Source organism: Micromonospora cynarisoli (genome assembly GCF_030518815.1).
Classification (GTDB): Bacteria; Actinomycetota; Actinomycetes; order Mycobacteriales; family Micromonosporaceae; genus Micromonospora; species Micromonospora wenchangensis.
This window is the reverse complement of record NZ_CP130426.1, coordinates 6,691,832-6,803,925: the sequence shown is the minus strand read 5'-3', so window position 1 is coordinate 6,803,925 and position 112,094 is coordinate 6,691,832. Positions and strand designations below refer to the sequence as shown.

The 112,094-nt window shown below is 72.5% G+C and carries 104 protein-coding genes, 6 tRNA genes and 1 pseudogene (2 of these 111 running past the window's edge); 56 read left to right on the top strand and 55 right to left on the bottom strand.

All coding sequences use genetic code 11. From position 1 onward, the window contains the following. From Q2K16_RS30060 to Q2K16_RS30045, 4 genes are all read left to right on the top strand, one after another. Positions 1-363: the 3' portion of an iron chaperone gene (locus Q2K16_RS30060; protein ID WP_302746664.1), read on the top strand. Its footprint begins 27 nt before the window's first position; the window shows 363 of its 390 coding nt (coding positions 28-390); the start codon falls outside the window, past its left edge; it ends in the stop codon at positions 361-363. A 58-nt stretch (positions 364-421) separates the two neighbouring features. Further along, entirely contained in the window at positions 422-868 is a 447-nt protein-coding gene (locus Q2K16_RS30055; protein ID WP_302741754.1) for a hypothetical protein, read from the top strand. Between the two features lie 99 nt (positions 869-967). Beyond that, a complete protein-coding gene (locus Q2K16_RS30050; protein ID WP_302741752.1) occupies positions 968-3,226 on the top strand; it encodes a catalase in 2,259 nt (752 codons plus the stop codon). An 8-nt stretch (positions 3,227-3,234) separates the two neighbouring features. Continuing rightward, entirely contained in the window at positions 3,235-3,627 is a 393-nt protein-coding gene (locus Q2K16_RS30045; protein WP_302741751.1) for an RICIN domain-containing protein, read from the top strand. Between the two features lie 211 nt (positions 3,628-3,838). Here Q2K16_RS30045 and Q2K16_RS30040 read toward each other — a convergent pair whose 3' ends face one another. Together Q2K16_RS30040 and Q2K16_RS30035 are read right to left on the bottom strand one after the other, a co-directional pair. Continuing rightward, positions 3,839-4,753, bottom strand: a complete 915-nt coding sequence (locus tag Q2K16_RS30040) for an NAD-dependent epimerase/dehydratase family protein (RefSeq protein WP_302741750.1) — start codon at positions 4,751-4,753, stop codon at positions 3,839-3,841. A gap of 449 nt (positions 4,754-5,202) precedes the next feature. Then, positions 5,203-5,940: a hypothetical protein gene (locus tag Q2K16_RS30035; protein WP_302741749.1), complete on the bottom strand. Its 738-nt coding sequence runs from the start codon at positions 5,938-5,940 to the stop codon at positions 5,203-5,205. Between the two features lie 949 nt (positions 5,941-6,889). On the opposite strand from Q2K16_RS30035, the gene Q2K16_RS30030 reads away from it, so the two are divergent. Together Q2K16_RS30030 and Q2K16_RS30025 are read left to right on the top strand one after the other, a co-directional pair. Then, positions 6,890-7,252, top strand: coding sequence for a helix-turn-helix domain-containing protein (locus Q2K16_RS30030; protein ID WP_302741748.1), 363 nt, complete (start codon positions 6,890-6,892; stop codon positions 7,250-7,252). Positions 7,253-7,524: 272 nt separating this feature from the next. Further along, positions 7,525-7,944 (top strand): tyrosine-type recombinase/integrase, encoded by a 420-nt coding sequence (locus Q2K16_RS30025; RefSeq protein WP_368052582.1) that lies wholly within the window; start codon positions 7,525-7,527, stop codon positions 7,942-7,944. A gap of 59 nt (positions 7,945-8,003) precedes the next feature. On the opposite strand, the gene Q2K16_RS30020 is transcribed toward Q2K16_RS30025, so the two are convergent. Further along, positions 8,004-8,075, bottom strand: a tRNA-Val gene (locus Q2K16_RS30020). Between the two features lie 56 nt (positions 8,076-8,131). Beyond that, positions 8,132-8,785, bottom strand: a complete 654-nt coding sequence (locus tag Q2K16_RS30015) for a TIGR02611 family protein (protein ID WP_302741747.1) — start codon at positions 8,783-8,785, stop codon at positions 8,132-8,134. A 272-nt stretch (positions 8,786-9,057) separates the two neighbouring features. On the opposite strand from Q2K16_RS30015, the gene Q2K16_RS30010 reads away from it, so the two are divergent. After that, complete coding sequence (locus tag Q2K16_RS30010) at positions 9,058-9,489, top strand: SsgA family sporulation/cell division regulator (RefSeq protein ID WP_007457244.1); 432 nt, start codon at positions 9,058-9,060, stop codon at positions 9,487-9,489. A 112-nt stretch (positions 9,490-9,601) separates the two neighbouring features. Here Q2K16_RS30010 and Q2K16_RS30005 read toward each other — a convergent pair whose 3' ends face one another. Beyond that, positions 9,602-10,378, bottom strand: a complete 777-nt coding sequence (locus Q2K16_RS30005; protein ID WP_302741716.1) for a glucose 1-dehydrogenase — start codon at positions 10,376-10,378, stop codon at positions 9,602-9,604. A gap of 156 nt (positions 10,379-10,534) precedes the next feature. Here Q2K16_RS30005 and Q2K16_RS30000 point away from each other — a divergent pair, with 156 nt between their 5' ends. Both Q2K16_RS30000 and Q2K16_RS29995 read left to right on the top strand, forming a co-directional pair. Continuing rightward, the gene (locus Q2K16_RS30000) at positions 10,535-11,440 is read left to right on the top strand and encodes a helix-turn-helix transcriptional regulator (protein ID WP_302741714.1); all 906 of its coding nucleotides are present in this window, start codon (positions 10,535-10,537) and stop codon (positions 11,438-11,440) included. Positions 11,441-11,447: 7 nt separating this feature from the next. Continuing rightward, entirely contained in the window at positions 11,448-11,903 is a 456-nt protein-coding gene (locus tag Q2K16_RS29995; RefSeq protein WP_088642227.1) for an RrF2 family transcriptional regulator, read from the top strand. Between the two features lies 1 nt (position 11,904). Here the strand turns inward: Q2K16_RS29995 and Q2K16_RS29990 are convergent, their stop codons facing one another. Further along, complete coding sequence (locus Q2K16_RS29990; protein WP_302741713.1) at positions 11,905-12,531, bottom strand: malonic semialdehyde reductase; 627 nt, start codon at positions 12,529-12,531, stop codon at positions 11,905-11,907. Positions 12,532-12,535: 4 nt separating this feature from the next. Further along, entirely contained in the window at positions 12,536-12,664 is a 129-nt protein-coding gene (locus Q2K16_RS29985; protein WP_302741711.1) for a hypothetical protein, read from the bottom strand. Positions 12,665-12,772: 108 nt separating this feature from the next. On the opposite strand from Q2K16_RS29985, the gene Q2K16_RS29980 reads away from it, so the two are divergent. Both Q2K16_RS29980 and Q2K16_RS29975 read left to right on the top strand, forming a co-directional pair. Then, entirely contained in the window at positions 12,773-12,952 is a 180-nt protein-coding gene (locus Q2K16_RS29980) for a DUF4236 domain-containing protein (protein ID WP_007075522.1), read from the top strand. Positions 12,953-13,102: 150 nt separating this feature from the next. Beyond that, positions 13,103-13,630: a potassium channel family protein gene (locus Q2K16_RS29975; protein ID WP_302741700.1), complete on the top strand. Its 528-nt coding sequence runs from the start codon at positions 13,103-13,105 to the stop codon at positions 13,628-13,630. Here Q2K16_RS29975 and Q2K16_RS29970 read toward each other — a convergent pair. Next, complete coding sequence (locus tag Q2K16_RS29970) at positions 13,593-14,489, bottom strand: hypothetical protein (RefSeq protein ID WP_302741698.1); 897 nt, start codon at positions 14,487-14,489, stop codon at positions 13,593-13,595. The genes Q2K16_RS29975 and Q2K16_RS29970 overlap by 38 nt on opposite strands. 24 nt (positions 14,490-14,513) lie before the next feature. Continuing rightward, the gene (locus Q2K16_RS29965) at positions 14,514-15,035 is read right to left on the bottom strand and encodes a VOC family protein (protein WP_302741697.1); all 522 of its coding nucleotides are present in this window, start codon (positions 15,033-15,035) and stop codon (positions 14,514-14,516) included. 50 nt (positions 15,036-15,085) lie between these two features. On the opposite strand from Q2K16_RS29965, the gene Q2K16_RS29960 reads away from it, so the two are divergent. Next, positions 15,086-15,547 carry a MarR family winged helix-turn-helix transcriptional regulator gene (locus tag Q2K16_RS29960; RefSeq protein WP_302746662.1) on the top strand — a complete coding sequence of 154 codons (462 nt, stop codon included), beginning with the start codon at positions 15,086-15,088 and terminating at the stop codon, positions 15,545-15,547. Positions 15,548-15,604: 57 nt separating this feature from the next. Continuing rightward, positions 15,605-17,566: a tetratricopeptide repeat protein gene (locus tag Q2K16_RS29955; RefSeq protein WP_302741696.1), complete on the top strand. Its 1,962-nt coding sequence runs from the start codon at positions 15,605-15,607 to the stop codon at positions 17,564-17,566. Positions 17,567-17,945: 379 nt separating this feature from the next. Here Q2K16_RS29955 and Q2K16_RS29950 read toward each other — a convergent pair whose 3' ends face one another. After that, a complete protein-coding gene (locus Q2K16_RS29950) occupies positions 17,946-19,355 on the bottom strand; it encodes a HAMP domain-containing sensor histidine kinase (RefSeq protein ID WP_302746661.1) in 1,410 nt (469 codons plus the stop codon). Positions 19,356-19,396: 41 nt separating this feature from the next. Next, positions 19,397-20,053 (bottom strand): response regulator transcription factor, encoded by a 657-nt coding sequence (locus tag Q2K16_RS29945; RefSeq protein WP_302746660.1) that lies wholly within the window; start codon positions 20,051-20,053, stop codon positions 19,397-19,399. 95 nt (positions 20,054-20,148) lie between these two features. On the opposite strand from Q2K16_RS29945, the gene Q2K16_RS29940 reads away from it, so the two are divergent. Further along, positions 20,149-21,288, top strand: a complete 1,140-nt coding sequence (locus Q2K16_RS29940; RefSeq protein ID WP_302741694.1) for a LolA family protein — start codon at positions 20,149-20,151, stop codon at positions 21,286-21,288. 183 nt (positions 21,289-21,471) lie between these two features. Then, complete coding sequence (locus Q2K16_RS29935; RefSeq protein ID WP_489671829.1) at positions 21,472-23,832, top strand: HelD family protein; 2,361 nt, start codon at positions 21,472-21,474, stop codon at positions 23,830-23,832. Positions 23,833-23,913: 81 nt separating this feature from the next. Here the strand turns inward: Q2K16_RS29935 and Q2K16_RS29930 are convergent, their stop codons facing one another. After that, on the bottom strand, positions 23,914-24,321 hold the full coding sequence (locus tag Q2K16_RS29930) for a hypothetical protein (RefSeq protein WP_145918619.1): 408 nt from the start codon (positions 24,319-24,321) through the stop codon (positions 23,914-23,916). Positions 24,322-24,743: 422 nt separating this feature from the next. Between Q2K16_RS29930 and Q2K16_RS29925 the strand changes: the two genes are divergently transcribed. Further along, positions 24,744-25,028 (top strand): hypothetical protein, encoded by a 285-nt coding sequence (locus Q2K16_RS29925; RefSeq protein WP_368052581.1) that lies wholly within the window; start codon positions 24,744-24,746, stop codon positions 25,026-25,028. 110 nt (positions 25,029-25,138) lie between these two features. Here Q2K16_RS29925 and Q2K16_RS29920 read toward each other — a convergent pair whose 3' ends face one another. From Q2K16_RS29920 to Q2K16_RS29910, 3 genes are all read right to left on the bottom strand, one after another. Continuing rightward, positions 25,139-26,134, bottom strand: coding sequence for a sporulation protein (locus Q2K16_RS29920; RefSeq protein WP_302741691.1), 996 nt, complete (start codon positions 26,132-26,134; stop codon positions 25,139-25,141). A 63-nt stretch (positions 26,135-26,197) separates the two neighbouring features. Next, positions 26,198-27,463 carry a multidrug effflux MFS transporter gene (locus Q2K16_RS29915; RefSeq protein WP_302741690.1) on the bottom strand — a complete coding sequence of 422 codons (1,266 nt, stop codon included), beginning with the start codon at positions 27,461-27,463 and terminating at the stop codon, positions 26,198-26,200. A 72-nt stretch (positions 27,464-27,535) separates the two neighbouring features. Further along, positions 27,536-28,204: a TetR/AcrR family transcriptional regulator gene (locus Q2K16_RS29910; protein ID WP_302741689.1), complete on the bottom strand. Its 669-nt coding sequence runs from the start codon at positions 28,202-28,204 to the stop codon at positions 27,536-27,538. Positions 28,205-28,260: 56 nt separating this feature from the next. On the opposite strand from Q2K16_RS29910, the gene Q2K16_RS29905 reads away from it, so the two are divergent. Next, positions 28,261-29,115: an alpha/beta fold hydrolase gene (locus Q2K16_RS29905; protein ID WP_302741688.1), complete on the top strand. Its 855-nt coding sequence runs from the start codon at positions 28,261-28,263 to the stop codon at positions 29,113-29,115. A gap of 375 nt (positions 29,116-29,490) precedes the next feature. Here the strand turns inward: Q2K16_RS29905 and Q2K16_RS29900 are convergent, their stop codons facing one another. Both Q2K16_RS29900 and Q2K16_RS29895 read right to left on the bottom strand, forming a co-directional pair. After that, positions 29,491-29,925, bottom strand: a complete 435-nt coding sequence (locus Q2K16_RS29900) for a hypothetical protein (protein WP_302741687.1) — start codon at positions 29,923-29,925, stop codon at positions 29,491-29,493. A 38-nt stretch (positions 29,926-29,963) separates the two neighbouring features. Continuing rightward, a complete protein-coding gene (locus Q2K16_RS29895) occupies positions 29,964-30,329 on the bottom strand; it encodes a DoxX family protein (RefSeq protein WP_302741685.1) in 366 nt (121 codons plus the stop codon). A gap of 114 nt (positions 30,330-30,443) precedes the next feature. Here Q2K16_RS29895 and Q2K16_RS29890 point away from each other — a divergent pair, with 114 nt between their 5' ends. After that, positions 30,444-30,821, top strand: a complete 378-nt coding sequence (locus Q2K16_RS29890) for a winged helix-turn-helix transcriptional regulator (RefSeq protein ID WP_302741684.1) — start codon at positions 30,444-30,446, stop codon at positions 30,819-30,821. 28 nt (positions 30,822-30,849) lie between these two features. Here Q2K16_RS29890 and Q2K16_RS29885 read toward each other — a convergent pair whose 3' ends face one another. The 5 genes and pseudogenes from Q2K16_RS29885 to Q2K16_RS29865 all read right to left on the bottom strand — a co-directional run bounded on the left by Q2K16_RS29885 (position 30,850) and on the right by Q2K16_RS29865 (position 34,647). After that, the gene (locus Q2K16_RS29885; protein WP_302741683.1) at positions 30,850-31,233 is read right to left on the bottom strand and encodes a PIN domain-containing protein; all 384 of its coding nucleotides are present in this window, start codon (positions 31,231-31,233) and stop codon (positions 30,850-30,852) included. Then, positions 31,230-31,478 (bottom strand): type II toxin-antitoxin system Phd/YefM family antitoxin, encoded by a 249-nt coding sequence (locus Q2K16_RS29880; protein WP_302741681.1) that lies wholly within the window; start codon positions 31,476-31,478, stop codon positions 31,230-31,232. The genes Q2K16_RS29885 and Q2K16_RS29880 overlap by 4 nt, the downstream gene beginning before the upstream one ends. 76 nt (positions 31,479-31,554) lie before the next feature. Beyond that, positions 31,555-31,644 (bottom strand): annotated as a pseudogene (locus Q2K16_RS29875) (DUF397 domain-containing protein); the annotation flags it as partial. A gap of 137 nt (positions 31,645-31,781) precedes the next feature. After that, positions 31,782-32,558, bottom strand: a complete 777-nt coding sequence (locus tag Q2K16_RS29870; RefSeq protein WP_088642199.1) for a DeoR/GlpR family DNA-binding transcription regulator — start codon at positions 32,556-32,558, stop codon at positions 31,782-31,784. A 40-nt stretch (positions 32,559-32,598) separates the two neighbouring features. Beyond that, positions 32,599-34,647, bottom strand: coding sequence for a beta-galactosidase (locus Q2K16_RS29865; RefSeq protein WP_302741679.1), 2,049 nt, complete (start codon positions 34,645-34,647; stop codon positions 32,599-32,601). Positions 34,648-34,930: 283 nt separating this feature from the next. On the opposite strand from Q2K16_RS29865, the gene Q2K16_RS29860 reads away from it, so the two are divergent. The 4 genes from Q2K16_RS29860 (at position 34,931) to Q2K16_RS29845 (ending at position 40,430) form a co-directional block, all read left to right on the top strand. Beyond that, positions 34,931-36,256: an ABC transporter substrate-binding protein gene (locus tag Q2K16_RS29860; protein WP_302741677.1), complete on the top strand. Its 1,326-nt coding sequence runs from the start codon at positions 34,931-34,933 to the stop codon at positions 36,254-36,256. 22 nt (positions 36,257-36,278) lie between these two features. Then, entirely contained in the window at positions 36,279-37,238 is a 960-nt protein-coding gene (locus Q2K16_RS29855) for a carbohydrate ABC transporter permease (RefSeq protein WP_302741676.1), read from the top strand. After that, positions 37,235-38,143, top strand: a complete 909-nt coding sequence (locus Q2K16_RS29850; RefSeq protein ID WP_302741675.1) for a carbohydrate ABC transporter permease — start codon at positions 37,235-37,237, stop codon at positions 38,141-38,143. Before Q2K16_RS29855 ends, Q2K16_RS29850 begins: the two co-directional genes overlap by 4 nt. A gap of 148 nt (positions 38,144-38,291) precedes the next feature. Then, on the top strand, positions 38,292-40,430 hold the full coding sequence (locus Q2K16_RS29845; protein ID WP_302741674.1) for an alpha-galactosidase: 2,139 nt from the start codon (positions 38,292-38,294) through the stop codon (positions 40,428-40,430). 74 nt (positions 40,431-40,504) lie between these two features. On the opposite strand, the gene Q2K16_RS29840 is transcribed toward Q2K16_RS29845, so the two are convergent. Then, positions 40,505-41,866, bottom strand: a complete 1,362-nt coding sequence (locus tag Q2K16_RS29840) for a cellulase family glycosylhydrolase (protein ID WP_302741672.1) — start codon at positions 41,864-41,866, stop codon at positions 40,505-40,507. A gap of 380 nt (positions 41,867-42,246) precedes the next feature. Between Q2K16_RS29840 and Q2K16_RS29835 the strand changes: the two genes are divergently transcribed. Both Q2K16_RS29835 and Q2K16_RS29830 read left to right on the top strand, forming a co-directional pair. Then, positions 42,247-43,209 carry a TIGR03557 family F420-dependent LLM class oxidoreductase gene (locus Q2K16_RS29835; protein WP_302741671.1) on the top strand — a complete coding sequence of 321 codons (963 nt, stop codon included), beginning with the start codon at positions 42,247-42,249 and terminating at the stop codon, positions 43,207-43,209. Beyond that, entirely contained in the window at positions 43,206-44,216 is a 1,011-nt protein-coding gene (locus Q2K16_RS29830) for an alpha/beta fold hydrolase (RefSeq protein WP_302741670.1), read from the top strand. The genes Q2K16_RS29835 and Q2K16_RS29830 overlap by 4 nt, the downstream gene beginning before the upstream one ends. A gap of 174 nt (positions 44,217-44,390) precedes the next feature. Here the strand turns inward: Q2K16_RS29830 and Q2K16_RS29825 are convergent, their stop codons facing one another. From Q2K16_RS29825 to Q2K16_RS29785, 9 genes are all read right to left on the bottom strand, one after another. Next, positions 44,391-45,503, bottom strand: coding sequence for a hypothetical protein (locus Q2K16_RS29825; RefSeq protein ID WP_302741668.1), 1,113 nt, complete (start codon positions 45,501-45,503; stop codon positions 44,391-44,393). After that, a complete protein-coding gene (locus Q2K16_RS29820; RefSeq protein WP_302741667.1) occupies positions 45,500-46,018 on the bottom strand; it encodes a SigE family RNA polymerase sigma factor in 519 nt (172 codons plus the stop codon). The genes Q2K16_RS29825 and Q2K16_RS29820 overlap by 4 nt, the downstream gene beginning before the upstream one ends. A gap of 81 nt (positions 46,019-46,099) precedes the next feature. Next, positions 46,100-47,002 carry a hypothetical protein gene (locus Q2K16_RS29815; RefSeq protein WP_302741666.1) on the bottom strand — a complete coding sequence of 301 codons (903 nt, stop codon included), beginning with the start codon at positions 47,000-47,002 and terminating at the stop codon, positions 46,100-46,102. A gap of 89 nt (positions 47,003-47,091) precedes the next feature. Beyond that, complete coding sequence (locus Q2K16_RS29810; RefSeq protein ID WP_302741665.1) at positions 47,092-47,898, bottom strand: endonuclease/exonuclease/phosphatase family protein; 807 nt, start codon at positions 47,896-47,898, stop codon at positions 47,092-47,094. Between the two features lie 10 nt (positions 47,899-47,908). Then, positions 47,909-49,402, bottom strand: a complete 1,494-nt coding sequence (locus tag Q2K16_RS29805) for a phosphatase PAP2 family protein (RefSeq protein WP_302741664.1) — start codon at positions 49,400-49,402, stop codon at positions 47,909-47,911. A gap of 82 nt (positions 49,403-49,484) precedes the next feature. Next, positions 49,485-50,486 (bottom strand): YihY/virulence factor BrkB family protein, encoded by a 1,002-nt coding sequence (locus tag Q2K16_RS29800; RefSeq protein ID WP_302741662.1) that lies wholly within the window; start codon positions 50,484-50,486, stop codon positions 49,485-49,487. Beyond that, entirely contained in the window at positions 50,479-51,486 is a 1,008-nt protein-coding gene (locus tag Q2K16_RS29795) for a diacylglycerol/lipid kinase family protein (protein WP_302741660.1), read from the bottom strand. The genes Q2K16_RS29800 and Q2K16_RS29795 overlap by 8 nt, the downstream gene beginning before the upstream one ends. Before the next feature lie 102 nt (positions 51,487-51,588). Next, positions 51,589-52,170 (bottom strand): Clp protease N-terminal domain-containing protein, encoded by a 582-nt coding sequence (locus tag Q2K16_RS29790; RefSeq protein ID WP_302741658.1) that lies wholly within the window; start codon positions 52,168-52,170, stop codon positions 51,589-51,591. Continuing rightward, a complete protein-coding gene (locus tag Q2K16_RS29785) occupies positions 52,167-52,403 on the bottom strand; it encodes an HTH domain-containing protein (RefSeq protein ID WP_145918591.1) in 237 nt (78 codons plus the stop codon). The genes Q2K16_RS29790 and Q2K16_RS29785 overlap by 4 nt, the downstream gene beginning before the upstream one ends. A gap of 116 nt (positions 52,404-52,519) precedes the next feature. On the opposite strand from Q2K16_RS29785, the gene Q2K16_RS29780 reads away from it, so the two are divergent. The 6 genes from Q2K16_RS29780 (at position 52,520) to Q2K16_RS29755 (ending at position 60,777) form a co-directional block, all read left to right on the top strand. Further along, entirely contained in the window at positions 52,520-53,323 is an 804-nt protein-coding gene (locus Q2K16_RS29780; RefSeq protein ID WP_302741653.1) for a PP2C family protein-serine/threonine phosphatase, read from the top strand. Positions 53,324-53,407: 84 nt separating this feature from the next. Continuing rightward, positions 53,408-54,238, top strand: coding sequence for a universal stress protein (locus Q2K16_RS29775; protein ID WP_302741651.1), 831 nt, complete (start codon positions 53,408-53,410; stop codon positions 54,236-54,238). 125 nt (positions 54,239-54,363) lie between these two features. Further along, entirely contained in the window at positions 54,364-56,766 is a 2,403-nt protein-coding gene (locus Q2K16_RS29770) for a phosphoketolase family protein (RefSeq protein ID WP_302741650.1), read from the top strand. 73 nt (positions 56,767-56,839) lie between these two features. Then, the gene (locus Q2K16_RS29765; protein WP_302741649.1) at positions 56,840-57,706 is read left to right on the top strand and encodes a universal stress protein; all 867 of its coding nucleotides are present in this window, start codon (positions 56,840-56,842) and stop codon (positions 57,704-57,706) included. A 293-nt stretch (positions 57,707-57,999) separates the two neighbouring features. Further along, a complete protein-coding gene (locus Q2K16_RS29760; protein ID WP_489671827.1) occupies positions 58,000-59,010 on the top strand; it encodes an Acg family FMN-binding oxidoreductase in 1,011 nt (336 codons plus the stop codon). A 96-nt stretch (positions 59,011-59,106) separates the two neighbouring features. Beyond that, positions 59,107-60,777: a sensor histidine kinase gene (locus Q2K16_RS29755; protein WP_302746656.1), complete on the top strand. Its 1,671-nt coding sequence runs from the start codon at positions 59,107-59,109 to the stop codon at positions 60,775-60,777. Positions 60,778-60,853: 76 nt separating this feature from the next. Here Q2K16_RS29755 and Q2K16_RS29750 read toward each other — a convergent pair whose 3' ends face one another. Further along, on the bottom strand, positions 60,854-61,492 hold the full coding sequence (locus tag Q2K16_RS29750) for a response regulator (RefSeq protein ID WP_067310092.1): 639 nt from the start codon (positions 61,490-61,492) through the stop codon (positions 60,854-60,856). 238 nt (positions 61,493-61,730) lie between these two features. Here Q2K16_RS29750 and Q2K16_RS29745 point away from each other — a divergent pair, with 238 nt between their 5' ends. Then, positions 61,731-62,705, top strand: coding sequence for an Acg family FMN-binding oxidoreductase (locus Q2K16_RS29745; RefSeq protein ID WP_302741646.1), 975 nt, complete (start codon positions 61,731-61,733; stop codon positions 62,703-62,705). Between the two features lie 28 nt (positions 62,706-62,733). Here Q2K16_RS29745 and Q2K16_RS29740 read toward each other — a convergent pair whose 3' ends face one another. Beyond that, positions 62,734-62,994, bottom strand: a complete 261-nt coding sequence (locus tag Q2K16_RS29740) for a MafI family immunity protein (RefSeq protein ID WP_302741645.1) — start codon at positions 62,992-62,994, stop codon at positions 62,734-62,736. A 672-nt stretch (positions 62,995-63,666) separates the two neighbouring features. Beyond that, complete coding sequence (locus Q2K16_RS29735; protein ID WP_302741644.1) at positions 63,667-64,161, bottom strand: SUKH-3 domain-containing protein; 495 nt, start codon at positions 64,159-64,161, stop codon at positions 63,667-63,669. Positions 64,162-64,469: 308 nt separating this feature from the next. Here Q2K16_RS29735 and Q2K16_RS29730 point away from each other — a divergent pair, with 308 nt between their 5' ends. Then, entirely contained in the window at positions 64,470-64,829 is a 360-nt protein-coding gene (locus Q2K16_RS29730) for a transposase (RefSeq protein ID WP_302739248.1), read from the top strand. Beyond that, a complete protein-coding gene (locus tag Q2K16_RS29725; protein ID WP_302739250.1) occupies positions 64,826-65,647 on the top strand; it encodes an IS3 family transposase in 822 nt (273 codons plus the stop codon). Before Q2K16_RS29730 ends, Q2K16_RS29725 begins: the two co-directional genes overlap by 4 nt. On the opposite strand, the gene Q2K16_RS29720 is transcribed toward Q2K16_RS29725, so the two are convergent. Continuing rightward, positions 65,636-66,868 carry an IS110 family RNA-guided transposase gene (locus Q2K16_RS29720; protein WP_368052491.1) on the bottom strand — a complete coding sequence of 411 codons (1,233 nt, stop codon included), beginning with the start codon at positions 66,866-66,868 and terminating at the stop codon, positions 65,636-65,638. The two genes, Q2K16_RS29725 and Q2K16_RS29720, sit on opposite strands and share 12 nt — an antisense overlap. Before the next feature lie 518 nt (positions 66,869-67,386). Here Q2K16_RS29720 and Q2K16_RS29715 point away from each other — a divergent pair. Next, a complete protein-coding gene (locus Q2K16_RS29715) occupies positions 67,387-67,581 on the top strand; it encodes a hypothetical protein (RefSeq protein WP_302746702.1) in 195 nt (64 codons plus the stop codon). Between the two features lie 767 nt (positions 67,582-68,348). After that, a complete protein-coding gene (locus tag Q2K16_RS29710; RefSeq protein WP_302741642.1) occupies positions 68,349-68,957 on the top strand; it encodes a hypothetical protein in 609 nt (202 codons plus the stop codon). A gap of 80 nt (positions 68,958-69,037) precedes the next feature. Here Q2K16_RS29710 and Q2K16_RS29705 read toward each other — a convergent pair. After that, a tRNA-Val gene (locus Q2K16_RS29705) sits at positions 69,038-69,112 on the bottom strand. 9 nt (positions 69,113-69,121) lie between these two features. Further along, positions 69,122-69,194: transfer RNA gene (locus Q2K16_RS29700), tRNA-Gly, on the bottom strand. Positions 69,195-69,349: 155 nt separating this feature from the next. On the opposite strand from Q2K16_RS29700, the gene Q2K16_RS29695 reads away from it, so the two are divergent. Further along, a complete protein-coding gene (locus Q2K16_RS29695) occupies positions 69,350-69,586 on the top strand; it encodes a DUF6458 family protein (RefSeq protein WP_302741640.1) in 237 nt (78 codons plus the stop codon). Positions 69,587-69,835: 249 nt separating this feature from the next. Here the strand turns inward: Q2K16_RS29695 and Q2K16_RS29690 are convergent. From Q2K16_RS29690 to Q2K16_RS29680, 3 genes are all read right to left on the bottom strand, one after another. Next, positions 69,836-69,907, bottom strand: a tRNA-Val gene (locus Q2K16_RS29690). 13 nt (positions 69,908-69,920) lie between these two features. After that, positions 69,921-69,991, bottom strand: a tRNA-Cys gene (locus Q2K16_RS29685). 34 nt (positions 69,992-70,025) lie between these two features. Next, positions 70,026-70,098 (bottom strand) — tRNA-Gly (locus Q2K16_RS29680). Between the two features lie 299 nt (positions 70,099-70,397). On the opposite strand from Q2K16_RS29680, the gene Q2K16_RS29675 reads away from it, so the two are divergent. Together Q2K16_RS29675 and Q2K16_RS29670 are read left to right on the top strand one after the other, a co-directional pair. Continuing rightward, positions 70,398-70,997, top strand: coding sequence for a TetR/AcrR family transcriptional regulator (locus Q2K16_RS29675; RefSeq protein WP_302741638.1), 600 nt, complete (start codon positions 70,398-70,400; stop codon positions 70,995-70,997). A 119-nt stretch (positions 70,998-71,116) separates the two neighbouring features. Then, positions 71,117-74,047 (top strand): M36 family metallopeptidase, encoded by a 2,931-nt coding sequence (locus Q2K16_RS29670; protein WP_302741636.1) that lies wholly within the window; start codon positions 71,117-71,119, stop codon positions 74,045-74,047. Positions 74,048-74,096: 49 nt separating this feature from the next. Here the strand turns inward: Q2K16_RS29670 and Q2K16_RS29665 are convergent, their stop codons facing one another. Then, a complete protein-coding gene (locus Q2K16_RS29665; protein WP_302741634.1) occupies positions 74,097-74,963 on the bottom strand; it encodes a hypothetical protein in 867 nt (288 codons plus the stop codon). A gap of 205 nt (positions 74,964-75,168) precedes the next feature. Between Q2K16_RS29665 and Q2K16_RS29660 the strand changes: the two genes are divergently transcribed. The 3 genes from Q2K16_RS29660 (at position 75,169) to Q2K16_RS29650 (ending at position 78,786) form a co-directional block, all read left to right on the top strand. Continuing rightward, positions 75,169-75,837, top strand: coding sequence for a class I SAM-dependent methyltransferase (locus Q2K16_RS29660; protein ID WP_302741632.1), 669 nt, complete (start codon positions 75,169-75,171; stop codon positions 75,835-75,837). Between the two features lie 9 nt (positions 75,838-75,846). Continuing rightward, complete coding sequence (locus Q2K16_RS29655) at positions 75,847-77,019, top strand: cytochrome P450 (RefSeq protein ID WP_302741631.1); 1,173 nt, start codon at positions 75,847-75,849, stop codon at positions 77,017-77,019. Positions 77,020-77,328: 309 nt separating this feature from the next. Next, positions 77,329-78,786 carry a SulP family inorganic anion transporter gene (locus Q2K16_RS29650; RefSeq protein WP_302741629.1) on the top strand — a complete coding sequence of 486 codons (1,458 nt, stop codon included), beginning with the start codon at positions 77,329-77,331 and terminating at the stop codon, positions 78,784-78,786. A gap of 75 nt (positions 78,787-78,861) precedes the next feature. Here the strand turns inward: Q2K16_RS29650 and bioD are convergent, their stop codons facing one another. After that, a complete protein-coding gene (gene bioD, locus Q2K16_RS29645) occupies positions 78,862-79,566 on the bottom strand; it encodes a dethiobiotin synthase (protein WP_302746655.1) in 705 nt (234 codons plus the stop codon). A 136-nt stretch (positions 79,567-79,702) separates the two neighbouring features. Beyond that, the gene (locus tag Q2K16_RS29640; protein ID WP_302741628.1) at positions 79,703-80,863 is read right to left on the bottom strand and encodes an 8-amino-7-oxononanoate synthase; all 1,161 of its coding nucleotides are present in this window, start codon (positions 80,861-80,863) and stop codon (positions 79,703-79,705) included. Positions 80,864-81,132: 269 nt separating this feature from the next. Here Q2K16_RS29640 and bioB point away from each other — a divergent pair, with 269 nt between their 5' ends. From bioB to Q2K16_RS29625, 3 genes are read left to right on the top strand one after another with little or no spacing between them, the layout of a single operon-like run. Then, positions 81,133-82,128 carry a biotin synthase BioB gene (bioB, locus tag Q2K16_RS29635; RefSeq protein ID WP_302741627.1) on the top strand — a complete coding sequence of 332 codons (996 nt, stop codon included), beginning with the start codon at positions 81,133-81,135 and terminating at the stop codon, positions 82,126-82,128. Between the two features lie 4 nt (positions 82,129-82,132). Then, positions 82,133-82,372: a biotin synthase auxiliary protein BsaP gene (bsaP, locus tag Q2K16_RS29630; protein ID WP_302741626.1), complete on the top strand. Its 240-nt coding sequence runs from the start codon at positions 82,133-82,135 to the stop codon at positions 82,370-82,372. A gap of 3 nt (positions 82,373-82,375) precedes the next feature. Then, the gene (locus tag Q2K16_RS29625; RefSeq protein ID WP_302741625.1) at positions 82,376-82,882 is read left to right on the top strand and encodes a GNAT family N-acetyltransferase; all 507 of its coding nucleotides are present in this window, start codon (positions 82,376-82,378) and stop codon (positions 82,880-82,882) included. Positions 82,883-82,953: 71 nt separating this feature from the next. Here the strand turns inward: Q2K16_RS29625 and Q2K16_RS29620 are convergent, their stop codons facing one another. Further along, positions 82,954-85,428 (bottom strand): non-reducing end alpha-L-arabinofuranosidase family hydrolase, encoded by a 2,475-nt coding sequence (locus Q2K16_RS29620; RefSeq protein WP_302741624.1) that lies wholly within the window; start codon positions 85,426-85,428, stop codon positions 82,954-82,956. A gap of 208 nt (positions 85,429-85,636) precedes the next feature. Then, on the bottom strand, positions 85,637-88,579 hold the full coding sequence (locus Q2K16_RS29615) for a glycoside hydrolase family 9 protein (protein ID WP_302741622.1): 2,943 nt from the start codon (positions 88,577-88,579) through the stop codon (positions 85,637-85,639). A 313-nt stretch (positions 88,580-88,892) separates the two neighbouring features. Between Q2K16_RS29615 and Q2K16_RS29610 the strand changes: the two genes are divergently transcribed. Continuing rightward, positions 88,893-89,297 (top strand): VOC family protein, encoded by a 405-nt coding sequence (locus Q2K16_RS29610; protein ID WP_302741620.1) that lies wholly within the window; start codon positions 88,893-88,895, stop codon positions 89,295-89,297. A gap of 242 nt (positions 89,298-89,539) precedes the next feature. On the opposite strand, the gene Q2K16_RS29605 is transcribed toward Q2K16_RS29610, so the two are convergent. Both Q2K16_RS29605 and Q2K16_RS29600 read right to left on the bottom strand, forming a co-directional pair. Further along, on the bottom strand, positions 89,540-90,664 hold the full coding sequence (locus Q2K16_RS29605; RefSeq protein WP_302741618.1) for a GNAT family N-acetyltransferase: 1,125 nt from the start codon (positions 90,662-90,664) through the stop codon (positions 89,540-89,542). A gap of 89 nt (positions 90,665-90,753) precedes the next feature. Beyond that, a complete protein-coding gene (locus Q2K16_RS29600) occupies positions 90,754-91,455 on the bottom strand; it encodes an ACT domain-containing protein (protein WP_088645447.1) in 702 nt (233 codons plus the stop codon). Between the two features lie 152 nt (positions 91,456-91,607). Between Q2K16_RS29600 and Q2K16_RS29595 the strand changes: the two genes are divergently transcribed. Together Q2K16_RS29595 and Q2K16_RS29590 are read left to right on the top strand one after the other, a co-directional pair. Then, positions 91,608-92,693 carry a phosphotransferase family protein gene (locus Q2K16_RS29595; RefSeq protein WP_302741617.1) on the top strand — a complete coding sequence of 362 codons (1,086 nt, stop codon included), beginning with the start codon at positions 91,608-91,610 and terminating at the stop codon, positions 92,691-92,693. After that, positions 92,693-93,904, top strand: a complete 1,212-nt coding sequence (locus Q2K16_RS29590; RefSeq protein WP_302741616.1) for an acyl-CoA dehydrogenase family protein — start codon at positions 92,693-92,695, stop codon at positions 93,902-93,904. Before Q2K16_RS29595 ends, Q2K16_RS29590 begins: the two co-directional genes overlap by 1 nt. Positions 93,905-93,994: 90 nt before the next feature. Here the strand turns inward: Q2K16_RS29590 and Q2K16_RS29585 are convergent, their stop codons facing one another. The 6 genes from Q2K16_RS29585 to Q2K16_RS29560 form a co-directional block, all read right to left on the bottom strand. Beyond that, positions 93,995-95,041 (bottom strand): LacI family DNA-binding transcriptional regulator, encoded by a 1,047-nt coding sequence (locus tag Q2K16_RS29585; RefSeq protein ID WP_302741614.1) that lies wholly within the window; start codon positions 95,039-95,041, stop codon positions 93,995-93,997. A gap of 92 nt (positions 95,042-95,133) precedes the next feature. Next, a complete protein-coding gene (locus tag Q2K16_RS29580; RefSeq protein WP_302741612.1) occupies positions 95,134-96,567 on the bottom strand; it encodes a GH1 family beta-glucosidase in 1,434 nt (477 codons plus the stop codon). Continuing rightward, positions 96,564-97,406, bottom strand: a complete 843-nt coding sequence (locus tag Q2K16_RS29575) for a carbohydrate ABC transporter permease (RefSeq protein ID WP_204924033.1) — start codon at positions 97,404-97,406, stop codon at positions 96,564-96,566. Before Q2K16_RS29575 ends, Q2K16_RS29580 begins: the two co-directional genes overlap by 4 nt. 10 nt (positions 97,407-97,416) lie before the next feature. Next, positions 97,417-98,385 carry a carbohydrate ABC transporter permease gene (locus Q2K16_RS29570; protein WP_302741608.1) on the bottom strand — a complete coding sequence of 323 codons (969 nt, stop codon included), beginning with the start codon at positions 98,383-98,385 and terminating at the stop codon, positions 97,417-97,419. Positions 98,386-98,500: 115 nt separating this feature from the next. Continuing rightward, the gene (locus Q2K16_RS29565) at positions 98,501-99,793 is read right to left on the bottom strand and encodes an ABC transporter substrate-binding protein (protein WP_302741606.1); all 1,293 of its coding nucleotides are present in this window, start codon (positions 99,791-99,793) and stop codon (positions 98,501-98,503) included. 250 nt (positions 99,794-100,043) lie between these two features. Then, complete coding sequence (locus Q2K16_RS29560) at positions 100,044-100,589, bottom strand: plasmid pRiA4b ORF-3 family protein (protein ID WP_302741604.1); 546 nt, start codon at positions 100,587-100,589, stop codon at positions 100,044-100,046. A 150-nt stretch (positions 100,590-100,739) separates the two neighbouring features. Here Q2K16_RS29560 and Q2K16_RS29555 point away from each other — a divergent pair, with 150 nt between their 5' ends. After that, the gene (locus Q2K16_RS29555) at positions 100,740-101,525 is read left to right on the top strand and encodes a pyrimidine reductase family protein (protein ID WP_302741602.1); all 786 of its coding nucleotides are present in this window, start codon (positions 100,740-100,742) and stop codon (positions 101,523-101,525) included. Between the two features lie 110 nt (positions 101,526-101,635). On the opposite strand, the gene Q2K16_RS29550 is transcribed toward Q2K16_RS29555, so the two are convergent. Beyond that, positions 101,636-103,171 (bottom strand): M4 family metallopeptidase, encoded by a 1,536-nt coding sequence (locus Q2K16_RS29550; RefSeq protein WP_302741600.1) that lies wholly within the window; start codon positions 103,169-103,171, stop codon positions 101,636-101,638. A 33-nt stretch (positions 103,172-103,204) separates the two neighbouring features. On the opposite strand from Q2K16_RS29550, the gene Q2K16_RS29545 reads away from it, so the two are divergent. From Q2K16_RS29545 to Q2K16_RS29510, 8 genes are all read left to right on the top strand, one after another. After that, the gene (locus Q2K16_RS29545; protein WP_302741599.1) at positions 103,205-103,444 is read left to right on the top strand and encodes a hypothetical protein; all 240 of its coding nucleotides are present in this window, start codon (positions 103,205-103,207) and stop codon (positions 103,442-103,444) included. A 170-nt stretch (positions 103,445-103,614) separates the two neighbouring features. Continuing rightward, positions 103,615-105,375: an ATP-binding protein gene (locus Q2K16_RS29540; protein ID WP_302741598.1), complete on the top strand. Its 1,761-nt coding sequence runs from the start codon at positions 103,615-103,617 to the stop codon at positions 105,373-105,375. A 13-nt stretch (positions 105,376-105,388) separates the two neighbouring features. Further along, positions 105,389-106,537: an exonuclease SbcCD subunit D gene (locus Q2K16_RS29535; RefSeq protein WP_302741597.1), complete on the top strand. Its 1,149-nt coding sequence runs from the start codon at positions 105,389-105,391 to the stop codon at positions 106,535-106,537. Then, on the top strand, positions 106,537-109,011 hold the full coding sequence (locus Q2K16_RS29530; protein ID WP_302741595.1) for an AAA family ATPase: 2,475 nt from the start codon (positions 106,537-106,539) through the stop codon (positions 109,009-109,011). The genes Q2K16_RS29535 and Q2K16_RS29530 overlap by 1 nt, the downstream gene beginning before the upstream one ends. A gap of 235 nt (positions 109,012-109,246) precedes the next feature. Continuing rightward, positions 109,247-110,212 (top strand): hypothetical protein, encoded by a 966-nt coding sequence (locus Q2K16_RS29525; protein WP_302741594.1) that lies wholly within the window; start codon positions 109,247-109,249, stop codon positions 110,210-110,212. Then, the gene (locus tag Q2K16_RS29520) at positions 110,212-111,069 is read left to right on the top strand and encodes a spermidine synthase (RefSeq protein ID WP_302741593.1); all 858 of its coding nucleotides are present in this window, start codon (positions 110,212-110,214) and stop codon (positions 111,067-111,069) included. The genes Q2K16_RS29525 and Q2K16_RS29520 overlap by 1 nt, the downstream gene beginning before the upstream one ends. 82 nt (positions 111,070-111,151) lie before the next feature. Next, positions 111,152-111,856, top strand: coding sequence for a sigma-70 family RNA polymerase sigma factor (locus Q2K16_RS29515; RefSeq protein ID WP_302741591.1), 705 nt, complete (start codon positions 111,152-111,154; stop codon positions 111,854-111,856). After that, positions 111,853-112,094: the 5' portion of an anti-sigma factor family protein gene (locus Q2K16_RS29510; protein ID WP_302741589.1), read on the top strand. It continues 541 nt past the right edge of the window; only the first 242 of its 783 coding nucleotides appear in the window; its start codon is at positions 111,853-111,855; the stop codon falls past the right edge of the window. The genes Q2K16_RS29515 and Q2K16_RS29510 overlap by 4 nt, the downstream gene beginning before the upstream one ends.

Here is a 112,094-nt window from a genome sequence, read left to right as displayed (position 1 = left end):
GCCGAGGGGCGCAAGGGCGCCAAGAAGGCCGACGGCATGCAGGCGGTCCTGGACCGGATCGCCCAGATGGCCCCGGCGGACCGGACGCTCGCCGAGCGGGTGCACCTGACGGTCACCACGGCGGCCCCGCAGCTGTCGCCGAAGACCTGGTACGGGATGCCCGCGTACGCCAACGAGGACGGCAAGATCGTCGTCTTCTTCCAGGACGCCGGCAAGTTCAACTACCGGTACTGCACCCTCGGCTTCCAGGAGTCGGCCCACCTCGACGACGGTGACCTGTGGCCGGTGTCGTACGCCCTGCGGACGTGGACCCCGGCGGTGGAGAAGCGAATCCGGGACCTGGTGACCACGGCGGTCTCCTGACGGTCGCCCGCTCGGGCGGGGCTGGTGTCAGCGCCGCGCAGGCGGGTACGCGGGGAGGATGACGCCCACCAGCAGGGCCCTGATCGCCGGTGCGGCCGGCGCGTCCGCCCTCAACGCCGTCACCTACCTCGACATGGCGCTGCGGGCCCGGCCGGCGAGCAGCGCCGCCGAGGACAGCGCCGGCCGGCTGGCCGACCTGGCCCACGTCGACCTCGGTGACCAGCGTACGGCCGCGAACCGCCGGTCCGGGCTCGGGCCGTTGCTCGGCTACGCCACCTCGGTGGCCGCCGCGGCCGGTTACGCGGCGGCGGGCGGTCGGCGGTTGCCGCTGGCCGTGTCCACCCTGGCGCTGACCGGCCTGGCCATGATCGGCTCCAACGGTCCGCTGACCCTGCTGCGGGTCACCGATCCCCGGACCTGGTCGGCCACCGACTGGATGACCGACGTGGTGCCGCACCTGGCGTACGGCGCGGTCACCGCCGTCACCCTGCGCGCGCTGCGCTGAACCGCCACGGGTGACGGCCGACACCGGTGTGTTTTGCTCCGGGATGCCCGGGTAGGGGAGGAACACCCGTTCCCCGCTCCACGAAGAGGTGCCACCCAGATGGAATCCCGCAAGCCGACCGAGGTCGTCAAGGACGTGGTGGACGCCGCGGCCGAGAAGGTGTCCCACCTGATGACCCCCGAGGTCCCCGGAGCGCCCGGCAGCGCTCCGCCGACCGTCGACGAACCCACCACCCCGCACGACCCGCTGCCACCGAAGAAGGAGCAGGGCGCACCGGAGACCCGTACGCCGACCGGCGCGGCCACCGGCGCGCCCACCGGCGCCAACGGCCAGCAGGGTGCGTTCCTCACCACCTCGCAGGGTGCCCGGCTGCACGACACCGACCACTCCCTGAAGGCCGGCTCGCGTGGGCCGACGCTGCTCCAGGACCACCACTTCCGCGAGAAGATCACCCACTTCGACCACGAACGCATCCCGGAGCGGGTGGTGCACGCCCGGGGCGCGGGCGCGCACGGCGTCTTCACCGGGTACGGCGCGGAGGAGGTGACCCGGGCCGGCTTCCTGCGCAAGGGGAAGGAGACGCCGGTGTTCGTCCGGTTCTCCACCGTCCTGGGCTCCCGGGGCTCGGCCGACACCGTGCGGGACACCAGGGGCTTCGCCACCAAGTTCTACACCGACGAGGGCACCTTCGACCTGGTCGGCAACAACATGCCTGTCTTCTTCATCCAGGACGCGATCAAGTTCCCGGACATCATCCACGCCGGCAAGCCGCACCCGGACCGGGAGATCCCGCAGGCGCAGAGCGCCCACGACACCTTCTGGGACTTCGTCTCGCTGCACACCGAGGCGCAGCACCACACGATGTGGAACATGTCCGACCGGGGCATCCCGCGCTCGTACCGGACCATGGAGGGTTTCGGGGTGCACACCTTCCGGCTGGTCAACGAGGCCGGGGCGACGGTGCTGGCGAAGTTCCACTGGAAGCCGAAGCTGGGCGTGCACTCGCTGGAGTGGGAGGAGGCGCAGCTGCTCAGCGGCATCGACCCCGACTTCCACAGGCGTGACCTCTACGACGCCATCGAGGCCGGCGCGTACCCGGAGTGGGAGCTCGGCCTCCAGGTCTTCCCGGACACCCCGGAGGAGACCTTCGCCGGCATCGACCTGCTCGACCCCACCAAGATCGTGCCGGAGGAGCTGGCGCCGGTACAGCCGGTCGGTCGGCTGGTGCTCAACCGGACGCCGACGAACTTCTTCGCCGAGACCGAGCAGGTCGCCTTCCACCTCGGCCACCTGGTGCCGGGCATCGACGTCACCAACGACCCGCTGTTGCAGGGGCGGCTGTTCTCGTACGTCGACACGCAGCTCACCCGGCTGGGCGGGCCGAACTTCTCGCAGATCCCGATCAACCGGCCGCATGCGCCGGTCAACGACATGCTCCGCGACGGGTTCCACCAGCACGCCGTGCACGCCGGGGTCGCGCCGTACCGGCCGAACTCGCTCGACGGGGGCAACCCGTTCCCGGCCGGGGACGCCGAGAACGCGTTCGTCGACGTGCCGGTGACCGTGGCCGAGGCTCCGAAGGTCCGGGCCAACCCGGCCTCCTTCGACGATCACTTCAGCCAGGCCCGGCTGTTCTGGCTGAGCATGTCGCCGGTGGAGCGGGAGCACATCGTCCGGGCGTACACCTTCGAGTTAGGCAAGTGCTACCACCAGGCGATCCGGGAACGGCAGGTGCAGTGCCTGGCCAACATCGACCCGGTGCTCTGCGCGCAGGTGGCCACCGGCCTGGGCCTGCCGACGCCGGAGCCGACCGTGCCGCTGGCCGACGTCGCGCCCAGCCCGGCGCTGTCCCAGCTCGGCCGCACCTGGCCGGCCGACGGCCGTACGGTCGGCATCGTGGTCGACGCCGACACCGGCACCGACGACGTCGAGCAGGTACGCCGGGAGGTGTTCGCCGCGGGCATGGTGCCGCTGGTGATCGCCGCGCACGGCGGCACGGTGGGCGACCTGACGGTACAGCGGACCTTCGCCACCGGCCGCTCGGTCGAGCTGGACGCGCTGCTGCTGGCCGGGGCCCCCGCGCCGGCGCCGGACGCGCTGCCGGCCCGGGACGCCAAGGCGGGCGCGGCGGACGCCACCGTCGTCGATCCCCGGGTGCTGCTGCTGGTGCAGGAGTGCTGGCGGCACGCCAAGGTGATCGGCGGTTGGGGCGCGGGCGTGCGGGTGCTGGAGTTGGCCGGGGTGGCCGGCGCGGCGGGCGTGGTGGCCGGTGACTCGCCGACAGCCGTGCTCGCCGACGCGCAGCGCCTGCTGGCCGCGCACCGGGTCTGGGACCGGTTCCCCGCCTCGATCTCCTGACCATCGGGTTGTCGACGGGTGCCCGGCGCAGTGCGCGGTGGGCACCCGTCGCGGCCGGCGGCGGCACTCCCCCGCCCACCAGGCCGCCACCCACCACTCCCCCACCACCGACGACGCCACCAGCGACCACGCCGCCACCGGGCACGACGTCCGCCGTACGCAGCGTCTCCGCCGGCCGGTACCTGGACGTCAACGGCGCGACGCAGACCACCGGGGCCACCACCATCGTCTGGGACTGTCACGGCCAGGCCAACCAGTCGTGGACCTCGACCGGCAGCCAGGAGCTGCGGGTCTACGGCACCACGTGCCTCGACGTCGACAACGCCGGCACCACCAACGGCACGTCGGTGATCATCTGGGACTGCAACGGCGCGACCAGCCAGCGGTGGAGTCGCGGCTGAGCCGGTGCGCCCGGTTGCCCGGCACCTGTCGACGACGTGCCGCTGCGGGGCGCGCCCGCCCCGGCCCTCGACAACCGACGACCCGCCCGGATCGCCGAGATCACCGCCGCCCCGGAGACCCTCGCCGGCAGCTCACCTCGCAGACGCTCCCGCGGCTGCCCCGCGGCACCGGGCCGACGGAGGGGTGGACGCCGCGCCCCCGGCGGCGGAGCTAGGCGGTGGGGGCGAAGGTCTCGCGCAGCGCCGGTTCCAGTGACCGGCCGGTGGTGGGTTCGACGAACAGCTCGGCCAGCAGCAGGCCGGCGAGGTGAGTGGGGTTGAGGCCCGCCTCCCGGCGGGCGAGGCCGTGCAGCAGGCCACCGCAGCCCAGCGCGGCACGTACGGCGGGGGCCGGCAGGCGGCCGACCCGACGCGGCTGGCCGACGGCGGCCGCGATGCGGGTCATCATGGCCGCCCAGGTGAGATTCTCGTCGGCGACCGGGACGTCCGCGCCGCGTGCCTGTTCGAGCGCGTCGGCGGCGACCTCGGCCACGCTGCGCGCCGAGGCGGCGGCGGTGCCGCCGACGGGGACCGCCAGCGGCGACCGGGACCGTGCCCACCGGTCGAGCGGGCCGGCCCAGTTGGGCAGCCGGTCGCCGACCCGGCCGAAGACGAACGGCAGCTCCAGCACGGTGACCGGGAGCTGCGGGCCGGCGGCGGCGCGTGCCTCGGCGGCCTGTTCCCGCCGGCACCTGATGTAGACGTGCCGCTCCACCAGCCGCCACTGCGGATGCAGCCGGTCGAAGAAGGTGTAGTACGACCCGGTCAGGACCGCCCGGGTGAGGCCCTCGGCACGGGCGGCGGTGAACAGGCGTACCACCGGGTCGACGAGTTCGCGGCGCAGCAGCGGGTGGATCGGCCGGGGCAGCACCCGCTGCTCGTCGGCGCGGGTGGCGAGGACGACTCCGTCGTGGCCGGCGAGCAGTGGCCGCAAGTCGTCGGTGGTGGCGGACTCGACGTCGAGCAGGTGGTCGACGCCGGGCCAGGCGGTACGGGCCACCGTGGTCACGGTGTGACCCCGCCCGCGCAGCACCTCGACGACGTGCGCGCCGATCAGGCCGCTGCCACCCACCACAAGGATTCTCACGTCTCATCGTCCACTGCGGACCCGACCGCTTGTCAAGCCCGCGAGGACGCCACCGTGCCCCCGCCCCACATCTGCGTGGCCGCACTCGGACTCCGGAGAAACCGACGCGACGGGCCACGGGGCAGATGCCGGAAAAGCGAGGCAGGACAACGGCCTCGTGTCGCGCCCCAGCGCCTCGGCGGATCGCTCACCCGTAGCCGGGCTGCTGTTCTTCACTGCTGCAACGCGGCAGAAAGGCCACCTCCCGAATTCGGGAAGCGGCCTCTGACCTGCGGAACTGAGAGTGGGCGATGCTGGTATCGAACCAGCGACCTCTTCGGTGTGAACGCCAGCATGGCGCACCATCGCCTATCAGCTGGTGCCATCCGGTGTCATTGAGCATGCCTGTCATCCTGTCCGCCGCCAAGGGTTGTCAACGACGGTTGGAGCTTTCGCTGCCTCCGTGCTGCCTACGGTGCGTGGGTGCTGTGCTCCTTGGTGGGCGGCTGCGACTTACCCTCAGCGACTTCGCCTCTGGCTTTGAGATGGCTGGGCAAGATGTGTGCTCGGAGAACATGCTCCGAGTCTTCCAGCGGCCATGGTCGCGGCTCGGTTGGATACTTCTTCGGACCGCCTCTCGGGTCACCGATGCCCAGATCCACCCGATAGGCATACGAGAATTCCAGCGTCCGATCGCGCAGAATGTTCGTCAGCAAAAACCACAGGATGTCGTCGGTTTCTTTCTCGTGGAAAGATAGCTCGCGATTGCCCCCGCGTGCCGTCACTGCGTCTAGCATTTTGCGCTGAGCGACGGCCATGTCGCCGTGTAGACGAACCATCTGCTCTCCGGCTCGAACAACCTCGTAAGAGCGGGCGAGCCGACGTACCACGTCAAGCGCCGCAGCGAGGTCTGCCATGACTGGGCTGGGAAAGGCGGCAATCTCATCGTCTGTTGGAGGCGTTCCGCCATCCCTGATCGTTAGTCCAATCTTCCTTAAACGTTCGTTGCGGTCCACCTGCTGCCTATGGAGTTCCAAGAAGCGTTCGTAGGCATCTCGTCTCTCGGATAAGAACAGGGACGCGTCATCTTTCTGCTGCTTCCGTCGCTCTGCCCTGCCGTCGTAGAGCATCTTCAGCAGGACGCCAGCCAGCGCAGCTCCTGCTCCGATACCGGCAGAGACGATCGGGACGAATTCGGGCGCAACCATCGAGCCTCCGTAGTCCGAGCACTGACAGCAGCGTACGCAACCGAAGCCTCCCTGCCCGTGACGCTGCTGCCATCCCGTCTGCCGCCGACCCACACACCGTGGAGCAGGTCAGGGCCAGGGTGACAAGGTGGAGCGCCCTACTGGACGAACGACCTTGTCGCCCTGGCCCTGATCTGCTCGGCTCTGCCTGGGTCGGTGGCTGGCGGGATGGCATCCCACCCCCACCACCCACCCACCGCAACGTTCGGCAACTCCATCCCGGAGTCGTCTGGCCCCCGCCGGAGGCACAGCCCTAACCCCAACCCGCCACCACCCACCGCCCCCTTCCCCACCCTCACCCCTTCCCTACCTCGGACCCGTGAGCGGCCGGCGGATTCCGTTCGGCAACTTCGTCCGACCGGCCGTCGACCGGTCCGAGGTGAGACGTCACGTGGTGGTAGACCGTCCGGAGGATCGGGGTTGTCGTCCTGGTCCCGGTGGTCTCCGGGATTCGTCACCGGTTCCCTTCACGGAACCAGTGGGTGACGCGCGGGGCGGGCGTGGGCTTCGGGCCGGCTGACTTTCCGCCCCGCCGCCGAAGGCGAGCGGGGCGGCGGCTCCGCAGGAGCCGGTTACCGCGCCCGGCCCGCGCCGCGCGGAGCGCGCTTGATCTAGTACAGGCCAATTCGGCAACAGATCACAGGCAGCTCCGAGCCGACCAAGCCCAACACGACACTCACCTCGAACGTTCGCCCTCGGATCGCGCCTCACGCAGGCTCCGCTGGCCTCCTACTCGGCGCCCGTTCCGCCATCTATTTGCGCCTTGGCCATCTTCACCAACGGGGACGCCGCTCGGAACGCCTAGCTCACCAGCTCTCCCGGCTCCTGCCTCCCTCGCGCTCCCCGCCGCTCCACATCGCTCCGCCGGGACTACTTGTCCCGATCGGGACAGCAGATGTAGCATCGAGACATGGGCAAGCGCCAGCGTCGACGTGATCGACAGGAAACTCCCGAGACGACCCGCACGCCAGCACCCCAAGCAGAGCGCTCGTTCACCGCTGGGCGGTACCGCTACGAGGTAATCCCAACGCCGGACCTGCCCGAACAGGAGCGGGCAGCGGCGGTCAGCAGAATCGCCGGCTTCGGAGCAGAACGCCTACGGCTACTCAAGGAGCTAGAGCAGGTTGACGAGACGCTACGACCGCGCGTCCTACAGGCGGCAGCCGCCGGGGTGCCGTACCGGCGCATCGCGGAGTTGACCGGCTACTCCCGCTCGGCAATCAGCCGCTGGGGCCAGCCCACCAACGATGGTCACGACGTGACAGCCACATAGAGAAGTGGGGCCACGGCCGCTGCAACGGACGTGACCCCGTAACCGATTCGAAGGAGTCCAAGCCATGTCGAATCAGCCGTCCACCATTCTGGCCGAGACCGAGCAGGGATGGCAGCCCTGGCTGCTGTGCACCGACTGCTCGGGCAACGGCGGACGCAACGAGTGGGTGTTCACGTCGCCGGAGACGGGAACCGAAGTTCTCGAATGGGTCCCTTGCCGGTCATGCCGGACCACGGGAGGCCGCCGTCCTTGACGACTGAAGATCCCCAGTCCTGGCACAGACCATTCACCTGGGCCGGGAGAGCCTACCCCACGAAACGAAGGGCTTCGCTGCGCGCAGGCTGGCCAGTGGACAGCATGGACACCGCCACACGGTCGAATCCGGCGACGATGGCCTGATCTTCGTCGCCCGGTCCGGCCAAGCGCTACGGCGCGGTACGTTCCGCGCTCGGGTGTGGAAGCCATCGCTACAGCGGGCCGGCCTTCCGATCGGGCTGCGGTTCCACGACCTATGCCACTCGTACGCGACGTGGCTCGTCTCCGACGGCGTCCCGATCAACGACGTCGCCAAGGTGATGGGACACGAGCAGACATCCACCACGCTGAACCGGTACACGCACTCCACCGGCGAACGTGACCGCCGGGTGCTGGCATCGTTCGCTGCCTTCTCGCTGCCTCCCGGCCAGCATTGATCGACAGAAACGACTCAAGGCCCCTCAATCGAGGGGCCTTGAGCTTGCTATATCGAGGGTGGGCGATGCTGGTATCGAACCAGCGACCTCTTCGGTGTGAACGAAGCGCTCTCCCACTGAGCTAATCGCCCTCAGCGCCGTTGACTCTACCCGATCGTGCGGCGGAGCCAAAAACCCGGGGTGCCGGTCAGGTCGCGGCGAGGTGGTGCCGCAGTTGGGCGACGAGGTCGATGCCGAGGCCGTACTTGAGCGAGAGCCAGAGCACCACGGCGACGAAGACCAGGCCGACGGAGCCGAGCAGGAACCGTACGGCCAGGGAGCGGGTGGTGGCCCACCGGGTCCAGGCGTGGACGTGGCGGCGGGTGAAGCCGAGCAGCCGGCGGGCCCAGTGGAACTCGACGGCCCAGATGGCGAGGCCGGCGATGACGATCAGCCAGCCGGGACCGGGGAGTGGGATCAGGGCGATGCCGACGGTCACCACGATCGCCCCGGCGACGGCGATGAATATCTTGAGGGCGACCCGGCCGGTGGGGTTGGCCCGGATCAGGTCGAGGGTGGTGCGCACCCGCCACCGCCAGCCGGTGGGGCGGGCGGCGAGGGCGGTCCGGCCGGATCGACCTCCGCCACCGCGGGCGCGTCCGGTGACCGGTCGGGCCCGGCCACGGGAGTTGCGGGGGACGCCGGCGACTCGACCGGCACGACCGGCGTCGGAGGTCGTCCGACCGTCTCGGTCCGGTGGCTTGATAGGCACCCTGTCACCCCGCCTTTTGGCTGCTCGGGCCCCTACTTTCGGTGACTCGGCCCTACTCGCCGCATCCACTGAGGAACGCTTCGTGGCCATTTCACCCCCCAGTGTCGTCCCGGCCCGTCACTTGCGCAGACCACTGGACGTTACCGGAGTAAGTCGACGACTGAACCACCCGACTTCGGACGGGCTCCCGACTGGGTAGAACCGGAAATCCTACAAGAATTCTCACATTCTCGCGGCGATTCGGACCCCCTTCCCACCACTGGGTGAAGTCAGCGTATGGCGGAGCGTAGCCAGCAGTAGCACCTGAGTATGGGAAAAGCGGGACACGCGCGTTCCGCAGCGGTGCCGGGGGGAGAACGTCCATGAGTGTCATCCGACCGACGACCGTAGAGGTCGAGACGTCGCTAAGGCTCGTCGCGCCTGACGCCACCGCCTTGCCGGTGCGTGCCAGCCTGCGTTACGACCCTGCTGACCCGTATGCGGTCCATGTCCTGTTCCACGCCGAATCGGCCGGCGGCGAGGCGGTGAGCTGGTCGTTCGCCCGCGAACTGCTGGTCACCGGCCTCGACGAGCCGGCGGGCATCGGCGACGTGCGGGTCTGGCCCTGGGCCACCCCGCGCGGCGACTTCGTCGCGCTGGCCCTGTCGTCGCCCGACGGCAACGCCCTGTTCGAGGTCCCGCGCAGCGTGCTGGTGCGTTTCCTGCGCCGGACGTACGTCGTCGTCCCGCGTGGCCGGGAGGCCGAGCACCTGGACGTCGACACGGCGGTGAACCGGCTGCTCGCCGGTCGCTGACCAGTCTGCCCCGGAGCCGCGCGGATCTGCCGAGTCCGCGCGGTTCCGGCCGTCCACCGCCCGGGTACGCGCCACGCCGCCCGGGCACGTCACCACCCGTCGGGTACGCCGGTCAGCCGTGCGTGGTGATGCCCCCGTCCACCGGGATCACCGCGCCGGTCAGGTAGGCACCGGCCCGCGACGACAGGAAGATCGCCGCGCCGGCCATGTCGTCGGGGCGGCCGATCCGACCGAGCGGCACCTGCTGCGTGATCGCCGCCCGGGTCGCGGGGTCGTCCAGGGCGAAGGCCATCATCCTGCTCTCGAACGGGCCGGGGGCGATCGCGTTGACCGTGATCCGCTCGGCGGCGAGCTGGTGGGCGAGGCTGCGGGTGAGCATGTGCACGGCGGCCTTGGTGGCCGAGTACGCGTACACCTCCATCGCCGGCACCCGGAGCCCGTCGATCGAGCCGATGTTGATCACGCGGGCCGGGTCGTCGTCGGAGGCCGCCGCCCGCAGCGCCGGCAGCAGCGCGGTGGTGAGCCGGAACACCGCCTTCACGTTGACCGCCCAGAGCTTGTCGAACGCGCTCGCCGGGTACGACTCCAGCGGCGCACCCCAGGTCGCCCCCGCGTTGTTGACCAGCACGTCGAGCCGGTCGTACCGCTCGCGGACGGCGGCAGCGAGGGCGTCGGCCCCCGCGTCGTCGCCGAGGTCGGCGGGGATCGCCTCGCACCGCCCCTCGGCGGACAACTCCTTGGCCACCGCCTCGCACACGTCGGCCTTGCGCGACGAGATGACCACCGTGGCCCCGGCCCGGACGAAGCCCCGGGCGATCATCAGCCCGATCCCCCGGGAGCCCCCGGTGACCAGGACCGTCTTGCCGTCGACCGAGAACAGATCCGTCATGAGCACCCCATCGCGCGTCGCGGTCCTTACCGATCGGTAACGTAGCCCGGCCCCGGCGGCCGGACAACCCCACCGGGGGCACCCGTCCACCGCAAGCGCGACAGAGTCCCGTCGCCGGGATGCGACCTCGGCCGTCCCCGGTTACGGTCGAAGACGATGGTCCCTTCCGGTCAGCTCTCCCCGGCAACCCGTCCCGACCTGCCCCGCCCCGAGATCGACATCCTGGAGCTGGGCGACCTCGTCCCCGGCACGGGCGCGCCCCGGCCGGTCCTGCTCGACGACGATCTGCTCGTCCTGGTCACCGGCGGGCACGGCCTCGTCGAGCTGGACTTCCGGGCGCTGCCCTGCCGCCCCGGCACCCTGCTGCGGGCCGCCCCCGGTCAGGTGCTGCGCTGCCCCGCGCGGCTCGACGCGGTCGTGCTCCGCTGGCACGCCGACGCGCTGCGCGGCCTGGACGTCGACCCCGACGCCGTGCCGCAGCACCACCAGCTCACCGGCCCGGACGAGGACGCCGTCATCAACGAGGTCTCCCAGCTGGTGGTGGACCACCGCCGGCACCGCGCCGATCCGGCCGCGCACGCCCTGCTCCGGCACCAGCTCGCGGTGCTGCTGATCCGGCTCGCCCTGCTGCCCGGCGTCCGCGACTCCGGCGGGACGCCCGACGACACCGACCCGCAGCGGACCGAGACCGCCACGTTCCGCCGGTTCTGCCGGGAGGTGGAGGCGGGGTACCCGTACACCAGGCGGGTGGAGGACTATGCGGCCCGGCTGGGCTGCTCGGTGCGTACCCTGACCCGGGCCTGCCTGGCGGTGACCGGGCGCAGCGCCAAGCAGGTGGTCGACGAGCGGGTCGCGCTCCAGGCCCGCCGGCTGCTCGCCGCCACCGACGAGCCGGTGGCCGGGATCGGTCGGCAGCTCGGTTTTCCCGAACCGACGAACTTCGGCCGCTTCTTCACCCGCGAGGTGGGAGTGAGCCCGGGGGCGTTCCGGGCCGCCCGGGACCGTCCGCCGTCGCGGCTCGTCCGACCTCGGCGACCCGCCGACCCCGACGGACGGGCATGATGGCAGGGTGCAGATCTCCGCGCGCGGCGACTATGCGGTCCGAGCGGCCCTGAGCCTGGCCACCGCCTACCCCTCCCTGCTCTCCACCCAGGCGATCGCCAGCGAGCAGGACATGCCGCGCAAGTTTCTCGAAGCGGTCCTGGCCGACCTGCGTCGGGCCGGCGTGGTCCGTGCGCAGCGCGGCGCCGAGGGCGGCTACACCCTGGCCCGGCCGCCGCGCGAGGTCACCGTCGGGGCGATCCTGCGCGCCGTCGAGGGCCCGCTGGCCGGGGTACGTGGGCTGCGCCCCGAGGAAACCCGGTACGAGGGCTCGGCCGAGAACCTCCCCCGGCTCTGGGTGGCGGTGCGTGCCGCCGTCCGGCAGGTGCTCGACGAGGTGAGTCTCGCCGAGGTGGTCAGCGGGCGGCTCCCGGCGCACGTCCGCAAGCTGACCACCCTGCCCGACGCGTGGGAACCGCGCTGAGTCACCGCGTCTCGATCACCTCGTCGGCGGTGAGCCGGGGCAGCCGCTCCCGCCAGGCGTCCGGCCCCGGGCGGCCGATGTTGACCAGCAGCAGCACCTCGTGCCGGCCCTCGGGGAAGAACTCCCGCTGCACCCCGGCCGCGTCGAAGCCGGCCATCGGCCCGGCGGCGAGTCCGGCGGCACGGACCCCGATCAGGAAGTAGCCGATCTGGAGGGTGGCGTTGAACCGGGCCTGGGCGACCCGGTCCGCCCGGTCGGCGAGCCACTCCCGCGCCTGCGGCTGGTGCGGGAACAGCACCGGCAGCCGCTCGTGGAAGTCGACGTCGGCGGTGAGCACCGCCACCAGCGGCGCGTCGGCCGTCTTGGCCCGGTTGCCCCGCGACACGTACGGCAGCAGCCGGCTGCGGGCCGCCGTCGAACGCAGCAGCAGCACCCGCAGCGGTTGACCGTTGAGCGCGGTGGGGCCGTACCGGATCAGCTCGTGGATGGCAGCGACCTGCGCGTCGTCCACCGGGTCGGCGGTGAACGTGTTGGCCGTGCGGGCCGCCCGGAACAGCAGGTCCTGGGCGGCCGGGTCGAGGGCGAGCGGAGACCCGTCGGTGCGTCGGTGCGCGTCCCGCTGTGACATGCGCTCATGCTGCCGGCAGCGGGACGACCAGATCAACGATCTTCCAGAACATGGGACTTCCATCGCCGTCTCTGCTTCCCGTCATCTTCACCTGCTTCTTCCACACCGCAACACCTGTCGGCTTGATAGGCATTGCCGGCACCGTCCAGCCCGGACCGGAGCAGGTTTCGGTTTTCGTGGATGCGGGCATCTATCGGGCCGAGACGGCAACGACGACAGGGAACGCGAAGGGAGCGCCACGATGGGTCTGATGTTCCGGAAGCGCAAGAAGTACGGGCCGATCATCCTGAACTTCACCGAGAACGGCTTCTCGTCGTGGAGCATCAAGATCGGTCGCTGGTCGTGGAACTCCCGGGCCAAGGCGCACCGCGTCGACCTGCCGGGCCCGCTGTCCTGGAAGCAGGACAAGTCCCGGGCGTGAAGCCCTTTCGTCGAACGGGGTGCCGGTGGTTCACCGGCACCCCGTTCGACGTTCACCCCCGGCCCGCCGCCGGCCGGGATAGACGTCCCCGTCCCCGGTCGGGTTCGGCATTCGCCGGATCGGGGCGTCACGACGGCGCAGAATCGCCGCATGGCGAGCGACGACGGACACTGGGCGCGGATGCGGCGGCACACCCTGGCGGCCTGCGTCCTGCTGGTGGTCAGCTACTTCCTGATCCCGTTGGAGCCCGACCCTAACGGGCTGCGGCTGACCCTGCGGGCCGTGGGCACCCTGCTGCTGATCGGCGTGGTCACCGTCCTGGTCACCCGTCAGGTGGGCCGCCAACTCGGGGCCCGCGCCCCGGTCGGCGAGGACGAGGTCCGCTCGTTGAGCCGGCTGGTGGTGGCGCTGGTCGCGGGGTTGCTCGCGTTCGCGGTCGCCGACTACGTGGTGGCGGGCAGCGGGCCGGGCCAGTTCTCCGGGCTGCGTACCCGGTTGGACGCGCTCTACTTCGCCCTGGCCACCCTCACCACGGTCGGCTACGGCGACGTGCACGCCCAGGGGCAGCTCGCCAAGGCGATCGTCTGCGTGCAGATGGTGTTCAGCATCGGGGTGATCGCCACCGGCGCGTCCATCGTGGTCAGGCAGTTGACCGGGCGGCCGGGGCGGGGCCGATGATCAGCACGTCCCCGCCGAGCCGCCCGTGCTCCGGGTCCCGGGTGACCGCACCGGCGTCCAGCAGCTCGGTCAACGCCCGCCCGGCGTCCCCGGCCCGGTAGGCGGTCGCGGTCAGCGTGTGCCGACGCAGCTCGGTCACCGTACGCGGGCCATGGCGGGTCAGCTCGGCCAGCAGCGCGTCGCGCAGCGGACCGGTCGGCGGATCCGCCACCACGTCGAGCAGACCACCGGCCGGGTCCCGGTGACGGACGGCGGATTCGACGTCGGCTTCGCTGGCCCAGAGTGCTTCCTTGAAGGCCTCCAGGCTCTTGTCCAGCCCGGTGCCGAACGCGACCAGGCGGGCCGGTGTCCCGTCGGCGGGGACCAGCTCGACCTCGGTGACCAGGGGGAACCCGGCGGCGGTCAGGGCCGGCCGCAGGGTGGTGGCGGTGGTGGTCAGCAGCACCTCGGCCGGCCGGCCGGTCGTCGTGGCGGCCAGCAGCGCCGGCTCCGGTGCCGCGCCGTCGACCAGGGTGAGCAGTGGCGCTCCGGCCGCGCCGGCGGCCTTGAGCACCACCGGCAGCCGGGTCGGACCGCCGGGCACCACGTGCACGGCCACGTCGCCGGGCAGGCCGGCCTCGACGACGCCGAGCCGGGCGGGCAGTTCGGGGCCGCCGTCGGCGAGCACCAGCACGGTGAGCCGACAGCCCCGCAGCCGGTCGGCGAAGCCGGCCACCACCCGCAGGGCCGCCTCGGCGGTGCCGGGGTCACCGGCGTACGCCAGCGCGAGGGTGGCCCGCCGGGAGCGGTGCAGGGCCCCCGGCAGCCAGTGGTCGAGCTGACGGACGAGCAGTCCGCCCAGGACGGCGTCGATCGACATCCTGTCGTTCTACCGTACGGCCGTTCAGGCCGGGACGGAGATCCCCACCCCGCCCCGGGTCTGCCCGCCGTAGCGGGCCCGTTCGCGGTCGAGGTCGAGCCGGCCGATCCGCTTGCGGGCGGCAAGGGCGTCCTCGTCGAGCTGGTCGGCCGGGACGATCCAGACGATCTCGAACTCCAGCCCGTCGGGGTCGCGGCCGTAGAGGCTCTTGGTGGTGCCGTGGTCGGAGGTGCCGACCAGCGCGTCGGCGGCGGCCAGCCGCTGCGCGGTGGCGGCCAGTTCGTCGAGGGTGTCCAGCTCCCAGGCCAGGTGGTAGAGGCCGACGGTGGCCCGGCCGGCCTGCGAGCGGCCGGCGTGTGCGCCGATCTCGAACAGGCCGAGGTCGTGGTCGTTGGTCGAGTCGGGGGCCTGGAGGAAGGCCGCGCCCCGGAACCCGTCCGGGGTCATCGGCACCGGGCGGAAGCCCAGCACGTCGCGGTAGAAGTCGATGCTGCGACGCAGGTCGGAGACGTAGAGCACGGCGTGGTTGAGGCGGTGGATTCCCATGCCCACCACGCTAGCGCGGTTTTGTTGAGCGTTCAATCATTACGGTTATGATGGTCGTCATGACCCGCTGGCTGGACCCCGACGAGCAGCAGACCTGGCGTGCCTTCCTGGCCGCCTCCCGGGCCCTGACCGACACCCTCGACCGCGAGCTGCAACGCGACGCCGGGATGCCGCACGCCTACTACGAGATCCTGGTGAGGCTCTCCGAGGTCCCCGACCGGCGGCTGCGGATGAGCGAACTGGCCGACCTCACCGGCTCCTCGCGCAGCCGGCTGTCGCACGCCGTGGCCCGGCTGGAGACGGCCGGCTGGGTGCGCCGCGAGGACTGCCCCACCGACCGGCGCGGGCAGGTCGCCGTGCTCACCGACGCCGGCTTCGCGGCCCTCGCCGCCGCCGCGCCCGGCCACGTCGAGGGGGTACGCCGGCACCTGTTCGACGCGCTCAGCCCCGCCCAGGTCGACCAGTTGCGCCGGATCAGCGAGACGCTGGTCGCCCACCTGACCGGTTCTTGACCAAGTTGCCGACCGGCAAGGGTTGTACTAACCGTTGCCGGCCAAGCACGATGGGGCGTGTCTTCCGGCTTCGGTGAACTGACCCTCCAGGCGCAGCACCTGGTGTCCGCCGGCGACCTGGCCGGTGCCCAGCGACTACTGGCCGACGCGCTGACCGACGCGGACCCCCGCCCCGACCACGCCTCCCCCGAACTGGCCGAGGCCGCCGGCCTCCAGGCCCGACTGCTGGTCACCCTCGGCGAACCGCACTCCGCGCGCGGCTGGGCCGCCTTCGCGTACGCGGCGTCGAGCCGGTTGTACGGCATCTCCGACCAGCGGACGATCTCGACGGCGGCCACCCTGGCGGCGGTCCTGCACCGGGTCGGCAGCGACGCCCGCGCCGCCCGGCTCTACTCCGAGGTGATCCTGGAGCTGACCGCCCACGACGGCCCCGAGTCGCTGCGGGTGCTCGCCGCACACGCCGACCTGGCCACCGTGGAGTACGCCCGGGGCCAGTGCTCCCAGGCCCGCGAACGCCTCCAGGACGCCTGGGAACTGCACCGCGAGGTGTACGGCGACGGCCACGCCAGCGGGATCAAGATGCTCGCCCGGCTCGGTGCCATGCAACGCGACTGCGGCCGGTTCGACGAGGCGCACGACAACCTCGCCCTCGCCCGCGAGCTGGCCCGCCAGCACCTGGCCGCCGACGACCCGCTCGCCCGACAGGTGGCGGCCCTGGCCCGGGCCGCCGCCGACCCCGACCACGTCTGCGACGACGAGCCCGCCCCCGAGCGCGGTACGCCGGTGGTGCCGGCGGCCCGCACCCCGCCGCCCGCCGAGGGGCCGCCCGACCTGCCGCCCTGGTCGGCCGGCCCGGTGCCGCCCGACGATCCGTACCCGCCGACGGTGCCCGGCCAGCGGATGCCCGCCGACGACGCCGGCTACCCACCGGACGCCGCCCGCCCCGGCCCCGCCGACCACTTGGGTCCACCCGACCGCTTCGGTCCACCCGACCACTTCGACGCCCCCGACCGCTTCGGTCCACCTGACCGGTTCGGCGCGGCCGGCCCTCCGGCAGGTGGCGGGTATCCCGCCGACACCGGCTACGGCCCCTGGGACGGTCACCCCGGCGGAGACGGCTACCGGGCCGGCGACGGTCGGGGCGATGGCTATCCGGGCGACAGCGGCTACCCGACTTCAGGTCATCCGGCCTCCGAGCACCAGGCACCTGGCCACCCCGCCGGGTCGGGCTACCCGGCCGACGCGGGTCATCCAGCCGGGCCGGGTTATCCGCCCGAGGCGGGTTACCCAGCCGAGCCGGGTCATTTCGGCAGGCCCGGTCTCTCCGGCGGCTCCGGCCATCCCGGCGGGCCGGGCCATCCCGCCGGGCCGGGGCGGATCGACGACGGGAACTGGCCGCCCGAGCAGGCCACGGCCGGCGGGTGGCCGGACGGCCCCTATGCCCCGCCGCTGTCGCAGAGCCGCCGGGACGAGGAGGCAGCCGGGGTACGCCGGGTCACGCCGGCCGAGCCGCCGGTGGACCCGTCGCGGTTGCTGCCCGTGCTGGTGCCGCGCCGGCACGCCCCGCCCCCGCGCCGCCCGGGTGCCGCACCGCTGGTGGCCGCCGGGGTCGCCGTGGTGCTGTTGGGCGCGGTCGCGGTGATCGCCGGGGTGTCCCAGGTCGGCGGCTCCGACGAACCACCACCCGCCGCGCCGAGCGAGGCCGCCCCGACCACCGCCACGCCGAACGCCGGCCCGCCCGCCTCGCCGGGCACCCCACCGGGGCGGGTGACGTTGCGGGACCGACCCGACGGCATCACCCTGACCTGGACGTACCCGGCCGGCAGCGAGGGCCCGGTGGTGCTCTCCGCCGCCCAGGCCGGTCAGGACCCGCGCCCCTTCCAGACCCTCCCACCCGGCACCGACAACTTCGTCGTACACGGCCTGGACCGCACCACCAACTACTGCTTCACGGTCGCCGTCGTCTGGTCCACCGACGTGGTGGCCCGAGCGAAACGCGTCTGCACCACCCGCCGCTGACCCACCCCGCCCCGCCCGGCGCCCACCCACCCCGACGCCCACGCCCGCGACGCCCACCCATGTTGATCAAGAGCTTTACGTCACCCCCGGCGAAACTCCTGACGCAAACCTCTTGATCAAGGCCATATCCACCCTGCCCGGTCGGGTGATCAAGAGGTTTGCGTCAGACTGGGTGGGTGGGAGTGACGTAAACCTCTTGATCAACGCGGGCGATGCGGGCGAGCGGGCAAGGCGGGGGGCGGGGGCGGCAACGCGGGGGAAGCGGGGCACCGGGGCGGATGGGTGGTTGAGCACGGGGGCGGGCTGCTGTGCCGGAGCGGGTGCCGATCCGCGCGGGCGCGGAACGCGGACGGGTGGCAGGGGCAGCCTGGAAGGTGAGTCAGTCGGGGTCGGGCAGGACCGGTAGGTGGAGTCGGACGGTCAGGCCGGGGTGGGCGTCGTCGAGGGCGATGGTGCCGCCGCCCCGGCGTACCAGCTCGCGCACGATCGCCAGGCCGAGTCCGGCGCCGCCCGCGTCCCGGGCCCGCCCCTCGTCCAGCCGGGCGAACCGGCGGAACACCCGTTCCCGGTCCGCGACCGGGATTCCCGGTCCGTCGTCGGTCACCGTCACCAGGTGGTACGCGTCGTCGGCCGCCGGTTCGACCGCCAGCACCACCCGGGTACGGGCGTGCCGGACGGCATTGTCGACCAGGTTCCCCAGTACCCGCCGCAGTTCGTCGGGCACACCGACGGTCCACACCGGGCCCGCCGCCGCGACGACGCTGACCTCCGGCGACACAACCGGACCCGCCCCGGCGACGCTGCCCCCCGGCGGCAGAGCAGGATCGGCGGCGGTGGGGCCGGGCCAGCGGGCGGCGACCTCGGTGAGCAGGGCGCCCAGTTCCACCGGCTCCGCCGCCCGGAGGTGGTCGACCTGCTGTGCCTGCTGTTCGTCGAGTCGGGCGAGCAGGAGCAGGTCGTCGACGAGCCGGCCCAGCCGTTCGGTGTCGGTGAGCAGGTCGGCGGCGACGGCCGGCCAGTCGGTGCGGTCGCCGAGGCGCTGGGCCACCTCCAGTTCGGTACGCATGTTCGTCAGCGGGCTGCGCAGTTCGTGTGCCGCGTCGGCGAGGAACGACCGTTGTCGGGCGCGGGCCGCCGCCAACCGGTCCAGCATGTCGTTGAGGGTGACCGCCAGCCGGTGGATCTCGTCCTGGGAGGCGGGTACGGGCAGCCGGCCGGCCGCGTCCCGCCCGGTGATCTCGGCCGCTCCGCTGCGCAGCGCCTCGACCGGACGCAGGGTGGCCCCGACCACCCGCCAGGCGACCACCGCGAGCAGCCCCACCAGCAGCGGGAAGGCGACCAGCAGCACCGTACGGGCCGCCTGGGTGGCGTGCCGGACGTCCATCGTGGAGCGGCCCACCAGCACCGTCACCGGCTCCCCCGCCGACCGGGCGGGCACCGCCACCACGCGTACCGGTCCCTCCCAGCCGAGCCGCTGACCGGGCACGACCGTGCGCTGCCGGCCGGTGCCGGTGAGCTGGTCAGGGCGCACCATCGGCACCAGCCGGTCGGCGTCGATGGAGGCGGCCCTGATCCGGCCGGCGGAGTCGACCACCTGCACCCGTAGCTGCCCGCCGGCCACCGGCAGCGGATCGGGCAGGGCGTTCTCTCCGGCGAGCCGGGCGACCGCGTCGGCGGTGCGGAACGCCTCCTCGTCGACGGTGCGTTGCAGCGTCCAGCCGAGCGCCACCAGCAGCACCACCCCGCCGAGGGCCAGCCCGACCGAGAGGCCGGCCACGCCCAGCACCATCAGCCGGGCCCGCAGTCCGAGCGCCGACCAGCGCAGCCGGCTCACGGGATCAGCCGGTAGCCGGCGCCCCGGACCGTCTCCAACCGGTCCCGGCCGATCTTGCGGCGCAGGTAGCCGACGTAGACCTCGACCGCGTTCGGGGCGGTCCGCAGGCTGGCGTCCCAGACGTGGTCGAGCAGTTCGGTCTTGGAGATCACCTCGCCGGGGCGGCGGATCAGGTACTCCAGCAGCGCGAACTCCCGGGCGGTGAGCGCCACCTCGGCGTCGGCCTTCGTGACCCGGCGGCGGGCCGGGTCCAGCCGCAGGTCCCCGACGGCGAGCACGGTCGGCCGCTCGGGTGCGCCCCGGCGCAGCAGCGCCCGCAGCCGGGCCACCAGCACCACGTACGAGAAGGGTTTGGTCAGGTAGTCGTCGGCCCCGCAGTCCAGCCCGTCGGCCTGGTCGTACTCGCCGTCCTTGGCGGAGAGCATCAGCACCGGCAGCCAGCGCTCGTCGGCGCGCAGCCGGCGGACCACCTCGTAGCCGGACAGGCCGGGAAGCATCACGTCGAGGATCATCGCGTCGTATCCGCCGTGCCGGGCGGCGTCCAGCCCGGCCGGGCCGGTGCCGGCCGTGTCCACCACGAACCCCTCGGCTGTGAGGCCGCGTTGCAACGCCGCCGCCAGCCGGGCCTCGTCCTCCACCACCAGCACCCGCATCATCCCAGCGTGCCACCCCGACGCGACGGACCGGAACGTCGTCCTCAGCGGGCTCACAGCAGCGAACCGGCAGGATAGGCGCAGGAGGTGCGCTCATGTCCGTACTGAAGAACCGTTCCACCCTGCGGTGGCTGGTGCCGCTGGCCGCCGCGGTCACCGTCGTCGGTGGGGGTGCCGCGATCGGCACGTTCGCCGCGAACGCCGAGCCGGCCCTGCCGCCGCGCAGCGCCGCCCAACTCCTCGTCGACCTGCAGACCGCCCGGTTGGACGGGCTCTCCGGCACGGTGGTGCAGCGGGCCGACCTCGGGCTGCCGCCGCTGGCCGGGCTGGCCGGTGGGGACGCCGCGCTGCTCACCGGCACGCACACCCTGCGGGTCTGGTACTCGGGGCCGGACCGGCAGCGGGTCGCGTTGCTCGACACCCTCGGCGAGCGGGACGTCATCCGTTCCGGTCGGGACGTGTGGACCTGGGACAGCAAGGCCAACACGGCGATGCACCGGACGCTGCCGGAGTCGACCGGGCGGGCGGCGGAGGGCGCGTTGCCGGTCACCCCGAAGGACGCCGCCGAGCAGGCGTTGGCAGCCGTCGACCCGAGCACGCTGGTGACCACCGGCCGGTCGGCCACGGTCGCCGGTCGGGACGCGTACGAGCTGGTGCTCACCCCGCGTGACGAGGCGTCCCTGGTGCACCAGGTGCGGATCGCCATCGACGCGACGGAGCACGTGCCGCTGCGGTTCGAGGTGCTCGCCGACGGGGCCGACCGGCCGGCGTTCGAGGTGGCCTTCACCCAGGTCGACTACCGGCGTCCCGACGCCGACCAGTTCACCTTCAATCCGCCGCCCGGGGTGAAGGTGACCGAGGAGACCGCCGGGCGGCCGGGGTCGAAGGCCGGCCCGCACCTGAAGGACGGCAGGCCGGGCGCGCAGCGCCCGGGGGGCGAGGACGCGGGTCTGCGTACCGTGGGGACGGGCTGGACCACCGTGCTGGTGGCGCGGACCGGCGCGGCGGACGTGGCGCGGACGCCGGCCGGTGACGCGGCGAAGCCGGGCCCGGCCGACGGCCCCGGCGCGGCGCAGGCCCTCGACCTGCTCAACGGGTTGCCGAAGGTCAGCGGGGAGTGGGGCAGCGGCCGGTTGTTCGCCGGGAAGCTGTTCAGCGTGCTGCTCACCGACGACGGGCGGGTGCTCGCCGGTCTGGTGACACCGGAGCGGCTGTACCAGGCCGCGCGGGGCTGATCCCGCACGTCACGACCCCGGGGGTCCGGGCCGGCGCGAGCCGGCGCGGGCCCCCGTCGCCGTGTCCGGGCGCAGGGTGCGGGGGCGGACCCGGCGCGGGGTGCAGGCTTGGTGGGGGGCCGCCGCAGGCGGTATCTTGAACAGTTCCCGAAATGCAAAAAGGAATGGCATGAGAGCCATTCCATGCGTGATTCTAAGCGACGAGGAGACGGCTTGTCAACGCACCCGGACGAGCTGCGACAACACGACGACGAGATCGGCCGCGAGCAGGAGTACGTCTCGATGCTCTACGGCCGGCTGGACGGCATGCGCGAGCAGGCCAGCCGACGGCTCACCGACGAGCTGCGCGCCGGTGGTGGCGGCACCCAGCAGGACCGCTCCCAACGCGACAGCGCCGTCCAGATGTACGCCGACCAGGTCGAGCAGTTCTCGGCGGTCGAGCAGGGGCTGGCCTTCGGCAGGCTCGACGGGGCCGACGGCAGCCGGCACTACATCGGCCGGATCGGCATCTTCGACACCGAGGGCGACTACGACCCGCTGCTGATGGACTGGCGTGCCCCCGCCGCCCGGCCGTTCTATCTCGCCACCGCCGCCAACCCGCAGGGCATCCGGTTGCGGCGGCACCTGCGCACCCGGGAGCGGAAGGTCACCGGCCTCAACGACGAGGTGTTGGACATCGCGACCGCCTCCCCCACCGGTCACGAGGACCTGACAGGTGAGGCGTCGCTGCTCGCCGCGCTCAGCGCCGGCCGGACCGGGCGGATGCGGGACATCGTCGAGACCATCCAGGCCGAGCAGGACCGGATCATCCGGGCCGACCTGCCCGGGGTGCTGGTCGTGCAGGGCGGTCCCGGCACCGGCAAGACGGCGGTCGCGCTGCACCGTGCCGCGTACCTGCTCTACACCCACCGGCAGCAGCTCTCCACCCGGGGTGTGCTGCTGGTCGGGCCGAACGCGACGTTCCTGCGCTACATCTCGCAGGTGCTGCCGGCACTGGCCGAGACGGGTGTGCTGCTCAGCACCCCCGGCGACCTGTTCCCCGGAGTCAGCGCCCGGCGTGCCGAACCGGCCCGGACCGCCGCCCTCAAGGGCCGGGCCGTGCTGGCCGAGGTGCTCGCCGCCGCCGTCCGGGACCGGCAGTGGGTGCCGGACGAGCCGGTCGAGATCGAACTGCCCCAGCGGGAGGTGCTGCGGCTGGACCCGGAGACGGTACGCCAGGCCCGCGACCGGGTCCGGCGTACCGAGCGTCCGCACAACCTGGCCCGCGCCCTGTTCGACATCGAGATCGTGCACGCCCTCGCCGAGCAGGTCGCCGAGCGGATCGGGGCGGACCCGCTCGGCGGGGAGAACCTGCTGGAGGAGGCGGACCGGGCCGAGATCCGTCGGGAGTTGCGCGAGGAACCGGACATCATCGCCGTCCTGGACGAGTTGTGGCCGGTGCTCACCCCGCAACGGCTGCTCGCCGACCTGTACGCCTCGCCGCAGCGCCTCGCCACCGCCGCGCCGATGCTCACCGACGACGAACGTGCCCTGCTGCACCGCCAGGCCGGCGGTGGCTGGACGCCGGCCGACGTGCCGCTGCTGGACGAGGCCGCGGAACTGCTCGGCGAGGACGAGCGGGCCGCCGCCGCCCGCCGGGAACGCATCCGGTCGTTCCAACGCGAGTACGCCGAGGGCGTGCTGGAGATCGCCAGGGGCTCCCGTTCGATCGACGTGGAGGACGAGGCCGAAGGCGGCGAGATCCTCGGCGTCACCGACCTGATCGACGCCGACCGGTTGTTGGAACGGCAGGAGGAGACCGACCGGCTGACCACCGCGCAGCGGGCCGCCGCCGACCGGCGCTGGGCGTTCGGGCACGTCATCGTGGACGAGGCGCAGGAGTTGACCCCGATGGCCTGGCGGCTGCTGATGCGCCGGTGCCCGAGCCGGTCGATGACGATCGTCGGGGACGTGGCGCAGACCGGGGCGTTGGCCGGCACGCCGTCCTGGGCCGAGGCGTTGGAGCCGTACGTGGCGCGGCGGTGGCGGCTGGAGGAGCTGACCGTCAGCTACCGCACCCCGGCCGAGATCATGGCGGTGGCCGCCGAGGTGCTCGCCGGGATCGACCCGGCGCTGCGCCCACCCCGCTCGGTACGCCACAGCGGGGTGCCGCCGTGGGACCGGACGGTCGCGGCGGACCGGCTCGACACGGAACTGGTCGCTGCGGCCCGCGCGGAGGCCGCCGAACTGGCCGACGGCGACGCGGACGGCCACCCCGGCGACGGCGGGGGGCGGCTCGGGGTGATCGTGCCGGCCGGGCGGGCCGACGAGTTGGCGGGCGTGCTGCTGGCCGCGTTGCCCGAGGCGGCCGTCGGCGAGCAGCCCGAACTGGAGAGCCGGGTGGTGCTGCTCACCGTCGGCCAGGCCAAGGGGCTGGAGTTCGACTCGGTGCTGGTGGTCGACCCGGACGGGATCGTCGCCGAGTCGCCCCGGGGCCGCAGCGACCTCTACGTCGCGTTGACCCGCGCCACCCGACGTCTGGGCGTGCTGCGCCCCGCCGGCTGACGGGCCGACCCGGTCCCGCCCGGCGGCGACACACCACCGCCGGGCGGGACGCGCCGCCCGACCGTGGCCGGGCGGGACGGGTCAGTCGTCGGAGAAGTCGCCGATCTCGACGGCGCTGGCGGACTGGTCGCTGACCGGGCCGCCGGTCGGGGTGCTCAGGCCACCTGTGGTGGCGTCGCCGGTGGTGGTCGGGGCCACCGTGCCCGGGTGCCGTTCGGGCTGCCGGGCCACCCGCCGGACGCTGGCCGGCCCGGCCGTGCCACCGGTGGTGGTCAGCGCGCCCTGGCCCCGGGTGGGGCCGCCGTCGCGCAGCACCTCCGGGTCGACCGGCACGTCGGCCACGTCGTCCGGGTCGTCCTCCTGGAGTGCCCGGGTCACGTCGATCTGGGGCACGGTCACCTCGTCGAGGGCACCGGGACCGTACGCCCCGGCGGTGAGCCGTTCCTCGGCCTGACGGGTGGACTCCCGCATCCTGTCGTCGTCGCGCACGTTCCTCACCTCACAGGGTCTCGGCGGAACCCACTGCGTGCCCGGGGGCCGGACCACCAAACACCACCACCCCTGGCCGGCCGGACACCACCGCCTTAGGCCGGCCGGGCACCACCGCCCCTGGCCGGCCGGGGCGGCGCGTACCACGGTCGGGGCACCGGGGTGCGGACCCGGCGGGCGGCGAAATTCCGGCCGGGGTCGGTGTTACCTGCTCATCGGCGGGGGGTAGACCCAGGGTGCCCCCGCCACAGCAGGTGAACCGTGCCGTGGCCGACCGCGGTAGCGGGGCGAGGGAGTGCAGGTACTCATCAAATCCTGAGGAGGACCAGATGAGCACGCAGGCTGCATCCACCAGGCCCATGAACCGGCCGATGCAGGACACCGCCCAGCGCAACGCCATGATGAACGAGCAGACCCGGCAGATGCCGGTGATGCACGACGGGCACCGGGAACCGATGCCGTCTCCGGGTACGGAGACCAAGCAGTCGTTCCTGACCACCGAGTTCTGGGTCTACGCCGCCGCAGTCGCGGTCGTGGTGATCTCCGCCTTCTGGCGTGGCACCACCTCGAACGGCCTGAACATCAACAACCCGACGCAGGCGTGGTGGTTCCTGACCGCCCTGACCGGCGCCTACCTGGTGAGCCGGGGCCTGGCGAAGGCGGGTTCGGCACGGCGTTCCGGCGCCGAGCGCAAGGGTCGTCGCTGATCCGGCTGACCCGAGCAGCGTGAGCTGCTGAGCACGATGGCCCCCGGGATTGCTCCCGGGGGCCATCGTCATGCGTGCCGGTCAGCGCCGACGTCGGACCGGAACACCTGTCACTCGAAGTCGCCGCCGAAGTCGCCACCGTCGTCGTCGCCCTCGAAGGCGTCGTCGAGCAGCTCACCGGCGACGAGTCCACCGGCGACACCGAGCGCCGCGCCGGCCACCACGCCGCCCATCCCCGGCCCCCGGCCGTGGTGGCCGTGCCCGTGACCGTGGCCGTGCATCGGGTAGCCGTGGGTGGGCGCGCCGAAGCCGGAGGAGGCGCGCAGGTTGCCGTACGTGGCGGTGGTCTCGCGCAGCCATCCGTCGACGACCCGGACCCAGTCGACCCGGTCGGCGTCGCCGTGGGAGACGGTGTACCTGCCGAACACGTCGTGCCCGGAGCTGAGGAAGCCGCCCCGCTTGTCGCACTCCAGCACCACCTCGACCCCGTGCGGGCTGGTCACGAAGGTCAGCTCCACCTCGGAGATGACCTGCGCGTACTGGGGTGCGGCGAAGAACTCGATCTCCTGGTAGAACGGCAGCGTCTGCTGCGAGCCCCGGATGTGGCCCCGCTCCAGGTCGGCGTGCTTGAACCGGAAACCGAGCTGCTGGAACGCGCCGAGGATGTGCTCGTGCACCGGCAGCGGGTGCACGTTGACCTGGTCGAGGTCGCTCTTGTCGACCGCGCGGGCGATGGCCAGCTCGGTGCGCAGACCCATGGTCATGCCGTGCAGGCGCTGACCGTAGACGTCGGTGATCGGGGTCTCCCACGGCACCGGGAACTGGAACGAGATGGCGAGCCGCTGCTTGGGGGCGAGCTGGAGCGGGCCGCTGACCACCATCCGGTGGAACTCCATGACGCCTGCGTACTCGCTGTCGCCGCTCTCGATCTCGACCCGGGTGACCAGGCCGATGCCGATCTGCTCGATGTTGGCGGGGGCGTCCCCGCCGATCAGGTTCACGTTGCCGTCGAGGGTCAGGCCGGGCCGGGTGTTCGGGTTGGCCAGGACGGTGTCGACGCTGGGCCCGCCGACCCCGAACGCGCTCAGCATCTTCTTGAAGACCATCGGAACTCCCGCTTCACGGTCGGCGTACTCCACCGTGGAGCACGCACGGTTACCCTGCGCACCCTAACCGCCAGGACTGTGAAGTGGCTGAAAGGGCGCACCGGGGCGGGCCAGCAGCACCAGCGTCGCGCAGGCCGCCGCGAAGAAGACCGCCATGGCCGAGGCCATGGGCAGCAGGGTGGCGTACCCGAGGAGGCCGGTGAGTGGCGTGACCAGCGCGCCGGCGAGGAAACCCAGGCCACCCTGGAGCGCGGCGGTGGTGCCGGCGGAACGTCGGCCCGCCTCCTGCGCCAGCGCGGTGCTGGCCGGCAGGGTCAGGCCCATGCCGGCGACCACCACGGCGAGCAGCGTCCACGGCACGGCCAGCGGCCAGCCGGCCCGCCGGTCGACCAGTGCGACGACCAGCAGCGCGAGGGTGGCCACCGTGGACGCGGCGAGCCCGGCGGCCCGCAGCCGACCGGCGCCGAGCCGTTTGACGAGAACCCGGAACAGCAGCCCGGCGGCGGCCATGCCGGCGGCGTTGGTGGCGAAGATGAGGGTGTAGCGGGACTCGTCCACGCGGTAGGCGGTCTGGAAGACGAACGCCGAGCCGCCGATGTAGGTGAAGAAGCCGGCGATGGCCAGGCAGAGCACGATCAGGTTGGTGAGCACCGTCCGGTCGCGCAGCAGCCCGGCCATCCGGGCCAGCGCCGCGCGCGGGCCGCCGTCGTGCCTGCGGTGCGCGGGCAGCGTCTCCGGCAGGCCGACAAGCGCGGCCACCGCCATCGCCGCCCCCAGTCCGGTGAGGGCGAGGAAGACGGTACGCCAGGTGCCGTGGTCGAGGATCACCCCGCCGGCCGCCGGCGCCAGCACCGGGCCGAGGAAGGTCACCGAGGCGATGCTGCCGAACCGGGCGGCGGCCTGGTCGCCCTGCCACGCGTCGGTCACCATCGCCCGGCCGAGCGCCACCCCGGTGCCGGCCGCGACGCCCTGCCCGAGCCGGGCGAGCACCAGCACCCCGGCGGTGGGGGCGGCGACGCAGAGCAGCGACAGCAACGCGAAACTCACGGTGCTCACCAGGACGATGCCGCGCCGGCCCCGAATGTCGCTGACCGGGCCGAGCAGGAGCTGACCGGCGGCCATGCCGATGATGAACGCGGTCAAGGTCAGCTGCGCCATGGTGGCGCTGGTGTCCAGGGAGCGCCGCAGTTCGGGCAGGGCGGCGATGTACGCGTCGGTGGCGAACGGCCCCACCCCGGTCAGCAGCACCAGCGCGACCAGGGAAGGCCTGCCCGCCGCCCGGCCGGGCCGGTGCGACGTGGACGGCGTCCCGGCCCGCGGTGGTGTCACCCATGGACCGTAGTCCCGTGACCGGACGGGCGCAGGGTTGCGGTGTCGGGCTGCCATCCGTCGCGTCCGGGCCTATCCGGCGTCGTCGACGAGCAGTCCGCGCAGGACGGCGCGTACCGTCGTCGCGAAGAGGTCGCGGGGGGCGGACGGTGACGGGTCGGCGATGGCGGCGACCAGGTTCGGGTAGGCCGCCAGGTCGATGCCGGCGAAGCCGACCGACGGCGCGGCGGCCTCCTGCCGGGCGAACAGCGACGTCACCCCGGTCATCATGGCGATCGCCTCGAACTTGGTGGTGGTCGCGGCCGGCACCGGCCGCAGGACGGCCAGGCAGTGGTCGAACCAGGCCAGGCTCTGCGGGCCGGGGGCGGTCGGCCGGGGCAGGACGTCCACCAGCCAGGGGTGCCGCCGGTAGAGGTCGAGCTGCCGCCGGGCGAGACGCAGCATGGTGTCGAGCCAGTCGTCGGCGGCTTCCGGGTAGGGGCGCAGTTCCCCGGCGGCCCGGTCGACCATCAGGTCGAGCAGGTCGTCGCGGGAGGACAGGTAGCGGTAGAGCGAGCCGGCACCGGTGTGCAGCGCGGCGGCGACCGCCCGCATGGAGACCGCGCCGATGCCGTCGGCGTCGGCCACCGCGATCGCGGCGGCCACGATCTCGTCCCGGGAGTGCGAGGGCGCGGGACCGCGCTGCCCCCGGGCCGGCCGGGACCAGATCGGCGGACGCGCTGGCTCGTCGGGTGAGGTCACCGCTACACTCTAAAACTGCAAACGCCGTTCGCGGTTTCGATGTCGGGGAGGACGAGATGGAACAGCACTGGACCGTGCAGCGGGTACCGGCGGCCGACGACGCCGAGATCGTGCTCCACTCCACCGGCAGCGGGCCGGGCATCGTCGTCGTGCACGGCGGCGGCGTCACCATCGGCATCTACCGGCGGTTGGCCCTGCGGCTGGCCGACCGGTTCACCGTGCACCTCTACAACCGTCGCGGGCGGGCCGACGCGGCGGCCCGCGCCGAGCCCTACGACGGCGAGCAGGACGTCGACGACCTCGCCGTGCTGCTGACCGCCACCGGGGTCGGCAACGTGCTCGGCCACAGCGGCGGCGGCTTCGTGGCCCTGCGCGCCGCCGCCCGGGGGCTGCCGATCGACCGGCTCGCCCTCTACGACCCGGCGGTCCAGGTCAACGGACTGTTCCCGCTCGACTGGGTGCCCGCCGCCCGCGCGGCGGCACACGCGGGCGACATCGCCCGCGCCATGGCGATCACCGGGGCCGGCCTCAACACCCAGTCGGCCACGTCGCGCCTGCCACTGGCCGTCCAGGTGGCCATCTGCCGGCTGTTCCTGCGTACGCCGATCGGACGCGGCATGGGCGAGCTGCTGCCGTCCACCCTGGACGAGAGCGCCCTGATCCAGCACCACGACAGTTCGCCGCAGCGGTGGGCCGGCGTCACCGCCGAGGTGCTGTTGGCCTGCGGTGCCAGCGGCCCGCCCTACTACCGGCCGATCAACGAGGCGCTGGCCGGGGCACTGCCGCACGCCCGCACGCTGGTGGTGCCGCGCGCCGGTCACGACGCGCTCAACCGGGCCCCGCAGCACCTGGTCGACGCGCTCGCCGACTTCTTCACCACCCCGGTCACCTCGCAGCGGGCCCGTCTCTGACGAGCCGGAGAACGGGAGGTGGGCCGGCGTCAGCCGTGCGACGCGGCCGACGCCGGCCCGTCACCGAGGAAGCCCGTCAGGATTACGCCCAGAAGCTGGCCGGCAGGGTCCTCGCCCGTGAGCTGCGCGAGGAGGTCGGCGTCGAGATCGTCGCGGAGTCCTGCTCACGGCTGGGCGACCTGCGGTCCGGCAGCGGCGAGGACGACGTACGCGTCGGTGTCTGGCACGTCGGAGCATGGCGCGGCTCCCCCACCAACCGTGCGCCCGACGAGCGTGACGACCTCGCCTGGGTCGGGCTCAGCGCGTTGGAGGGCCTTCCCCTCGCGCACGGCAGCCTTCCGGCGGCTGGTCCGCGCCCTGGACCGGCAGCCCGCTTCACGCCTGGTCGAGGAGGTGGCGTGACGGGATGTAGTCGATCTTCGTGTCGGCGTAGACGCCGAGCGTGCCGTCGTCGAGGCACCTCAGTCCGACGCTGATCCACCGCACCTCGCCGTCGGCACCGAGCGCGTAGCCGACCGCGACGGCGAACTCCTCACCCCCGCAGGGGCAGGAGCAGGACTCGTGGCCGGTCCCGGCCCAGTAGTCGGCGCTGTCGCCGATGAAGGCGACGGTGCCGCAGGCGAGGCAGGTCCGCCGGATCGCCTCCTCCTCGTCGATGTCGACGCGGAAGGAGCGGCCGTCGCAGCCACCGCACCGGGACTCCACCACCGTGTCCACGGGGTAGCCGCCCGCCGCGAAGTAGCGGAGGTAGTCGGCGAGGTCGTCGACGTTCTCCCCGCGCCACAACTCCCCGGACCTGTCGAGTGCCATCCCGGCATTCTGCCTGGTGCCGGTGAACCCCGTGCGGTTCAGAACCAGGTGGTGGCCAGCCAGGTGGCGACGGCGGCGGTCACCAGCAGGACGACGTTGAGCCCGATCTGGCGGGTCTCGCCCCGGGACAGGTGCACCGCGATGCCGCCGACCTGGATCAGGACGAGCCCGACGGCCGCCGCGACCGCGAGCCAGGGCGCGATCCCGGTCAGCGGTGGCAGGACCAGGCCGGCCGCGCCGAGAACCTCCAGCACCCCGATGGTCCGGACCAACGGCATGGGTACGCGGTCGACCCAGCCCATCATCGGTTGCAGCTGCTCCCGGCTCTGGGTGGCCTTCTTGCCCCCGGCGTACAGGTAGAAGACGGCCAGCAGGGCGGCGACGATCCAGTAGGCGAGTGTCATGACGGTCCCTCCAGCTCTGAACAATAGTTACGGAAAGGAACTAGCCCCATCATGTGTCAGTATCGGAGGGCTTACAAAAGGCACACGGGTGTGCGTAAGGCACAGGGGGTGGTCATGTCGCAGTACGAACACACCTGCATGATCCGGGGCGACGGCGGCCGGACGATCCGGGCGATCCTCGACCGCATCTGCAACAAGTGGACGCTGCTGATCGTGGCGACGCTCGACGGGGGCGCGCTGCGCTTCACCGAGCTGCACCAGCAGATACCAGGCATCTCCCAGCGCATGTTGACGCTGACCCTGCGCCACCTGGAGCGCGACGGCCTGGTGTCGCGGACGGCGTACGCGGAGGTTCCGCCCCGGGTGGAGTACACGCTGACCCCCACCGGCAAGAGCCTCATCCCGCCCGCGCTGGCCCTCGCCGGCTGGGCCATCGAACACGTCCCCCACATCGAGGCCAGCCGAGCGCTTCATGAGGACAAGTCCGGATGACGGCAGAGTTGTCAGATCACCGGGTCGGTCAGATGGTGCGGATCGTGATCAGGTCTTCGAGTCCTGCGAGATCGCCGGCGTTGCGGGTGTAGACGGCGGCGTCATGGGCGTGGGCGGTCGCGGCAATGAGCAGATCCATCACTCTGGCGCGCGGCTGACGGCCGGCCTCGACGACGCGGGCAGCCAGTCGTGCGTAGCTGTCGGCGATCACGTCATCGATGGGCAGCGGATCGAATCGGCGCTGGATAGCACTCAACCGCGCCAACCGGAGTGCCCTTGCCTCGGCGGTCTTGGCGACCAGGACACCGAACTGGAGTTCGGCAAGACTGGCAACGCTGATGGCCAACTCACCCGGGATCGGAGTTATGTCGTTGGCGATGAGGACGCTGGTGTCGAGGATGCCCCGGCTCACCGCTCGGCCCACGGATCGGTGACCGCACTGTCCAGGAGATCCCGATCGTCTGCCCACGCAGGGTCTGTGGGCTGGTCGAACACCCCGGCAAGGTCGTCCCACTCCCGCCATGCGCGGGGGCTGACCGGGCCGAGTACGGCTGCCGGGCGGCCGGCGACGGTGATCGTCAAACGTTCACCCGCCTGCGCACGACGCACCAGGTCGCTGGCGTTCTGTCGCATCTCCCGAAGCCCCACCTCACGCATACGACAAACGTAGCACATGTGCTACGCGCCTCTGGCGAACCTCGCCACGCAGAGGTGCAGGGCGATTCCACGACGCTCAGTGGGTGGCGTCGGTGAAGTCGAACTCGCCGTCCTTGACGCCGCCGACGAAAGCCGCCCACTCGCCAGCCGTGTAGACGATCGTCGCCGGGGCCACCGTCTCCACGGAGGACGCCCAGCACGTACGACGGTGGGTGTTCTATGACCGGATCATGCCGGACCGGCGGCGCTGCCGGGCGCGGGCCGACCACGACGGGCCGTGCGACCCCGACTGATGAGCCGGGGTCAGTCGACCTCGACGACGACCAGTTCACCTACCTGTTCGCCGATCTGCCGGCGGCCGTCCGCCGGCAGCCCGGCGTCGGTGATCAGCAGGTCGGCCTCGGCCAGCGGGGCGATGGTGGCGATGCCGATCGTCTCCCACTTGGTGTGGTCGGCCAGCACCACCAGGTGCCGGGCCGCCCCGATCAGCCGCTTGTTGACCGCCGCCTCCAGCAGGTTGGGGGTGGTGAACCCGGTGCGCGGGCTCATCCCGTGCACGCCGAGAAAGAGCAGATCCACGTTCAGGGTACGGATCGCCGCCTCGGCCACCGGCCCGGTCAGCGCGTCCGACGGGGTACGGATGCCGCCGGTCAGCACCACAGTCTGGTCGACGCGCGGGTTCTGGTAGAGCGCGTCGGCGACCGGGATCGAGTTGGTCACTACGGTCAGCCCGGGTACGTCGCCGAGCAGGGTGGCCAGCGCGGCGGTGGTGGTGCCGGCCGACAGCGCGACGGCCATCCCGGGCTCGACCATCCGGGCGGCCCGGCCGGCGATGGCCCGCTTCTCGTCCTGCTGGCGGACCGACTTCGCGGCGAAGCCGGGTTCCTCGGCGGACCCGGGGCCGGCCAGGGTCGCCCCGCCGTGCACCTTGTCGACCAGCCCTCGTTCGGCGAGCACCTCCAGGTCGCGGCGGATCGTCATGTCGGAGACGCCGAACCGGCTGACCAGGTGGCTGACCCGCACCCCGCCGCGCTGCCGGATCAGCTCCAGGATGGCGTTCTGCCGTTGCTGAGCGAGCATCGAACCTCCCAACCGCGCGGACGAGGGAACGGTACGCAGGTCAGGCCGCGGTGGCCGGGGACGGTTCACCCGCTGGGACCGCCCCGATCACGGCCGGCTCCTCCCGGACCACGGCCACCTCGCCGGGCGGCACCCGCAGTGTGCCGTCGCAGGGCTGGCCGGTGAGCAGGTCGGTGCCGGTGACGTCGAGGATGGCCTCGGCGTCGGTGTGGTTGACCACGAACAGCCAGGACCTGTCGTCGGCGCGGCGGCGGACCACCTCGACGCCGGTCGGGGCGGCGGCCGGCGGGCGTGCCCCGGCCTCGGTGAGCAGCCGGCCCACCAGGGCGTCGGTGGCCGCCTCGTCGAGTCGGGTGGCCAGGTACCAGGCGGTCCCGTCGCCGACCCGGTGCCGGGTCAGCGCGGGCACGCCCGGCAGCGGGCCGTCCTCGTACGACGCCACCACCTCCGCGCCCGCCGGGTGCAGCCACTCGGTCCACACGTCGGCGGTGGAGCCGTCATCGAGGGTCACCCGCTCGCCTGCCAACAGCGGGAAGAACTCTTCGGTACGCACCCCGAGCAGGTCGCGGAACGCCCCCGGGTAGCCGCCGAGCCGGATGTGGTCGTGCTCGTCGACGATCCCGCTGAAGTACGTCACCAGCGCCGTCCCGCCCCCGGCGACGTACCGGCGCAGCGCCTCGGCGTCGGCGTCGCGGACCAGGTAGAGGGTGGGGACGAGGACCAGCCGGTAGCCGGACAGGTCGGTCGACGGGTGCACCACGTCGGCGGTGACCCCGGCCCGCCACAGCGCGTCGTAGAACGCCCGCATCCGGTCGGGGTAGGTGACGTCGACGCTGGGGTGGGAGTCCAGCTCGACGCCCCACCACGCCTCCCAGTCGAACAGGATCGCCACCTCGGCGTCGACCCGGCTGCCGCGTACCTCGGCCAGGGCGGTGAGGTCGGCGCCGAGCCGGCAGACCTCGTCGAAGACCTTGGTGTCGGGGCCGGCGTGCGGGACCAGGGCGGAGTGGAACTTCTCCGCGCCGGCCCGGGAGGCCCGCCACTGGAAGAACAGCACCCCGTCGGCGCCGCGCGCCACGTGGGTGAGGCTGTTGCGACGCAACTGGCCGGGGGTCTTGGCGACGTTGCGGGGCTGCCAGTTGACCGCGCTGGTGGAGTGCTCCATCAGCAACCACGGATCACCGCCGGCCACGCCCCGGGTGTGGTCGGCGGCGAACGCCAGGCCGAGATGGGCGTTCGGGTCGGTGACGGTCAGGTAGTGGTCGTTGGCGACCAGGTCCACGTCGGCGGCCCACGAGTGGTAGTCCATGTGCTTGACGCCCATGCCGATCATGAAGTTGGTGGTGACCGGCTGGCCGACCCGTCGCCTGAGCACCTCCCGTTCGGCGCGGAGCTGGGCGCGCTGCTCGTCGGAGGAGAAACGCAGGAAGTCGAGCTGCTGGGTGGGGTTGGCGAAGGTGGGCGCGGCGCGCGGCGGGTTGATCTCGGCCCAGTCGTGGTAGCGCTGGCTCCAGAAGGTGGTGCCCCAGGCGTCGTTGAGCCGGTCGAGGTCGCCGTAGCGCCCGCGCAGCCACCCCCGGAACGCCTCGGCGCTGACGTCGCAGTAGCAGTGCACGTTGTGGCAGCCCAGCTCGTTGGAGACGTGCCACATCACCACGGCGGGGTGCTCGGCGTACCGGTCGGCGACCGTCTCGACCAGGGCGAGCGAGCGCTGGCGGAAGATCGGCGAGCTGGGGCAGTACGCCTGCCGGCCGCCGGGCCACAGCACGGTGCCGTCGACGGTACGCGACAGCGTCCCGGGGTGCCGGTGGGCCAGCCACGGGGGCGGGCTGGCGGTGGCGGTGGCCAGGTCGACCCGGATGCCTCCGGCGTGCAGGACGTCGAGGGCGCGGTCGAGCCAGCCGAACTCGTACCGGCCGGGGGAGGGTTCGAGTAGGGCCCAGGAGAAGATCCCGACCGAGACGAGGTTGACCCCGGCCCGGCGCATGAGCGCGACGTCGTCGGCCCAGACCTGCTCGGGCCACTGCTCGGGGTTGTAGTCGGCGCCGAAGTAGATTCCGTCGCCCTGCCAGCTGCCGTGTTGCCGCATGAGAGCAGAGCGTGCCCCCAGCGGTCGATCAAGTCAACACTTTCCAACATCGACCCTCTTTCCAACGTTTACCCCCAGGGTCCCTTGCGGGCTTGGGCGATACCGATCCGGAGCTGCCCTCTTGACAGGGGCGTACGGACGGGTAGCTTCAAGCGCCACCGGGAGTTTGTGTTTGCCAATGTTCGTTCTCGGTGGATCTATGTTGGCATTCCCGAACAGCCGCTTCCCCACCACCACTGACGGCCCTCGGGCGCAGCGCACCTCTTCTTCCGCAGGAGGCACCATGTCCCGTCCCCGCACCGAAGCCGAGTATCTCGCCCGGCTCGTACCGTCCTCCGTCGCCGGCATCGGACGACGTTCCCTGCTCACCGGGGTCGGCGCGGGCGCGCTGCTCGGCACCGGGCTGCTCGCCGGTTGCGGCTCCGACTCCGGCTCGGGCAGTGACAGCAAGGAGGTGTCGGTCGGGTCCAACCAGTCCGACCCGCAGCCCAAGGGGGTCATCGCCAAGGTGATGGACGGGTTCACGGCCTCGTCCGGCATCACCACCAAGATCAACACGGTGGACCACAACACCTACCAGGAGAACATCAACAACTACCTCCAGGGCAAGCCGGACGACGTGTTCATGTGGTTCGCCGGCTACCGGATGCGCTTCTTCGCCGCCAAGGGGCTGGCCGGCGACATCAGCGACCTGTGGGGCGGGCTGTCCGGCTACTCCGGCGCGTTCAAGAAGGCGTCCACCGGGGACGACGGCAAGCAGTACTTCGTGCCGTCGTCGTACTACCCGTGGGCGATGTTCTACCGCAAGTCGGTCTGGAAGCAGTACGGCTACCAGGTGCCGACCACCCTCGACCAGCTCACCACCCTCAGCGCGCAGATGAAGAAGGACGGCCTCACCCCGATCGCCTTCGCCGACAAGGACGGCTGGCCAGCGATGGGCACCTTCGACATCCTCAACCTGCGGATCAACGGCTACCAGTTCCACATCGACCTGATGGCGGGCAGGGAGGCGTGGACCTCCGACAAGGTCAAGAAGGTCTTCGACACCTGGGCCGGGCTGCTCCCGCTGCACCAACCGGACAGCCTGGGCCGCACCTGGCAGGAGGCCGCCCAGTCGTTGCAGCAGAAGAAGAGCGGCATGTACCTGCTCGGCCTCTTCGTCGCCCAGCAGTTCGGCAACGACGAGCAGGACGACATCGACTTCTTCACCTTCCCCGAGATCGACCCGGCCATCGGGGCCAGGGCCCTGGACGCGCCGATCGACGGCTACATGCTGGCCCGCAAGCCGAAGGCCGAGGCCAACGCCAAGAAACTGCTGGAGTTCGTTGGCTCGAAGGAGGCCGCCGACATCACGGTGAAGAACGACCCGACCACGCTGGTCGCCAACAGCGGCGCGGACACCAGCGGCTACACGGCCCTGCAGAAGAAGGCCGCCGAGCTGGTCGGCTCGGCAACCGAGATCGCCCAGTTCCTCGACCGGGACACCCGGCCGGACTTCGCCTCCACCGTGATCATCCCGGCGCTCCAGCAGTTCATCAAGAACCCCAAGGACATCGACGGCCTGGTCAACAGCATCGAGAACCAGAAAAAGTCGATCTTCACCAGCTGACGGCGAGAGGGGGAGGACCGTCGTGTCCGACCTGCCCCTGATCCAGGCGGATCACGCCGTGCCGTCGCCGACCACGACCACCACCTCCCCGGGTGGCCGCGGCCGGCGGCTACGGCTCCTGTCCCGCACCGACCGCGTGGTGATCACGCTGATGGTGCTCGTACCGCTGCTGCTGGTGGTCGCCCTGGTCTGGCTGCCAGCACTGGCCACCGTGGCGCTCTCCGGCACCGACTGGGACGGCATCGGCCCGCTCGGCGAGATCGACTGGGTCGGTGGCCGGAACTACTCCGACGTGGTCAACATCTACCCGCCGTTCGTGCCGGCGATGCAGAACAACCTGCTCTGGCTGGCCGCGCTGTTCGTGGTCGCCACCCCGTTCGGGATGTTCCTCGCCGTGCTGCTCGACAAGGAGATCCGGGGCAGCCGGTTCTACCAGACCGCGCTCTACCTGCCCGTGGTGCTCTCGCTGGCGCTGATCGGCTTCGTCTGGCAGCTCATCTACTCCCGCGACCAGGGGTTGCTCAACGCCGTCCTCGGGGGCCAGACCGACTGGTACGGCGACCCGAACGTCAACATCTGGGCGGTGCTGGTGGCGGCCGGCTGGCGGCACGTCGGCTACATCATGCTGCTCTACCTGGCCGGGCTCAAGGGCGTCGACCCGTCGCTGCGGGAGGCCGCCTCGGTCGACGGCGCGTCGGAGACCAGCGCCTTCTTCCGGGTGATCTTCCCGGTGCTGCGGCCCATCAACATCATCGTGCTGGTGGTGACCGTGATCGAGTCGCTGCGCGCGTTCGACCTGGTCTGGGTGATCAACAAGGGGCGCAACGGGTTGGAACTGATCTCCGCCCTGGTGACCCAGAACGTCGTCGGTGAGGCCAGCCGGATCGGCTTCGGCTCCGCCCTGGCGACGATCATGCTGGCGGTCTCGCTGGTCTTCATCACCATCTACCTGGGCGTCGTCATGAGGGAGAACCGGCGATGAGCGCGTCGACAGTGACCCGACCGCCGACGGCCACGCCGGCACCGCGCCGCCGGCCGTTGCGCCCCGCCCGGGTGGTGCTGCACCTGTTCCTCGGCGCGGTCGCCGTCGGTTGGCTCTTCCCGATCCTCTGGGCGGTGCTGACCTCGCTGCGCTCGTACGCCTACACCGCCGCCAACGGGTACGTCTCGTTCGGCGGGTGGACGTTCGACAACTACGTCACCGCCTGGCGGACCGCCGAGTTCGGCAAGCACTTCCTCAACTCGGTCTACATCACGGTCCCGGCGGTGCTGCTGACCCTGTTCCTCGCCTCGTGCGTGGCGTTCGTGATCGCCCGGTTCAGCTGGAAGTTCAACATCGTCCTGCTCGGGCTGTTCACCGCCGCCAACCTGCTGCCCCAGCAGTCGCTGCTGATCCCGCTGTTCCGGATCTTCACCGAGGTGCCGCTGCCGGAGTTCATGAGCGACTCGGAACTGCTCTACGACAGCTACTGGGGGCTGATCCTGGTCAACGTGGCCTTCCAGTGCGGCTTCTGCGTCTTCGTGCTCAGCAACTACATGAAGGCGCTGCCCCGCGACCTCTACGAGGCGGCCATGGTGGACGGGGCGAGCATCTGGCGGCAGTACTGGCAGGTGACGATGCCGCTGTGCCGGCCGGCGCTGGCCGCCCTGGCCACCCTGGAGGTGACCTGGATCTACAACGAGTTCTTCTGGGCCACCGTGCTGATGCGCACCGGCGACAAGTTCCCGGTCACCAGCTCGCTGAACAACCTGCGCGGCGAGTTCTTCACCGACAACAACCTGGTGTCGGCCGGCTCGGTGCTGGTCGCCGTCCCCACCCTGGTGATCTTCTTCCTGCTGCAGAAGCAGTTCGTCAAGGGCCTGACCCTGGGAGCGTCCAAGGGCTGAGTCACCGCACCCACCCATGCGTGCGAGAGCGGTATTCCTGGCAGGCATAAATATGACCCACAGGCATACCGCTCTCGCGCGGTACCGACACCCGGCGACCTCACCCACCGTGACGGACGCCGTCGCGCCCGCACCGGAGATGAGCGCCATGACCGATCCGACCGTGATCCACCTGCGCCGGGGCCACACCAGCCTGGTGCTCGACGCCCGCGGCCCGGGGCTGCCCCGGATCGTGCACTGGGGCACCGACCTCGGCCCGGTGCCCGCCGACGACCTGCCGGCCCTGCTCGACGCCACCGTGCCGCCGGTGGTGCCGAGCAGCTTCGACGCGCCGACCGTGCTGTCCCTGCTGCCCGAGGCGAGCGCCGGCTGGAGCGGCCGGCCCGGTCTCGCCGGTCACCGCGCCGGCCGGGACTGGTCCACCGCCTTCCGGCTCGACAGCACCGACGTCGACGACCCGGACGGCGCGGCGCGGGTGACCGTGCGGGCGACGGACCCGGGCGCGGGGTTGACCCTCACCGTCGCGCTCACCCTCGATCCGGTCGGGGTGCTGACCGTACGGCACCGGCTGCGCAACGACGCCGACCAGCCCTACGAGGTACGCGAGCTGACGCCGGTGCTGCCGGTGCCGGCGGTCGCCACCGAACTGCTCGACCTGACCGGCCGCTGGTGCCGCGAACGCGCGCCGCAACGCCACCCGTGGCCGCACGGCGCGTGGGTCCGCGAGGGCCGGCACGGGCGCACCGGGCACGACGCCACGCTGCTGCTGGTCGCCGGCACCGCCGGGTTCGGCTTCGGCCACGGCGAGGTGTGGGCGGTGCACACCGCCTGGAGCGGCGACCACGTGACCGTCGCCGAACGCCGCCCCACAGGCGAATCCACCCTCGGCGGCGGGGAACTGCTCGCCCCCGGGGAGATCGTCCTCGGCCCCGGCGACGAGTACGCCACTCCGCTGCTCTACGCGGCACACTCCACCGCCGGGCTGGACGGGCTCAGCGACCTGCTGCACACCCACCTGCGGGCCCGGCCGGAACACCCCCGCACACCCCGCCCGGTCACCCTCAACGTGTGGGAGGCGGTCTACTTCGACCACGACCTGGACCGGCTGCGTACCCTCGCCGACCGGGCCGCCGAGGTGGGCGTGGAACGGTTCGTCCTCGACGACGGCTGGTTCACCGGACGTCGGCACGACCGGGCCGGCCTGGGCGACTGGCAGGTCGACGCCGACGTCTGGCCGGCCGGCCTGCAACCGCTCGTCGACCACGTGCGCGGGCACGGCATGCAGTTCGGGCTCTGGGTCGAACCGGAGATGGTCAACCCCGACTCCGACCTGTTCCGCGCCCACCCCGACTGGGTGCTCACCGCGCCCGGCCGGCTGCCCCTGCCGTGGCGGCACCAGCAGGTGCTGGACCTGGCCAACCCGGCGGCGTACGCCCACCTGCTCGACCGGCTCGACGCCCTGCTGACCGGGAACCCCGGGATCAGCTACCTCAAGTGGGACCACAACCGGGACCTCACCGAGGCCGGGCACGCCGGCCGGCCCGGGGTGCACGCGCAGACCGTCGCGGCCTACCGGCTCCTCGACGAGCTGCGTGCCCGGCACCCGCACCTGGAGATCGAGAGCTGCTCGTCCGGCGGGGCCCGGGTCGACCTGGAGATCCTGCAACATACCGACCGGGTCTGGGCCAGCGACACCAACGACGCCCTGGAACGGCTGTCCATCCAACGCTGGACCGGGCTGCTGCTGCCCCCGGAGCTGGTCGGCACGCACATCGGCCCCGGGCGCTCACACACCACCGGCCGGGTGCACACGCTGGGCTTCCGGGCGGTCACCGCGCTCTTCGGCCACCACGGCATCGAGTGGGACATCGCCGCGATCGACCCCGCCGAGCGGGCCGAGCTGACCGCGTGGGTGGCCCTGCACAAGCGGCTCCGGCCGCTGCTGCACACCGGGCGGGTGGTGCGGTTCGACCACCCGGACCCGGCCGTGCAGGCGCACGGCGTGGTCGCCCACGACCGCTCCCGCGCCGTGTACGCGGTGTCCCGGGTGGCCACCTCCGTCGCGCAGGTCCCCGGCCCGGTCCGCCTGCCCGGCCTCGACCCGGCCCGCCGGTACGTCGTCCGCCCCGCCGAGGGAGCGCCGGAGCCGGACGCCATGCAGATCACCGGGCCGGGCTGGCTGCCCGCCGTGACGCTGCCCGGCTCGGTGCTGGCGACGGTGGGCCTGCACCTGCCGGCCATGCACCCGGAGCAGGCGCTGCTCCTGGAGGTCACCGCGGTCGACTGACCGACGCCGGGCGCTTGACCGAACGGGTGGTGGCCGAGCCCCGCAGGGCCCGGCCACCGGTGGGGCGGGGATGGTCAGCTCGCGGTGCAGGTCACCGTGGGAGCCGGGTTGCTGCCGGTCCAGCTGCCGATGAAGCCGAAGGCGGTGCTGGCCCCGGCGCCGAGCCGGCCGTTGTAGTCGACGTTGCGGGCGGTCACCGTGCTGCCGCTGCTGCTCAGCGTCGCGTTCCAGGACTGGCTGACGGTCTGGCCGTTGGCGAAGGTCCACTTCGTCGTCCAGCCGTTGATCGCCGCGCTGCCGGCGGTCACCTTGACCTCGCCCTGGAAGCCGCCCTGCCACGACCCGACGACCGTGTACGTCGCGGTGCAGCCACCGGTCGTCGGCGGGGTGGTGGGCGGGGTGGTCGGCGGGGTCGTGGGCGGGGTGGTCGGTGGCGTGGTCGGGGTGGTACCGGAGTAGACCGACGCCTCCTTCGCCGTCGCCTTGATGCCGTTGACGCCGTTGAAGATGCGCTGGCCCCAGGTGGTCAGGGCGGCGGGGTCGAAGTTGGTGGTCATGTCGAGGTACTCGACGCCGCCGCCGTTGCCGCTCCACGACCAGCCCAGGTAGCCGATCCCGTTGGCCTGGGTGTACGACAGGATGGTGTCCTCGTCGGGGTTGCCGTCGGAGTGGTCGAAGCCGAACTCGCCCACCACGATGGGCAGCTTGGCGGCACGGAACCGGCCCAGGTAGTCGCTGATCTCGGCGGCGGTGTCGAAGACGCCGTACATGTGGATCGAGAAGACCGTGTTCTTCTGCGGGTCGGCGGCGAACACCCCGGTCGCGTTGTCGCGCATCGTGAACGACCAGTCCTGACCCCAGTTCGGGGCGTCCACCATGATCGTGTGGGTGATGCCGGCGGCCCGCAGCCGCTTGATCGCGTTGGCGTTGTCGGTGGCCCAGGTGGCGTAGCCCTGGTTGCCGTACGGCTCGTTGCCGATGTTGACGATGACGTACCGCTCCTGGCCCTGCAGGGCGCTGGCGATGCTCAGCCAGTAGTCGACCGCCCGGTCCAGGGTGATCGCCCCGGCCTGCTCGCCGTAGCCGGTGGTGTCGTGCACCTCCAGCACGCAGATCAGCTTGTTGGCCCTGCACAGCGAGATGACGTTGCTGACGTCGGCTGCGGTGTTCTTGGTCCAGCGGTCACCGCTGGCCAGCACCACCCGCACGGTGTTCGCGCCGAGCGCCTTGATGTCGGCGAAGGAGGCGGTCTGCTGCGGGTACCAGGTGTGGGCGTGGTTGACGCCCCGCATGATGAACTCGTTGCCGTTGGCGTCGTACAGCTTGCCACCGGAGACCGTGAAACCGGCCGCGGCCTGGGCCGGCTGGCCGAAGGCGAACACGGCGGCGAGGACGGTGAGCAGGGCGACGCCGGCGACGGAAAGTCGCTTCTTCATGGGTTTCCTCAGGAAGGGTCGACCCCGTTGCCCTGGCGGGGTGGCGATGCTGGTGACTGTGGCGCTCGGCTGTAGCCCGACAGCCGCCGCCTGACTCGCTGGCCGCGTGCGGACCAGCGTAGGCCCACGGGGTCGGGAAGGCAACCGGTTAAGTTGCCCGCCTGCTCCCGCCGACCCTGCGGCGACCCACGCCGACCGTGAGCCGCCACAGGGGGCGGTCATCCCCACCACAGGATGTGACACCACCAGCCTGAACCGGTTAAGCCGGACCCTAGACCGCCCTCCCGTCACCGTCAAGAGGTACCGGCCGCACATCCGAGGTTGACCGACACCGACCAGGGGTATCCGGTGACGATCGTCGCCCGGAAGGAGAAACCAGGATGGTCCGCGTCGGCTACACCCTGATGTGCGAACAGACCGGCCCGAAACAGTTGGTGGACCATGCGGTACGGGCGGAGGCGGCCGGCTTCGACCAACTGGTCATGTCCGACCACTACTACCCGTGGCTCGACGCGCAGGGCCACTCCCCGTACGCCTGGTCGGTACTGGGCGCGGTCGCACACGCCACCAGCCGGGCCGAGCTGATGTCCTTCGTGACCTGCCCGATCCGCCGGTACCACCCGGCGGTGGTGGCGCAGAAGGCCAGCACCATCGGGGTGCTCTCCGACGGGCGGTTCACCCTCGGCCTCGGTGCCGGGGAGAACCTCAACGAACACGTCGTCGGCGGCTGGCCGCACGTGCAGCAGCGGCACGAGATGTTCTCCGAGGCGCTCCAGATCATCCGTCCGCTGCTCAACGGCGAGACGCTGACCTTCTCCGGCAACCACTTCGACGTCCCCGACGCCTACGTCTGGGACCGGCCGGAACACCCCGTGCCAATGGCCGTCGCCGCGTCCGGGCCGTCGTCGGCCACCCTCGCCGCCGAGTACGCCGACGGCATCGTCGCCACCGAACCCGACTCCCGGATCATCCAGCTCTACGACGACGCGGGCGGCGCCGGGCAGCCCCGCTACGGCCAGGTGGCCATCTGCTACGGCCCCGACGAGGCCGAGTGCCGCAAGATCGTGCACGACCAGTTCCGCTGGTTCGGCAGTGGCTGGAAGGTCAACGCCGACCTGCCCGACCCGGAGGCCTTCGCCGCCGCCACCCAGTTCGTCCGGGAGGAGGACGTCGCCGAGGGCATTCCCTGCGGGCCCGACGTCGAACGGCACGTCGAGGCGTTCCGCGCCTTCGTCGACGCCGGCTTCACGCACGTGGCGATCGTGCAGGTCGGCGGGGACAACCAGCCGATGTTCCTGGACTGGGCGCAGGAGCAGCTACTGCCCCGGCTCCGCGAGCTGTGACCGCCGGGGCGGGCCGGGCCGGGCCGGGCACCCGACCCGGCCCGCACCCGAGTTACGCCGGCCCGGACGCGCTGCGGCGGGCGCTCGCCGCGCCCCGCCCGACGGCCGGCCTGGATCGGCACCCCGCCCACACTCCCGGCCCGGCCCGCACGTCCCGCCCGGTCACCACACCGGGCCCGGACCCCACCTGCCGGGCCACGCCGGAACCGGACCGGGCCGGGTCGGGCCCGGAGGTCGCGGGGTCACGGGCGCGGGCAACGTTGACCAGCGAGTTCCGGCTCGTCGACGGGCTGCGCACACACACCCGGCGCTCCGCCGAGCCGACGGCCCCCGGCGCGCCCCCGGTGGTGCTGGTGCACGGGCTCGCCGTGTCGCACCGCTACCTCACCCCGCTGGTCGAGACGCTCGGCACCAGCCACCCGGTGTACGTGCCGGACCTGCCCGGTTTCGGGCTGAGCGCCCACCCCGGCCACTCCTACGACCTGCGGCAGCACGTCGCCCACCTGCTGGCCTGGCTCAACGCGTACCGGATGCCCCCGGTCTGCCTGGTCGGGCACTCGTTCGGCGCGGAGGTGGCCGCCGCACTCGCGGTGGCCCGCCCCGGGGCGGTCCGGGCGCTGGTGCTGGCCGGGCCGACCAGCGACCCCACCGCCCGGTCCCGGCGGGGGCTGGTCGGCCGGTGGCTGGTGGACACCCTGCGGGAGGCGCCCTGGCAGGCGCCGATCCTGGTCCGCGACGTCCTCGACGCGTACCCCTGGCGGGTGGCGGCCACCGTCGCGCACTCGGTACGCAACGCGGTGGAGGAGGATCTGGTCAGGATCACCGTGCCCACCCTCGTGCTGGCCGGGGAACGCGACCCGATCGTGCCGCCCCGGTGGCGCGCCCAGGTCACCCGGCTGGTGCCCGAAGCCCGCCTGGTCACCGTGCCCGGTGCCGCCCACAACGTGCTCACCACCGCCCCCGGGCCGGCGGCCGGGGCGATCCGTGACCTGCTCAGCCGACCCTGACGAGGTGGAACCATGCGGTTCGGAAACACAGAGATCCGACCCCTCGGCGGCGGCTTCGGCTGCCTGTTGATGATCCTGTTCTCGGTGCTCGCCTCGATCGCCCTGACCGTCCTGGTCAACCTGCTCCTGTGACGAGGACAGGGAGCGCGGCGTGCCCGCCCCCGCCGGTCGACGTCACAGCGGTCGCCAGGTCGATTCGTCGTCGTGGTTGACGACCGGCCGGACGGCGGCGGCTAGCTCCCGGGCCCCGTCCTCGCCACCGAGCGCGGCACTGCCCGCCGGACTCCCCGCTCCCACCATCGCCCGGCAGCCGACGCAGCCAGGCACGCCACCGACCGACCATGTGCCGGGCCCCCCATGCCGGACGGAGGTCCACGCCGGTCGGCCGTGCACGACGCCCGTCGGATCATCCGGCCGGTCGCCGCGCTCCAAGCCGACGGTCAGGTCCCCACCGGCGGCGGAGGAACCGGGGAGCCGGTAGTCCAGAAGTACGGTGTCCCACCGGCCGTCCCGCCAGCCCATCCGGGCAAGCTGGAGCCGGGCGTCCGACGGTAGCGCTACCGGCTGGAACGGCACCCGGACCGGTTGCCGCTCCCACACCATCCCCTCGGCCACCCGCCGCAGCACCTCCGCCGGACGGTCGAGGGTGACCGCGGTGATCGTGACCCAGGCGTCCGGAGCATACCGCCAGGACAGCACCGTCTCCCTGCCGTCGGGGCTGGTGTGCAGGAAGGCGGAGTGTCCCTGCACCGGATCGACGGGTGAGCCGGGCGGGGTGGCCCAGGGCGTCGGGCCGCTGCGCAGCTTCCCCGCGTTCCTGTTGTCCCGGGTCAACTGGTCGGTGAAGAAGTCCACCCCCCGCGCGCCCACGGCCACCGCGACGCTGCCGACCAACCGGCGGGCCTGGGTTCCCTCGACCGGCGTGAACCGGGCCGCCCCGATCGTCTGCCGGTCCGCAGCGGCGACAAGGCTCCGTTCGGGCAGGTCGGCCGGTAGCCAGGTCAACCGGAAGAGCTGCCGGGCCGGATCGAAGGCGGTAGGTGCCACCGTCGGCGGCCAGGTCCGGTCGGCCGGGGTCGGCGACTGTCGTACCCCCGGCAGGGCGGTGACGCCGAGCAGCGCCACGGTGGTGACCACCGCCGTGGCGGCCACGGCCAGCCGGCGGCGACGCCGTACCGCGCGCGCCCCCGCCGTCACCAACTCCGCTGCTCCCGGTCCCCCGGTCGGCAGGTCGTCGGCGGCCCGAGCCAGCATCTCCCGGACCAGGGTCTCGTCGTCGTGGATCATCTGTTCACCTCCGTCGGGTCCGCCAGCGGCAGCTGTCGGCGCAGCGCGGCCAGTCCGCGCGCGGACTGGCTCTTGACGTTGCCGGTCGAGCAGCCCAGCACCTCGGCGGTCTGCTCCACGGTCAGGTCGGCGTAGAAACGCAACACCAGCACCACCCGCTGACCGGGCGGCACCGCAGCCAGCGCGGTTCGCACCGCCACCGCGTCCACCACCGCGTCGGTCGGCGGGGCTCCCCGCTGCTCCGGCTCCGGCGCACGGTCGAGCAGGCGCACCCCGAACCAGCGGGCCCGGCGCTCCTGACGGAAGGCGTTGACCAGCATCCGGTGCACGTACGCCCCGATGTCGTCGGCCGCCCGTGCCCGGCCCCACTTCACGTACAACCGGGTCAGCGTCTGCTGCACGACGTCGTCGGCCCGGTGGGCGTCACCCCCGGTGAGCAGGTACGCCGTGCGGCGCAGCTTCGGTGTCGCCGCCGTCACGAAGTCGACGTACTCCTGCCGTTGCGTCGACTGCATCGACCACTCCCCGTCCCGGACGCTGGCACTGTCACCGTACGGATGGCCCCCGGGCCGGAATCGGTTGCACGGGGGAAGAACTCAGAACGGACGCCAGCCGGCTTCGTCGTCGGGGTCGGCGACCAACCTCACCCCGGTGGCGAGGGCGAGCGCAGCCGCGCTGCCGCCGAGCGCGGCCAGACCGTGCGGCGTCAAAGCCCCGACCTCTGCCACAGCGCCCGGGGCCGCACCGGGAATCCGCCCGACCCGGTACGTGCCCAGGCCACCGGCCGACCACGCCGGCCGGCCGTCAGCGGTGGTGTTGGCCGGACCGCCCGACCAGTCCCGGCTCACGCCGACGGTCAGGTCGCCGTACGGCGACGGGGAGCCGGCTGCGAGGTAACCGCCCCACACCCGGTGCCACCGGCCGCCGCGCCGCTCGACCGCCGCCCGTTCGAGTCGGCAATCCGCAGGCGGTGGCACCCGGAGGAAGGGAGCCGTGAGCGGTCGGTCGTCGCCGACCAGCCCTTCGGCGATCTGCCGCAGCACCCGGGCCGAGCCGGGCTGGTTGGTGGACAGCACCGCGGCCCACGCGTCGTGGGCGTACCGCCAGGACAGGGCGGCACGCGAACCGTCCGGACTGACGTACAGGTACGTCTGCCGGTCCCGCACCGGCGCGACGGCGACACCGGGCGGGGTCGACGGTGGGGCCGACCCGGCCAGCTCGGGATCCCACTCGCGCAGAGGCCGGCAGACGTCCACGCCCCGGGCCCCCACCGTCACCGTCACCGCCCGGCGGGCGCGCACCGGGTCGACTCCCCGGTCCGGGGCCACCGCCGGCAGCAGGGCGGTGAGCGAGTGCTCCCACCGCTGCCCGGTGTAGGTCAGGTGGGTCGGCTCCCCGGGCAGCCAGGAGAGTCGGAAGACCCGCCGGCCGGGATCGAACTCCGGGGGCACTTCCGTCGTGCGACGGCAGATGTTCTCCTGCTCCCACATGGCACCCATCGACCACTCCCCGTCCCGGACGCTGGCACTGTCGCCGTACGGATGGCGTCGGGGCCGGAATCGGTTGCACGGGTTCCCCGGTGGGCCGGTCAGTCCGGGTCGAGGTCCAGGTCGGCGACGACCGGGTAGTGGTCGGAGGCGTACTCGGTGTCGCCGCCGCGTACCACCCGGACGTCGCGCAGCCGGGCGGCGAGCGCCGGGGTGCCGAGCAGGTAGTCCAGCCGCATGCCGGAGAACTCGACGCCCCCGCCGTGCCGGGTCGGCGCGGTCAGCCCGGCCTCCGCCGACCCACCGGCGCGGGTCCAGAGGTCGACCAGGCCGGCGACGAGCAGCCGGGCCACCGCCCGGGTGTCCACGGTCCGCCCGTCCCGGCGCAGGTGCCGCCGCCGGTACGCCGCCGGCAGCCGGGCCACCCGGTCGGTGTGGTCGGTGCCCGGATCGAGAGTGTTCAGGTCACCGGCGAGCAGCGCCAGCTCCCCCGGCGCACGGCGCACCGCTGCGGCGAGCCAGCCAGCCTCGATGCGCCGCCGCAGCCCGGTGTACGGGTCGAGGTGGGCGCTGAGCACGGTGAGCGGCCCGGCGGTGGTGGCCAGCTCGACCCGCTGCGCCGCGTGGTGCAACGGCCGACGGACCGGCCCGGCGTGACGGGTTCGCCACGGCGGGCGGACCAGCACCGCCACCGGCTGACCGAAGCAGCTGTGGGCCAGGTACGGTCGCATCCCCACCCGGTCGGCGAACCCGGCCAGCACCCCCGGCCTGTCGAAGCCGCGCAGCTCCTGCACGGCCAGCACGTCGGGGGCCTGCGCGTTGACGACCCGGCACACCAGGTCCCGCCGGTCGGGGCCGGTACGGTCCCGGCCGCCGGTCCTGATGTTCCAGGTCATCATCCGCAGCACGGTCGGCGGCTCACCCGGGGCGGCCGGCCTTGGCCAGCTCGTCGTCCAGCTCGTCGACCTGCTCCGACTCGATCTCGGGCCGGTTGCCCTCGTAGACGTCGGCGTTGGGGCGGACCACCCAGTAGAGCAGGCCGATCCACAGACCGCTGAGGATCAGCGCGCCCATGAAGTCGGTCGGATGGTGCATGCCCCGGTACATCCGGGAGACCGCCACCCCGACCGGCATGATCACGGCCAGCGCCACGAAGAGCCACCGCCACCAACGGTCGGTGCGGACGAACACGATGATCGCGATGACCAGCCAGAGGCAGGTGGTGGCGGCGATGTGCCCGGACGGGAAGGACGAGGTGGGCATCTGCCCGTCGAGGTTCTCCACCGCCGGGCGGGGCCGGTCCACCACCCGGGCCGAGGCGAGGAACAGGCTCAGCTCGCCGAAGAGGGCCAGCACCACGAAGAGCACCGGCCGCCACCGCTTCCAGATGGCCAGCACCAGCGGGCAGAAGACCAGCGAGACGATCAGGATGGCGTGGGTGTCGCCGAACTTGCTCCACCACCAGCTCAGTTCGGTGAGGAAGTCGGTGTGCCGGTCGGCGAACCAGCGTGGCACGTCGGTGTCCAGGGTCTCGAAGACGGTGCCCTTGGCGTGGTAGCTGACGTAGGTGCCGAAGCCGTACAGGGCGCCGAAGACGATCACCCAGCCGACCAGCAGTTCGGCGACGGCGGAGCGGGGATGCTCCAGCACGTGCTCCTCGGCCGGGGCAGGAGTGATCTTGTCGGCGGCCTCCGGTTCCAGCCCCTCGGTCAGCGGCGGCACCGAACGGCCCCGCTCGCGCCGCCACAGCCGGAAGGCGTACGCGGTGACGCCGAGCCAGGCCGCGCCGAGCAGCCAGCCGCCGATCACGTCGGAGACGAAGTGCACGCCGAGCGCGATCCGGGTCAGCCCGATCAGCGCCACCAGCACGGCGACGATGGCGATCGCCGGCTTGCGCCAGCGGGGCGACATGGCCGGCAGGAAGACCAGCAGCAGTGCCCCGTACGCGACGAACGAGCCGAGCGCGTGCCCGCTGGGGAAGCTGTTGCCGGGGGCGCTGGCTACCGGCACGTCGACGACCGGGCGGAGCCGGCCGACCAGGGCCTTGAGCGACGGGTCGAGGATCAGCCCGCCCACCCCGGTGACGATCAGGTAGACCGCCAGCCGGGACTGGCGACGGATCAGCAGGGTGACCACGGCGATGGTGACCAGCCAGATCAGCACCGGCCGCCCGCCCAGGTCGGTGACCGCCTGGAGCACGGTGACCAGCGCGTGGTGCGGGGCGACGAGCCCGTTGAACCACTCGGCCGCCTCGTGGTCGGCGTGGTACATGGGGCTCCACTGCAACCGGACGAGCATCAGCAGCAGCCCGAAGGCCACCCCCGCGCCGGCCACGGCCAGCAGGCCGACGACGCTCCGTTCGGCGAAATGGCCGAGCGGCCGTCGGGCCGTTGACTCCTTGACCGCGGTCACCCCGCACCTCCCTGCGTCGACGTGGCGAGGCGCGCTGTACCCGATTCCGCCACCGGGTACACGCCCGTGCGGTGTGGCGGGCTCAGAGAGCGGTCATCTCGCCGGTGTCGAGCATCTCCACCCGCTCGGCGTCGGGCTCCCACAGGTCGGGTTGGGCGGGCTCCGGAGCCCCGATCCGCATCGCCTCCAACTGGGCGGCGAAGGACAGCCCGCCGAACAGCGCCATGCCGGTGAGGTTCGCCCACAGCAGCAGCGCCATCATCCCGGTCAACGCCCCGTACGTCTGGCCGAACCCGCCGCCGAACCTGACGTACGCGGCGAGCAGCAGGCTGGCCAGCCACCACAGGACGGTGGCGATGCCGGCGCCGAAGTAGAGCCAGGACAGGCCGGGCTGCTTGCGCCGGGGCGCGTGCCGGAAGATCACCGCGACCGCGACGACGGTCAACACGAGGCTCAGCGGCCAGCGGACCACCCCCCACACCCCGGCGGCGAGGTCCCCCCACCGGTAGTGCCGCTGCACGGACTCGCCCATCGCCCCACCGCCGACCAGGATCAGGAACCCGGCCAGCGCGGGCAGGCCGGCGACCACGGCCAGCACCGCCGCCCGCAGGTACTTCCACAGCGCGGGGCGGTCGCGTTCCACGCCGTAGATCCGGTTGGCGCCGCGTTCGATCTGGGCCATCGTGGTGGTCAACGCGACCAGGCCGGTGATCAGGCCGAGGGTCAGCGCCAGTTCGCCGGTGCTCTCGGTCCGGTCGCTCTCGCCGAGCAGCTCCTGCACCACCTGCTCGCTCTGCCCGGGGGTCAGCGCCAGCACGGTGTCGGCGACCACCCGGCCACCCTCCTCGACACCGAGGTCGCTGATCAGGCCGGTGAGCGCGATCAGGAACGGCACGACGGCGAGGCAGAGTTGCAGGGCGAAGGCCCGGGAGTGGCTGAACCCGTCGCCGTAGCGGAACCGGATGAACGCGTCCCGCATGAGCTGCCAGCCACCGTGGCGGCGCAGCGTACGCCAGGCGTCGTCGGCGGAGAGTTCGTCAGACGCCATCAACCGGGTCTCGGGGACGAGCCGGGTGCTACTCACGGCGGGCTTCCCCGACCAGTTTCTCGCCGCGCTGCGCGGCCGCGTCGGCGTCGTGGGCCAGGTCGGGGTCACCGGCCGGGCGCGGCACGCAGAGCCAGAGCGACTCCGGCCTGATCTCGGCGGTCAGGGTCCGCCCCGGCGCGATCAGGTCGCCGTCGAGCTGCCGGGGCTGGGCCCGGTTGCTGGAGATGACGACCTTCCTGGCCCGGTGCACCTCCATCCGGGGGACGCTGCCCCGGCGGCGGACCAGCGCCCAGCCCATGGCGAGCCAGTGCCGGACCCGGTTGGGGGTGAGCACGGCGACGTCGAGCCAGCCGTCGTCCGGTTCGGCCTCGGTGAGCAGGCGCACCCCGCCCTGGAGCCGCCCGACGTTGGCGACGAGCACGGTGCGGGCCCGGCGACGCATGGGCGGCCTGTCGTCGATGCGGATGCTGAGCCGCATCGGGCGGTCCCGCAGGTGCTTCGCGGCCCCCACCACGTACGCGGGCCAGCCGATGCGGGCCTTGGTGGTCTCGGAGGTGTCCGCCAGCATCTGCGCGTCGAAGCCCATGCCGGCCATCACCGCGAAGCACCTGTCGTCGACGACGCCGACGTCGAGCCGGCGGCGGCCACGGTCGACGGCGACCTGGAGGCCGGCGGCGAGGTCGTTGGAGAGCCCGAGGTTGGCGGCGAGCAGGTTGCCGGTGCCCTGGGGCAGCACGGCGAGTTCCACGTCGGTGCCGGCGAGCGCGGTGACGCAGGCCATCACCGTGCCGTCGCCGCCGCAGGCGAAGACCAGTTCGGCGCCGGCGGCGACGGCCTGCTCGGTCTGTCCCCGGCCGGGGTCCTCGGCGCTGGTCTCGTACCAGGTGGGGGCGGGCCACCCGGCGGCGGCGAGGGCCTCGTCCACGGTCGCGCGGAACTCGTCGAGATCGGCAACCTTCGTCGGGTTGACCACCACCGCCGAGCGCGGGGGGCGGTCGCCGCCGGTCACCGTACGCTTCTGCTCTGCACCGTCCACGGCGTCAGTGTGCAGCACCCCGGCCCGGCCAGCGACCCGGCGACGGCCGACGTTGCGTTGACCGCAAACAGGTTTGAGCCGGGCCGGGGATGGATGGGCGGGTCAGGCCGCCGTCCGCAGCGCCGACTCGACGCGTCGGCGCAGGTCGTCGAGGTCCGCGCCGGCCTCGGTGAGCACCGTCGCGCCCAGGCCGCCGCCCTCGCGGAGCACCCCGAGCAGGAGGTGTTCGGTGCCGATGTGCCGGTGGCGCAGCCGCAGCGCCTCGCGTAGCGCCAGCTCCAGCGCCGTGCGGGAGCGCGGGGAAAGCGGCCCGCCGAGCGGGCGGCGCAGCCGCCACCGGCGGCGGGGGGCCGGGACGGCGTCGCGCAGGGCGTCGGGGCCGAAGGTGTCCTCGATCCGGGCGACGATGGCCGCGAGGTCGATGCCGATCTCGCGCAGCGCGGCGGCGTCGGCCTCGCCGAGCCCCGTGCCGCCGTCGCCGGTGTGCCGTCTGATCCGGGCGCGCAGGTCGTCGGCGTCGAGGCCGGCGGCGGTGAGCACCCGGCAGGCGAGCCCGTCGCCGTCGGCCAGGACGGCGAGCAGCAGGTGCTCGGTGCCGACCGGTCGTCCCCCGTCGATCTTGGCCTGCTCGACCGCGTGCTGGACGGCCGCGCGGGCGCGGTCGGTGAACCGTTCGAACATCATGCCTCCCCGGTGCCGGGCACCGCCGGTCGCCCGGCGTGCTTCTTGTGGACCGCCTGCCGGCTGACCTCGAGCGCGTCGGCGATCTCCTGCCAGGACCAGCCCTGTCGTCGGGCGTTGTCCACCTGGACCACCTCCAGCCGTTCGAGGAGCCGGCGCAGGGCGCGCACGGCGCGCAGGCCGACCCGGGGGTCGGTGCTGCCGGCGGCCGCCGCGAGTTCCGTCGCCTGACTCATGCTGTCAATTTACGTTGACACTCCCCCAGCGTCAACCCGAGTTGACGACGCCGTCGGCTATCCGACACGACGCCGGACGGCCCGGTCCGGGCCGGCGGCGGTGCTACGGTCCGCTGGTGTTCCGTCGCCGCACCGCCGACCAGCCCGTCGAGGCGGCCCGCCGGCTGCCCGTCGGCCGGGTCGAGTGGGAGGTCGCCGGCGGCACCGTGGCCGGCCACCGCTACTCGGCCAACTTCGACGCCCTGCACGTCGACCCCGAACTGCCGTTCGCGGTGGTCGTCGACGGCATGGGCGAGGGCGAGGGCAGCCGCGTCGCCGGCAGCACCGCCCGGGACACCCTGCACGAACTGGTCCGCGCCGGCTGGCCCGCCGTCGGCCCGCGCGAGCTGCGCGCCGCGGTCACCGAGGCCCAGATCCGGGTACGCCGGGCCGGCGCCGCCATCGACGAGCTGGCCGGCTGCACCCTGACCGCCATCCTCGCCCAGCCCGACGGCGAGCTGGCCTGGATCGTCCAGCTCGGCGACTCCCGGGCCTACCGGCTGCGCGACGGGCTGCTGGAGCTGGTCACCGTGGACCACACGATGGCCTGGCTCGGGGTGCTGCACGGCTGGTGGCCGGCGAACTCCCGGGAGGCCGCCCGCGCCCGCTACCAGCTGCTGCGCTACCTCGGCCACCCCGACCGGCCGGACCCGGACCTGCTCGGGGTGCCACTGCGCCCCGGCGACACCTGGCTGCTGTGCACCGACGGGGTCAGCGACCAGCTCGACTACCACCGGCTGCGGGACCTGCTCGCCGGGCCGGACCCGACCCGGACGGTACGCGGCCTGCTCGCCGCGAGCCTGGCCGAGGGCGGCAGCGACAACGCCACCGCCGTCGTGCTGCGCGTGCACCAGGCGACCGGAGGACACCCGTCCTACTGATCCGGCTCCACCGCCCGCCCGCCGCGACTAGCGTCGGTGGGGACGGCGTGGCCGTGCCGTGCGGGCGCCCGGGAGGTGAGCCGGATGACCGGGTCCACGGGCGGGCCGGTGGTGGTCGGGGTCGGGCCGGCACCGGCCGACCTGGAGGTGGTCCGGCTGGCCGCCCGGGAGGCCGCCGCGCACGGCCGGGGCCTGGCCCTGCTGCACGCGTTCAACTGGGAGGCCGCCCTCGTCGGCCCGTCGCCGGCCGGCAGCCGGGACGTCGCCGAGGAACTGGTCGCCCGCGCCGCCACGGCCGCCAACGAGGTCGAACCGGCGGTGCCGGTCAGCGGCGAGATCGTCGAGGGCGCGCCGGTCGAGGCCCTGATCCGCCGCTCCGGGACGGCGTTTCTGGTGGCCATCGGGGACGGCGGGATGGCCGGCTGCGGCGCCTGCGTACCGGCCGACACCCCGGCCGTGCAGCTCGCCGCCCGCGCCGGCTGCCCGGTGCTGGTGGTCCGCCGCGACCCACCGCCCCCGGGCCCGGTGCTGGTCGGCGTGGACGGCTCACCCAGCTCCCGCACCGTGCTCGACTTCGCCTTCGGTTGCGCCGCCCGCCGGCAGGCCCGGGTCATCGCGGTCCGGGCGGTCGAGCCGGGACGACCCGACGGCGGCGACGACGTGCTCGGCGCGCTGGTCGCCGAGGTCGGCCGCCGGCACCCACGGGTGCCGACGGAGTGCCACACCGTACGCGGCGACCCCGGCACCGTCCTGGTGGAGCAGTCCCGGTCGGCGCAGGTGGCGCTGGTCGGCGCGCGGGGCGACCAGCCGGGACGGGGGATGCTGGGCGAGGTGAGCCAGACCCTGCTCTACCACGCGCCGGCTCCGGTCATCGTCGTCCGTGGACTGGTTTCCGCCGTACCGGACGGGGCATGACGTCCCCGGCGGCCGGGACCAACGGCCCTGACCGGTGACCGGGCGAACGCGAAGACTGGGTCTGCCCGGGGCGAATCGGCGCTTCCGGGTGCAGAACTCCCCGACCCGCGAGAGGCTTTGGCAGCATGGACACCGCTCTCGACCTGCACAGCCCCCTGACCGACGACGAGCTGCGCCGGCTGGACGCCTACTGGCGGGCGGCGAACTACCTGACCGTCGGGCAGATCTACCTGCTCGACAACCCGCTGCTGCGCGAGCCGCTCGCCCCCGAGCACGTCAAGCCCCGGCTGCTCGGCCACTGGGGCACCAGCCCCGGCCTGAACCTGCTCTACGCCCACCTCAACCGGGTCATCGTCAACCGTGACCTGTCGGCCATCTTCGTCACCGGCCCCGGCCACGGCGGCCCGGCCCTGGTGGCGAACACCTGGCTGGAGGGCACCTACAGCGAGCTGTACCACTCGGTCAGCCGCGACGAGACAGGCATGCAGCGGCTGTTCCGCCAGTTCTCCTTCCCCGGCGGCATCCCGAGCCACGTGGCGCCGGAGGTGCCGGGCTCGATCCACGAGGGCGGCGAGCTGGGGTACGCCCTGAGCCACGCCTACGGCGCCGCCTTCGACAACCCGGACCTGCTGGTCGCCTGCGTCATCGGCGACGGGGAGGCGGAGACCGGCCCGCTGGCGGGCAGCTGGCAGTCCAACGTCTTCCTCAACCCGGCCCGCGACGGCGCGGTGCTGCCGATCCTGCACCTCAACGGCTACAAGATCGCCAACCCGACGGTGCTGGACCGGATCCCCACCGACGACCTGCTCGACCTGATGCGCGGCCACGGCTACCAGCCGTACCTGGTCGCCGGGGACGACCCGGAGCAGGTGCACCAGCTCCTCGCGGCCACCTTGGACCGGGCCTGCGACGAGATCGCCGAGATCCAGCGGGTGGCCCGCTCGGGCGGCCACGTCGAGCGTCCCCGCTGGCCGATGATCATCCTGCGGACCCCGAAGGGCTGGACCGGCCCGGCCCAGGTCGACGGCAAGCAGGTCGAGGGGACCTTCCGCGCCCACCAGGTGCCCATCGCCGAGGTACGCGACAACCCGGCGCACCTGGCCGAACTGGAGCGCTGGCTGCGCAGCTACCGGCCGGAGGAACTCTTCGACGCCACCGGCGCGCCGGTCGCCGAGCTGACCGCGCTGCCGCCGAAGGGTGAGCACCGGATGAGCGCCAACCCGGTCACCAACGGCGGGCGGGTGCTGCGCGACCTGACCCTGCCGGACTTCCGCGACTACGCCGTCGACGTCAAGCGGCCGGGTGAGCCGGTGGTCGGCGCGGCCGGGGTGCTCGGCACCTGGGTCCGCGACGTGATCACCGCCAACCCGCAGACCTTCCGGCTCTTCGGCCCGGACGAGGTCGCCTCCAACCGGCTCGGTGCCGCGTTCGAGGTCACCGACAGGTCCTTCGACGGCCGGATCGAGACCACCGACGACCACCTCTCCCCCGACGGCCGGGTGATGGAGGTGCTCTCCGAACACCTCTGCGAGGGCTGGCTGGAGGGCTACCTGCTGACCGGCCGGCACGGCATCTTCACCAGCTACGAGGCGTTCATCCACATCGTCGACTCGATGGTCAACCAGCACGCCAAGTGGCTGAAGGTGACCCGGGGCATCCCCTGGCGGGAGCCGATCGCGTCGCTGAACTACCTGCTGTCCAGCCACGTGTGGCGGCAGGACCACAACGGCTTCTCGCACCAGGACCCGGGCTTCATCGACCACGTGGTCAACAAGAAGGCCGAGGTCGTCCGGGTCTACCTGCCGCCGGACGGCAACACCCTGCTCTCCACCATGGACCACTGCCTGCGCAGCCGGCACTACATCAACGTGGTGGTCGCCGGCAAGCAGCCCGCCCCGAACTGGCTGACCATCGACGAGGCGGTCCAGCACTGCCGGCGCGGCCTGGGCATCTGGGACTGGGCCAGCACCGACGACGGCCGGGAACCCGACGTGGTGCTCGCCTGCGCCGGTGACGTGCCGACCCTGGAGACCCTCGCCGCCGCCGACCTGCTGCACCAGCGGCTGCCCGAGCTGAAGGTGCGGGTCGTCAACGTGGTCGACCTGATGCGGCTCCAGCCGTCGTCGGAGCACCCGCACGGCCTGCCGGACAACGAGTTCGACACCATCTTCACCCGCGACAAGCCGATCATCTTCGCCTACCACGGCTACCCGTGGCTGATCCACCGGCTCACCTACCGCCGGGCCAACCACCAGAACCTGCACGTGCGCGGCTACAAGGAGGAGGGCACCACCACCACGCCGTTCGACATGGTGATGCTCAACGACCTGGACCGCTTCCACCTGGTCATCGACGTCATCGACCGGGTGCCCGGCCTGGCCGCCCGCGCCGCCCACCTGCGCCAGGAGATGGTCGACACCCGGCAGGCGTGCCGCGACTACACCCGCCGCCACGGCGAGGACGACCCCCGGGTCGCCGAGTGGCGCTGGATCCGGGAGACCCACCCCCAGCAGCTCGACGGGCAGTGACACCCCCGAGGCCCGCGGTGGGCCGGTCACCGGCCGGCCCACCACCGGCCACCAGCCAGGAAAGGACGAGACGATGAACCCCGACGAGATCCTGGTCGGCTACGACGGCTCCGCCGACGCGGGCGTCGCCGTGGACTGGGCACTGGCCGAGGCGCAGCGCAGCGGACGCCCGGTCCGGCTGGCGTACGTCTTCGAGTGGATGACCGTCGCCGGCTGGGTCGGCCCGGGGGTGGCCCCCGGCGTCTGGCCTGACGACAACGCCCGGCGGCAGGTCGAGGAGTTGGTGCACAAGGCCGCCTCGGACGCCACCGCCGCCTGGCCCGGCGTCACCGTGCACGGCGAGGTCTTCGACGGCCCGCCCGCGCTGGTGCTTGAGGAACGTTCCGCCGAGGCCGGGCTGCTGGTGCTCGGCAGCCGGGGCCACGGCGGCTTCACCGGCCTGCTCGCCGGCTCCACGGCGGTCTCGGTGGCCGCCCACGCGCACTGCCCGGTCGTGGTGGTACGCGAGGCACAGGCGAAGGTCACCGGCCCGGTGGTGGTCGGCTACGACGGCTCCGAGCAGGCCGGTACGGCGCTCGGCTTCGCCGTCGAGCGGGCCGCCCAGCGCGACGCCCCGCTGCGGGTGCTGCGGGCCTTCGAACCGCCTGACGACCGCTGGCGGCCCTCCGACCCGGACGCCGAGGCCCGGCTCGCGGCGGACCGGGCCGAGATCGAAAAGGCCCTCGCCGGGTGGCGGGAGACCTTCCCCGGGGTGCCGGTCACTGTGGAGATCGCACCGGCCCGGCCGGCCGCCGCGCTCGTCGAGGCGAGCCGGGAGGCGCAACTCGTGGTGGTCGGCAGCCGGGGCCGGGGCGGGCTGCGCGGGATGCTCCTCGGCTCCGTCGGCCAGCAGCTCATCCAGCACGCGCACTGCCCGGTCGCCGTCGTCCGGGAACGCTGACCGGGCGGGACGGCGGCTGCGGACGGGACGGCGGCTGTTGGGCCGATGGTGCGGTGACCCGACGACCTGACACCGCACCATCGGCCCCGGCGAGTGGATCAACGTCTGCGGTGCCGCGGATCGTCCCCGCAGGCGGGGACCGGGCACCGGGAGACCGCCGGGCCGAAATGCCCCCGGGGAGGGACCTGCGGACCGTGCGGAAGGCCCGGTCGGCAGGCCAGGATGGAACGGCATCCCCACCCCGGGGCCGACGGGGTGGGGCACGATGGGAAAGAAACGGAAAGGTCGTGCCGATGAGTCACCAGACGCCCGCGACGGACCGCCCGCTGACCACCGCGCTCGCGGAGGCGGCGGCGACGGCAGGTCACGCCCCCTCGGTGCACAACACGCAGCCGTGGCGCTGGCGGGTCCTGCCGGACGCCCTGGAGCTGCGGGTGGTCCGGGAGCGGCAGCTCACCGCCACCGACCCGGAGGGCCGGCTGGTGGCGGTGAGCTGCGGCGCGGCCCTGCACCACGCCCGGGTGGCGCTCGCGGCCGAGGGCTGGACGGCGGTGGTCGAGCGGCTGCCCGACCCGCAGCAGCCAGACCTGCTGGCCCGGTTGACCGGCCTGACCCGTTCCGGGGCCGACCCGGAGGCGATGCGCCTGGTGCAGTGCATGCAGGTGCGGCACACCGACCGCCGCCCGGTCAGCGACGAGCCGGTGTCCGCCGGGGTGCTCGACGACATCACCCGCGCGGCCGACGCCGAGGGTTCCCGGTTGCAGATCCTCGACGCCGACCAGGTGATGGAGCTGGCCGCGACCGCCTCCCGCGCCGGCACCGTCGAGGCGGAGGACCCGCAGACCCGCGAGGAGTTGCAGTACTGGACCCACCGGGCCGGCACGGGCACCGGCCTGCCGCCGGAGGTGCTGCCGCAGGACCAGCCGCAGACCACCGTCCCGGCCCGGGACTTCGGCAGCCCCGGTGACCTGCCGGTCGGCCCGGGGCACGACAAGGCCGCCGTGTACGGGCTGCTCTACGGCGACGAGGACGAACCGGACAGCTGGCTGCGGGCGGGTGAGGCGCTCTCCGCGCTGTGGCTCGCCGCCACCCGGCACGGGGCGTCGGTGGTGCCGCTGTCCGGCGTGGTCGAGGTGGCCGGCACCCGGCAGACGCTGCGGCAGCTGCTCAGCGGGCTCGGCTACCCGTACCTGGTGCTGCGGATCGGGATCGCGGACCCGGCGCACGCCGGCCCGCCGCACACCCCGCGGCTGCCGGCCGCGCAGGTGGTCGACACCTCCGCGGTACGCGACCAGCGGCCCTGACGATCTCGTGCCCGGCGGTCACCGGGCGGTAACATCGCCCGCGTGGCCGCCAGCACCCCTACTTCCCGCAACGAACACCAGGTCCCCTCGCTCGGGCTGAGCCCGCTGTCCCGGGTCCGCCTCGACGAACTGCTCCAGGAGATGCTCGACCGCGTCGGCGACGTGGTGACCAGCCGGGAACGGCTGCGGGCGCTGCTCGACGCGGTCGTCGGCATCGGCACCGACCTCGACCTGCGCAGCACCCTGCAACGGATCGTGCAGGCGGCCTGCGAGCTGGTCGGGGCCCGCTACGGCGCGCTCGGCGTGATCGGTCCCGACCGGCTGCTGCACGACTTCATCACCCACGGCATCGACGCCGAACTGCACGCCAAGATCGGCGACCTGCCGCACGGGCGGGGGGTGCTCGGCCTGCTGATCGACGAGCCCCGCCCGGTACGCATGCCCGACATCACCCAGCACCCCAAGTCGTACGGCTTCCCGCCGAACCACCCGCCGATGCACAGCTTCCTCGGCGTGCCGGTGCGCATCCGCGAACAGGTCTTCGGCAACCTCTACCTGGCCGAGAAGCAGGGTGCCCCGGAGTTCACCGAGGACGACGAGGAGATCGTCGTCGCGCTGGCCGCCGCCGCCGGCGTGGCCATCGAGAACGCCCGGCTCTACGCGCTGGCCCACCGCCGGGAACGCTGGCTGGCCGCCACCGCCGAGATCACCTCGGTGCTGCTCGGCGAGGTACGCCGGACCGACGCGCTGACCCTGGTGGCCCGCCGGGCCCGGGAGGTCGCCGAGGCGGAACTGGCGCTGGTGCTGCTCTACGACGAGGACGCCGGGCAGTTCACCGTCGAGGTGGTCGACTCCGCCGACGGTGACGCCGACGGGCTGGTCGGCGCGCTGCTGCCGGCCAACGAGACCAGTTTCGCCGGCCCGGTGACCGAGCGTCGCCGGGAACTGCTCGACAACCTGGCCGAGGCGGCGCCCTGGCCGGTGCCGGTGGTCGCCGGCCCGGCCGTGGTCTCCCCGCTCGCCGCCGCCGACACCCTGCACGGGGTGCTGGTGGTGGCCCACCGTCCCGACGCCGGCCGGGCCGCCGACGCCGACGTCACCCTGCTGGCCAGCTTCGCCGGTCAGGCGGCCCTGGCCATGGAACGGGCCCGGGGCCAGGAGGAACGGGAGCTGCTGGTGGTCCTGGAGGACCGCGAACGCATCGCCCGGGACCTGCACGACGTGGTGATCCAGCGACTGTTCGCCACCGGCCTGCAACTGCAGAGCGGCGCGATGCACGCCCGCCCCGACGTCGCCAAGCGGATCAACACGGCCGTCGACGACCTCGACGCCACCATCCGCGACATCCGCCGCACCATCTTCGAGCTGCGTACCCCGATGAGCGCGGCGCTGCGCACCGAGATCCGGGAGGCGGTCGACGTGGCCGCCGGGTCGCTGGGCTTCCGGCCCGCCGTCGAGCTCGACGGCCCGATCGACAGCGCCGTGCCGGAACCGGTCCGCCCCGACCTCACCGCCGTGCTCCGCGAGGCGCTGTCCAACGCGGTACGCCACGCCGAGGCCAACCGGGTCGCCGTCGCCGTGCGGGTCGACGCCGGCCGGGTCACGGTGACGGTCACCGACGACGGGGTGGGCTGCGACCCGGCCGCCGCCCGGGGTGGCCTGGTGAACCTGCGTGAACGCGCCGAGCGGCACGGCGGCGAGTTCCAGGTACGCCGGGTCGAGCCGCACGGCACCCAACTCTGCTGGTCGGTCCCGCTGCGCGACTGATCCCGGCCGACGTTCCTCGCTCAGCCTGCCGGCGCGGCCGGGCGGTTCGTGCCCGGCCGCTCGGCGGTGCGGTGGGTCAGTGGCGTTGGCCGAGCAGGCGGGTGGCGAGCACGGCGGCCTGGGTGCGGCGCTCCAGGCCCAGCTTGGCCAGCACGCTGGAGACGTAGTTCTTCACCGTCTTCTCGGCCAGGAACATCTTGCCGGCGATCTCCCGGTTGGTCAGCCCCTCGGCCACGTACTCCAGGATGCGGCGCTCCTGCTCGGTGAGGGTCTTCAACTCGCGGGGCTGCTCGACGCCGCTGCGGATGCGTTCCAGCACCCGGGTGGTGATCGCCGGGTCGAGCAGCGACTGCCCGGCCGCGACCCGACGGACGGCGTCGACCAGGTCGGTGCCCCGGATCTGCTTGAGCACGTACCCCGCCGCGCCCGCCATGATCGCGGCGAACAGCGCCTCGTCGTCCTCGTACGAGGTGAGGATCAGCCCCTTGATCGACGAGTCGACCGCCCGGACGTCCCGGCACACGTCGATGCCGTTGCCGTCGGGCAGCCGGGCGTCGAGGATCGCCACGTCGGGGCGGAGGGCGGGAATCCGCCGGGCCGCCTCCTGCGCGGAGCCGGACTCGCCGACCACTTCGATGTCGCCGCTGCTCTGCAACAGGTCGGCCAGGCCACGGCGGACGACTTCGTGGTCGTCGAGGAGGAACACCCGGATCATCCCTCGTTTCTACCCGCCCGGACCGGTCCGTGCACGGGCCGAAGGTCCCTAACCCGGCGCGTCACCCCGGGGAGGGCGGCCCGGCGGGTCGGGACGTCCGGCCCTGCCCGGCACACCCCCGGGTGACGGACCGTGGAGGGGAACCACCACCGGGAACCGGGTCGGCGTCGGCCGGCCGGGGCGACGCGTTCCCCGCTCGGGGTGGAGCGGCACGAACCGCCACGGAAGGAGCACGACCATGGGCACCGGGTACACCGAGGCGCAACTACGGGCCGCCGTCACGGACGCCGTCCGCGCGCCGTCCCTGCACAACACCCAACCGTGGCGGTTCCGACTGCGCGACGGCGGGATCGAGGTGTCGGTCGACCCGACCCGCCGGCTGCCGGCCACCGACCCGAGCGGTTGGGGCACCCGGATCGCCGGCGGGGCGGCCCTGTTCAACCTGCGGCTGTCCCTGGCCGTGGCGGGCACCCCGGCCACCGTACGGCTGCGACCGTATCCGACCGACCCGGACGTGCTGGCCCGACTGGTCCCGGGCCTGCCGCGCCGCCCCACCCCCACCGAACAGAGCCTGTACGCGGCCATCGACCGCCGGTTCAGCAACCGGGCGCCGTTCTGGCCCGACCCGGTGCCCGCCGACGCCCGCTGGCGGCTCGGTGAGGCGGCCCGCGCCGAACAGTGCTGGCTGGAACTGGTGATCGGGGTGAGCGCCGTCAACGCCTTCGCCGAGGTCGCCCGCAGCGCCCACCGGGTGCTCGAACGCGACCCCGCCTACCGGGCCGAACGCGCCGACTGGGTGCGTACCGAACCCGCCCCCGACGGGGTGCCGGCCCGCGCCGGCGGCCCGCAGACCGAGCCGCAGGACCTGCTGCCGTCGCGGGGCTTCGGCGGCCTCGACCGCGCCCCCGGCCGCGACTTCGAACCGGAACCGCTGGTCGCGGTGCTCGGCGCGGCCGGCAACACGGTCGCCGACCAGGTGCTCGCCGGGCAGGCGTTGCAGCGGGTGCTGCTGACCGCCACCGACGCGGGGCTCGCGGTGTCGATGCTGTCGCAGCCGATCGAGGTGTCGGGGGCACGGGAGGCGCTGCGGCTGTCGCTGGGGCGTTTCGGCACGCCACAGATGGTCATGCGGATCGGGTACGGCCAGCCGGGGGTGGCGACCCCGAGGCGCAGCGTGGACGAGGTGCTCGACGTGGCGGTGGCACCCGGCTGAACCACCGTCACCCGCTCCTAACGCCAAGTTAACCCACGATGAGTTCATCCAGTTTGTCTACAGAGCGTGGAGTTCCTAACTCTTGAGCAGCGGACACAAGGCGCTCGTAGTAAGCCAAACTAATAGGAAGAATATCCTCGTAAATCCACGAACACATCGTGTCGAATGCCAACCCTTCTTCGCCTGCGCTCATCAGGTGGCGCACGTCGGCGATGACCTCCTCCGAAGTCAGGGGAGAATCTTCAAGTAAATCCGAGACGAGGTTCCTCAGATAGAGGTATTGCTCCATATTCTGGATGCCTCATCTCGGGTGAGCCGCGAGAATACGACCATTCAATGGGACGGATCGGAATTTCATAGTCACTCCACGCACTTCTCCCGCGACCAATCGAACCGCCGGGTCACCTTTTCTTGAACGGAGAACCTTCCTGGCAAATTTCGCAGATCCAATTCTCCAAGCTCGCGTACTGGCCAGGTTCGTAAGCACATCGGCGACGCCATCAAGAATCTCGCCATGACTCCAGCCTTGGGCCCAACCAGAATACCTCCGACACCCCCACCACGACGAGCAGGTCGAGCCGCCAGCCATGCACCAGCGCAGCAATCGTACCGAACACCGAAGCAGCAAAGCCAGCCGAACCAAGGCGCTCGACCAAGATCCGACTGACTTAGAACTGCTCTGCAGGATCAAAAGAACGTCCCAGCGAAGCCGGGCCCGACTCACGCGCCGCAGACCTAAAAACTCGCGCACGCCCACCACACCGAGCCGCCCAACTCAGATGGGGGGCCTTCAGCATCGAAGCCGCACCACCGAACCCCGGGTCACGCACAGCCACAACGAAACAAATCGGCATACTTGCATGCAAGGAAGACCCTGATGGCAACTCAGGCAAGCGGTAGCGACTCCCGAAAACTGTGCGTTACGCAATCGCAAGCCCGACCATATGAGTAAACGCAGAGATCACGCGGCCGGCCAAGGGGCTACACCCGGATCAGAGTGCAGACAGACCAAGGGACGGTTTGCGCATACCGCAAACTCCAAAGACTCCTCGAAGCTCGATCCCATCTCCCAGAACCATCCCATGCCAGCAGCGACCACCCTCCCTGCAGATTCCAGGAATACGCTTGAGTAGCTGAGCCATTCGCCGATAGGGAAATAATGTCCACCGAGAACAGACTCTACCTCCAAAGCCAGTGCGCGCTGACCCGATCCAGCCGCGAGCGGATCGAAATTGTAAGGCTCGTCATTAGCGAAATTCGGACCCACCATATTGATTGGCTCAACCGAAAGCCCTCCCAGCGTCGACAGGACAGCCACAGCCAATGGGTGAGCCCGGTAACCTTCACCCTCCAGGGTTTCCACCCATTTCCCAGCATCGACGGCTCGACTCAGGCTCCATCCAGAGGCGTCAAGAGCTCTAACCACGTCCTGGTCAAGCGAGTCAAATCGAATCATAAATGTCACCCAATTCCGAGATCTTCCAGTAGTCGACCACAGCGACCGCAAGGGCGCGCTGGCTCGCCATGCCCAATCACATTTGACGTCGGCATAGAATTGTTTCTTGTCTGCACCGTGCGCATGCTTCCACCCCTAATAGCATCGGGGCCTTCCTTCGCCTGGGCCAGAATCAGACAATGTACTTCTGCACATCCTCCATGGTGACCTGCCCGCTCAAGCGCATCCGCTAGTGGCCCTTCCGCCTGCTGTCCGTGCCTATTACGGCCAAGATACTTTGCGCCGGAAGGTGAGCTACCCCCGCTTTCATGGAGCTTCTTGATCATGGTCTGATGGCCGTGGGGAGGAAGTCGTCCGTGGCAGCACCGAAGAAGTACCCCGACGAGCTACGTCAGCGCGCTGTGCGCTTGTACCGCGAGTCGGATCCGAAGCCCGTGATCCGGCGCCTGGCCGAGCAGCTCGGCGTGCATCACGAGGCGTTGCGCAACTGGATCCGTCAGGCTGAGGCCGACGCGGGTGAGCGCACCGATCGGCCCACCAGCGAGATGGCCGAGGAGAATCGCCAGTTGCGCAAGGAAGTCGCCGAGCTGCGGCGGGCGAACGAGATCCTGAAGGCGGCGAGCGCGTATTTCGCGGCGGAGCTCGACCCGACCCGGCGACGGTCATGAGGTTCATCGGTGAACACCGTGACCAGTTCGCGGTCGCGCTCCTGCTACGGGTCCTCAACATCGGCGCCTCGACCTACTACGCGTGGGTCAAGCAGGCCGAGCAGCCCTGCGACCGCGACGTGGTCGACCTGGGGCTGATCTCCAACATCCACGAGATCTGGGAGACATCGGGGCGCACCTACGGCGCGGACCGGGTCCACCGGCAGTTACGCCGTGACGGGATAAGTGTGGGCCGCAAACGGGTCGAGCGGCTAATGGCGCAGCAGGGCTGGCAGGGTGCGTTCCTGCGTCGAGGCTGGCGCGGCGGCTCCACCCGTCAGGATCCACGGCACACGCCGGCGCCGGATCTGGTCAACCGGCAGTTCACCGCCGACGGGCCGGACCGGCTCTGGGTCGCCGATGCCACCCGCATTCCCTGCGGCGAGGGTGTGTTCTGGTTGGCTGCGGTCCGCGACGCGTTCTCCCGCCGGATCGTCGGGTGGAAGACCTCCGACCGCTGCGACACCGACCTGATCCTCGCCGCCCTCGAATACGGCATCTGGTCCCGGGATGTCCGCGACGGCCAGTTGATCCACCACTCGGACAGGGGGTCGAACTACACATCCTTCCGCTTCGCGGAACGCTTACAGGACAACGGGATCCTGCCCTCAATGGGCTCCGTCGGCGACTCGTTCGACAACGCACTGATGGAGAACTTCTGGTCGACGTTAAAGATCGAACTCGTCTACCGCACGTCCTGGCGGACCCGCGACGAGGCCGAGAACGCGATCTTCGCCTACATCGAGACATCTCACCAACGGTGGCTGTCAAGCAGTTGAGGTTGCGGGTTCGGCGAAAGCCTTGCCGGAGTCGTAGAGGGTGTTGTGTCGTAGGCAGTGGTGCAGCTTGCCGAGCATGAGGTGGAACAGCCGACGCAGGGCGGCGACGTGCCTGTCGCCGGCGGCACGGCGGGATCGGTAGCGGGTGTTCCACTGGGAGTCATGCCGGACCGCGGCCAGCGCCCACACGTATCCGGTAGCGGCGATTCGGTCATTCTTGGCGCGGCGAGCGTGCACGAAACTGCTCTTGCCCGAGGAACGGGTCACCGGCGCGGCACCGGCGAAAGCACGTAACGCGCGGGCGTCGGCGAAGCGGCCGCGGTCGTCGCCGATCTCGGCCAACAGCCGAGCGCCGAGCTGCACGCCGAGACCGGGGATGCTGGTGACGATCTTCGCGTCGGGGTGGGCGGTGAACACCTCGTCGATGCGCTGCTCCAGCTGCTGCAACGTCTGGCAGACCGCGTCGAGTTGCCGCACCAGTCCTTGAAGATGCAGGCCCATGGCCTGCTCGACGGCTGCTGGTTGACGCATCTGCTCGCCGCGGAGGATGCCGTGCAGCTTGTCCGCCTCGGCGGCGATGCCGCGTTGGCGGCCAGCGCAGCGCAGCAACGCCGCGAGCTCGGTGGAAGCCAGCGCCGCCGCGGCCGCGGGCGTCGGCGCTGCGGCGAGGATCACCCGGGCGGCCGGCGAGTCGAGCCGGTGCCGTCCGCCGCGCTCGAACGCCGCCAGGGCGGCGGGGAAGAACATCCGCAGCAGCGTCCGGATCCGGTTGGTGAGCGTGACCTGGTCCCAGGCGGCGTCCTGCTGCGCCCGGGTCAGAACCCGCAGCGACTGCAGCAACTCACTGTCGGCGGGCAGTGGCCGATGCGCGGTCGCATCGGTGCGCAGGATGTTCGCCAGCACCATCGCGTCGAACGCGTCCGACTTGCCGCGCGAGGCCCGATACCGGTCCCGATACCGCGACACCGCCAAAGGATTGATCGCGAACACCTGTCGACCCGCGGCCCGGAGACCAGCCACCAGCAGTCCCTGACTCGTCTCGATCGCTACAGGCAGTTTCCCGCCGGTCGGATCATGCTCGGCCAGCAGCGCAAGGACCTGACTGAGGCCGGCAGCATCGTCGTTGATCCTGACCGATGCCACCACGACGCCCGTCTCGCCGACGACAGCTACATCATGGTGATCCTGGGCCCAGTCGATGCCACACGCCACCGCTACCACCGTTGCTCCTCCCTGTCATGGACCACAGCGAGGCGCGACGCCCTAATGGACAGTGCTTGCCGCACGACATCTCACGAGCCGTTCGCCTCGCCACCGGCGGCGCCCGAACTCGCGCAAGGCTCCAGGCCTGCGACTGACCAAGGCTCAGCCCGCCGGCGAACCACGAAACGATCATCCCCGTCGATCGCCGTGACCGCCACGCGCCCCTCTCGATACCCAGGGTCAACGCCCCGCCACTTCTACAGGCGTCAGCAGCGGCCACGATCCTCAACGAGGCGCCGCTCTCGATTCCCCGACTCGACGGCCATCGGCTGGTACGGGCGTCCTCGGTTGCCATTACGGCTGGTACAACACTCGCCGCATCCAGAAGGAACTGGGCTACCTCAGCCCGAACGAGTACGAGACCGCCTGGCACAGCCGACAGACCGAACCAGTCGAACCACCTATCGCCACCCCTGCACCAGCCGGCAGCAGGTAACCACCGCTCCATCAAAGCGGGGGAACTCAACGTACGCGACGTGACGTTCCGTGAAGACCTTCACCAAGCCCGGACAGGCAACGGACCCGCCGTCATCGCAACCCTGCGCAACACCGCGATCGGCTGGCACCGCACCACCGGCGCGACCAACATCGCCCGCGCCACCCGCCAAGCCAACCGCCGCTCACACGACCTGATCACCGCCGTGACCAGCAGCTATCCGAGAACGCAATGACCCTGCCCCGAGGGCGGGTGAAATTCGCAGACACCTGTATGCCTGTCAGGCATATTTATGACCCACAGGAATGATGCTCTCCGCGCACGCCTGGCCACCCACCGCCCACCACAGCGAACAGGTAGCGGCAGCTCTGGCGGCGATCAGCTGTGCCTCCCGGCGGCAGGGCGAACCGGGTCGGTGCCACGTCGAGGAGCAGAAGCAGACCCGCTGGAAACGGCCAGAGGTGACGGCCCGGCCACCGGGCACCGAATCGGGCCGAACCGGACCGGACAGCGGTGACGCCGAGGACCCATCGCCGGAATCCCGGCCGGCCCGGATGTGTCACACCGCTGACGGCCCAGCGGCAGCCCCGCCACCAGGCTTGATTCGGCATCCACCGACGGAATGACCAGGCGCCGGCTGTCGTTACACCCTCGGTACGACCGCAGCAGCACCCCCGCTGCTCCCTGGCGCCCGGCACCCGCCCCCTGGCGGAATGACCGGCCGGCGCCCATCGTTACATCCCCGGCAGAGGCGACCGCAGCAGCACCCGGCCGGCTCGCACACCCGGCGGGAATGGCCCCGGAACCCCGGTCGTTACACCTGACCCCGGCACGAGTGGCCACCGCCCGACGCGGCAAGCCCCCGGGGACCCCCGCAGACTCTCTCTCCCGCATGAGCGCGCCCCGACGTGGTGCCCACGCCCCTTTCCGCTGCCCGTCCCCCACGGGCGCACCCGGCCCTGACGGGCCGGGCGGGGCGTCTACCCCCGAAGGAGCTTCATCATGAACACCACCATCATGAAGACCACCATTCTGCGTAAGAGTGTTCTCGGTATCGCCGGTCTGGCCGTCGCCGGTGGTCTGGCCGCCGGCCCGCTGAACCACGGCGCCGAGTCGACCGCCGTCGACCACACCGTGGCCGTGGTGCAGGCCGACAAGCCGGCCGTGGACAAGGACAGGCTGATCCCGCACGGTGTGCAGGGCAAGCAGTCCCGGATCGACCTCGACGACGAGCAGACCAGCAACGTCAAGGCGATCATCGCGGCGACGAAGAAGGCCGGCATGGACGAACGGGCCGCCGTGGTGTCCATCGCCACGAGCCTCCAGGAGTCGAAGCTGGAGAACCTGGGTCACCTGGGTGACCGCAACGACCACGACTCGCAGGGCCTGTTCCAGCAGCGTCCGTCCTCCGGTTGGGGCACGGTGGAACAGATCACCGACCCCGAGTACGCGACCCTGGCGTTCCTCAAGGGCCTCAAGCAGGTCGACGGCTGGCAGGACATGCCCCTGACCAAGGCCGCCCAGACGGTGCAGGTGTCGGCCTACCCCGACCACTACGCACAGTGGGAACAGCAGGCCGCCGACCTCGTCGCCCACCACTGGAACAGCTGACCCACCCCGCAACGTCACCGCGAAGCAACGTCATCACGAAGGCCCCCGGCTCAGCTGAGCCGGGGGCCTTCGTGATGGTCTGGTGGGCGATACTGGGTTTGAACCAGTGACCTCTTCCGTGTCAAGGAAGCGCGCTCCCACTGCGCCAATCGCCCGTGGTCGAGAGCGGACGACGGGATTCGAACCCGCGACCCTCACCTTGGCAAGGTGATGCGCTACCAGCTGCGCTACGTCCGCGTGCCGCCCGGTCTCCCCGGCGACGCGGTGAACTCTACCCCATTCCAAGATCGCCCGCCTGGCCGACCCCACCGCTTCGCCCCACCCGGCGATTGCCCTGCTCATCGACGGGGTACTGCATCCCGACAGCACACCCCGTCCCCCAAGGAGCTGTCATGGGAATCGGAACGAGTATCTTCCTGCTCGCCGTCGGCGCGATCCTCACCTTCGCGGTGAACGCGAGCGTCGGCGGTGTCGATCTCGACGTCGTCGGCTGGATCCTGATGGCCGCCGGCGTTCTCGGCCTCGTCATGGTCCTGCTGGTGCGCGGTCGCCGCCGTACGGTCACCACCGCCGAGCCGGTGGCGTACCAGCGGGTCGAGGAGCGGCGGGACGTCGCCCCGCCACTGTGAGGCGACCGGCAGCCGCCGCCAGCAGACGGTACTCCCACCGGGCCTGGTCGGTCGACGCGGCGGACAAGCGGGCGCCGACCTGCTCGGCGTACGCGACGCAGGCACCAGGACATCGGCGCGAGGCGAGCGTCGACCCCGGCACGAAATCGGCCCGCACCCGGTCGCCACCGGAGCGGGTCGGTGACGGGCCGGAGGCCGGACAGCAGTAGGGCCACCTTCCGACACCGGAAGGTGGCCCTACTGACCGTGTGGGCGATACTGGGTTTGAACCAGTGACCTCTTCCGTGTCAAGGAAGCGCGCTCCCACTGCGCCAATCGCCCGTGCTTGTTACCGAGGTGGGGACGGGATTTGAACCCGCGTACACGGCTTTGCAGGCCGTTGCCTCGCCTCTCGGCCACCCCACCGAGGTTGCCCCCGTCATGCGTGGCGGCAGCTCCGAGCGGACGACGGGATTCGAACCCGCGACCCTCACCTTGGCAAGGTGATGCGCTACCAGCTGCGCTACGTCCGCTTGCCTCCGGGACGACACCCGGTGACGGATGGAAACTCTAGCCGAGCGGTCTCACCGATGCCAAATCGGGGCCACCGACGGCGCGTCCGGCTGCCGCGGCGGTGATCGACGCCACCACCCCCAGAGCTTCCTAGGAGAGTTGCTCGCCGAGGGCGGGCCGCATCGTCCGCAGCCCTACTGAACAGGTCGGAAAGGTAGCCGACTCGCCAGAGGGGTGCTGTCCGGCTTCCGACTGCCGGCGGCCGGATCGGGCGGGTCGGTAACTCCCTGTGCTCGGTTGGATAGGTTACCGTAGCGGCGTGACGAGACGTGCCGCCGCCGATGTCCGCCTGGATTCCCTGCTGCGCACGGCCTGCGACGTGATCGTCGAGCGTGGACTCGCCAACACCCGCACCGCCGACGTGGCCGCCGCCGCCGGAGTCAGCCAGGCGCTGGTCTTCTACCACTTCTCCACCAAGGAGCGGCTGCTCGCCCAGGCGTTCGCGTACGCCGTCGAGCAGGAACTGTCCCGGCTGGACGCGGTGCTGCGCTCCGCCACCCCGCCGCTGACCAAGCTCCGGCGCATCCTGCGTCTCTACACCCCCACCGGCCGGCCCTGGGCGATGTGGATCGACGGCTGGGCGGAGTCACTCCGCACCCCGGAACTGGAGAAGGTCTGCCGACGGCTGGACCTGCGCTGGCGGGAGGACCTGGCGACGGTGATCTCGGCCGGGGTGGCCGACGGGACCTTCGACTGCGCCGACCCGGCCGGTGCCGCCTGGCGGATCAACGCGGTGATGGACGGGCTCGCCGTCCAGCTCGCCGTACACGAGCGGGTGATCTCCCGCCGGCAGTTCGGCGAGTGGATCCGGCTGGTCACGGCCCGGGAGCTGGGGCTCGACCCCGCCCAGCTCGTCTGATCCGCGCACGACGCGCCATTGCCCCGGTCCGATCCGCCTGGTATCCACGTATGCGCATGCGTTACCGCGCCTGCGCCGGGTCGGCGTCGTGCCGGTCCCCGCTCCCACGAGGAGGTTCCGTGCCCAGACCGGAGTGGACACCCCGAACGAGCCGGCATCGACGCCGGCTCGTTCCCGTACTGGCGACCGCCGCCGTGGTCGCCGCCCTGTTGCCCGGCGGGGGCACCGCCACGGCCGCGCCGGGCGACACCGCGGCCCCGGCCCCGGGCCGCTCCGGCTCGTTCGCCGACGACCGCCACCAGGCCGCCGACGTCGACAACCGCACCGGTACGGCCGCACCCGACGCCCGCCAGCGCAGCCTGGCCGGGGCCACCGGCGCCCCGGTGCGCTGGAACCGGCTCGGCACCCCGCACGCCCTCGGCCCGGCCCGGCTCGCCACCGGCCTGCCCGCCGACCCGGAGGCCGCCGCCCGGCGTTACCTCACCCAGCAGCGGGACCTGTTCGGGCTCGACGCCGACGCGGTCGCCGCGCTGGACCGGGTACTGGTCCGCAGGATCGGCGACGGCGCGGTGGTCACCCTGCGGCAGCGCTTCGGTGACCTGCCCGCCGGCCACGACGGGCTGGTCACCGTGGCGGTCGCCGACGGCACCGTGCTCTCGGTCAGCTCCTCGCTGTCCCGGGACGCCTCCGCCCCCGCCCCGGCCACCCGCACCGCCGAGCAGGCGTACGCCGACGCGCTCGCCGACGCCGGCCTGGACGCCGGTGCGGTGGCCAGCCACCGGGTGCGCCCGGTCGCCGTGCCCACCCCGGTCGACGGCAACCGGGCCGCCTACGAGGTGACCCTGATCGGCAAGGACAGCGACCACCCGGCGGCCTTCACCACCTACGTCGACGGGATCACCGGGACGGTGCTGGTCCGCGAGGACCTCGTCGACTTCGACTCCGACAACCCGAGCTGGGCGGTCTACCCGGCCACCCCGCCGCAGGACCTCGCTCCCGGGCAGGACCCCCGGGTCCGCTGGTGCGCCAGCCCCGCACCCGACTGCGCCGCCGCCTTCCGCGACCCGGCGAGCGGGCAACCCTGGGACGTCGACCTCGCCACCGGCGCGCCCACCGGCACCACCCGGGGCAACTCCGCCAACACCGTGGTCTCCTGGGGCGCCGGCAGCCCCATGGTCAACGCCCCCGACCGCCCGGACCGGCGCTACGAGTACCCGTTCACCGACCAGTGGCACGAGGCCCGCTGCAACCCGGCGGTGTTCACCTCCGCCCTACGCAACGACGCCGACGCCGCCACCGCCAACCTGTTCGCCATGCACAACCGGATGCACGACTGGGCCTGGCACCTGGGCTTCACCGAGGCCACCTGGAACCTCCAGGCGGTCAACGTCAGCGGGGCCGGGCTGGGCGGCGACGCCGAGCAGGGGCGGGCCCAGCAGGGCGCGCTGAGCGGCAACCGGAACAACGCCAACCAGTCCACCCCGCGCGACGGGCTGCCGCCGAGCACCAACATGTACCTGTGGCAGCCGCAGGCCGGTGGGCCGTACCCGCCGTGCGTCGACGGCGACTACGACATGACGGTGATCGGCCACGAGTACACCCACGCCATCACCAACCGGATGATCGCCGGCCCGGACAGCGGGATCAGCGGCCACCAGGGCGGGGCGATGGGCGAGTCGTGGAGCGACCTGCTCGCCGCCGAGTACCTCTACGAGCACGGCCTGCGCGCCCCCGGCGAGACGCCCTTCGTCACCGGCGGCTACGTCACAGGCAACCTGGTCAGCGGCATCCGCAACTACGACCTGAGCCGCAGCCCGCTCAACTACTCCGACGTCGGCTACAACACCGGCGGACCGGCGGTGCACGCCGACGGGGAGATCTGGGGCGCGACCAACTTCCGCATCCGCGCGGCCCTGGTCAAGAAGTACGGCCTGGGCACCCCGCAGCGGCAGCTCGACTGCGCCCAGGGTCGGGTGGCCGCGGAGAACTGCCCCGGCAACCGGCGCTGGGTGCAGCTGGTCTTCGACTCGTTCCTGCTCCAGGCGGCCAGCCAGGTCAGCATGCTCGACATGCGGGACAACCTGCTCACCGCCGACCGGCTGCGCTTCGGCGGGGCCAACCAGGAGCTGATCTGGGCCGAGTTCGCCCGCTCCGGGATGGGCCGGGACGCCGCCACCGTCGGCGCCGCCGACACCGACCCGACCCCGAGCTTCGCCAGCCCGGCCGGCGGCAACGCCACGCTGACCCTGCGCCCCCGGGGCGACAGCACCGACGCGCCGATCAGGCTCTACGTCGGTGACTACGAGGCGCGGGCCACCCCCGTCGCCGACACCGACCCGGCCACCCCGCTGCCGGCCACGTTCGAGGCCGTCGCCGGGACGTACCAGGTGCTGGCGGTCGCCCCCGGCTTCGGCCACCAGCGCCTGGAGGTGGTCGCCAAGGCCGGCCAGCAGGGGTACGTCGACCTGCGGCTGAGCCGGAACCTGGCGTCCACCGCGTCCGGGGCGACGATCACCGGGGACGGGGTGAACCTGGACCGGATCGCCGACGACACCGAGGCCACCAACTGGGCGTCGTTGACCGGGGTCGCCGGCAAGCGGGTCACCGTGACGCTGCCCGGCGGCACCCCGCAGCCGGTGCAGCGGGTCACCGTCAGCGCGATGCTCCGCCCGGCGATCACCGGCGACGCCGACCCGGGCACACAGAACGCGCTGAGCGGGCTGCGGTCGTTCGCGGTGTCGACCTGCGACGCGACCACCACCGACTGCGCCGACCCGGCCCGCTGGACCCGGGTCTACACCAGCGCCGACGACGCGTTCCCCGGTGGGAGGTACCGGGCCTACACCCGGGACCTGATTGCCAGGTCGTTCCGGGTGTCAGCCACCGTCGCCACCCACGTCCGGCTGGAGGTGCTAACCAGCCAGTGCACCGGCGGCCCGGCGTACGCCGGTGAGCAGGACGACGACCCGGCGACCCGGACCGACTGCGCGACCGCCAGCCCGGCGCGCGACCAGGTGCGGATCGCCGAGTTCCAGGTGTTCGCGAAGTGAAACCCGCCGGGGTCGGGTGGTGGCGTCACCCGGCCCCGGCGGCCCCCGATCAGCGTCGGACGGTGGTCCAGCGGACGGGCCGACGCACCGGCACGCCGTCGGCCTCCCCGCCGTCGGACGCGGTCCGGGTGAGCTGCCGCAGCCGCATCAGCAGGCCGACACCGAGGAAGAGCAGCAGGCCGCCGAGCAGGAACGCCGCCTGCACCACCCCGAAGCCCCCGCTGGCGTTGGCCGAACGGTTCGCCGCAGCCGGTGGCGGCACCTCGGCCAGCGCCTCCTCGGTCGGTTCGGTCTCCTCCTCCGTCGGCTCCAGCGCCTCCTCGGTCGGCTCCGGCGACGCGGTGGTCGGCTCGGGTGCCGCCGTGGTGGGCGGTGGGGCCGTGCCGACGACCTGCCGGGTGGCGCTCTGCCGGGCGAGCAGCCGCAGGTTCGGGTCGTACGCCTCGGCGGCCATGGTGATCCGGCCCCGGGTGACGTCCTCGGCGAAGGCCACCCGGTAGGTGGCGGTGACCGTACGGTCCGGGCACAGGGTGCCCGGGTCGAGCTGCCGGTCGGTCAGCCGGGCCACGTCCCCCTGCGCCCGGATGTCCAGCGGGAACGAGCCGGTCTCCTCGATGCGGTCCATCTTGACCTGGTCCAGTCGCAGCCCCTGCACCGAGAGCACCATCGACCAGCGGACCTTCACACAGCCGCCGTTGCCCTTGCGGGACACCACCGCCGAGACCGTCCGCACCTGGTCCCCGGCGGTGAACTGGGCCGGCAGGCCGCTCAGCTCGGTGGAGAAGCGGTCCGCCGCCGACGCCGGTGTCGGCCCGACGAGCCCTGTCCCCGACAGGCAGGCCAGCACCGCCCCGACCCGTAGCGCGTTCCGCCACACCATCACCACCGCCTCGCTCCTCCCGTCGGTCTTGTCCACTCGCCACGCTATGAGCACGACGGGGAAGCCGGTAGACGGGCGTGTTCGCGCCGATCGGCAAGTACGGTGCGGGTTAACACCGACAGTGGTGAACCGGTCACCGGTCACCGCCGACACGCCGGGTGACGGTGTGGGCCAGCCCGCTTTCCGCGGGGCGGACGAGGGGCGACCACGCCGGCCGTCACGCGGCTGACATCCTGGGCGGGTGTCCGAACTCTCCGCGGCCTTCGTCCGGCTGCACGCCCGGCTCGCCCCGGTCGCTTTCGTACCCGAGGTGCGGTTGCACCAGGCCGACGAGCCGATCGGCCTGTGGGAGCTGACCGAGGGCGAGTTCCGCAGCTCCCAGCCGCCGCCGTTCTGGGCCTTCGCCTGGGCCGGCGGGCAGGGCCTGGCCCGGTACGTCACCGACCACCCGGAGACCGTCGCCGGCCGCCGGGTGCTCGACCTCGCCTCCGGCTCCGGCCTGGTCGCCATCGCCGCCGCACGGGCCGGCGCGGCGACCGTGCGGGCGGTGGAGATCGACGAGCGGGCCGTCGCCGCCGTCGCCCTCAACGCCCACGCCAACGGGGTACGCGTCGACGCCGAACTGGCCGACGTGCTCGACGGGGACGCCGGGGACGCCGAGGTGCTGCTCGCCGGGGACGTCTTCTACAGCGAGGCGATGGCCCGCCGGGTGCTGCGTTTCCTGCTGCGGGCCGCCCGCTCCGGTGCCCGGGTGCTGGTCGGCGACCCGGGCCGGGCGTTCCTGCCCCGGGAACGGTTCCGCGAGCTGGCCGGCTACGACGTGCCGGTGCCGGAGGCGTTGGAGAGCGTCCGGGTGAAGCACACCACGGTGTGGGAACTGGACCCCGCCCCGCCGGGGGCCGCCCGCTAGCGTGACCGCGTGCTGTTCCGGGGGTGGGAGGCGTCCGTCGACGAGCCCTGGCCGGACGTGGCCAGGGTCGTCGACCGGGTCGGCGGCGTCCACCTGGTGGTGACCCGGCACGCGCTGGTCCGGCAGGTGCTCGCCGACCCGGTAACCTGGCGACCCGACAACGCCCTGGACGCGGTGACCCCGATCCCGGTGGCCGCGCTGCGGGTGCTCACCGCGCACCGGTTCCGGTTGCCGCCGACGCTGGCGAACAACGCCGGCCCCAGCCACCCGGCGATCCGGGCGATCGTCGCCGAGGCGCTGCACCCCGACCGGGTGGCCGCCCAGCGACCGTGGCTGACGGCCCTGGTCCGGGACCGGGTGGCCGGCATCGCCGCCGAGTTGGCCGCCGGTCGGCCGGTCGACCTGCACGCCCGGCTCGCCGCCGACCTGCCGCTGCTGGCGCTGGCCCGGCTGGTCGAGCTGCCGGACGCCCCGGTGGGTGCGGTGAAGGACTTCGCGCGGGCGGCGCTGGAACTGTTCTGGGCCCCGCTGGACGCCAACCGGCAGCAGAGCCTCGCCGTCGAGGTGGGCCGGTTCCACGCCGTACTGCGGGAGTTCGCCGGCACCGGCGGCGGCCTGGCCGGTCGGCTGCGCGCCGCCGGGCACTCCCCGGACGTGGTGGTCGGGGCGCTGTTCTTCCTGCTGGTCGCCGGGCAGGAGACCACCAGCCAGTTCCTGACCCTGCTGCTGCACCGGCTCACCGGCGAACCCGGGGTGCGCGCCGGGCTGCGGGCCGGCACCGTCGCCGTCGCCGACGTGGTCGAGGAGGGCCTGCGGCGGGAGCCGCCGATCGTCACCTGGCGGCGGGTGGCCGCGACCGACACCAGCCTGGGCGGTACGCCGGTGCCGGCGGGCAGCTCGATGCTGCTGTGGCTGGCCCGAGCCGGCTGCGACCCGGAGGTGGTGGCCGACCCGGCGGGGTTCCGCCCGGGGCAGCGCGGGTCCCGCCGGCACCTGGCCTTCGGGGCGGGGGCGCACCGGTGCGTGGGCGCACAGTTGGCCCGGCTGGAGGCGGCGGTGGTGGTCGCCGAGGCGGCACCGTTGCTGGACGCGGTGACTGTGGTACGTCCACCGTGGTGCCCGGACAACCTCACCTTCCGGATGCCCGACGCCTTCGTGGTCCGCCGCAACCCCACGCCGTAACCCTGTCCGAACCCCGCTCACCTGCGGAAACAGGCGTAACCCCCGCTCCCCGCCACGGGTTGAACCCCACGTGACGCCCCGCGCCACACCAACCCGGGAGGTCCACATGCACCCCGCCCCCTCCCCACCCCCACCCCCACCCCCACCCCCGCCCCCGTTTCCACCCCCGCTCCCCCCACCCTCCCGGGTTGATCAAGAGGTTTGCGTCAAGGTTGATCTTCGAATTGACGCAAACCTCTTGATCACCGGGGCGGACGGGGTGGCGCGGGGCGGTGGGGGACGGTGAGGTGGGGGACGTGGCGGCATGACGTGCCGGCGTCGCTCGTGGTGTTCCTGGTCGCGTTGCCGCTCTGCGTCGGGATCGCGGTCGCCTCCGGCGTACCCGTCGAACTCGGGCTGGTCACCGGGGTGGTCGGTGGGCTGGTGGTGGGGGTGATGCCGGGCAGCAGCCTCCAGGTGAGCGGGCCGGCCGCCGGGCTGACCGTGCTCGTCGCCGAAGCCGTGGAACGGTACGGGCTGGCCGGCCTCGGCACCATCGTGCTGGTCGCCGGTCTGCTCCAGATCGGGCTGGGGCTGCTGCGGCTCGGCCGGTGGTTCCGGGCCATCTCGGTGGCCGTGGTGCACGGCATGCTCACCGGGATCGGCCTGCTGCTGGTCGCCGGGCAGCTCCACGTGCTGGCCGGGGCGGACACGCCACCGACCGGGCTCGCCGGCTTCACCGGGCTACCGGCCCTGGCCGGCGAGCTGACCGGCTCCGTGACGGCGCGGGTGTCGCTCGCCGTCGGTGCCGCCACGCTCGTGGTCATGCTGCTGTGGGACCGGCTGCCCGGCCGGCCGGGCCTGGTCCCCGGCGCGCTGGTCGCCGTGGTCGCCGCGGCGGCGGCGAGCGCCGCCCTGCGGCTGCCCGTCGACACGATCACGGTGGAGGGGATGCTCGCCGCGCTCACCCCGTCGCTCGGGCACTGGACGGCCCTCACCGACCCGGGGATGCTCGCCACCATCGTCACGTTCGCCCTGGTCGCCTCGGCGGAGAGCCTGTTCAGCGCGGCGGCCGTCGACCGGATGCACCAGGGCCCCCGGACCGACTTCGACCGCGAACTCGTCGCCCAGGGCACTGGCAACACGGTCTGCGGCCTGCTCGGCGCGCTGCCGATGACCGCCGTCATCGTGCGCAGCTCCGCCAACGTACGGGCCGGCGCGCGGACGAAGGCGTCCCGGGTGCTGCACGGGGTGTGGCTGCTGCTCTTCGTCGCCGCCGTACCCGGGCTGGTCGGGTTGATCCCGATGCCCGCACTCGCCGCCGTGCTGGTGCACGCCGGGTGCAAGCTGCTGCCGTGGCGGGCGCTGCCCGGGTTGTGGCGGGAACACCGGGGCGAGGCGGTGGTGCTGGTGGTGACCGCCGTCGCGATCCTCGGCACCGACCTGTTCACCGGGGTGCTCGTCGGCCTCGGGCTGGCCGTGGTCAAGACCGCCTGGGAGACGTCCCACGTGCGGGTCACCGTGCACGACGACGTCGACCCGGTGCACGTGGCGATCACCGGCAACGCCACGTTCCTCCGGCTGCCCACCATCCTCGCCACACTCGACGAGCTGCCCGACGACCGGCGGGTACGGCTGGACCTGGGCGGCCTGCGGCACGTCGACCATGCCTGCCGGACCGCCCTGGACACCTGGATCGAGGCACAGAACCGCGACGCCGACGTGCAGGTCATCGCCCCACGACCGGCGCAGGACGACCGACCCCGGCCGGTTCCCGCCACCGAGTGAGAGCACCTGCGACGCCCCGGTGGTGCCCGTCGCCCACCGGAGGGCCGCACGAGGCGCTGCCCGGTCGCGGACCGGTCAGCCGGCGTCCTCGGCCCAGGCACGCCAGTCGTCGAGCACCCCGTACAGGTCGGGGGTGAGCCAGCCCGGGGCGGACCGGCGGAACACGCCCGGGTCCATCGCCCCGGCCCCGGACGGCAACGCGCCGAGCAGGTTCGGCACCAGCTCAGTCAGGTTCGCCCAGTGCACCAGCTGCGGCTCCGCCGGCCACGCGCCGATCACCACCCCGGCGGGCACGGCCCGGCGTTCCAACGCCTCCAGCGTCAGCGCGGTGTGGTTGAGAGTGCCCAACCCGGCCCGGGCCACCACCACCGCCGGGGCGCCCAGCGACACCGCCAGGTCGGCGACGGTCCACGCCTCACCCGACGGACGCAGCCCCATCGGCACGAGCAGCCCACCGGCCCCCTCGACGAGCACCAGGTCGTGCTTGTCGACCTCCGCGCGGATCGCGTCGACGGCCGTGTACAGCTCCAACGGCTCCAGCTCGGCGACCCGGGCGGCGGCCAGCGGAGCCAGGGGGTCGGGGTAGCTGGCCAGGGTACGACCGGTCAGCGGGGCGGCCAGCCGGGTCACCGCGTCCACGTCGCCGGGCTCGCCGGTGGCCGTCCCCGACTGGCCCGGCTTGACCACCGCGACCCGCAGGCCGGCGGCCTGAGCGGCGGCCGCGATCGCCGCCGTCACCACCGTCTTGCCGACCTCGGTGTCGGTTCCGGTGACCAGCACCGCCCCCTTCCACCCACTCACGGGATCACCTCGGCTCGCGACTGCGGGGCTCGCAAACCCCGCTCACTCCTCGCGCTCACGGTGCAACCCTCGGCTCGCGACTGCGGGGCTCGCAAACCCCGCTCACTCCTCGCGCTCACGGGATCACCTCGGCTCGCGACTGCGGGGCGCACTCCACGATGGTCTCCAGTGCGTGTTCGAAGTCCGCCCGGGTCACCCCGGTCGAGAGGGTCAGCCGCAGGCGGGAGCGGTGGTCCGGGGTGGACGGTGGGCGGAAGCACCCGACCGTGACGCCCCGGGCCCGGCAGTCGGCCGCCCAGGCGGTGGCGGCCTCCGGGCCGGGCGCGGTCACCGACACCACGGCGGCGTCGGGGGTGGACACCGGCAACCCGGCCGCGCCGAGGCGGCGTACCGCGTAGCCGGCCCGGTCGGTCAGCTCGGCGCGCAGGTCGTCGGCGGACCGGGCCAGCGCCACGGCGGCCCGTACCCCGGCGGCGACCGCCGGCGGCGGCGCGGTGTCGAAGATGAAGGTCCGCCCGGTCTCCACCAGGTGCCTGACGAACTCGGCCGGACCGGCGACCACCCCGCCGGCGCCGCCGAGCGCCTTGGACAGGGTCGCGGTGACCACCACGTCCGGCGCTCCGGCGAGCCCTGCGGCGGCCACCGCGCCCGCGCCGGCCGGGCCGGTGACGCCGAGCCCGTGCGCGTCGTCGACCAGCAGCAGCGCGCCGTGCCGCCGGGCCACCGCGTGCAGCGCGGCCAGCGGCGCGAGGTCGCCGTCGACGGAGAACACCGACTCGGTGACCACCACCGCCGGGCGACCCGGCGCGGCGGCGAGCGCGGCGGCCACCGCGTCGACGTCGGCGTGCGCGGTGACCACCGTCTCCGCGCCGGAGATCCGGCAGCCGTCGATCAGCGAGGCGTGGTTGTGGGCGTCGGAGACGAGCAGGGTACGCGGCTGCACCAGGCCCCGGACGGCGGCCAGGTTGGCCAGGTAGCCGGAGGAGAAGACGAGTGCCCGCTCGACGCCGAGCCAGTCGGCCAGGTCGTCCTCCAGTGCGTGGTGGACGTCGGTGGAGCCCCGGACCAGCCGGGAACCGGTGGCGCCCAGGCCGTACCCGGACAGGGCCCGGACGGCGGCAGCCACGACCTCGGGGTGGGTGGCCAGGCCCAGGTAGTCGTTGCCGGCCAGGTCGATGTCCGGGTCGCCGGCGGCGCGGGGGCGCAGGGTCCGGGTGAGCCCGGCCTTCGCCCGCAGCGCGGCGCGGCGGTCCAGGGCCGCCAGCCAGTCCGCCACCGGTCACCGCCTCCGTCCGCTGTCCGACCTGCCACCCTGCCGACCTGACACCGCCGCCGCCGGGGTTCCCGTCGCGGACGACCGGCCCGCGCCGGCGGGTGACGGCGTTGCCGCCGCCGGGCGAAATTACCATCCGCCGGGCCGGCACCGGCGTGGCGGCGGCCCGCCGCACCGCCGTGCGACAGAGCGGCCCGCGGGGCCGCCGGGGTGGCCGGGGGCCGTCGGCTCGGGCGTTTCCCGGCCCGCACCGGCCTTGTAGGGTACGAGCCATGCCAGAGATCCTCGACCAGGCCCGGACCCAGGTGCTGGGCGACGGCGTCGGCCTCGACCAGGCCGGTGTCCTCGCGGTGCTGACCCTGCCCGACGAGCACCTCACCGCCGCCCTCCAGCTCGCCCACGAGGTGCGGATGCGCTGGTGCGGTCCGGAGGTCGAGGTCGAGGGGATCGTCTCGCTGAAGACCGGCGGCTGCCCGGAGGACTGCCACTTCTGTTCGCAGTCCGGCCTGTTCACCTCGCCGGTCCGGTCGGTGTGGCTGGACATCCCGTCACTGGTGGAGGCCGCGAAGCAGACGGCGGCGACCGGGGCGAGCGAGTTCTGCATCGTGGCCGCCGTGCGCGGCCCCGACGACCGGCTGATGAAGCAGATGCGCGAGGGGGTCGCCGCGATCCGCGCGGAGGTCGACATCCAGGTCGCCGCGTCGCTGGGCATGCTCAGCCAGGAGCAGGTCGACGACCTGGTCGAGATGGGCGTGCACCGCTACAACCACAACCTGGAGACCTGCCGCTCGTACTTCCCGAACGTGGTCACCACGCACTCCTGGGAGGAGCGCTGGGAGACCCTGCGGATGGTCCGCGAATCCGGCATGGAGGTCTGCTGCGGTGGCATCCTCGGCCTCGGCGAGACCGTCGAGCAGCGCGCCGAGTTCGCCGCGCAGCTCGCCGAGCTGGACCCGCACGAGGTGCCGCTGAACTTCCTCAACCCGCGTCCGGGCACGCCGCTGGGCGACCGGCCGGTGGTGGAGGGCCGCGACGCGCTGCGGGCCATCGCCGCGTTCCGGCTGGCCATGCCGCGCACCATCCTGCGGTACGCGGGCGGCCGGGAGATCACCCTCGGTGACCTGGGCACCCGCGACGGCCTGCTCGGCGGGATCAACGCGGTGATCGTCGGCAACTACCTGACCACGCTGGGTCGACCGGCGACCGACGACCTGAAGCTGCTCGACGAGCTGAAGATGCCGGTCAAGGCGCTCTCCGCCACCCTGTGAGGTGATGATGACCGACCCGACCGCCGACGGCCGGACGACCCGGTCCGCCGTGCTGACGTCGGCCGCGACCTGGTGCGACCGCTGTGGTGCGGACGCCACGGCGGGCCCGCACCCGGGTTGCGCGGCGGCCCGGGTGCTGGAGCCGCCCCGCTACTGCGGGCACTGCCGACGGCGGATGAAGGTGCAGGTGCTCCCGGTGGGCTGGTCGGCGGTCTGCGTCGAGCACGGCGAGCGGCGGGGCTGACGGGTGCTGCGTGGGCGGACGGTGACGCTGCGCCCGGTGACCGGTGCCGACGTGCCGGCCCTGGCCGCGATCCGGGCCACCCCCGAGGTGCGCCGCTGGTGGCGCGGCGGAGACGACCTGGCCGCGTCGGTGCGGGCCGACCTGGCCGACGACGCGCTGACGGTCTACGTGATCGAGCACGCGGGGCGGCTGGTCGGGGCGATCCAGTGGTACGCCGAGACCGACCCGGACTACCGCCACGCCAGCCTGGACGTCTTCCTCGACCCGGCGGTACGCGGTAACGGGCTGGGCGGGGACGCGGTCCGCACCCTGGTCCGGCACCTGATCGACGAGTACGGCCACCACCGGTTCACCATCGACCCGGCGGCGGCGAACACGGCGGCGATCCGGGCGTACGCGAAGGTGGGGTTCCGTCCGGTGGGCGTGATGCGGCGGTACGAGCGGGGCGCGGACGGGCGCTGGCACGACGCGCTGCTGATGGACCTGCTCGCGGAGGAACTGGCCGACTGAAACCGGGCGGGGCGTGTCCGGCACCCTCGGGTGCCGGACACGCCCCGGTTGTTCAGCGTGCGAAGGTGCGCCTAGCGCTGGAGGGTGAGAACACCCGGCCGCCACGGCAGCAGGTTGTAGTCAGTGTTCGCGTTCGGGTCCTTGCCCTGGTAGAGCAACTGCAGGTTGCAGGCGTCGACGGTCTTGGTCTGGTCGGGGTTGGTGCGGACCAGGTCACCGTGGCTGATGTCGTTGGTCCACGTGGCACCGCTGTTGGCCTTGCCGGCGAAGGGGTTGCTCTCGCTGGTGGCCTGCGGGGTCCACGAGCCGCCCAGGCTGCTGGAGGTGAACGACCGGAAGTAGCGCTGCCCCTGGCTTCCGATCGCCTCGACCAGCATCAGGTACTGGTTCTGGCCCGCCACCTTGTAGACCTCGACGCCCTCGAACAGGTTGTTCGTCGAGTCGGTCATGACCGTCGTGTAGCTCGAACCGAAGCTGCCCGGGAAGTTCCCCAGCGGCATGCTCGACCGGTAGATCTTGCCGTTGTCCCCGGCGAAGAACAGGTACATGTTCTGGTCGTCACCGATGAGGGTCTGGTCGATCACACCGTACGGGGCGTCCGGGAGGGTGGCCGTCGACAGCGTCTGCGCCGAGGACCAGCCGTTGGCGTTGGTCGGGTCGCTCGACGTCTTGTAGCTGAACGAGGTCGGGCCCCACTGGTACGCCAGCACCCAGATGTTCTTCGGGGCGAAGTACAGCAGGGTGGGCGCCACGGTGCCCTCGCTCATCCCGTTCTGGCTGGCCGAGGCCATGTCGGACCAGTTGGTGAACGTGCCGAAGTTCATCGAGCTGTACTGGCCGCTGCTGTTGACGTACGAGCCGTAGACCAGGTGCTTGCCGTTGTAGACCACGTTGGTGAAGTCCTTGAGCGAGACCCAGCCGTTCTTGGGGCTGGCCAGCGCGCCGGTCGACGACCACCGGTAGGTCGACGGGAGGGCACAGCCGCCCGCCGGGGGCGTGGTCGGCGGCGGGGTCGTGGTGGGCGGCGTCGAGGTCGGCGGCGTGGTGCTACCGGCGAAGTCGGTGCGCCACTGCTGGTTGGTCTGCCCGTGGCAGTCGTACAGCTGGACCTGCTGGCCGTTGCCGGTGCCCCAGACGTCCAGGCAGCGGCCGGACTGCACCCCGCTGATGGTGCCGTTGGAGTTGATGTTCCACTGCTGGTTCGCCCCGCTGTTGCAGTCCCAGATGATGATCCCGGTGCCGTTGGCGGTGGCCGCGCCGTTCGCGTCCAGGCACTTGGTGCCGTAGACCCGCAACTGCTTGCTGCTGGTGTACGTCCACTGCTGGTTGGACTGGCTGTTGCAGTCGTAGAGCTGCACCCGGGTGCCGTTGGTCTGCGTGGCGTTCGGCACGTCGATGCACCGGTTCGACTGCACGCCGACGATCCGGCCGGCGCCGCCGCTCGGCGGCGGGGTCGTGGTGGGCGGGGTCGTGGTGGGCGGGCCCGTGGTCGGCCCGGAGGTCGGGGGGGCCGCGTTGAGCGCGTTGAGGACCGAGTTGTACGCGGCCTTCTTGTTGCCGCCGCCGTCGAAGAGCAGCGGGCTCTCGTTGGAGCGCCAGGAGTCGCTGTCGCGCACGCCCCACACCGTGATGCCGATACAGCGCGGCACGTTCAGGCATGCCTGGGTCAGCCCGGCGTACTGGGTGGTCGAGGAGTTCGTGACGTCGACCTCGGTCAGCGCCACGTCCACCCCGAGGGCGGCGAAGCTGGACAGCGTGGTCTGGAAGTTGCTCGGCAGCGAGCTGCCGCCGGTGAAGTGGGTCTGCAGGCCGACGCAGTCGATCGGCACGCCCCGGGACTTGAAGTCCTGGATCATCCGGTAGACGCCCTGCGTCTTGCCGTACGACCAGTTCTCGATGTTGTAGTCGTTGTAGCAGAGCTTCACCGACGGGTCGGCGGCCCGCGCGGTGCGGAACGCCACCTCGATCCAGTCGTTGCCGGTGCCCTGGAGGTTCGACGACCGGCGGCTGCCGTCCTCGTTGAACGCCTCGTTGACCACGTCCCAGGCGGCGAGCTTGCCCTTGTAGTGGCCCATCACGCCGTTGATGTGGTCGATCATGGCCTGGCGCAGGTTGCTGCCGCTGAGGCTCTGCATCCAGCCGGGCTGTTGCGCGTGCCAGGCCAGGGTGTGCCCCCGCACCTTCAGGCCGCGCTGGGTCGCCCAGTTGTAGATCTGGTCACCGGCGCTGAAGTTGAACTGGCCCCGCTGGGGCTGCGTCGCCTCCGGCTTCATCTCGTTCTCGGCCGTGATCATGTTGAACTCGCGGCCGGCGATCGTGCTGTACGTCGAGTCGCCGAGCCGGCTCCCCGCGATCGCCGTGCCGAAGTACCGGCCGGACTGCGCGGCGGCCGCGCCCAGCGTGGTCGCGGCGGCGTTCGCCGAGGGCATCATCACCGCGGCGGATGCCACCGTGACGACGCTGACCGCGCCGGCGAGCAGTGCTCGGACGGCGGGCGAGCGGCGTCGTCGGCTCCCGCCGCGATGATCGGATGGGCTCGTTGCCATCGTGGCCTCCTTACTGGCCCACACCCAGGCCGTCGGGGCGGGACGACCGGACGTTGCGGTTATTAAATCTAATGCCGTCGATGTTTCCATCATGCACCGGTCGGAACAAAGGTGTTTCGGAAAAGTTTCGGAACATTTTTGGCCGGGCCGGCCCGACGCGACGTGGCCGGTCACCGCAGGTGCGGTGCCGGCCACGCCACGTCGACGATCAGGAGACCGTGCAGGCGGCCCCGTTGAGGGTGAAGCTCGTCGGCTTCGGGTTGCTGCCGGTGTGGGTGCCGTTGAACCCGATGCTGGTGGACGCACCGGGGGCGAGCGCCCCGTTGTAGCTCATGCTGGTCGCGGTCACCGCCGTACCGGTCTGGGCGAACGTCGCCGACCAGCCCTGGCCGACCTTCTGCCCGCTGTTCGGGAAGGTGAAGGCCAGACTCCAGCCGGTGAGCGCGGTCGTGCCGGTGTTGGTGACGGTGATGCTGGCCGTGAAGCCGTTGGTCCAGTCACTGGTGGTGTAGCCGACCTTGCACGACGAGGCGGGCAGGGTGGGCGTGGGGGTCGGCGTCGTGGTGTCCGGCAGGGTCCGCACGGTGAGGGTCTTCGACGGGGTCGACGGGTTGCCTGCCGCGTCCACCGCCACCACGTAGAACCCGTACGAGGTGTCGGGCGTCAACCCGGTCACCGGGAACGTGGTGCCGGTGGGGGTGCCGATCACCACCGGACCCGGCAGGGACGACTTGTAGACCTTGTAGCCGGTGACCCCGACGTTGTCGGTGGACGGCGTCCAGGTCAGGGTGAGCCCGTTCGTGCCGACGTTCGACGCGTCCGGGGTGCCCGGCTGGGTCGGTCCGGTGGTGTCCGGGCCGTTGCCGGCCGGGGTGGCCACCGCGAGCACCGGCGACGACAGCGAACTGTTGCCGGCGCCGTCGCGGGCCCGGACCCAGAACCGGTAGTTGCTGGCGGGCAGGAGCGTGGTCAGGGTCAGGCTGTTGGTGGTGGTGCGGTACGACATCAACGCGTCGCTGCCGACAAACTCCTGGACGACGTCGTAGCCGGCCAGTCCGCTGCCACCGGTGTCGGTGGAGGCGGGCCAGGTCAGCGTCATGCCGGTGGAGGTGATCGCCGAGGCGACCGGGGTGCCGGGGACGGTGGGCGGGGTGGTGTCCGTCGGCGTCGAGGTCGGCTCGTCACCCCAGATCCGGGTGGTGCCGTCGTACAGCGGCACCTTCGGGTTCGGGCCGGCGGTGGCCTGGTACGACGGGTCGTTGGTCGGGTCCCAGGTGCCGCCCTCCGGTACGCCGATCTTGAACTGCACCTCCATCCGGTGCTGCGACTGCCCGGCCGGGGCGATCGTCTGACCGGTGCAGTCCACCTCGACGTACCAGATGTCGCCGGAGAGCTGCCTGGCGGTCGACGGCGACGGGCAGCCCTGGGTGTAGCCGGGGGTGACCTGCACGGCGGTGCTGCCCTCGGGGCGGAAGTAGTAGCGGAACCTCCCGTTGGTCAGCGCCCGCGCCGGGAACGCCGACTTGTTGTAGATGATCGCCTTGAGCCCGGTGGCCCGGGGCTCGGCCTGCATCACCGTGGTCTCCACGGTCAGCTCGGCGATGTCCGGCTGCTCGGCGGTGGGGAAACCGGCGAGCGGCGTGCCGCCGTACTCCTGGGAGAGCCGGGCCAGGGCGGAGGTGAAACCGGCGTTGTAGTCGGTGGCGACCTCGTTCATCACGTAGTCGGACCGGCTGTCGGTGTAGGCGTCGTTGGCCGCCGACGGGCCGCCGACCAGCGCGCCGTAGAGCACGTGCCGGGTCTCCACCGGCACGGTCTGGCTGTCCCACCAGGAGCCGTGGGCGGTGCGGTGGTGCGGGTTCTTCGGCGCGTTCTTGCCGAACCCGATCACGTAGCTGGAGTTGCGCGGGTTGTCGCCGAGCGCGTAGTTGATCTGCCGGACGGCGAAGTCGTGGAACCGGGCCTTGCGGGTGGCGTCGGTGGTCCTGTCGCTGTAGACCAACGCCGCGAAGCTGGTGTTGGCCGCGTACCGCAGCGCGCCCCAGGAGTCGAGGACGGCCATCCCGCCCGGCGAGTAGGGCACCTTCTGACCGTTGACGCCCACCGTCCAGTAGTCGAGCCACCGGTTGGCGTCGTCGACGTACTTCTGCTTGCCGGTCAGGTTGGCCAGCAGCACGTACGCCCCGAACTGCTTGTTGTCCCAGGCGATCGTCCACTTGTAGGACCGGGTGGTGGACTGCGGCTCGGTGCCGAGCTTGTCGTACTCGCTCTCGGCCTTGGCCAGGTAGGCCGCGTCACCGGTGGCCCGGTGCAACCAGATCGCGCCCCAGACCAGTTCGTCCTGGTAGCCGCTCCACGACTTGTAGAAGCTCGTCGCGTCGGTGATGCACTCGTGGTAGCTCTTGCGCACCGTGTCGGCGAACGTGTAGAGCTGCTTGGCGTGGGTGAGCAGCTTGTCGGCGTAGGTCGCGTCGGTGGGCCGGAACACCATCGACGACGCGGCCATCGCCGCCGCCGTCTCCCCCGCCAGGTCCGCGCCGCCGCAGCTGGCATCGATCCTGTACGCGGGCCGCGCCATCGGCAGCACCTCGGCCGGGCCCCACCACTTGTGGTCGTCGTCGCCCTTGCCGACCTGCCCGTAGAGCACGTTGGCCGAGGGGTGCGCCTTGATGAAGTAGTCGTTGACGAAGCGCAGATTGTTCAGCAGCGGGGTGAGCTGGCCGGCGGCGACGTAGCCGTCGCGGTACTCGACCGCGCCCCAGGCGAGCATGGTGGCGCTGAACGCCATCGGGAAGCCGAACTTCACGTGGTCACCGGCGTCGTACCAGCCGCCGGTGAGGTCCACGCCGACGTCCGCGCCGTCGTTGAGCGCGGAGTCGCCCCGCCAGGAGACCCGGTTCCAGGACGGCTTCTTGCCGGACTGCTGCGCCTCGTAGAACAGCAGCGACTTCTGCAACGCCTCGGGGTAGTTGAACATGCCGGTGCCGGCGGCCTCGGCGCGCCCGGCGACGGTGGGGGCGGCCCCGGCGGTGAGCGGGACGGCGCTGATGGCGAGGGCCAGCCCGCTGGTCAGGGCGGCACCGGCGGCGAGCAGGCGGCGGAGCCGGGGCCGGCCCGCGCCCGACCGGCCGGGCCGGTTCGGGTGCTGCATGCGGAACTCCTGTCGATGGTGCCTCCGACGACGCCCGCCTGACGCGGGGACGGGGCGTCGCGGGTGGTGGGCGTCGCCGGAGGCGGGTGGTGGTGCGAGGACCGAAGGAGTCGCGGGAGCGCTCCCATGGATGTGCGCCAATGTAATCGTTCGGTCATCGGTTTGTGAAGGGGCCAACCCCGACGACACCGAAGAAGTCCTCCGGGCACCACCCACGCACCGACTTTGACCGGGCCCGGACCCCCGCCCCGGTCGACCACCCTGCCACGTGGCCGACCGGTGACGCCCCTCCCGGCCGGACTAGCCTGGATCGATGTCGATGATCGAACAGGTGTCACTGGGCGTGACCGACGACCGTCGCGCCGGCCGCTTCTGGGCCGGGGCCCTCGGGTACGTCCGCCGGCCACCCCGCTACCCCGGGGACGGCTGGATCGTGCTGGAACCACCGCCAGGCACCGCCGGGGTGCCCCTGGCCATGGACGTCAGCGTCAGCCCGGTGACGGATCTCCCCCGCATCCACCTCGACCTGCACGCGGGAGAGCGGGACCTCGACGACGAGGTCGACCGGCTGTGCGGTCTGGGTGCCGAACGGGTCGACTGGCCGCACTACCCCACCGAGCCGGAACCCGGCCAACTGCCGTACGTCGTCCTCGCCGACACCGAGGGCAACCGGTTCTGCGTCTCCGGGCACCGCCGGGCCGGCGTCTTCTTTGGCTGACCGCCACCCCGCCGACCGTGCACCCCACCGACCGCGCACCCGCCGGCCCGACCGGCGGCCCCGGGCCACCTGGCCGCGACCGGCCCGGACGTGCTGCCCGAAACCGGTCCGGACATGGGCAGGGCCCCCGCACCGGGGGCCCTGCCTGTACACCGTTCTCCGCATCGGAGTTCGGCCACGCACCGGATGGAAAGCCCCCGCCCGGTGCCACACGGGTCGTCTCGATGAGTGGTGGTCGGTCGTCAGCAGACTCCACCGCTCGTGCTCGTCCGCCGGGGACCGATCACGGCCGCACCGGACCGGCCGGTCCCCTCGGCGACCGGGCCGTCGGCCACCGGGGCGGCCAGCGCGACGGTCACCGTGAGCAGGCTGCCGTCCCGCTCGATCGGCGCGGACCGGCCCAGCCGGGCCACCGTACGCACCATCGGCGTGTTCTCCGCCTGGGTGTGCAGGACCAAGGCCGCGAACCCGGCCCGCTCGGCGTGGGCGAGCAGCCGGCGCAGCAGCGCGGTGCCCAGCCCACGCCGCTGCCAGTCGTCCCGGACCAGCAGCGCCCCCTCTGCCTCGTCACCCTCGGCGAGCAGGTTGGCCAGCGCGACGACCGACTCCACCGCCCCGTCGGAGCCGGTCGTCGTGGCCACCAGGGTCAGCCCCCGGGCCGGTTCCAGCAGCCGGCGCAGCCGGGCCGGCGAGGGCAGCGCCGCCCCGCTCAGGTAGCGCCGCTGCCGGCTGGACGCCGAGCAGCGCTCGTGCAGGTCGACCACGCCCGCCAGGTCGTCGGCGGTAGCCGGCCGGACGGTCAGCTGCGCACCGTCGGGCAGCACCAGGACCACCCGGTCGGCCTCCCGCCGGGCCACCGCCGCCGCCAACTCGACGAGCGCCTGCGCCCGCGCGTACTCGGCCGGGGTGAAGCTGGGCGCCCGTCGGCGCAGTTCGTACGAGCCGCCGGCCGGGTCGGTCAGCAGCATGGTCGTGGTGCCCACCGCGTCGTGGTCGCCGGCAGCCGTCGGACGCCAGGTCACCTCGTCAGCGCCGAGCGTGGCCCGGAGCACCTCACCGGCCAGTTCCGGGTCACCGACCAGCCGGGTGGCCAGCCCGAGCACGCGGGTCGGCTGGTCGGCCAGGCCGCGTGCCTCGCTGCGGGCGACCCAGCAGTCCCGGCCCCGGCCCCGCTCGACGGCGGCGATCAGATCCGCCTCGTCGAGGGTGTCCGGCGCGTCGACGAGGAAGTCGTCGACCGCGCCGACCTCGGTGGTGTGCACCTGCACGGTGAGGATGTTGACCCCCCGCAACGCGAGACTCGCGGTGAGGACCGACAGGTATCCCGGCCGGTCGTCCACGGTCGCGCGCACCCGCCACAGCGCCATGTCCACTCCCTTCCCCAGCACGAAGCCTGCCCGCAGCCTGTTGCCGTGGCGTTGCCCGGCGGTGTCGCACCGGCAACCGTCCGCCCAGGTCAGGTGACGGTGGTCACCGACTGCGGGCCGACCAGGTCGAGTCGGTCGCCGAGGATCACCGCGCTGGCCCGGACCAACTGGGCGAGCCGGTCCACCTCGGTGGCGTGGAACCCGGCGGCGGTCAGCGGCTCGGTGTGGTCCCGGGCGACCACCAGCACCAGCCCGGCCCGGCCGAACGGCGCGATCGCGTAGTGCGTGCCGTCGGCCATGGTCAACGTGCGGGCCCGCAGCGGGGTCACCTCGGGCAGCCGGGGCGGCTCGGGCGCGCGCCAACTGGCGTGCCCGACGGTCGCCGTCCCCGCACCGGCCCGCGAGGCCCAGTCCACCGGCACGACGGCCGCCACCGCCCAGTCCGCCGCGAGCAGCCCCGGCACCGCGTCGACCAGGGTGGCCACCCCGTCGGTGGGGTTCGCCGCCACCTGGGCGAGCAGTTCGGCGTCCTGACCGGTGGTGGTCGGCGCGCCGATCGCCCGCCACACCCCGTCCACCCGCACCCCCGGGATCGCCGCCAACCCCGCGAGCAGCCCCTCGACCCGGGCGGCGCCGGGCCAGACCACGGTGAAGTCGTCCACCGCCCGGCCGCCCAGCCGTTCCAGCACCACGACCTGGACGATGTCCGCCCCGGAGACGCCGAGCGTGCGGGCCACCTGGCCGAGTGTCCCGGGTCGGTCCGGCAGGGTCACCCGAACTCTCAGCAACATGTCTGTCCCTCCGCTCGGCGGGCCGACCGCACACGGCCGGCAGGCTGGTCCCCAGCCTGCCGGTTGACCATTTCGCCCCTGTTGCCGTGGCATGTCCCGGGCGGAAAATCGCTGACCTTGACAACCCGGCTGACCTGCCATCAACTATGCGGATGACCGAGCCGGCCGTCGACGCGTCCCACGACGGCGGAGTTACCGGCGACCGGACGCCGCCCGGGCTGGATCTCGACCGGTTGGCCGGGTGGCTGGCCACGCACCGGCCGGAGCTGGCCGACGGGCCGCTGCGGGCCGACCTGATCACCGGCGGCAGGTCCAACCTGACCTACCTGCTGCACTGCGGCGGGCGCGAGCTGGTGCTGCGCCGCCCGCCGCTGGGGCACGTGCTGGCCACCGCACACGACATGACCCGCGAACACCTGGTGATCGCCGCGCTCGCGCCGACCGCCGTGCCGGTGCCCGAGGCGGTGCTGCTCTGCGCCGACCCGGCCGTGATCGGGGCACCCTTCTACCTGATGCGCCGGGTGCCGGGCGAGGTGCTGCGCACCCGGGCCCAGACCGACCCGCTCACCGACGGGCAACGCCGCGATCTGGCCTGGGCGATGATGGACACCCTCGCCGCGCTGCACACCGTCGACCCGGCCGAGGTGGGGCTGGCCGACTTCGGCCGTCCGGAGGGCTACCTCGAACGGCAGGTACGCCGCTGGGCCGGCCAGCTCGACCGGTCCCGCAGCCGGGAGCTGCCCGGGGTGGACGAGCTGCGCGACGCGCTGGCCGCCTCGGTGCCCGAGGGGGTGAACGCCGGCCGGATCGTGCACGGCGACTACCGGCTGGACAACCTGCTCACCGCTGTCGACCCGGTGTCGGTCCGGGCGGTGCTGGACTGGGAGATGGCCACCCTGGGCGACCCGCTGGCCGACCTCGGGCTGCTGCTGACGTACTGGGACGTGCTCGGCGACAGCGACCTCGCCGAGGGCAACCCGGACGCCGACGGGCTCGGCCCGCGCGCCGGCTTCCCCACCGGCGGCGAGCTGATCGCCCGGTACGCCGACCGCAGCGGCGTCGACGTGGGGCCGCTGCACTGGCACCTGGCCCTCGGCTGTTTCAAGCTGGCGGTGATCTGCGAGGGCATCCACTACCGGCACACCCTGGGGCAGACCCTCGGCGGTGGGTTCGACCGGATCGGCGACATGGTGACGCCGCTGGTGGAGCACGGTCTGCGCGCGGTCAGGGGGAACTGATGGACTTCGGCTACGACGCCCGTACCGTCGAGCTGCGGGAGCGGCTCGGCGCGTTCCTCGACGAGTGCGTCCTGCCGGCCGAGCCGGTGCACGCGGAGCAGGTCGCCGCGGCGGGTGACCCGTGGTCGCGCTCCCCGGTGCTCGACGGGCTGAAGGTCGAGGCGCGACGGCGCGGCCTGTGGAACCTCTTCCTGCCCGATCCGCGCTACGGTGCCGGGCTGACCAACCTCCAGTACGCCCCGCTCGCCGAGCTCACCGGGCGCAGCCCGCACCTGGCCCCCGAGGCGGTCAACTGCGCCGCGCCGGACACCGGCAACATGGAACTGCTTGCCGAGTTCGGCTCCGGGGCGCAGCGCGACAGGTGGCTCACCCCGCTGCTGGCCGGCGAGATCCGCTCGGCGTTCTGCATGACCGAGCCCGAGGTGGCCTCCTCCGACGCCACCAACATCGCCACCCGGATCGTCCGCGACGGCGACCACTACGTGGTCAACGGGCGCAAGTGGTGGTCGTCCGGGGCGATGGACCCCCGGTGCGAACTGTTCATCGTGATGGGCAAGACCGACCCGGACGCCGACCGGCACCGCCAGCAGAGCATGGTCCTGGTGCCCCGGGACGCCCCCGGGGTGCACGTCAGGCGGGGCATGACGGTCTTCGGTTACACCGACGCCCCGCACGGCGGGCACGCCGAGATCGACTTCGTCGACGTCCGGGTGCCGGCGGAGAACCTGGTCGGTGCCGAGGGAGCCGGGTTCGCCATCGCCCAGGCCCGGCTCGGACCGGGCCGCATCCACCACTGCATGCGCCTGGTCGGCATGGCCGAGCGGGCACTGGAGCTGCTCTGCCGGCGGGCCAACCAGCGGATCGCGTTCGGCCGGCCGCTCGCCGAGCAGGGCGTGGTCCGGGAGTGGATCGCCGAGTCCCGGGTACGGATCGAGCAGGCCCGGCTGCTGGTGCTCAAGACCGCCTGGCTGATGGACACCGTCGGCAACAGGGGCGCGCACACCGAGATCCAGGCCATCAAGATCGCTACTCCGGCGATGGCCGAGTGGGTGATCGACAAGGCGATCCAGGGGTACGGCGGCGCCGGGGTCAGTCAGGACACCCCGCTCGCCGGGCTCTGGGCACAGGCCCGCACCCTGCGGCTCGCCGACGGCCCGGACGAGGTGCACCGCGCGTCCCTGGCCAAGCGGGAACTGCGCCGCTGGTCCTGAGCCTGGGCCGTTGGTCCTGAGCCGACGCCACCGGCGCGTCAGGCCACCCGACGGCGGCCCGGAGGTGGAGGTCGGAGGTGTCGAAGCGTTTCAGGTGGAGGCACGCTGGATGAGTTCGGTGTCCAGCAGGATGTGCGGGGTGGGGATCTCGTCGCCCCGGATGCGGGCCACCAGCAGCCGGGCCATCTGCCGGCCCATCTCCTCCACCGGCTGGAAGACCGTGGTCAACGGCGGGTCGGCCTGCTGGGCGACAGGCGAGTCGTCGAACCCGATGATCGCCACGTCCTCGGGCACCCGGCGGCCCGCCTCACGCAGCGTCCGCAGCGCGCCGAACGCCATCAGGTCGGAGGCGACGAAGACCGCGTCCAGCTCGGGGCAGGCCTCCAGCAGGCGGCGCATGCACGCCGCGCCGCTGCCCTCGCTGAAGTCCCCGTAGGCGATCATGCGGGGGTCGAGCATCCCGACGGTGGACTCCACCGCCTCCCGGTAGCCGACCAGACGGGCCAGGCCGGCGCCCATGTCCTGCGGACCGGCGATGGTGGCGATCCGGCGGCGGCCCTGCCGGGCCAGGTGCTGCACGGCGTTGCGGGCGCCACCGACGTTGTCGACGTCGACGAACCAGGACGGCCGCGCCCCGGGGCGCAGCATCCGGGCCGGCCGGCCGCCGAGCACGGTGGGCAGGTCGCGCTCCTCCAGCAGGGTGGGCAGCGGGTCGGAGTCGTGCAGCGACAGCAGCAGGACCCCGTCGACGTGCTGGTTGGTCAGGTGGTTCTCGACCCGTTCCCGTTCGATCGGGGACTGCACCATCGCGAGCCAGAGTTGCAGCGGCGTCTCCAGCAGGCCGGAGCTGACGCCCCGGACGATGCCGGCGAAGAACGGCTCGGTGAAGACCCGCTCCCCCGACTCGGAGACCACCAGGGCCACCGAGTCGGTCCGCTGGGTGACCAGTGCCCGCGCCGCCCGGTTCGGGACGTACCCCAGTTCGGCGATGGCCTGTTGGACGGCGGCCCGGGCCTCCGGGCTGACCTGGGGTGAGCCGTTGACCACCCGGGAGACCGTGCCCCGCCCGACACCCGCGCGGGCGGCGACCGCGTCGAGGGTCGGGCGCCCGAGTGACCGGGTGCGTTGCGTTGTCATCGTCTGCTCCTCCGACGTCGGACGGTCCCCGCCGTCCGCCCCCGGGGGCGGGCGGCGCGGCGGGGCCGTCCGGAATGCTGGCTGGCCTCTGCCTATTGTGCGGCCAGACCGTTGCGTCGGATCACCTCGGCGTACCACCTGGCGCTGGACTTGGGGATACGGGCCTGGGTGTCGTAGTCGATCCAGATCATCCCGAAGCGCTTGGTGTAACCCCAGGCCCACTCGAAATTATCCATCAGCGACCAGGCGAAGTAGCCCCGCAGGGGCACCCCGGCCGCGATCGCCTCGTGCGAGGCCCTCAGGTGGGCGTCGAAGTAGGCCAACCGGTCGACGTCGTCGACCCGACCGTCCTGCACGGTGTCGACGAACGCCGAGCCGTTCTCGGTGACGTAGAGCGGCAGGTCGGTGTACTCCTCGTGGACCCGCCGCAGCGTCTCCACCAGGCCCGGGGCGTCGATCTCCCAGTCCATGTCGGTGACCGGGACACCCCGGGTGACGAACCGGACCTCCTCGCTGCCCGGCCAGCAGGACGGGGCCCGCCAGTACTTCTCCGGCTCCTCGCCGGCGACCGGCGCGGCCACCACGTGCCGGCTGTAGTAGTTGATCCCGACCAGGTCCAGCGGGGTGGAGATGATCTCCAGGTCGCCGTCGCGGACGTGTCCGAAATCGGTCACCTCGGCCAGGTCGGCGGTCAGGTCCGCCGGGTACGACCCGCGCAGCAGCGGGTCGAGGAAGAACCGGTTGGCCAGCCCGTCGATCCGGCGGGCGGCGTCGACGTCGCCCGGGGCGTCGCTGGCCGGGGTCACCGGGTAGAGGTTGACCGTGACACCGAGCTGGGCCTGCGGCAACTTCGCCCGCAGGGCCTGCACGGCGAGCCCGTGACCGAGCATGAGGTGGTGCCCGGCCCGGACCGAGTCCGCCCCGTCGGACCGCCCGGGGGCGTGCGCCCCGGAGCCGTAGCCGAGGAACGCCGAGCACCACGGCTCGTTGAGCGTGGTCCAGTACTTCACCCGGTCGCCGACGGCGTCCGCGACCAGGGACGCGTAGTCGGCGAACCGACCGGCGGTGTCCCGGGCCGGCCAGCCGCCCGCGTCCTCAAGCGGTTGGGGCAGGTCCCAGTGGTAGAGGGTGAGCCACGGCTCGATGCCGTTGGCCAGCAGCTCGTCGACCAGCCGCCGGTAGAAGTCCAGGCCCTCCTGGTTGACGCCGCCGGTGCCGCCGGGCTGCACCCGCGGCCAGGAGACCGAGAACCGGTACGACTTGAGGCCCAGCTCGGCCATCAACCGGACGTCGTCGGGCATCCGGTGGTAGTGGTCGCAGGCCACGTCCCCGGTGTGCCCGGAGACCACCCGCCCCTCGGTGTGACTGAACGTGTCCCAGATCGACGGGGTCCGGCCGCCCTCGGCGGCGGCCCCCTCGATCTGGTACGCGGCGGTCGCCGCGCCCCACAGGAAGCCGGGCGGGAAGGTCAGTTCCGGCCCCTGGTCGAGTACGCCGACAGCGGGCGGGTGGGTCGGGTTGCTCACGACTTGACGGCGCCTTCCATGATGCCGCCGATGATCTGGCGGCCGAACACGATGAACACGATCACCAGCGGCACGGTGCCGATGGCGGTCGCGGCGAACACCTGCGAGTAGTCGGTGTAGTAGGCGTACGACAGGAACGCCAGCGACACCTGCAGGGTCGGGTTCTCGGGGGTGAGCACGGCGTACGGCCACAGGTAGGAGTTCCAGGTCTCCATGAAGGTGAGCAGGCCGAGCACGGCGGCGGCGGGGCGCAGCGCCGGCAGCACGATGTTCCAGAAGATCCGGAAGGTGCTGGCGCCGTCGACCCGACCCGCCTCGATCAGCTCGTCGGAGATGGCCTGGATGGCGTACTGCCGCATCATGAACACGCCGAAGGCGCTGACCAGGAAGGGCACGGTCACCGCGTAGAGGGTGTCGTACCAGCCGAGGTCCTGGATCATGCCCCAGAGCGGGATCAGGCCGAGCTGGGTCGGGATCATCATGGTCACGATGATCGTCAGCAGCAGGGCGTTGCGGCCCCGGAACCGCAGCTTGGCGAAGGCGAAGCCGGCCAGCGACCCGGTGATCACCACCGAGACGGTCACCACCGCGGAGACGATCACCGAGTTGAGCAGACCGGTGAGGAAGTTCGCCGCGTCGTTGTCGAGCACCCGGCCGAAGTTCGCGCCGAACTCGCCGGCCGGGGTGAACGGTGGCGGCACGTCGTTGATCTGGTCGAGGCTACGGGTGGCGATGACCACCATGTAGTAGAACGGGTAGACCGAGAAGAGCACCGCGACGACGAGCGCGATGTAGAGCAGCGGACTGGTGCGCCAGAGGCGCTGGGATGCCTTGTTCACGGCGCGGTCCTCACTTCACCGAACGGCGGACGAGCAGGAAGTTCACCAGCGAGACCAGGGCGATCATGACGAACATGGCCCAGGCCACCGCAGCGCCGTAGCCGGCGGAACTGAGGTTCTCGATACCGAGTTCGTACATGTACATCGCCAGGGTCTGGAACTCGCGCTGGTCGCCACCGATGATGTTGCCGTTGCCGAAGACGAGCGGCTCGGTGAAGAGCTGGAGCCCACCGATGGTGGACAGGGTGACCACGAAGACGAAGGTCGGGGTCAGCATCGGCAGGGTGATCCGCCAGAACTGCTTCCACTGGTTCGCGCCGTCGATCGCGGCGGCCTCGTAGAGGTCCTTCGGGATGGCCTGCATGCCGGCCAGCAGGATCAGCGTGTTGTAGCCGGTCCACCGCCAGTTGACCATGGAGGCGATGGCCGTCCAGGAGCTCCACTTCTGGGCGTCCCAGTCGACCGCGTCGATGCCGACCAGGCTGAGCATCCAGTTGATCAGACCGAAGTCGCGCTGGAAGAGCATCCCGAACACGATCGCCACCGCGGCGACGGAGACCACGTTGGGCATGAAGATGGCCATCCGGAACAGCGTCCGGGCCCGCAGGAAGGTGCGGTTGAGCATGGTGGCCAGGAACAGCGCCAGGAGCAACTGCGGGATCGTCGACAGGACGAAGATGCCGAACGTGTTGATCGTGGCGTTCCAGAAGTACTCGTCGGTGAACAGCCGGGTGTAGTTGTCGAACCCGATGAAGCTGTGGTCGCCGATGAGGTCCCAGTCGTGCAGCGACATCCACGCGGTACGCAGCATCGGGTAGAACCCGAAGATGCCGAAGACCACGAAGAACGGCGCGATGTAGAGGTAGGGCGAGAGCTTCAGGTCGAGGCGGTTCAGGGTGATCGCCCGGCTGCGCCGCCGGGGAGGTGTGGGGGGTGGTGCGCTGGGCGACGGCGGCGCCGTCGTGGCCGAGAGGCTCATGCGGGGTCCTTTCCCGGCTCCGGCGGGGCCGGTGAGGCGGGCGGTACGTCGAACGGGACGCCATTGGTGGCGCCCGGGACATGCCCGGACGCCACCGCCGGTGGTCGTGCAGTGATCAGAAGGCGCCCTGGGTCTTGGCGTCCTTGAGGAACTGCTCCCAGGCCTTGTCCTTGGGGGACTGCCCGTTCTCGTACGAGCGCAGGGCCGGCTCGAACGCGTTCTCCTTGATCGCCTGGTGCTTCGGGCCGAGGTGCAGCGGCTGGATCTTCTCCACGCTCTCACCGAAGATCTTGCCGGTCGGCGCGCCGCTGAAGTACTCGTTGGTGTAGCCGGTGAACTCCGGGTTCTTCAGCGCCTCGAGGTTGGTCGGCAGCGGGCCCTTGAGCTTGAACGCCTCGACCTGGCTCTTCGCGTTGGTCAGGTACTCGGCGAGCTTGGCCGCCTCCTTGGGGTACTTGCTCTGGGCCGGCACGGCGAGCCAGGAGCCGCCCCAGTTGCCCGCGCCGCCGGGAACCGGCGCCAGGTCCCACTTGCCCTTGTTCTCCGGGCCGGAGTTGTCGGCGACGATACCGAGCATCCACGACGGGCAGAAGGTGGCCGCGAAGGTGCCCTGCTTGAAGCCGGCCGACCACTCGGGCGACCAGGTGGCGCTCTTCGCGGAGATCTTCGCGTCGGACATCGCGACAGCGGTGTCCCACGCGGTCTTCACCGCGGCGCTCTTGTCGGCGACGACGTTGTCCTCCTTGTCGTAAAACAGGTCACCGCCCTGCTGCACCATGACCGCGCTGGCCGCGGTGGTGGCCGAGTCGATCAGGCCCTTGTTGGTGGCCGCGCGGTACTTCTTGCCGGTCTCGATGAAGGCGTTCCAGTCCGGCCAGAGCGCCGCTACCTGGTCCCGCTCGGTCGGCAGCCCGGCCGCGGCGAACAGGTCCTTGCGGTAGCAGACGCCGAGGCTGCCGACGTCGGTCGGCAGGCCGATCAGCCGGCCGTCCGCCGCCTTGCCCAGCTCCCACTTCCACGGCAGGTATTCCTTGCTGTGGTCGGCGATCAGCGGCGTCAGGTCGGCCCAGTTCGCGGGGTTGGTCTTGAACTCGTTGAGGATGCCCTCTTCGAGCGCGGTCACGTCCGCCGCGCCCTTGCCGGTGGCCAGCGCCCGGACCACCTTCGGCCGGTACTCGTTGAGCTGCGCGGTCTTGCGCAGCTCGACCTTGATGCCGGTGTCCTTCTCGTACTGCTTGACGATCTCGTCGTATCCGAATTCACCGAAGGTGTCGACGACCAGCTTGCTGGGCTTGCCGCCGGACTCCTTCGGCTCGTCGTCCTTGCCGCAGGCCGCGAGACCGCCGATGGCGGTGACTGCGGCCAGGGCGGCGACCGCGAAACGGGTACGCCGCGTGGTGACGCTCATCCTGACCCCTTTTCGATGGTGAGGCTGGGTGGGTGTGGTGGGGGGTGCTGTCGCACGTCCCGGCCGGCCCGGTGGTGATCGCCGGTCGGTCGGAGGTGGTCGCGGGTGATCCGCGCCACGCCCTTGGGAACGCTCCCATGAGATTGCCGGGAGGTGTCGGGGGTGTCAATAGACCGTTGGGAGCGTTCCCAGATCGTTACCAGCTATCGCGTTTACCCCGCCTGACGTGATGACCCGGCGTCGACGGAGATCAGCAGAAGCGGCGCAGCAGGGTGGTCGCCAGGCCCGCGTCGAAGGCCGCCGGGTCGTGCCCCGGGCCCACCCAGTCCCGCATCGTGGCATGCTCCGGATGGTGCGGATCCCCGAGCGCCGCCAGCAGCAGGAGCTGCCCGGCCGGGCCGCCGACGCCCTCCGGCGGGCAGGCCCGCGCACCCTGCGGGCAGCTCGGGTAACGCCCGTCCGGGTCGGCGGCGAGGACGTCCTCCACCACCAGGTCGTGCTCCCACCAGTCGCCGAAGTCGTAGACGTAACCGAACCGGCTGCCCTTGCCGGCCACCGCGTCCAGCCGGACGTCCAGCTCGTCGCGGACCACCGGCTCGGCGTCCGGATCGGGCTCGCCGTACTGCACCCCGTCGATGTCGAACACGTGCAGGTGGCAGTCCCGCCAGCCCATCGCGTGCTGCACCACCCGGTGCAGCCGGTCCAGGGTGTAACCGCCGGGGACCAGCACCCGCCGCCAGACCGACGGGCGGACCCCGGTGAGGGACACCTTCAGCTGGAAGATCTGACGTGACATGCTGCCCCCTCCACCCACCGCATAGGCTGCCGGCATGATCTGCCGAGCGTGCCGACAGCGGCGGCACGACGACTGCCCCGGCCGGAAGTGGTGCGACTGTCAGCACCGTACCCCCGCACCCACCCCTCCGGTCACCGGTCCGGCCGGCGAATGAGCGTCGGAATCCCGATCCGGCGGATCTGGCCCACGCCCGCCGACGGGCCGCTGGACGACGCCGCGCTGACCGCGCTCTACGCCCGCGCCGACACTCCCCGGCTACGGGTCAACTTCGTGTCCAGCGCGGACGGCGCGGTCACCCTGGACGGCTACTCCGCCGGCCTCTCCGGTGCGCCGGACAAGCGGGTCTTCGGCCTGCTCCGGATGCTCTGCGACGGGCTGCTGGTGGCCGCCGGCACGCTGCGGCACGAGGGCTACCGGGCGGTGCGGCTCAGCCCCGAACGCCGGGCCTGGCGACGCGCGCACGGCCTGGCCGAGTACCCGACGCTTGCGGTCGTCTCCCGGTCGCTGCGGCTCGACCCGGCCCAGGCGGCGTTCGCCGACGCGCCGGTGCGCCCGGTCGTGCTGACCACCGGGACGGCGGTCGCGCCAGCGGGCCTCACCGACATCGTCGACCTGGTCCGGGTCGGGCGGGACGACGTCGACCTCGCCGCCGGCCTGGCCGCGCTGCGCCGGCGGGGGCTGGGGCAGTTGCTCTGCGAGGGCGGCCCGCACCTGTTCGGCGCGCTCACCGCCGCCGACCTCGTCGACGAACTCTGCATCACCGTCGCCCCGCTGCTGGCCGGGGCCGGCCCGGGGCGGATCACAGCCGGCCCGGCCAGCCCGCCCCGGTCGCTGCCACTGCGGCACACGCTGGCCGCCACCGACGGCGTACTCATGCTGCGGTACGCCCGCGACGCGCCCGGCGTCGACTCCGCCGGGGCCGCGCCCGCCGGCTGAACCGGGTCGCGTCCCCCGGACACGGCACGGGGCGTGGGCCACCCGGTCGGTGTGCCCACGCCCCGCGCGTCGGGACGTCCAGGGTCGGCGTGTCGACGCCGACCCGGGGGTCAGCTGACGCTCACGCCCGCCCAGGCGGCGGCGACCGCCTTGTACTCGGTGCTGGTCGCACCGTACAGGTCGGTCGCGGCCGACAGGGTCGCCGTCCGGGCGCCCTTGTAGTTGGTGGTGGAGGTCATGTAGCGGGTCAGCGCGCGGTACCAGATCGCCCCGGCCTTGGTGTTGCCGATGCCGGCGACCGTGGTGCCGTTGCAGGTCGTGCTGGTGCCGTACGACGAGGTGCCGCTACCCACCGCGAGCAGGTAGAAGAAGTGGTTCGCCACGCCCGAGGAGTAGTGCACGTCCAGGCCGCCCACCGAGCTGCTCCAGCAGTCCGCCGACTTGCCGTCCTTGGAAGGCTTGTCCATGTAGCGCAGCGGGGTGCCGGTGCTGCGCAGCTTCTCCCCGATCAGGTAGTCCCCCGGGTCCTTGGCGCTGGCCGCGTAGAACTCGACGAGGGTGCCGAAGATGTCGCTGGTGGCCTCGTTGAGGCCGCCCGACTCGCCGCTGTACCGCAGCCCGGCGGTGTTGCTGGTGACGCCGTGGGTCATCTCGTGGCCGGCCACGTCCAGCGAGGTGAGCGGGTACCAGCCGGAGCCGCCGTCGCCGTAGGTCATGCAGAAGCAGGAGTCCTGCCAGAAGGCGTTGGCGTAGTTGCTGCTGTAGTGCACCCGGCTGTACGCGCCGACACCGTCGTTGCGGATGCCGTTGCGGCCGTGCGCGCTCTTGTAGTAGTCCCAGGTCTTCTGCGCGCCGAAGGCGGCGTCGGCGGCGGCGGTCTGCCGGTTGCTCAGGGTGCCGTTGCCGAACACGTTGTTGGTGCTGGTGACCAGGGTGCCGGTGCCGCTGGTCTTGCCGTTGAGGTCGTAGGTGCGGTGGTTGCCCCGGGCCGGGTCGGCGAGCTGGTAGGTGCTGCCGGAGAGGTTGCTGCCGACCGAGACCGTGCCGGAGTGGTAGGTGTTGCCGGTGCCCTCCCGCTGCACGCCGTCCCACGAGTCGCGGACCGCGCCGGTGGTGGCGTCCACCAGCACGTGCAGCTCGCTCGGGGTGCCGTCGGCGTGGGTGCCGGCCACCACCACCTCGTAGGCGAGGGCGGTCGCGGTCGCACCGGCGTCGAAGACCAGCTGCGCGCCCGCGACCGAGCGGCCGGCGGCGGTCGACGCGGCGTAGGCGATCTTGCCGGCGGCGGCCTCGCTGAGCGCGGCCTTCGGGGCGCGCTGCGGGGCGGCGGCGAGGCCGTGGGTGACGCCGCGCCAGGAGTCGCCCTTGCCGAGGTGGACGACCACCTCGCCGCCGAGGACGGGCAGGCCGTCGGAGTAGCGGTTGAGCCGGACGTGCTCGGTGCCGTCGGCGTCGGTCACCACGTTGCGCGGGGTGAACGTCTGCCCGTCGGCGGCGAGGCCGGCACCGGAGTGGGCCTTGAGCTGGGCGACCGCGCGGGCGAACGGATCGGCGGCGGGCGCGGCGGTGGCCGCGGTGGGCACCGTGACGGCGGTGGCCAGGAGAGCGGCCGTGGCGAGGCCGCTCAGCAGGGGGGTTCGACGCATGGGGGTTCTGCCTCCACAGGGACAGTCGGGAGGGTGCCGACTGACGACGACCCGACGGTGGTGGACCGTGGGCCGGTCACGTGTCCGCAGGTTACGGACGTGACGACCAACATCGAAGAACAGAAGATCCTCGATATCAGCTGTGGCTATTCTGAGCCCAACCGGCCGGTATCTGTAACGCCTCCGCCGCGGATTTTTTTGGCCGGGTTTCCGGGATGCCCCACCACCTGCCCAAACATCGCCACCGGCAGCCGAAACATCCACCGTCGGTGACGGGCCCCTGCCGTGCGGTCACGGAATCGGCGTCCGGACGGCCGGGCCGGCGGCCGGATCGGCGGTCCGGCGGTGGCCGCCGCCGCGTCGCGTGGCAACCTGTCGCACTCCTCGGGCAGGATGCAGGGCGTGCGCCCTGACCGAGACGACCAGCTGACCGGAGCCCGCGGATGACCGACGACCGGACCGACGGCCGGATCGACAGCCCCGGCGAGCCCGTCGGCCGGGTGCTCGGCACCGCCGACGCCACCCCGTTGCAGTTCTGGACGGCCGTCTCGCCGGGCAGCTACCTCCAGCTCGACGACGTCGTGGTCACCCGGCGCGACCTGCCCGACCGCGAGCCGGTCACCATCGCCGGGGTGGTCACCCAGGTCCGCGCCCGGCACGAGGGCGCCCAGTTCGAGTCGGACGTCTTCGCCATCGCCGACGGCACCCTCCCGGCCCAGGTGCAGGAGGCCGCCGAGATCACCACCACCCGGGTCGACCCCGAGCTGTACGTGCCGCCCGCACCGGGCGCCACCGTGCACCGGGCCGAGGGCGACGCCCGCGCCCGCGCGCTGCACTTCGACCGGATGGAACGGCGCATCCCGATGGGGATGGGCCGCGACGGCGTCCCGGTCTACCTCAACGCCGACTTCCTCGACGGCAGCCGGGGCGCACACGTGTCGATCTCCGGCATCTCCGGGGTCGCCACCAAGACCAGCTTCGCCACCTTCCTGCTCTACTCGGTGTTCCGCTCCGGGGTGCTCGGCGGCGACGCGGTCAACGCCAAGGCGCTCATCTTCAACGTCAAGGGCGAGGACCTGCTCTTCCTCGATCACCCCAACGCCCGTCTCGACGACACCACCCGGGCCGCGTACGCCAGGCTGGGGCTGGCCGCCGGCGCGTTCCCCGACGTCCGGGTGTACGCCCCGCCCCGGGTCGGCGACGCCTCCGGCACCCCCGACGTGAGCAGCCGGCTCACCGGCGTCGACGCCTTCTACTGGACGCTGAGCGAGTTCTGCGCCGACCGCCTCCTGCCGTACGTCTTCGCCGACGCCGACGACGAACGCCAGCAGTACACGATGGTCGTCCACTCGGTCACCGCCCACCTGGCCCGCTACGCCCAGCCCGCCGACGGTGGGGTCAGCGTCGACGGGGTGCGCCTCGGCTCCTACGCCGACCTGGTCGACCACATCGTCGAGCAGCTCAACGACGACGAGACCCGGGGTGACTGGGCCGGCAGCGCGGTCGGCCTGGGCACGGTCAACGCGTTCGCCCGCCGGCTGATCGGCAGCAAGAAGGACCTCGGCCGGCTGATCCGCGGCGACCTGGCCACCCGCCGCCCGCACTCCATCAACACCGCCGAGAGCGCCCAGGTCACCGTCGTCGACCTGCACAACCTGCCGGACCGCGCGCAGCGTTTCGTGGTCGGCGTGACGCTGCGCGGCGAGTTCGAACGCAAGGAGAAGGCCGGCACCGCCAAGCCGCTGCTCTTCGTCGTCCTCGACGAGCTGAACAAGTACGCCCCCCGCGAGGGCTCCTCCCCGATCAAGGAGGTGTTGCTCGACATCGCCGAGCGGGGCCGTTCGCTCGGGGTGATCCTGGTCGGCGCGCAGCAGACGGCGAGCGAGGTCGAACGGCGGATCGTCACCAACTCGGCGATCCGGGTGGTGGGCCGGCTCGACCCGGCCGAGGCGTCCCGCCCGGAGTACGGCTTCCTGCCGCCGGCCCAGCGGCAACGCGCCCTGCTGGCCAAGCCGGGCACCATGTTCGTCAACCAGCCCGACATCCCGGTCCCGCTCTGCCTGGAGTTCCCCTTCCCGGCGTGGGCGACCCGGGTGTCGGAGGCCGGCCGGGCCCCGTCGGAGACGCTGCGCTCGATCACCGGCTCGATCGACCCGTTCGCCGTTGTCGGCTCGGGCGGCGTCGACGACGACATTCCGTTCTAGGGGGCCGGCCGCCATGAAGATCCTGCACACCTCCGACTGGCACGTCGGCAAGGTGCTCAAGGGACAGTCCCGGGCCGAGGAGCACAAGCAGGTGCTCGCCGGGGTCATCGAGATCGCCCACGCCGAACGCCCCGACCTGGTCATCGTCGCCGGTGACCTCTACGACACGGCCGCCCCCAGCCCGGAGGCGACCCGGCTGGTCACCCGGGCGTTGACCGCGCTGCGGCGGACCGGGGCCGACGTGGTGGCGATCGGCGGCAACCACGACAACGGCAACGCCCTCGACGCGCTGCGGCCCTGGGCGGAGGCGGCCGGCATCACCCTGCGCGGCGGGGTCCGGGATAATCCGGCCGAGCACGTCGTCGACGGGGTCACCGCCGGTGGCGAACGCTGGCAGCTCGCCGCGCTGCCCTTCCTGTCCCAGCGGTACGCCGTCCGCGCGGTGGAGATGTACGAGCTGACCGCCGCCGAGGCCACCCAGACGTACGCCGACCACCTCGGCCGGGTGTTGGAGAAGCTGACCGAGGGGTTCACCGAGCCGGACCGGGTGCACCTGGTCACCGCCCACCTCACCGTGGTCGGGGCGAGCACCGGCGGCGGCGAGCGCGACGCGCACACCGTCCTCGGGTACGCGGTGCCCGCGTCGGTCTTCCCGGGCACCGCGCACTACGTGGCCCTGGGGCACCTGCACCGGTCGCAGCGGGTGATCGGGCCGTGCCCGATCCGCTACAGCGGCAGCCCGATCGCGGTCGACTTCGGCGAGCAGGAGAACGTCTGCTCGGTGACGCTGGTCGAGGTGGGCGCGACCTCGGCCGCCCGCATCCGGGAGGTGCCGGTGTCGGCGGCGGTGCCGCTGCGCACGGTACGCGGCACCCTCGCCCAACTGGCCGCGGCGGACCCGCCGGAGGGCTGGCTGCGGGTGTTCGTCCGGGAACAGCCCCGGGCCGGGCTGCGGGAGGAGGTGCAGGAGCTGTTCCCCCGCGCGCTGGAGATCCGCATCGATCCCGAGCTGCTGCCGACGCCGGGCAGCGGCACCCGGGTCGCCCAGCGGGCCGGCCGGTCGCCCCGCGAGCTGTTCGCGGACTACCTGGACAGCCGGGGGCACGAGGACGACGAGGTCCGGGACCTCTTCGACGAGTTGCTGGAGGAGGTGGAGCGCTGATGCGACCGATGCGGCTGGACCTGGCCGGCTTCACCGTCTTCCGCGACGAGACCACCGTCGACTTCACCGACGCCGACTTCTTCGCCCTGGTCGGGCCGACCGGTTCGGGCAAGTCGACAGTGCTCGACGCGATCTGCTTCGTCCTCTACGGCGCGGTGCCCCGCTGGGGCGGCGCGCGGGGGTTGGCCAACGCGCTCGCCCCCTCGGCGGTGGAGGCCCGGGTCCGGCTGGTCTTCGAGTCGGCCGGCGACCGGTACGTGGCGACCCGGGTGGTCCGCCGCGACGGCCGGGGCGCGGTCAAGACCGCCAACGCCGGGCTGCAACTGATGCCGCCCGGGTTCGACGTGACCAAGCTCGACACCGGGCTCAGCCCGGAGGACCTGGGCGAGGTGCTGGCCGGCACCCCGGCCGAGATGGACGCTGCCGTGCTGGACGCGGTCGGGCTACCGTACGAGCAGTTCACCTCGTGCGTGGTGCTGCCGCAGGGGCAGTTCGCCGACTTCCTGCACGCCAAGCCGGCCACCCGGCAGCAGATCCTGGTCAACCTGCTCGGCCTCGGCGTCTACGAGAACGTGCAGAAGCGGGCCACCGAACGGGCCGGGCAGGCCGAGGCGAAGCTGGAGGCGGTCGCCCGGATGCTCGCCGGGTTGACCGACGTCGACGACGAGACGCTGACCGCCGCGGCGGACCGGGTCGACCGGGTGCGGGAGCTGTCGGCGGCGGTCGCGGCGGCCGTACCGGAGCGGGAGCGGGCCCGGGCGACGGCGCGCGAGGCGACGGCGGCGCTGGCCGCGCTCGACGCCGACCTGGCCGGGCTGGCCGGGGTGCGCGCCCCGGCCGGGGTGGCCGAGGTGGCCCGCGCGGTGAGCACGGCACGGGAGGCGGTCGACGCGACGGCCCGCACCGTGGCGCTGGCCGAGGAGCAGGAGGAGAAGCTGCGCGGCGAGCTGGCCGGCGCGGGCGACGAGAGCGCCCTGCGGCTGCTGCTGCGGGCGCACGCCGACGCGGAACGGCTGACCGGCGAGGCGGACACGGTCCGGGCGGCGCTGGAGGCGGCGCAGGTCAGGCACGACGCGGCGGCGACGGCCCTCGGCGCGGCCCGGGAGGCGGCGGCGCGGGCCGAGGCCGAGTTGGAGGCGGCGTTCCGGGCCCACGAGGAGGCCAAGACCGTCGACCAGGCGGTCGCGGTGCGGGCGCACCTGGTCGACGGCGCGACCTGCCCGGTCTGCGAGCAGCAGGTGCCCCGGGTGCCGGCGGTGCCTGCCGGTTCGGCGGTGGCCGCGGCGACCGCCGCCGGCAAGGCGGCGCGGGCGGCCAGCAAGGCCGCGCTGGCGCTGGTCGACGAGCGGGACGCGGCGGCCCGGGAGCAGGAGCGGACGCTGGTGCGGCTACGGGCCCAGCACGACCAGTTGCGCGGCCGGCTGACCGAGCTGACCGGGCAGCTCGCCGGGGCGGCCGCTCCGGCGGCGGTGCGCGACCAGCTCGCCGAGCACGCCCGGCTGCGGCAGGCGCTGGACGAGGCGGCGGTGGCGGTGCGCACCGGTCGGGACGCCGCCCGCCGGGCCCGGGGCGCGGCGGACACCGCCGAGGAGCGGTTGCGGGCCGCCTGGCGGGACTTCGACACCACCCGGGACGGGCTGGCCCGGTTCGGCCCGCCGGCCACCGACCGGGACGACGTGGCAGCCGCCTGGGCGGCCCTGGTGCAGTGGGCCGGCGCGCAGGCCCGGCAGCGCCGCGCCGACCGGGACGGGCTGGTCGCCGCGGTGACCGAGGCACGGTCGGCCGCCGAGGCGGTGGAGGAACGCATCGGTGGCCTGCTCAGCGCCGCCGGGCTGCCCCCCGCCGACGACCCGGCGCAGGCGGTGGCGGTGGCCGCCGAGCGGGCCGAAGCCGACCTGCGGCGGATCACCGAACGCCGGGCGCAGGCCGTCGAGCTGCGGGAACAACGCGCCGAACACGAGCGGCAGGCGCGGACGGCGCGGGCGCTGGCCGGGCACCTGCGGGCCAACAACTTCGAACGGTGGCTGCTGGCCGAGGCGCTGGACCTGCTGGTCGACGGGGCCTCCCGGATCCTGCGGGAGCTGTCCCAGGGGCAGTACGACCTGGTCCACGACAAGGGCGAGTTCTTCGTGGTCGACCACCACGACGCGGGGCTGCGCCGGGGGGTACGGACGTTGTCCGGCGGGGAGACGTTCCAGGCGTCGCTGGCCCTGGCGCTGGCGTTGTCCGAGCAACTCGCCGGGATGTCCACCACGGCGGCCAGCCTGGAGTCGATCGTGCTGGACGAGGGGTTCGGCACCCTCGACGCGGCCACCCTGGACATCGTCGCCGCCACCCTGGAGAGCCTGGCCGCCCGGGGCGACCGGATGGTAGGCGTGGTCACCCACGTGCCGGCGCTGGCCGAGCGCATCCCGGTGCGCTTCGAGGTCCGCAAGGACGCCCGCACGGCCCACGTCGAACGGACCGGCCGGTGAGCGCGAGGAGCGCAGCGCAGCGGAGCCCCGCAGCCGCGAACGAAAGGCGGGCCCGGTGAGCGCGAGGAGCGCAGCGCAGCGGAGCCCCGCAGCCGCGAACGAAAGGTCCGACCCGTGAGCGCGAGGAGCGCAGCGCAGCGGAGCCCCGCAGCCGCGAACGAAAGGTCCGACCCGTGAGCGCGAGGAGCGCAGCGCAGCGGAGCCCCGGTGGGGCGTCGGTTCGTGGGGCGGTGACGTGACCGGGCCGCAGCTCTTCGTGGATGCCTGGGACCCGTCCTACGGGGCGTCGTTCGAGGCGACACCGGGTGGGCCGGTCGCGCCGAGCAGCACCCAGGTCGACACCGACGTGGAACTGTCGGCGGTGGACTGGCGGGCGATCGGCCCCCGGGCCGGGGTGGCCGCTCCGGACGTGGTGCTGCTCGTCGACGGGGTGCGCCGGATCGACGCCAGCGTGTGGACGGCCGAGGAGGACGGTGCGTCGTACCCGGGGATCGCCGCCTCGTACGCGGCCGGGGTGGTCCGTTGCGACCTGGAGCGCGGCGCGGCGGAGCTGGCCGGGGCGCGGGTGGGGCGCGGGCTTTTCACCGCAAGCCCGTCGGCGCAGGAGGTGACCTGCGGGCAGGTGCGTTACCCGGTGCACCGGGTCGGCGGCAGCGGTGAGCTGAGCAAGCTGCCGGCGGCGGTGCAGGCCCCGTTGACCGCCCTGGAGGTGGCCGTCTCGGACGCCGCCCGCACCGACGGGGACCTGCTGGTGGTGGACGGTCCGCTGCGGGCCCGCCGGCAGTTGCCGCGCACCCTGGGCTACATCAAGACGCAGCACAGCCAGTATCTCGACGCCCGGCTCACCGCCGTGGTCACCGGGCTGGGTTCCGGGCAGCGGTCCCCGGTGTTCCGGCTGGGCACCGCCTGGGGTGGCTGGTCGTGGTACCTGCGGCTGCCGGTGACCGTGGGTGCGCCCTGGGCCGGGATCGTCAGGTTGGAGTGCTCGCCGGACCTCGAACCGCAGGAGGCGGTCGCGCTGGCCGACCTGTCGCTGGTCACCCTGCCCCGGTTCGCGTCGTCGCCGTACAAGGACCCGCGCGCGCCGCAGAACCTGGTGCCGATCGCCGGGTTGGAACGGCGGCTGCGCGGGATGCTGGGCGACGCGCGGCTGCTGCACCGGGCGCTGACCATGGCCAGCCGCAGCGGCGGGAGGCGCTGATGGGCCGCCGTCGGGGTGACGACCGGATCGTGGTGGACGTGTCGACCGGCCGGGCGGAGCTGGTGCCGGACCAGGACCGGCCGCGCTCGTGGACGCTGCTGCTCGACGACGCGCCGCAGTCGCATGTGGACCTGACCGACCCGACCCACCTGGAGTTCGAGTACGTCCGACGGCTCGGCGCGGCGCTCGACCTGATCGCCGCGCCGGGTGCGCCGCTGCGGGTGCTGCACCTGGGCGGCGGCGCGTTGACCCTGCCCCGGTACGTCCAGGCGACCCGGCCCGGGTCGACGCAGCGGGTGGCCGAGGTGGACGGCGCGCTGGTGGAGCTGGTCCGGCGGGAGCTGCCCTGGCCGGCCGACCCGAGGCTGAAGGTACGCGTCGCCGACGCCCGTGCCACCCTGGAGTCCAGCCGCGACGCGTCGTACGACGTGGTGGTCGCCGACGTCTTCGCCGGCGCGCGTACCCCGGCCCACCTGACCAGCGCGGAGTACGTCGCGCAGGTGGCCCGGGTGCTCGCGCCGACCGGCTGGTACCTGGCCAATCTGGCCGACGGGCCGCCGCTGCGGCACACCCGTGCCCAGGTGGCGACGGTCCGTCAGGTGCTGCCCCGGGCCGCCCTGGTCGGCGACGCGGCCGTGCTGCGCGGGCGGCGGCACGGCAACCTGGTGCTGGTGGCCGGGCGGGTCGAGCCGCCGGTGCCGGAGCTGACCCGACGCGCGGCCGGGGACTGGTTCCCGGGCCGGGTGCTGACCGGTGCCGAGCTGGAGCGGTTCGTCGCCGGTGCCGCCGTGGTCACCGACGCGGACGCCACCGACTCGTTGCCGCCGCCGCCCGGAATTTTTTCGGTCCGTCGTTGATCCGCTGGGAAGAGCGGTCCGTATCAACGGTCGGCGCCCTCCCCATGGGCCCGCTGATGTCGGTGGACAGCAGGAGGTCTGGATGAGTGCGGTCGCGGCCGGCTTGCACGGTGAACTGGCCAGGCCAGGGTGGATGTTCGCCCGGGCCCAGCCGCAGTCGCGTGCGTCGAGGTCCAGCCGGGGGGTCGACGCCGGTCCCACCGATCGCCAGAATGGCCCGGTGACCCCGCGATCGGCGCCCGGGCGGCACCAGGCCCCGGCCGCGACGCCCGAGGCGAGCCACTCCGACCAGCTGGTCCGGCTGCTCTACGCCGAGCACGCCGGCCCGCTGCTGATGTTCGTGATGCGGCTGACCGGTGGTGACCGGCAACGCGCCGAGGACATCGTGCAGGAGACGCTGCTGCGGGCCTGGCGCAACGCGCACCGGCTGGGCGTGCAGGGGCAGGGCTCGCTGCGGCCCTGGCTGGTCACCGTGGCCCGGCGGATCGCCATCGACGAGCACCGCAGCGAGCAGGCCCGCCCGCCGGAGACGTACGACCGGGATCTGACGGCGTTCGCCGAGGCGGACAGCACCGACCGGGTGCTGCGCACCATGACGGTGGCGGACGCCCTGCGTACGCTGAGTCAGTCGCACCGGGAGATCCTGGTGGCGACGTACTTCCGCGGGCGGACGGTGCCGGAGGCGGCCGAGGAGTTGGGCCTGCCGCTGGGCACCGCCAAGTCGCGGGTCTACTACGCGCTGCGCGCGCTGCGCACGGCCCTACAGGAGAGGGGGGTGACGGAATGAGCCGGGCGGACCACATGGACGTCGCCGCGTACGCGCTCGGCGTCCTGGACGTGCAGGACACCGAACGGTTCGAGGAACACCTCGCCACCTGCTGGGCCTGCGCCGCCGAGCTGGAGACGATGGTCCCGGTGGTGGGGCTGCTCTCCGACATCGACGGCGAGACGATGATGGCGATGGAGCAGACCGCGACGGACCCGCGGCTGCTGGACCGTACCCTGGTCGCGGTCCGGACCCACCG

Excerpts from the sequence above, each read along its gene's own strand:
- Q2K16_RS30055 (WP_302741754.1), top strand. The coding sequence starts at position 422 with ATGACGCCCACCAGCAGGGCCCTGATCGCCGGTGCGGCCGGCGCGTCC.
- Q2K16_RS30050 (WP_302741752.1), top strand. The coding sequence starts at position 968 with ATGGAATCCCGCAAGCCGACCGAGGTCGTCAAGGACGTGGTGGACGCC.
- Q2K16_RS30035 (WP_302741749.1), bottom strand. The coding sequence starts at position 5,940 with ATGGTTGCGCCCGAATTCGTCCCGATCGTCTCTGCCGGTATCGGAGCA.
- Q2K16_RS30030 (WP_302741748.1), top strand. The coding sequence starts at position 6,890 with ATGGGCAAGCGCCAGCGTCGACGTGATCGACAGGAAACTCCCGAGACG.
- Q2K16_RS30015 (WP_302741747.1), bottom strand. The coding sequence starts at position 8,785 with ATGGCCACGAAGCGTTCCTCAGTGGATGCGGCGAGTAGGGCCGAGTCA.
- Q2K16_RS30010 (WP_007457244.1), top strand. The coding sequence starts at position 9,058 with ATGAGTGTCATCCGACCGACGACCGTAGAGGTCGAGACGTCGCTAAGG.
- Q2K16_RS30005 (WP_302741716.1), bottom strand. The coding sequence starts at position 10,378 with ATGACGGATCTGTTCTCGGTCGACGGCAAGACGGTCCTGGTCACCGGG.
- Q2K16_RS30000 (WP_302741714.1), top strand. The coding sequence starts at position 10,535 with ATGGTCCCTTCCGGTCAGCTCTCCCCGGCAACCCGTCCCGACCTGCCC.
- Q2K16_RS29990 (WP_302741713.1), bottom strand. The coding sequence starts at position 12,531 with ATGTCACAGCGGGACGCGCACCGACGCACCGACGGGTCTCCGCTCGCC.
- Q2K16_RS29985 (WP_302741711.1), bottom strand. The coding sequence starts at position 12,664 with ATGCCTATCAAGCCGACAGGTGTTGCGGTGTGGAAGAAGCAGGTGAAG.
- Q2K16_RS29980 (WP_007075522.1), top strand. The coding sequence starts at position 12,773 with ATGGGTCTGATGTTCCGGAAGCGCAAGAAGTACGGGCCGATCATCCTG.
- Q2K16_RS29975 (WP_302741700.1), top strand. The coding sequence starts at position 13,103 with ATGGCGAGCGACGACGGACACTGGGCGCGGATGCGGCGGCACACCCTG.
- Q2K16_RS29970 (WP_302741698.1), bottom strand. The coding sequence starts at position 14,489 with ATGTCGATCGACGCCGTCCTGGGCGGACTGCTCGTCCGTCAGCTCGAC.
- Q2K16_RS29965 (WP_302741697.1), bottom strand. The coding sequence starts at position 15,035 with ATGGGAATCCACCGCCTCAACCACGCCGTGCTCTACGTCTCCGACCTG.
- Q2K16_RS29960 (WP_302746662.1), top strand. The coding sequence starts at position 15,086 with ATGGTCGTCATGACCCGCTGGCTGGACCCCGACGAGCAGCAGACCTGG.
- Q2K16_RS29950 (WP_302746661.1), bottom strand. The coding sequence starts at position 19,355 with ATGGTGCTGGGCGTGGCCGGCCTCTCGGTCGGGCTGGCCCTCGGCGGG.
- Q2K16_RS29945 (WP_302746660.1), bottom strand. The coding sequence starts at position 20,053 with ATGCGGGTGCTGGTGGTGGAGGACGAGGCCCGGCTGGCGGCGGCGTTG.
- Q2K16_RS29940 (WP_302741694.1), top strand. The coding sequence starts at position 20,149 with ATGTCCGTACTGAAGAACCGTTCCACCCTGCGGTGGCTGGTGCCGCTG.
- Q2K16_RS29935 (WP_489671829.1), top strand. The coding sequence starts at position 21,472 with ATGCGTGATTCTAAGCGACGAGGAGACGGCTTGTCAACGCACCCGGAC.
- Q2K16_RS29925 (WP_368052581.1), top strand. The coding sequence starts at position 24,744 with ATGCCGGTGATGCACGACGGGCACCGGGAACCGATGCCGTCTCCGGGT.
- Q2K16_RS29920 (WP_302741691.1), bottom strand. The coding sequence starts at position 26,134 with ATGGTCTTCAAGAAGATGCTGAGCGCGTTCGGGGTCGGCGGGCCCAGC.
- Q2K16_RS29905 (WP_302741688.1), top strand. The coding sequence starts at position 28,261 with ATGGAACAGCACTGGACCGTGCAGCGGGTACCGGCGGCCGACGACGCC.
- Q2K16_RS29900 (WP_302741687.1), bottom strand. The coding sequence starts at position 29,925 with ATGGCACTCGACAGGTCCGGGGAGTTGTGGCGCGGGGAGAACGTCGAC.
- Q2K16_RS29895 (WP_302741685.1), bottom strand. The coding sequence starts at position 30,329 with ATGACACTCGCCTACTGGATCGTCGCCGCCCTGCTGGCCGTCTTCTAC.
- Q2K16_RS29890 (WP_302741684.1), top strand. The coding sequence starts at position 30,444 with ATGTCGCAGTACGAACACACCTGCATGATCCGGGGCGACGGCGGCCGG.
- Q2K16_RS29880 (WP_302741681.1), bottom strand. The coding sequence starts at position 31,478 with ATGCGTGAGGTGGGGCTTCGGGAGATGCGACAGAACGCCAGCGACCTG.
- Q2K16_RS29870 (WP_088642199.1), bottom strand. The coding sequence starts at position 32,558 with ATGCTCGCTCAGCAACGGCAGAACGCCATCCTGGAGCTGATCCGGCAG.
- Q2K16_RS29865 (WP_302741679.1), bottom strand. The coding sequence starts at position 34,647 with ATGCGGCAACACGGCAGCTGGCAGGGCGACGGAATCTACTTCGGCGCC.
- Q2K16_RS29860 (WP_302741677.1), top strand. The coding sequence starts at position 34,931 with ATGTCCCGTCCCCGCACCGAAGCCGAGTATCTCGCCCGGCTCGTACCG.
- Q2K16_RS29850 (WP_302741675.1), top strand. The coding sequence starts at position 37,235 with ATGAGCGCGTCGACAGTGACCCGACCGCCGACGGCCACGCCGGCACCG.
- Q2K16_RS29845 (WP_302741674.1), top strand. The coding sequence starts at position 38,292 with ATGACCGATCCGACCGTGATCCACCTGCGCCGGGGCCACACCAGCCTG.
- Q2K16_RS29840 (WP_302741672.1), bottom strand. The coding sequence starts at position 41,866 with ATGAAGAAGCGACTTTCCGTCGCCGGCGTCGCCCTGCTCACCGTCCTC.
- Q2K16_RS29835 (WP_302741671.1), top strand. The coding sequence starts at position 42,247 with ATGGTCCGCGTCGGCTACACCCTGATGTGCGAACAGACCGGCCCGAAA.
- Q2K16_RS29825 (WP_302741668.1), bottom strand. The coding sequence starts at position 45,503 with ATGATCCACGACGACGAGACCCTGGTCCGGGAGATGCTGGCTCGGGCC.
- Q2K16_RS29820 (WP_302741667.1), bottom strand. The coding sequence starts at position 46,018 with ATGCAGTCGACGCAACGGCAGGAGTACGTCGACTTCGTGACGGCGGCG.
- Q2K16_RS29815 (WP_302741666.1), bottom strand. The coding sequence starts at position 47,002 with ATGGGTGCCATGTGGGAGCAGGAGAACATCTGCCGTCGCACGACGGAA.
- Q2K16_RS29790 (WP_302741658.1), bottom strand. The coding sequence starts at position 52,170 with ATGATGTTCGAACGGTTCACCGACCGCGCCCGCGCGGCCGTCCAGCAC.
- Q2K16_RS29785 (WP_145918591.1), bottom strand. The coding sequence starts at position 52,403 with ATGAGTCAGGCGACGGAACTCGCGGCGGCCGCCGGCAGCACCGACCCC.
- Q2K16_RS29775 (WP_302741651.1), top strand. The coding sequence starts at position 53,408 with ATGACCGGGTCCACGGGCGGGCCGGTGGTGGTCGGGGTCGGGCCGGCA.
- Q2K16_RS29770 (WP_302741650.1), top strand. The coding sequence starts at position 54,364 with ATGGACACCGCTCTCGACCTGCACAGCCCCCTGACCGACGACGAGCTG.
- Q2K16_RS29765 (WP_302741649.1), top strand. The coding sequence starts at position 56,840 with ATGAACCCCGACGAGATCCTGGTCGGCTACGACGGCTCCGCCGACGCG.
- Q2K16_RS29760 (WP_489671827.1), top strand. The coding sequence starts at position 58,000 with ATGAGTCACCAGACGCCCGCGACGGACCGCCCGCTGACCACCGCGCTC.
- Q2K16_RS29750 (WP_067310092.1), bottom strand. The coding sequence starts at position 61,492 with ATGATCCGGGTGTTCCTCCTCGACGACCACGAAGTCGTCCGCCGTGGC.
- Q2K16_RS29745 (WP_302741646.1), top strand. The coding sequence starts at position 61,731 with ATGGGCACCGGGTACACCGAGGCGCAACTACGGGCCGCCGTCACGGAC.
- Q2K16_RS29740 (WP_302741645.1), bottom strand. The coding sequence starts at position 62,994 with ATGGAGCAATACCTCTATCTGAGGAACCTCGTCTCGGATTTACTTGAA.
- Q2K16_RS29735 (WP_302741644.1), bottom strand. The coding sequence starts at position 64,161 with ATGATTCGATTTGACTCGCTTGACCAGGACGTGGTTAGAGCTCTTGAC.
- Q2K16_RS29730 (WP_302739248.1), top strand. The coding sequence starts at position 64,470 with ATGGAGCTTCTTGATCATGGTCTGATGGCCGTGGGGAGGAAGTCGTCC.
- Q2K16_RS29725 (WP_302739250.1), top strand. The coding sequence starts at position 64,826 with ATGAGGTTCATCGGTGAACACCGTGACCAGTTCGCGGTCGCGCTCCTG.
- Q2K16_RS29710 (WP_302741642.1), top strand. The coding sequence starts at position 68,349 with ATGAACACCACCATCATGAAGACCACCATTCTGCGTAAGAGTGTTCTC.
- Q2K16_RS29695 (WP_302741640.1), top strand. The coding sequence starts at position 69,350 with ATGGGAATCGGAACGAGTATCTTCCTGCTCGCCGTCGGCGCGATCCTC.
- bioB (WP_302741627.1), top strand. The coding sequence starts at position 81,133 with ATGCCAGAGATCCTCGACCAGGCCCGGACCCAGGTGCTGGGCGACGGC.
- bsaP (WP_302741626.1), top strand. The coding sequence starts at position 82,133 with ATGATGACCGACCCGACCGCCGACGGCCGGACGACCCGGTCCGCCGTG.
- Q2K16_RS29620 (WP_302741624.1), bottom strand. The coding sequence starts at position 85,428 with ATGGCAACGAGCCCATCCGATCATCGCGGCGGGAGCCGACGACGCCGC.
- Q2K16_RS29615 (WP_302741622.1), bottom strand. The coding sequence starts at position 88,579 with ATGCAGCACCCGAACCGGCCCGGCCGGTCGGGCGCGGGCCGGCCCCGG.
- Q2K16_RS29610 (WP_302741620.1), top strand. The coding sequence starts at position 88,893 with ATGTCGATGATCGAACAGGTGTCACTGGGCGTGACCGACGACCGTCGC.
- Q2K16_RS29605 (WP_302741618.1), bottom strand. The coding sequence starts at position 90,664 with ATGGCGCTGTGGCGGGTGCGCGCGACCGTGGACGACCGGCCGGGATAC.
- Q2K16_RS29600 (WP_088645447.1), bottom strand. The coding sequence starts at position 91,455 with ATGTTGCTGAGAGTTCGGGTGACCCTGCCGGACCGACCCGGGACACTC.
- Q2K16_RS29595 (WP_302741617.1), top strand. The coding sequence starts at position 91,608 with ATGACCGAGCCGGCCGTCGACGCGTCCCACGACGGCGGAGTTACCGGC.
- Q2K16_RS29590 (WP_302741616.1), top strand. The coding sequence starts at position 92,693 with ATGGACTTCGGCTACGACGCCCGTACCGTCGAGCTGCGGGAGCGGCTC.
- Q2K16_RS29585 (WP_302741614.1), bottom strand. The coding sequence starts at position 95,041 with ATGACAACGCAACGCACCCGGTCACTCGGGCGCCCGACCCTCGACGCG.
- Q2K16_RS29570 (WP_302741608.1), bottom strand. The coding sequence starts at position 98,385 with ATGAGCCTCTCGGCCACGACGGCGCCGCCGTCGCCCAGCGCACCACCC.
- Q2K16_RS29565 (WP_302741606.1), bottom strand. The coding sequence starts at position 99,793 with ATGAGCGTCACCACGCGGCGTACCCGTTTCGCGGTCGCCGCCCTGGCC.
- Q2K16_RS29560 (WP_302741604.1), bottom strand. The coding sequence starts at position 100,589 with ATGTCACGTCAGATCTTCCAGCTGAAGGTGTCCCTCACCGGGGTCCGC.
- Q2K16_RS29555 (WP_302741602.1), top strand. The coding sequence starts at position 100,740 with ATGAGCGTCGGAATCCCGATCCGGCGGATCTGGCCCACGCCCGCCGAC.
- Q2K16_RS29550 (WP_302741600.1), bottom strand. The coding sequence starts at position 103,171 with ATGCGTCGAACCCCCCTGCTGAGCGGCCTCGCCACGGCCGCTCTCCTG.
- Q2K16_RS29540 (WP_302741598.1), top strand. The coding sequence starts at position 103,615 with ATGACCGACGACCGGACCGACGGCCGGATCGACAGCCCCGGCGAGCCC.
- Q2K16_RS29535 (WP_302741597.1), top strand. The coding sequence starts at position 105,389 with ATGAAGATCCTGCACACCTCCGACTGGCACGTCGGCAAGGTGCTCAAG.
- Q2K16_RS29530 (WP_302741595.1), top strand. The coding sequence starts at position 106,537 with ATGCGACCGATGCGGCTGGACCTGGCCGGCTTCACCGTCTTCCGCGAC.
- Q2K16_RS29520 (WP_302741593.1), top strand. The coding sequence starts at position 110,212 with ATGGGCCGCCGTCGGGGTGACGACCGGATCGTGGTGGACGTGTCGACC.
- Q2K16_RS29515 (WP_302741591.1), top strand. The coding sequence starts at position 111,152 with ATGAGTGCGGTCGCGGCCGGCTTGCACGGTGAACTGGCCAGGCCAGGG.